Consider the following 115,343-nt stretch of genomic DNA (forward strand, 5'->3'; position numbering starts at 1 on the left):
TACAAGCCAAGGGGTACCGTACGCTGACCAGCAAACCCGGTCATCACCAGACCGTGATCCAAACGTTGCCGCTCACCGTAGGGTTGCCGCGCGAGGCAATGATCTGCCTGGATGCATTGCGAAAACAGCGCAATGTGGCGGATTACTCCGGCGATTTGGTGACGGACGCGGCGGTACAGGCTTGCCTTGAGCAGACCAAAGCGCTGTGGGTACGGATTATCGACTGGCTGCAGCGTGAATACCCGCCGATAGTGGCGTAAGCGATCTCACTTCAACCCGCAAAACACCGCCAGCCGCTGGGCCAGCGCCAGCGTGGCGGCGGGGGCGCCGTCGCGGTAGTAGAGCGCCAGTTCGAAGCTGTCTATCGGCGGCAATCCTTCGGCTTCGCCCAGCACCCGATGCGCTGGCAGACGGCAGCCGGCCGGCAGCAGGGTGACGCCCAGCCCGGCAGCGGAAGCGGCGGTTAACGCCGCCAGGCTGGCGCTGCTGTAGCCGATGCGCCAGCGTTTGCCGAGGTTGTCGAGCGCCTGGCACAGCTCGTCGCGGTACAGGCCGCTGAGCGGAAACACCGCCAGCGGCACCGGCGATTGCTCGATGGCCGGGAAGGCCAGGCTGTCCAGCCACAGCAGCGGTTCCGGCCGCGCGGCGCGCGGCGGTTGCTGACGGCGCTGCTTCACCAGGATCAGATCCAGCTCTTCACGCGCGTAGGCGCTGTGCAGATCGGCGCTCAGGCCGCTGGCGACGTCCAGCCGCAGGTGCGGGTGCTCGCGGCTGAATTCCGCCAGCAGCTCGGTGGTGGGCACGGCGAAATCTTCCGGCATGCCGATCCGCAGCACGCCGTCGCGCCAGATGCCGGTCAGCGCGTCATGGGCTTCTTCATTCAGCGCGATAATGCGGCGCGCGTAGCTCAACAGCTTGACGCCTTCTTCGGTCAGCAGCACCTGATGCGAGGAGCGCTCAAACAGCGGCTTGCCCAGCATCTCCTCCAGCCGGCGCACCTGCTGGCTGACGGTGGACTGCGACAAAAACACCCGCTCTGCGGCGCGGGTGAAGCTGTTGCTGTCGCACACGGCGACGAAGCTGAGCAGCAGCTGCGGATTGAACATCGGGTAGCGATTCATTTTCCCACTGTTGGCTATTTTATTATTTAATTTCCCAATACTAGCGGCGTTGCCTACAGTAACGCAACGCTGCGGCGATCGCACTGTGACGCCACACTCTTCATTTTGCAGTACCAGGAATATACCTTGTTAAATCATTCTGTTAATTCACCTTCTCCACGTCGCTGGTTCAACCCCCTGCTGCTGGCGCTGGTGTTGATCGGCCTGAACATGCGGCCGCTGTTGACCTCGATCGGCCCGTTGCTGCCGACGCTGCGCCAGGCCACCGGGCTGAGCTTTGGCGGCGCGGCGCTGCTGACCACGCTGCCGGTGCTGATGATGGGCCTGATGGCGTTGGCGGGTGGCGCCATCAACCGACTGTTCAGCGAACGCAGCGCCGTGGCGTTAAGTTTGTTGGCGATCGGGCTGGGCGCGCTCTGGCGCGAACTGGCCCCCGGCAGCGTGCAGCTGCTGATGAGTGCGGTGCTGGGCGGGCTCGGCATCGGGGTGATCCAGGCGGTGATGCCCGGCATCATCAAGCATCACTTCCTTAAAAGCATGGCGCTGGTGGCCGGGCTGTGGTCGGCGGCGCTGATGGGCGGCGGCGGGCTGGGTGCGGCGATCACCCCGTGGCTGATGAGTGCGGGCCACGACTGGCACAGCGCGCTGGCCTGGTGGGCGTTGCCGGCCCTGGTGGCGCTGCTGGCCTGGTGGCCGGTCAGCCGCGGGTTGTCTCGCCTGGGCGCGGCGGGTGAAAACCGCGGGCCAAGCCTGCTGCGCAACCGGCGCGCCTGGCTGCTCGGCGCCTATTTCGGCCTGATCAACGGCGGCTATACCAGCCTGATCGCCTGGCTGCCGCCGTATTACATGCAGCTCGGTTGGCAGCCGCAGGCCAGCGGTTCGCTGCTGGCGTTGATGACCTTCGGCCAGGTCGTGGGCGCGCTGCTGCTGCCGGCGCTGGCGCGCAATCATGACCGGCGGCCGCTGCTGCTGCTGGCGTTGATGATGCAACTGATCGGCTTTATCGGCTTGATTTACCTGCCGCAGACGCTGCCGTGGCTGTGGGTGCTGCTCTCCGGGCTGGGGCTGGGCGGCGCGTTCCCGCTGTGCCTGGTGCTGGCGCTCGATCACCTGCATCAGCCGGCGGCGGCCGGGCGACTGGTGGCCTTTATGCAGGGCGTCGGCTTCCTGCTGGCGGGCGTGACGCCCTACCTTTCCGGCCTGCTGCGCGACTACAGCGGCGGCTTCGTGCTGGACTGGCAGATCCACGCGCTGCTGGTGGTGGTGCTGATCGCCATTACCTGGCGCTTCCACCCGCACAGCTACCGGCGGGCGTTCGCCGAATAATATTTCTGTCATTGCCGCTCCCTATAGTGACGTTGCTTTTACTTCTGGGCGATAACAACGAAAAGGGACAATGACATGCACAACACCAAAACCCGGCTGGCGCTGCTGGTCGGCTGCATGGCGCTGAGCGCCAACCTGTGGGCCGACGCGCAGCCGGTGCAAGCGACGTTGGCTGGGCATGCGCTGCTGCCGGTGAAATCCGCCGTTTCCACACCGAAGGACGCGCCGAGCGATCTGCAACAGAGCGGCAAGTACACCAGCGGCAAACGCGTCACCGAGCTGGGCAGCGTGGCGGGCAAATCCGCCGATCGCCTGACCGGCCTCGGCCTGCCGATCGACGGTCAGCCGCTGCAGGGCCACTCCGGCATCAAACACATGCCCGACGGCACCTACTGGGTGCTGACCGACAACGGCTTCGGCAGTAAGGCCAATTCGCCGGACGCCATGCTGTACCTCAATCACTACAAGATCGATTTTAAAGACGGCACGGTCGCGCCGCTGAAGACGGTGTTCCTGCACGATCCGGATAAAAAGGTGCCGTTCCATATCATCAACGAGAGCACCGAGAAGCGTTATCTGACCGGCAGCGATTTCGATCCGGAAAGCTTCCAGTTTGCCGACGATGCCTTATGGATCGGCGAAGAGTTTGGGCCTTACCTGATCAAGGCCGACCTGAACGGCAAAGTGCTGGCGGTGTTCGACACCCTGGTGGACGGCAAAGTCGTGAAATCGCCGGACAACCCGACGCTGACCCTGCCGGGCGCGCCGGATGGCAAGCAGAACTTCCAGGTGGCGCGCTCCAAAGGCTTTGAAGGTATGGCCGCCTCGCCGGACGGCAGCAAGCTGTACCCGCTGCTGGAAGGGGCGCTGTGGGACGGCGAGCAGTTCGAGAACGTCGGCGGCAAACGCTACCTGCGGGTGCTGGAGTTCGACGTGAAACAGCAGGCCTGGACCGGCCGCAGCTGGCAGTACGTGCTGGAAGACAACCAGAACGCCATCGGCGACTTCAACATGATCGACGCCACCCACGGGCTGGTGATCGAGCGCGACAACGGCGAAGGCACGCCGGATAAAGCCTGCGCCGCCGGCGCGCCGACCGCCAACTGCTTCAGCCAGGTTGCCAAGTTTAAGCGGGTATATAAAATCGCCTTCTCGGACGCCAACGTCGGCAAACCGGTCGAGAAACTGGGTTATATCGACCTGATGAACATTCAGGACCCGAACAAGCTGGCGCGCAAGCCGCTGAACGACGGCGTGCTGACCTTCCCGTTCTTCACCATCGAGAACGTGGACGTGGTGGACGCCAACCATATCATCGTCGGCAACGACAACAACTTCCCGTTCTCCTCCAGCCGCCAGCCCAATATGGCGGATGACAACGAGTTCATCCTGCTGGACGTGAAGGATTTCCTGAAGTAGCTCCCCCCGGCCGCCGAATCGCCGGCGGCCGCCATTTCCCGCTTAGCGCAGCGAACAAACTGCGCTATAATCAGCGCCTTGCTTCTTATCTTCTCCAAGGAAGATCCTCGTCCCCGGTGGGGCGGCCGGACTTCAAATCCGGTTGGGGCCGCCAGCGGTCCTGGGCAGGTTCGACTCCTGTGATCTTCCGCCAAAGCTTGTCCGGGTAGTTCCTGAAAATTCCATTAAAATGCATAAAATCAATTGATTATGTGATTTTATTGTCCGCTGGTGTCCGTGCGTTACCGCCTGAATCCGAGAAAAATGTGTATAATGGTGCGTATAATTTTTTTATACACAGAATCCACTTATACACATGCTCCTAACTGACATACAAATTCGACGTTCCAAGCCGCAGGAAAAGCCCTACACCCTCAACGATGGCCAAGGCCTGTCTCTCCTTATCAACACTGACGGGAGTAAAGGTTGGCGTTTTCGCTATCGCTATGCCGGAAAAGCCAAGCTAATGTCCTTTGGTACCTACCCTTTGGTAACGCTGGCCGACGCGCGGGAAAAGCGCGGAGAGGCCCGTAAGCAAGTTGCTAATGGCATTGACCCTGTAGCCGAGAAAAAGGCGCAAAAGCTCGCTCAGAAGCTTTCTGTTGAGAATTCCTTTGAAGCTATTAGCCGCGAGTGGCACACGAACAAGGCTGACCGGTGGACTCTGGCTTACAGAGAAGAAATCATGCGCACCTTTGAGCAGGATGTGTTTCCGTATATTGGTCAACGCCCCATTGCCGAAATTAAGCCGTTAGAGCTGCTGGAAGTGCTGCGGCGCATTGAGAAGCGTGGGGCATTGGAGAAAACCCGTAAGGTACGCCAGCGCTGCGGAGAGGTCTTCCGTTACGCAATTATTACCGGCAGAGCGGAGTACAACCCAGCACCAGATCTCGCCAGTGCGCTGGCTGTGCCTAAGCAAAAGCACCATCCGTTCCTTTCGGCTGAAGAACTGCCTTACTTTGTTAAGGACTTGGAAGGGTATACCGGCAGCATCATCACGAAGAATGCAGCGAAGATCGTTATGCTGACCGGCGTCCGCACGCAAGAAATGCGCTTTGCTACATGGGAGGAAATTGATTTTGAGCGGGGTATCTGGGAGATTCCCGCCGAGCGCATGAAAATGCGCCGCCCGCATTTGGTGCCACTCTCCACACAGGTAATTGAGTTGTTTAAGCAACTAGAACCGATCACCGGTCACTATCCTTACATTTTCATTGGACGAAACAACCGTAGAAAGCCTATAAGTAAGGAAAGTGTGAATCAGGTAATAGAACTGTTGGGATATAAGGGACGAGCAACTGGTCACGGTTTCAGGCATACGATGTCCACTATCCTGCATGAGCAGGGTTTTGAGTCTGCATGGATTGAGATGCAGCTAGCGCATGTAGATAAGAATAACATTCGTGGTATCTATAACCATGCTCAGTATCTTGACGGCAGGAATCGCATGCTTCAATTTTATGCCGACCAACTATACCCCAGGAAATAATTATTAGTTAACTGATTAAGGGTGATTAAAATGTCTTATTTTTTTGATACAGCAGTAAATATCGAAGGTAATACCAAGCTTAGAGCTCCGCAGATCGAAGCCTATATAAAAATAAAAGACTTCTTCAGTGATGTAGAAAATAAAGAGGCTCTAGTTGTCCTACCTACAGGCACAGGAAAAAGTGGCCTTATCTCAATAGCTCCGTTTGGCGTTGCACATAAAAAAGTTTTAATTATCACCCCAGGGCTTATCACAAAAGATAGCATCAGAAAAACCCAAGAAGTTCTCGCTGATAATTTTTGGGTAAACTTCGATGTTGTATTTAGCAGTAAAGACATACCCATTGTTAATGAATATTCTGCTGAGTTATCAGACGAACACCTTTTAAGTAGTCACATTGTTTACTCTAATATACAAAAGGTTTCATCAACTCGCGATAATGCATTAATCAATAGGGTTCCTTCGGATTTCTTTGATTTAATTATTATTGATGAGGCTCATCATGCACCTGCTCAGAGCTGGCGTGATACGCTCCGTTATTTCTCTAATGCGAAAGTACTTCACGTAACAGGAACGCCCTACCGGGGAGATAATCAGGAAATTCCTGGAGTAAAAATCCATGAAACACCTTTGTCTGAGGTCATGAGAGATAAATATGTAAAATGGTTAAGAAAAGAAACAGTAAATGCGCATGAGTTATTTTTTTCAACTCCAGAGCAACCCGGTGTAAAATTATCTAAAGAGCAAATACTAATGCTTAAGGATAAAGAATGGATTGAAAAAAGTATCGCATTATCTAAAGAGTGCTCTTTAGATGTTATAGACCATAGCATTAGTAAACTCAGAGAACTTAAAGAGGCCTCGCCAAACGTTCCTCACAAGATTTTAGCTGTGGGTTGTAGTATCGCTCATGCTGAAGATTTACTTACTTGGTATAAAGATAGAGGCATGACTTCTGTAATAGTACATAGTGAAATGGAACAAAATGAATTAGCTGATGCATTAATGAAAGTTGAACATCATCAGTGTGATGTTGTCATTTCCGTTAATATGTTAATGGAAGGCTATGACCATAAATATTTAACTGTTCTTGCTATATTTAGGCCATATAGAAGCCTTAATGCTTTTGCTCAAGTCGTCGGTCGTATTTTACGAGTTATTCCTGAATCTGAAATCAAACATTTCGAAATTGATAATAATGGAATAGTGATTTTTCATGAGGAAATAGGCTTAAATGTCATGTGGGAAAATTTCCAGAATGAGGTAGAAAAAGCTCGTAGAGCGACTGTACGCGAGTATACGTTCACTGACAGAGACTATGTTGAAAGAGACAACGAATTAGCAGGAGTAGAAAGTGAAAGCGCTTATGTCAGCGATAAAGACTCTTACTTAAATGACATTGATTTCAATGCATTATTCGAACAAAAACGCCATGAGATAAGCGATTCAGTAAACCAGCAAATAGAGAAAATTAGACTGTCTGGCCTAGACCTTCCAGAGGATACATTAGAAGAGTTACGCCAGAAATTAGCAGAAAAAGAAGTTCAGAAAGCTGCTGAATACATTGACCCTGAGTTAATTGAGAAAAGACCTCACCAAGCAAGAAAATTAATGAGGGATATTCTGAAAACACGCACTCAAGATGCGGCATCTAATCTACTGATTGATAATGGTATTGGTGAGAAAAGCTCAGAGCTTTATCCGATTTTTAGCCGTTACATGCCATATTTAAAGACAACTGAGGCTAATGATGCTATATTAGTAAGATATGTTTTTCTAAAGCTAGCCAAAGCTTATGGCCCAGTTGATAAGCGAGATAACAAAGCCCTTCTCCAATCGATTAATGATTTAGATAAGGTTCTCGCAGAAGTTGAGAGGATGATTAAATGACAAACTATACTCAAATCATGAAAGAGATTAATAAAATAATTTCTTTTTGCATGGTAAAAGGGGTGCAGCCTCATGAGTTGGTTACATCTATTTTTGAGCGTGAATATCAACACATCGAAACTTATAAGAAAGGTGAGCTAGTTCATTTCATTTTAACTTATTCAGATATTCATGATGATGGTGTCAATTTAATTAAAATGAAATATGTCTATAACGATAGACAACAATTACTATCGATTGCTCAAAAAATTGATTCCTCAAGCTATAAGATCCAATGGGATCGCAGTGAAAAGCTTGATGCACTGCTCAGTAACTTGGCATCGCAGTTGCCTAAGAACAGTTCGATTATCGGTCAACTTAGAGAGGCGATTCCTGATGATTTTAAAACTATTTTTTATCCAGTTTTAAAAGTTGCCTGATAGTTCAGCTCCTTCATATCAAAGCCGCCAGCTGGCGGCTTTTTCATACTCGCCACCATCGCACCTCAGACGCACCACGCGCGCACGATCACAACCAACTACTAACGAACCAACATCAACCACGCCCGTGCCGTTACAACGCACTCAGACAATAATTATTAATATTAAACACCACCGCTGGCGCGCAATGCTATCCCCGCCTCGCCTGCGCGCTTCATGTGTCGCTTTTCATGCAGTTGCATGAACGGCCGCAGACCGCGCCAGTACTGGTGCGGCAGGGGATGAAAAGTGCATTTTCTTGCATGCAAAATCATGCACTCTATGCATGCACGCGCAATTTTAGGCTGGCTAGCCAGGAAAAAGGCTGTTTTGGGCGAGGCGGAAGGGGAATGCCCCGCGGTGCTGTCGAGAGCGGCGGGGCGGAGAATGCTTAGTGCAGAGTAGGATTGCTGTTGTAACGGCGATAGCGGTTCAACGTCCGCTTCTCCGGCGGTGGCAAGGCGTTCTCATCGACCGGTTGCGCTTGTATCGGCTGGCACAGGATTTTATCGACGCTTTCCACCGTCTTGAATGTGCAAGAACAGGTCAGGCTTTGACATTGGTAATACGCCTCTTTCGTGCGATCCGTGATATAGCGACTGGTGCGTGTATAGGACGAATGGGTGCACAGCGGGCAGCGCATCATGATTGTGCCCCTTTCTGCTGCAAGCGTTGACGTTTTTCCACTAATTCTGTTACCCCTTGCATCTGGCGCATCGGGCATCTTTGTCGCTCCCGCAATACGCCGGTTTCTTCTGGTATCGTCAGGCCAATCTCATTAAGCACCGGGTGGTCGATATTTTGCGTAGCCATGGTAGCGCGAATGCGGCCTTGTAGTGCGCCCTGTACCTGTAGCTCAATCATCCTCATCGGATTGTCCGCATAGACGCCGTAAGCCCGTGAAGCCAGTGCACACGCCTTGATAACGTCAGGGCTGATTAGCGCCTTGCTCAGCGCATCCACTGCCTGATGCATCGCGTGAGCTGCAAAGGTCGTGAGGGCGTCTTTGTGCGCGTTCATCACCTTCGGGGCTGTGCCGCCGCAGTTGAGGTGAAGCTGCATTTTGTCCAGCTCCATCTCCTCAATCAGTCCGTCGAACTCTTTCGCCAGCTCCCGCTTGGAAATCCGGCTGTGGTGTTGCGCTTGCAGTTCCGGCGTCATTTCTCCGCGCAGTTTACGAAACAGGGTGCGCCACTGGCTTTCTGCCTCCTGGCTCTGCACTTCGGTGTCTTTCTTCTGTTGGTGGCAGCGGGCAATGCCGGTTACGACGTCGGTCAACGCCTGATAGTTTTTGTCGTGGGCGGTGCGAGCGTCACGCAGGGCTTGCAGTTTATCGGTGATGTATTTCGGTAAGGCGGTGGTGCTCATGGTCGTGTCTCCGGTGTCAGTCAATGTGAGGCAATTCTGCTGACCGCCGTACAACATCGCCATTCATCCCGGTTGGACTGTCCCCAGGACAACAGCCTTGAGCACTGATGAGAAAACCATCAAGCCGTTTTTAGTTTTACCTAAAACTATTCACTACTGTTCACCTAAATAAAAAATATATATAAATCAGTAAATAAGAGAGTGAACAGTTTTCTATAAACTCTTCACCCGGTGTTCACTACTGTTCACCCGGCCCAAAACGACCTTTTCCCTGGCTAGCGGTGGTTAGTCTGTTTATACCTATTTATAAGCGATGAATTCATTGCTGAAATCTATGGGGTAATGTTGAGGAAGGGTGAGGAGTGGTGAGGATTGCTGAACTATTATAATTTTCTGTTTTTATGACCATTTCTTGACGGGCCACACAACAACACCTTGTTGCCACCCCGGTAAATATTCACATAATAGGGCGCTACCGAAGTTCACACAGTCCCGGCCAGCGTTGGCCGGACACCAAGAGGTAGCGTTTTTATGTTGACCGTTTCCACCCCCGCCCCATCCACTCTGTCGCCGGTGCTTCCTGGTGGTTACACCCCGCGCGAGCGCTTTATCCGCCTGCCGGAAGTGCTCTACACCACCGGCCTGTCCCGCTCCACCGTGTACGAGATGATGAGCCGCAAGCAGTTCCCGGCTCAGGTCTCCCTCGGCGGTAAAAACGTCGCCTGGCTGGCCTCCGAGGTCGAGCAGTGGATGGACGAACGTATCGCCAACCGTCACCAGGGGGCCGCCGTATGATGCAGTTAACCTTGGGTCGCCAGCATTTCACCCTCGATGAGCGTGACGCGCTGTTTGTGGCGGAAGCTATCCTGTTGCAGCGTAAAGAGCCTGGCGTCGTCTTACCGGAGCACCGCAGCGACAAACACGGCGTTATTCGTCTGGCGAGTCGCCAGGCCGAGCCGGAGCCGCTGACCTGCGCGGTTGCCGATACTCGCAACGACCCGCTTACCGACTGTTGATCACTATGCGATCGATTGAACGTCCGGGGGCGTCTTACGGCTTGCCCCCACGTCCGGCCCTGCGCTATAGTCCTCCCGCTGCCGCAAAATCGGCAGCCGGGCGTGAGAACCCGAGTTACTTATTGGCGACACAACACGCGCCAGGCGTGTTTTTTTATGTCGTGGCCTTTGTGCGCTCATTTTTTGCGCGGTGGATGTTATGCTATCGCAGCAGTCAATCAATGGTGGCTCAGGCGGGGCAGCCTTCGGGCTGGCCGGTTTCCAATAAGGCCGGTTTCTCACCCCCGTCTGGGCTACCACCCTTGCGTGAGAACTTCGGTGGTAGCAATAACCAATACTTATTGGAGGCTGCCACCATGGCTACGACCCTCACCCCGACTCACCCGACATTCTGCTTTCTGTTTGCGGCTGTACGCCGGTCTGCGCTGACCGCTTCACCGCGTATCGTGCGCACCGTGGCGGATACCGAACGCAACGCCCGCCGTCTGCTGGCCCGTGATTATGTGTTGTCCTTTGCCGGTCGTCTGCCGGTTAAGGCGGCAGCATGAACACCCTGGCCGACCGTTATTACCGCGATACCCATTACCCTATCCCGCACGCTGATTTTCTGCGTCTCCAGCATGCGCACGCCACCGGCGTGCTGTTCCTCGACCTGCTGGATACCCTCGACCTCGGCGGGCAGCGCCCCGACGCTGAGCAACAGGCGTCGTTTGCCTCGGTCATTGCCTTACTGACCGACCAGCTCGGCCACGTTGTCCACACCTGTGAATCCCAAATCCTTGCCCGCATGGAGGCCACCGCCGCATGAACACTGCATCCTGTTTACCGATTGAAGTCCGTACCGCCGTTTTCCGTCGCGCCGTGGCACAAGCCTATCTGGACACCTGCGCCTTTTACCGGGTGAGCCTCGGGTACACGCTGGATGAGCTGCAGATGACGATTGCCCTGCGCCTGGAGGGGCACTTTGTACGTCAGTACGGCGCAGAAGACGGCATGGATATGGCGTGCACCCTGCTGAGTGACATGGTGCAGCCGGACGTTCTGGTGGCCGCGCCGCGCCTGACCGCGCTGGGGCAAAAGATGATGGACGAACTGTGCTGCGAGCGCCTGTCGGCGGCACAGCATGCCACCGTACACTGAGGAGAGAAAGGATGAGCGCCCAGTTCGTTTCCCAGACCGTACGCACCGCCACCGGCCACTGGCCGGTGATACTCCTGGCCCTCGGCATCGCCTTGCAGCCGAACGGCAAGCCGCAGCCGTGCCCGACCTGCGGCGGTAAAGACCGCTTTCGTTTCGACAACCAGGACGGGCGCGGCACCTGGTTCTGCAATCAGTGCGGGGCCGGTGACGGCCTCAACCTGGTGGAAAAAGCCCTGTCGCTGTCAGCAAAGGCTGCCGCCGAACAGGTGGCCGCCGTGATGGGGAATAGCACCAGCGCCTTGCCACCGGCCGCTGAGAGCGGCCATGCCTCACAGAAGGGCGGCGGGCAAGACAAGGCTGAGGCCCAGCGCAAGGCCGCCAGGCAGGCACAGGCTCTGGTGGCTGCCGCGCAACCTCAGACCGGCAATGCCTACCTGAGCGCCAAGGGCTGGCCGGAGGCAAAAACCCTGACCTTGCAGGGCCAGCCGCTGCGCGTCGGCGGCATCACCTTCCAGCCCGGAGACCTCTTGCTGCCGCTGCATAACGCCGGGGGGGAGGTGGTCAATGTGCAGTTGATTAACGCCAATGGTGACAAGCGCATGCTGGCAGGCGGGCAGGTGAAAGCTGCCTGTCACACCCTCAGTGGGCCGGACAACGCGGTTATCTGGCTCACCGAAGGCTACGCCACCGGTCTCACTGTGCACGGCCTGACCGGTGAGACGGTGTGCGTGGCGCTCAGCGCCAATAACCTGGCGGCGGTGGCGGAGCAGCTGCGCAGCCACTACCCGGATGCACGGTTGCTGCTGGCGGCCGATAATGACCGCAGCGGCACCGGGCAGACCCGCGCCGCCGAGGCGGCCTCACGCACCGGCGGTGTTCCGGCGCTGCCGCCCACGGAAGGCGACTGGAACGATGTCTACTGTCAGCAGGGCGCTGAGGCCACGTGCGCGCAGCTCCGGGCATTCAGCCAGCCGCCGCAGCCGAGCCCGTTTGACACACTGAGCGATGCCGACCTCAAAGCCATGAGCGCCAGCGAGAAGGCCGAACTGCTGGCCGAGCATTACGGCAACACCCTGGCGGTGCCGCCGGTGGGGGAAGAGCTGTGCCGCTATACGCGTGGCGCCTGGCAGGTGCTGCCGCACCGGCAACTGAGCCGGGAGATTGCCGCGCTGTTCCAGAAGGTGCGTGCGCCGTTCTCCGCCGCCGGTATCAACAGCATTTTGGATACCCTCAAACTGATGGTGCCGCAGATGGGCGACCCGGCCCGCCGGTTGATAGGCTTTCGTAACGGGGTGTTTGATACCGTCAGCGGCCAGTTCAGCGCCCACCGGCAAGCGCACTGGCTGCGCACGGTCAACAGCGTGGACTATACGCCGCCGCGTGCTGGGGAGAACCTGGCCGACCATGCGCCGCATTTCTGGCAGTGGCTGACGCGGGCAGCCGGAGGCAATCATGACAAACAGGAGCGTATTCTCGCGGCACTCTTTATGGTGCTGGCCAACCGCTACGACTGGCAGCTATTCCTCGAAGTGACCGGCCCCGGCGGCAGCGGCAAGAGCGTGATGGCGGCCATCGCCCGGCTGCTGGCAGGTAGTGATAACACCACCTCTGCCACCATCGATAACCTGGAGTCGGCGCGCGAACGGGCTTCGGTGGTCGGCTACTCGCTGATACTCCTGCCTGACCAGGAGAAGTGGAGCGGTGACGGCGCGGGCATCAAGGCCATCACCGGCGGCGATGCGGTCGCCATCGACCCGAAATACCGCGACGCCTACGCGGCGCACATCCCGGCGGTGATTTTGGCGGTGAACAACAACCCGATGCAGTTCAGCGACCGCAGCGGCGGTATCTCGCGCCGTCGGGTGATCCTGCCGTTCCCGGAGGCTATCGCCCCCGAAGAGCGCGACCCATTGCTATTGGCGAAGATCACCGAAGAGCTGGCCGTAATTGTGCGTCATCTGATGCAGCGCTTTGCCAACCCGAATGACGCTCGCGCACTGCTCCAGGCGCAGCAAAGTTCGGCGGAAGCCCTGGAAATCAAACGGCATGCCGATCCGCTGGTCGATTTTTGTGGTTACCTGACGGTGCTGGGTACCCCGGAAGGGATGATGATCGGCAACGCCAACATCACCCCGCCGAATCCACGCCGCTACCTGTATCACGCCTACCTGTCGTTTATGGCGGCACGGGGCTATCAGCACGTGATGAACCTGACGGCGTTCGGCCAGGCGGTGCCGCAGACGCTGAAAGAGTATGAGCATACGCTGCTGAAACGCCGCACCAAGCAGGGAATACAAACCAACCTCATATTGAGTGACGAGTGCGAAGCGGACTGGTTGCCGAAGTGCGGTGCGGTGTGATGATGAGCGAGTCGATCGGCCGAGCCGATCAATAGGCCATTATTGATCTGCCGAACCCATTGGACGCTCAATCGCCGCGCCGCCTATAGTGGCAATGACCCGAATACATGCAGCAACACCAGGGCATCCTATCGGCCGCTGAACGGCCAATATCATAACGACAAGCGCTCCCAAAACCGGCTCAGGCCGGTTTTTTTGTGTCTGCGATTCAGACTGTTCACTCAGTAGGTGGGTAGTGGTGCGTACTGAAATGGGAACAGCACACCTATCAATGCATTGAAAGAAAAGGAGAGAACTAAAAGGTGTATAAGGTGAACAATGCTTCTATCCCTTCTCAAACCCAGTAAAATCATAATGTAATTAAGAGAGCTGAAGCTAAAATTGGAGCTAAGCGAATATGAGTGCGTATGAATTTCTTTTCGCTGGGGATTTTATGCACGTATGCGTCAATGATGAATATACGTTGTGCCGAGCCATCGATGCGCGTTTGATATAAAACCAGGGTGTAGCCCCTATCATACGCCGTATGGCGAACGATAGAAGAACGTCGTTGACTGTATAATTATGGGGGGGGTATTCGTTGAAAAATAAAGGGTGTTGTCTTACTGAGCGGTTTTGGCTAATGAATTAGCTAAAATAACAATAGGCCATTGAATTTCTCATCACAAACATGCGCTGATTAATCACATCCTGTTTTTCTTCATCGCTGACAATATATTGTAACTTCGTTACGCCCTCGATTTTATTTCCCATTGTTTGTAAATTTTACAAGCACTGTTTTAGCCGATATCCAAATGTCCTCACGTGGCTTATTCATTTTGCGAAACATCGTAGGGGAAACGCCATAGTGGTTTTTAAAGATGCGACAGAAAGCCTGCTGTTCCAGATAACCATATTCAAGTGCAATGTCTATGATCTTCCTGTCTGTAGATAAAATCATTTTCGCTGCCTCTGTCATTTTCCTTGACCTGATGTAAGACTTCATCGATATGCCGGCCAAAGCGCAGAACTTACGTTGAACATACCATCTGGAATATCCAGTTTTATCAATCAGGTTGATGATGTTTACCGGTTGTTTGAGATGCATTTCCAACAGATTGATAACGCTATTAATAAATATTCTAGACTGTTCAATTTTGCTCATTTCCATTGCATCGACTCCCGATATCTTCACCTGTTGGCGTTATTGAAATCTCGATTATTGCTTAACTTTGTCAAGATGTTATCAATTTCTGTTTTTTTTATTTTCAGGTTAATGCTACTCCGTAGGTAACTATTTGAATTTCAATGTTATTGCCTCGCTTTTTTGTCGAGCCGATTTTGAATGAAGTCATGCTGACTTTATTTTTAATCGCCTGATATGTACTATCGTCGTTTTTTGTTTATTCTTTAAATAAAAAAGTGCTAAACTTTATTATATTGTTTTTACTTGGTTAGCGTGACTGAATAGCAGGTTAATATATGGAAGGAAAAAGAATTTTAATCATCGAGGATGATATGCATGCTGCAGAAGTCCTGGAAGCTTATCTAAAAAGAGAGTGCTTTGCCGTTGCTAAGGTAGGGGATGGTGTTAAAGGGCTTGAGATGGTTTTTTCCTGGCAACCTGATTTGGTTTTATTAGACGTCATGCTGCCGGGAATAAATGGCAATGAAATATTGGCACGTGTGCGTAGAAAGAGTGATGTGCCGGTCATCATGGTGACGGCAATCGGTGAGATTCAGGATAAGATCTCCTCGTTGAGGCACGGCGTTGATGATTACATCGTGAAACCTTACAACCCGGGCGAGGTCGTTGCTCGGGTTCATGCCGTGCTGAGAAGAGCGACTGCATTAAATATAAAATCCGAGCTTATTATTTGTGGCCCGGTACAACTTGATGAAGAGGCGATGTTGGTTCACGTCTGCCCCGCCGAAAACATTAAAATTGCAGTTGATCTCACACCGACTGAGTTCTTACTGTTATCTGTGCTAATGCGTGCGCCTAAAAGAGCGTTTTCCCGCCAAACATTGTTAAATATGTGTTTGCCGGAAAGTGATGCATTTGAGCGGGTTGTCGATACGCATATTTATAATTTGCGCAAAAAGCTCAACTCGGTAGGGGTAGATGATGTACTGCTTACCGTTAGAGCGATGGGCTACAGGTATTGGAATAAATGAATAAGAAAAGCAAAAGAGTTTCGCTTTGGAAGTGGATTTGCGTGAGGGTAATTTCTCAATCTGTCGGGGTGATTGTTATTATTGCACTCTGTATGTGGTTGCGCTATGCCATTTATAGCACCTGGGTTTTATATCATGAAATGCCGGCGGATGTCCGAAAGGAATTCCTGCACTTGCTTAATAATCCCAATGAAGATTTGTACAGGTTTTATAGCCTTTTTCACTATTGGTATGGCATTGACTTTGCTAATCCGTCGATCACGTCGGGGGATTGGATTATGCTGGCTATTTTGGTTGTTGTCGCTATACCTCTCATGGTCTTACTGGGGCTCTATATGTCGCGGCCATTGGCGAAGCAATTTTCCTATTTGGTCACCGCCGCGAGAAAAGTCGCCGAGGGGGATTTCTCTGTGCAAGCAAAATTAGAAGAGAAAGCGCCGGAAGAACTTCTTACTCTAACACACGATTTCAATGAGATGACCAAAAAACTGACTTATTATGAAGGGGAGTTGCGTGCTTCTCATATCGCTATGGCGCATGAATTACGCTCGCCGTTAACGGCTTCAATTGCACGCCTTCAGGGCATTATGGATGGGGTTTTTGAGCCGGACAAGAATCAGTTAGATCTGGTTATGCAGCCCTTGAATAGCCTAAATCGCCTTATTGATGATCTTCAAACGCTGTCATTGTCGCAAGCCGGGGCATTATCATTAGAAAAATACCATGTGAATCTGTGCGATTTGATTCAGGAGCGTTTGCAATGGTTAAAGGCTGAAGCTTCTCAGGGAAACTTCACGATTGAATTTGAATGTCCAGCTCCCGTATTCGTCTACGCCGATCCGTTCCGAATTGGGCAAGTTGTTACGATTCTCATAAAAAATGCAATGCGCTACGCGCATTCCGGCAAGAAACTGACAATCACCGTTAATCATTTTAATAATGAGGCTATCGTCGGTTTTCGCGATTATGGGCCGGGTGTCAGTGAAGCCTTTTTGCCCTTGATGTTCGAACGTTTTTCCCGGGAGGAGAGCTCGCGGTCGAGAAATCTGGGGGGAAGTGGGCTCGGTCTTTCTATCGCCATGGCGATAAGCCGCGAACACGACGGCAGTCTCAGCGCTCAGAATCATCCTGACGGTGGGATGCTATTTCAACTAATTCTTCCAATGAAAATAGAGTCTTGATGATTCCTTGAAAAAACATGGACTAAATCTACACATAAAAAAGGTTTAATTCTTCGACAGACTATCAGGAGAATGTCTTATGTCAGTAGGTTTGTTCAGGTTAATAAGTACGGTCAAGAGCGTGTTTCTATTTCAATATTGGAAACTGTTTATTATTCCCCTGGCCGTGTTTTTGGCGGGATGTGATGATAAAGCAAAGACACAGGAGGTGCCTACACGTTCCGTACGAACGCTTGTCGTCGATAATCCGGTTGGCGGAGTTTTGATAAAGCATACCGGAGAAATTCGCCCCCATGAGGAGTCTCAGCTCTCGTTTCGCATTGACGGCCGGCTCCTCAGCCGCCCAGTCGATGTGGGGGACAAATTAAAGGCGGGGCAAACGATCGCGACGTTGGAGCCCAGAAATAACGAGAATCAGGTGCGCAGTGCGCAGGCCGAACTGGCAGGTGCCGTTTCTTCAGAGCGCTTGGCTGCTCTCAATTTCAGGAGGCTGCAATCATTGATCAAAACCGGTGCTATCGCGCAGGCTCAGGTTGATGAAGCGAGGGTCAATCTTGAAGTCGCGGCGGCAAAACGCGTCTCTGCTCAATCGAATTTGAAAATCGCTCAGGAGCAATTGGGTTACACCCGTCTGGTTGCGCCTTCAGATGGCGTAGTGACTTCGGTTAATCTGAACCCTGGACAAACTGTCAGCGCAGGGCAGGGGGTCGTTACGCTCTCACTCAATCAGGGAGTGGATGCCGTATTTGACGTTCCAGAAGCGATTTTGTACAGCAATCTGTCCGATAATAAAGTCAAGATTGCGCTGCTTTCCGATCCTTCCGTCGTGACTGAGGGCGTGATCCGAGATGTGAATCCACAGGCGGATAAGCAGACGCGGACCTGGCGAGTCAGAGTCTCGCTGCCGAACCCTCCAGAGAAAATGGCTTTGGGCGCGACGGTGCAGGGAAGTATCGTGATCCCGGGGCAGGCAGCGTTTGTTCTGCCGGCGTCTGCGATGACCCGTGATGGCGCGGATCCTGCCGTTTTAATCGTTCAACCGGATACATTAACCTTGGCATTGCGCAAAGTTAACGTTACTCGCTATAGCTCCGAGGACGTGTTTATTGCTGATGGCCTCAAACCTGGCGACAAGGTGGTGATCGCCGGCGTGAGTAAGTTACGGCCTGGGGAGAAAGTGAGTTTGGAGGATAAATTCTGATGAATGCCTCTGAACCCGAGAAGTTTAACCTGTCTGCCTGGGCGCTTGCCAATCAGCAACTGGTTGCCTTTTTTATGTTGGTTCTCACCATTGCCGGGGTGATGAGCTATTACAACTTGCCGCGTAATGAAGACCCGGCGTTTACCATTAAAACGGCGGTGGTTTCCGCGAGTTGGCCTGGGGCTTCTGTGGAGGATACCGTCAATTTCGTGACCGATCCGTTGGAGAAGAAACTTCAGGAAGTTCCTTATCTTGATTATTTGGAGAGTTACAGCCGGCCCGGAGAGTCGGTTATTTTTATCTATCTGCGTGATAATACGCCGCCGGAGAAAGTGAAAGAACTGTGGTATACGGTCAGGAAAAAAATAAAGGACGTTTCCCCTCAGCTTCCTGCCGGCGTCAGTTCACCTGCCGTCAACGATGAATTTGATGATACCTACGGCACCATCTATGGCTTTACGCGTGAAGGGTTCAGCGAGCGCGAACTGCGCGATCTGGTTGATAAAGTTCGCACGGACGTCTTAACGCTGCCAGACGTCGGGAAAGTGAACCTGCTGGGCGTTAAAGAAGAGCAGGTCATCTTATCATTCTCACCGCAGAAAATTGCGGGCATGGGGCTGACGCTCGACCAAATCAAGAACGCCATCAGCGCGCAAAACGCCGTGACTCCGGCGGGAGAAATCAGAACCGACAAAGATAAAGTCATGTTGAGAGTCAGCGGCGCTTTTGCATCGGAAGAAAGCCTCAAACAGCTGACACTGCATATTCAGGATAAATTCGTTCCTCTGACGGATATTGCGACTATCTCTCGCGAGGCGGTCGATCCGCCGACGCCGGCCTTCAGAGTTAACGGGGAGTCGGCGATTGGCCTGGCCATCTCCATGGCCCCGACAGGCAATATGCTGGATTTCGGCAAAGCGCTTAACGAAAAGATGGATGATATCTCCAGCCGCTTGCCTGCGGGTATCAACGTGCTGAAGGTGGCCGATCAGTCGACGGTGGTGCATGACGCGGTGGGGAGCTTTATGAAAGTGCTCCTTGAGGCGGTCGTCATTGTGCTGGCAGTGTCTTTCTTGTCATTAGGCACTCGTGCCGGGTTAGTGGTTGCAGCATCCATTCCGCTGGTGTTGGCTATGACGTTTATCGGCATGGAAATTGCTGGTATAGGCATACAGCGCATCTCACTCGGCGCATTAATTATTGCGCTGGGGTTGCTGGTCGATGATGCCATGATCACTGTAGAGATCATGATGTCGCGCCTGGAGAAAGGAGACCCTGTCAAAAAGGCGGCGACAAAAGCCTGGACGACGACGGCTTTCCCGATGCTGACCGGCACATTGGTCATGATCGCCGGTTTTATCCCGGTCGGTTTCGCAACGTCAAGCGCGGGGGAGTACTGTTATTCTCTGTTCATGGTGGTACTGATTTCACTTATCAACTCCTGGATTGTTGCCGTACTTTTTTCACCGCTGATAGGTGTGTGGCTTTTACCTAAGGTGATGAAGGAACACACCCACGGTAAAGGTAAAGTCATGCAAAAGTACGAAAGTACATTGCGATATATCCTTAAGCGCCGAGGGATGACCGGCATAGTGGCGGTTCTGTTGCTGGCCATTGCTTTTATCGGATCCTCGCACATGGAAGAGGAGTTCTTTCCCGCTTCTGACAGGCCGGAGTTACTCGTCAGTCTGACTCTGCCGAGAAATGCCGTGCAGGAAGATACGGCGAGGGAAGCCATTCGCTTGGAGGAAATCCTCAAGAAGGATCCCGATATTGATCATTTTACGACATACGTTGGATCGGGGGCGGTGCGGTTTTATTTGCCGATGGACCTGTTGCTTGATAACGAAAATATCGCTCAATTGGTCGTGGTCACCAAGGGACTTGAAGAGCGTGACGCGGTAAAGTCCAGGCTTGAAAAAATTCTGCAAAAAGATTTCGGCCATCTTGTTACGCGTGCTTCGCCGTTGGAGCTGGGGCCCCCGGTAGGTTGGCCGTTGAAATATCGCGTTTCCGGCCCGGATCTGACCAAAATCCGTGAGATATCCATGGAGTTGGCGGGTAAATTGGGTGACAACCCGCAGACAAGAGAGGTCAACCTTACTGCGGGAGAACCGCAACGAGAACTCTATATAACGCTTAATCAGACGGAAGCGAGGGCCTTGGGATTAAGCTCTCAGGATGTCGCAAGCGCTCTTGCTGAAATGTATTCGGGGTCCGCTGTAACGACGATCAGAGACAGAAATCGTCAGGTTAATGTGGTGCTGCGGGCTTCGGAAAATACGCGGAGAGACATTGAAACCGTCGCGGATTTGCAATTAACGACGGCCGATGGGCGCGTTGTGCCATTAAAGCAGATCGCAACGATAGGCTATACGTTGGCCGAACCTATTCAGTGGCGGCGGCAACGAGAGCCTTTCATTACGGTGCAAACGGATATTGCGCCAGGGCTGAATGCGTCCGGCGTATCCAAGAGTTTGGCGCCTGTTGTCGATGAATTACGCAAAAGTCTGCCACCGGGATATCACATTACCGAGGGGGGCAGCGTCATTGAAGCCATGAAAGGCAACCGTTCAGTATTCGCCGTTCTGCCAGTGACCTTATTGGTGATGCTGATCTTGCTGATGGTGCAGTTGCGTAGTTTCTCACGCATGATGCTGGCGCTGTTGATTGCCCCCTTCGGTTTGATTGGCGTTGTCGCCGCCATGTTACCCACCGGAACGCCAATGGGGTTTGTCGCGATTCTTGGCGTGATTGCGTTGGCGGGGATGATTATCCGCAATGCCGTGATCCTTATTGAAGAAGTGGAAATAAATAGGGCGCAAGGTGCGGATAATACTGAGGCGATCGTCGAGGCGTCACTGCATCGTTCCAGACCGATACTCTTGACGGCTTGTGCAGCAATATTAGGGATGATACCTATCGCGCATCAGGTATTTTGGGGGCCTATGGCCTATGCCATTATTGGTGGGCTATTCGTTGCCACCCTATTTACCCTGACGGTATTGCCGGCTGCCATCAGCGCCGTTCTGCAATGGGAGAAATCTCGATAGAACTTACCTCCCGGAGATAGCTCCGGGGGGGACGCTTTAAAAGGAGGTGGAAAGATGTTTGAGTTATTTAAACTTATTGGGCTAGGGTTGGTTTTATTACTGCCGCTGGTAAACCCATTGACCACTGTGGCTCTTTTTCTTGGGCTTTCAGGCGACATGTCTGAACAAGAAAAAAAGAAGCAGTCAGCTATGGCGGCTTTCTATGTCTTTGTGATTATGATGGTTGCATGGTATGCCGGTAAGGCTGTTATTAATACCTTTGGCATATCCATTCCGGGATTGCGAATTGCAGGTGGAATGATCGTTGCCTTTATTGGGTTTAACATGCTGTTTCCGCAGGATGTGAATAAGCCTCAAAACGGCGAGAAGGGAAAAACCAAAAATATAGCATTTATCCCCTTGGCAATGCCCAGTACGGCAGGCCCGGGTACCATTGCTATGTTGATCAGTGCCGCGTCGACATTCAGCGCTGAAACATCGCATCTGGATTTGTGGGTCGCCTACACCGCGCCCCCCCTGATTGCGATAGCCATTTCTCTGATTTTATGGGTATCTCTGCGGGCGTCACTGGGTGTTATGAAGCTTGTAGGAACATCTGGAATCGATGCTATTTCCCGAGTGATGGGATTCCTGCTGGTCTGTATGGGGGTTCAGTTTGTTATAAATGGCGTCGTTGAACTCGTCACAATACAATAAACGTGAACGCTTCAGTGTCTGATATGCATGAGGTTGCGCATATCAGACGAGAATAATATCTAAAACCTTATATCTATATCAGTTCTGATAATGCTCTGATGCTCTTGGCTGCCATAACGTTTTTTTTCTGCATGGACAACGCTGTGAGCGCCAGCGGTAATGACTGTCGTCATGCTGTTATTTTTTATCAAAAAGTTCCCAAGTAAGATGGGAACTTTTTTTACTTTTTCTTTTATTCTGGTGCGTCGTCAACAGGCCTAATCCCGAATCTGATCCCATCACCATAAGCCGTCACCGGTGCATTATGGCTGTTGATTGCCATTTTAGGGGGACAACACCTTGGCGATAGCCTGGGCTTCCTGCTGCCAGCCTTGCGCCAGCGTGCGCACCAGGGCATCATAGCCGTCCTCACCCTGTTTCAATTCCAGGCTGAAAGGCTGTTTGATCAAACGCCCCTGGCGGTTCAGCACCCACTCGCCGCGAACGATCGCCTTGCCGTCAAAACGGCCGTGGAAGCCGCTGATGGTGACGTTCAGCACATCCTGATCGCTGCTCATCGGCTGCGAAGAGACCACCCAACCCGGCAGCGCGCTGCTCAGGTTGGTGACCAGCGTTTGCTGCAGCTGCTGATCGAGCGGGCTGGCCCACAGGTTGTTCTGGGCTATTACATACTGCACGTCGTTGGTTTGATACACCACGCCGCTCTGCGCCAGATAATCCGCCACGCTCACGTGCTCCAGCCACAGCTGGCGCGTGGAAGCGCCGCTGCTGGTGGCCGCGGCCGGCGCACCCAGCGCCGGCAACTGATAGTAGGTCTTCTGTGGCGAACTGCTGCAGGCGCTGAGCAACAACGCCAGGGCTACCGGGATCCATTTCATCATTTCGTGGCCTTCTTCGGCTGAGGGTCAGTGCTGCCGGCGGCTTCAAACACCAGCGCGTTGCTCTTCTCATTCAGGGTGCGCAGCACCGGTTGCAGCTCACGCAACACCTGGTCGAGGCGCTGCATATCGCCCACCATCTTGTTGTAAGCCGGTGAACCAGGCTGGAACCCTTTCATGCTGCGGTTCAGCTCCAGCAGCGTTTTCTGCATGTCCTGCGGCAGCGCCTGCATCTCTTTGCTGGCGATGATGTCGTTCAGCGACTTCATGGTCTGCTGCGTCGACTTCATGGTTTTCTGACTTTCCGCCAGCGTCTTGGTCGCTTCGTTGATCATCGGATTGATCGGCATCGAATTAATCTTATCCAACGTCTGCATCAGTTTCTGCTGGATCTGCGCCAGACCGCCGCTGGTGGTCGGCATCAGCGGATAACCGAACAGCTCGCGCGGCCCTTTCCACGGTTTCTCCTGCGGATAGAAGTCGAGATCGATATACAGCGAACCGGTCAGCAGGTTGGCGGATTTCATCGAGGCGCGTAAGCCACGAGACTCCGCGTCTTTCAGGTGCCCTTCAATATCGACATTGTCCCCCAGCTGTTTATGAAGCCGATCCGGCTCAATGCGGATCAGCACCGGAATGCGGTAATCGTTATCCAGACGCTGCGCCATGCCCTCTTTATAGAACGGCACCTGCGCCACCGTACCCAGACGGATGCCGCGGAACTCGACCGGCGCGCCCGGCTGCAGGCCGCGTACCGAATCGGAGAAGAACAGCAGGTAGTCCTTATGCACGGTATACAGCGAATCCTGCGTGCTGCGCTGGTTGTCGAACAGCTGGTACTCCGCCTTCTCTTTAGCCTGTTCGCCACGATCCCAACCGTCCGGTACGTCGAAACTGACGCCGCCGCTGAACAGCGTGGTCAACGAGCCCATCTCCACCCGCATGCCCTGCGCCGACATGTCAAACGCCACGCCGCTGTCTTTCCAGAAGCGCACGTTGGTGGTGACCAACTGATCGTAAGGCGCGGTGATGAACAGCTGATAGCGCATGGCGCGCGCTTTCGGATCGAAGTAGCTGGTTTCCACCGACCCGACGCGGTAGCCGCGGAACAGCACCGGATCGCCGGCGTTGAGCTGGCCCGATTTTTCGCTGTCCAACACGATGCGCAGCCCTTTGGCGTCCGGGGAGGCCAGCGGTGGCGCGTCGAGCAGCTGATAGTGGTCTTTGCCGTCTTTGCCCTTGTTGCCCGGCTGCAGTTCGATATAGGCGCCGGACAGCAGCGTGCCCAGCCCGGAGACGCCTTCGCGGCCGATCTGCGGCTTCACCACCCAGAAGGCGGAGTCCTGACGCAGCAATTTCTCCATGCCGGCGTTGAGGCGCGCCTGCACCACCACCTTGCTGAGGTCCTCGCTCAGCGTGACGGTTTCCACCACGCCGACGTCAACGCTGCGGCTTTTGATTTTGGTTTTACTCGCTTCCAGCCCTTCCGCCGTCGTGGTGACCAGCGTCACCACCGGCCCCTGATGGCTGAAGTGGTAAAATAGGATCCAGGCGCCGATCAGCGCGGTCACGATGGGAATGATCCACACCGGCGACCAGCGTTTGATCTTCTCGACGTCCGCGACGCTATGATTATTTTCCGTCACCTTGCGGCTCCTTGTTGATTGTTTCACTTGCGCAATCCCAGGTCAGCCGGGGATCAAATGTCATGGCGGCGAACATGGTGAGGATCACCACCAGCGCGAACAGCACGGCGCCCGTCGCGGGATAAATGCTCATCAACTGCCCCATTCGCACCAACGCCGACAACACGGCGATCACGAACACGTCGATCATTGACCAACGGCCAACGAATTCGACCACTTCATAAATCAGATGCATGCACTCGCTGTCGGCACGCGGTTTCTTCCTGCCGTTGGCGTCCCAGCACAGCCAACCGATCGCCAGCATTTTCAGCGACGGCACCATGATGCTGGCGATGAAAATCACCATCGCCACCGGGTAAGAGCCACTTCCCCACAGCAGGATCACCCCTGCCATGATGGTGGAGTTCATCTTGTTGCCCAGTGCCTCGGTCACCATGATCGGCATCAGGTTGGCCGGAATATACAGCATGACAGAGGTCACCAGCAGCGCCAGCGTCCACTGCAGGCTGTGGCGGCGGCGCACATAGCCGGGGGTGTGGCAACGTGGGCAGCGCACCTGGTTGGCCGGCAGGATCGCCGTACAGCAGGCGCAGGAACGCACGCCCTGACGCATGCCGGTGCGCCCCGCCGTCAGCGGGCGATCGATACGCGGTGCCGGTTCGATATCCTGCCACAGCCAGCGCCGATCCACGCACTGGAAGGCGCGCACCTGCAGCAGGCAGAACAGGCAATAAGGCACGAAGCTGCTGCCGATGCCAATATCACCGTAGGCCATCAGCTTGACGAAGCTGACCAGCACCCCGGCGAGGAAAATTTCCACCATGCACCAGGTCTTGAACTGAAACAGCACCCTGGCCATCCACTCTTTTAGCCCCAGCGGCAAACGTACTTTGGCACACAGCAGAACGATCGCCACCATGCAAAACGCCGGGATCAGCTGCACGAACACCATAAACAGCGTGGCCATGCTGGCGTAGTCTTCCACCACCATGACTTCCGGGATTTGAATCAGCCGGATTTCGTTGCCGAGGCCGGCAACGCGCATGTTGATAAACGGGAAAATGTTGGCCAGCACCAGCATGAACAAGGCGCTGAGCGCGTAACCGATCGGCCGCTTGCGCGGCTCGTCCCAGCGGGTAGTGAGCGTGGTTTTGCAGCGCGGGCAGACCGCTTTGCTGCCATAGGCCAGCGGCGGCAGCGCCACCAGCATGTCACACTGCGGGCAGAGCGTCTTATTCTGTGACGACGCGTCGATGTGCGGTGGCGCTGGCCGATTGACGGATGGCAACATGGTTTTCTCTGGAGTAGGGGGGCAACGCACGGGTACCTTGACTTAAAAAAACGTTCCCAAGAATGATCATGATAGTTTCATTAAGCGTTTTTCGCGCAGAGGCGGGGCGTATTAAGCGTGCGAACTTGCTCTGCAATATCATCTATGATTTGAAAACGTCGGCGATACTCCGCGCGTTTTTTGCTGGGAATATGCTCCAAAGATTTTCTTTCAAACGTCAAGGGCAGTTGCCAGCGCCAGGCATTTTGTTTTATCCCGCCTATCAATGACCAGAAATCGTCGTAACTTGCATGTAAATGCCGGCCTTTGCTCAGTCGATAGCGCAATGAGCGAAAAACGTGTCCATTATCACTGACGCCATAAATGGCGCGCACCGCAGTGAGTTCAGCGAAGCGGCTGATAAACTCCATCAAAACACGTTTGGGGAAAATACCCGACAGAGCACGCGTAGCTTCTTTGATGGTCTCGTGCGGTACGTGCCGTCCAGGGCCTTGCAGACCACCAATGATGAAATGCCATTCAGCCCCTTCGGACACGGCCGAAAAGGTCACGCTGGCGAGTAACACATTATTGTCACCACGCAGCCATAGCGTTGACTCACCTTCTCGTTCTGCCTTGTGCGCACAAGAGGCTGAAATGGTAAAACGCGCCTCTTCTCTGCCGGTGAATTCAGCCAAAATCGTTTCTTCTTGTGATATCAGCGCATTGGACAGCATTTTGTTGTTGAGGGAAGACACATATCGGTAATGGCTGACAATAGCCGATGCGCGTTGTTTGGCATTAAGGTTGCGCATCAGGTATTGCCTGTGCGTTTTACAAGGGAATGTGTTTTGATGATATAATATCGATTTTAAATCACTCTGTTGAGTTAAAATGGATAGTGCCTTTTTAGTCGGTGAATAGTATAAAATAAGTCGAAGTAAGAACTTTGCACGGAAGCTCTTCTTCCTCCAGACAGGGCCTGGGACGATCTGTCCCGAGAGTAATTCGTAGATAATGTTTTTTTTCAAGATTCATATCCTGCAAGCACTATTCTTTGACTTTTGCATGTTTATTGATTGGCGGTTTTTATGCCATTCTAATAGATGATTGTTAATTTATTGTCTGCTATTTATCAAGGTTTGATGGAGAAGGTGTTTTTAACGCTAATGGCATGTAATTGTTGTGCATTTTATAATGTGTTGATGTTTTTTTCTTCATATGGCGTCATAAGTATGGCTATTGATGTTTGCTCTTTGAAATACAGTGCTCTGAACATTGTTGACATAATTAACCACGGGGGGCTTTCTCACTCAGAATATTATTAAAATCAGAATATAATAATGCGTTTTAGAGTGGAATAGAGGCTGTTGGGATATGTTTTTTCAGGGTGGTAACGATTTTATCGTTAAGCTGCCTAATGAATTAACGAGGCTCGATTGCAGAAAGCGGCGCCGTTGACTGATTATTATAGTGAAGTGTGCTAGTAATATCCCGGGTTGTTAATAATGGAATCGAACTTTAATTATTAAGTGAAAATAAAGAGATTGGCAAGATGATTTTATAAGTAAGTGTTGCGATATAGGATTTATCTTGGGTAGGTCGCTGTTTTATAGAGGGATAGTTCTGAAACTGGGGTGAAATGATATGTATTGTGATTATTAAATTAAACCTTTTTTATTCTAATGTGTGTAGAGTGCGCTGTTTCTATGCAAATGTTTTCGTACGCTAGAGATGTTTGTAAAACAAGAGGGGCATCTATTTTTATTCAGTGTCTTCTTGGTTTTTTACGAAGAATATGAGTTGGCGTAATTTTTTAAAATTCAATTGCTTATTTTCATGCTGTCTAGGGGGCGAATTATAAAGGGCGAGCATTGATGCCTTCACTGACGAAAATGTGCTCATCATAGAGCTGAAATATCGGGCCGCCTACGTGGATCCATATCCCGTCGGTGATACTGGCGGTTAATAAAAACCTGATGTAATTCAGTGACCGGTAGTATATCGCATTGCAACCTGTACCACGCCTACCTGTCGTTTACGGCTGCAAGGGGGTATCAGCAAGTGATGAACCTGACGGCGTTCGGCTAGGCGGTGCCGCAGACGCTGAAAGAGTAGGAACACACGTTGCTGAAACGCCGCACCAAGCACGGAATACAAACCAACCTGATATTGAGTGAGGAATGTGAGGCGGACTGGCTGCCGAAGTGTGGTGCAGTGTGACAATGAGCGAGTCGATCGGCCGGGCCGATCAATAGGCCGTTATTGATCTGCCGAACCCATTGGACGCTCAATCGCAGCGCCGCCTATAGTGGCAGTGACTCTAATACATGCAGCAGCACCAGGGCATCCTATCGGCCGCTTGAACGGCCAATATCATAACGACAAGCGTTCCCCAAACCGGCTCAGGCCGGTTTTTTTGTGCCTGCGATTCAGACTGTTCACCCTGTAGGTGAACAGGGGTGTACACCGAGAAGGTAGCCATACACCATTCAATGCATTGAAATAAAAGGGTAAAATAAAAAGGTGTATAGGGTGAACAGTTTTGCGATAAATCTTTTTTGTAAGTGGAGTAAGCGCCGGTATTGGCTGTAATTTAAACAACTCTGAATGTAGCGGTAACAAGTATGTATATATGTGTGTATAATATGACATGGTGATTCATAATTATTTTATTTAAAACAGTATGTTGCGTTGATTTTGATACTCCTGTGATCTTCCGCCAATCAATATCTCCCAACCTCCTCTGTGATTGTCGGCTCCGGTAGAGTGAGTTTGCTTCTTTCGCTTTGTGTTAGTGCAGCTTGCGTGGGTAGAAGAAACGTTCATGAAGAAGGACTATGAGGCAGTAAGCCGTTGACGTAAAAACCGCTTACGCGGCCTTTTTATTTCTGAGAAACAGGGCAAGCAGATACAGGGCGCCCAGCGGCAGGGCCATGACATAACAGAATGCATAATACAGGATCAGCACGCCATTTTTGCCTATGGTATCGGCGAACAGTCCGCGGTGCCAAAATTCTTCACTCGTGAACTGCAGGGCGGCCGTTTCAGTGCCTTTTTTAGCACAGGGATACAGTAAAAAGCTCAGGATGGAGAGGATCAACGAAAGTGCGATATTCACCATGTCCTGGAAAGAATAGATGTAATAAAGCGCGATAAAAAAGTAAGTCACGCCCCACGCCTGACTTTTCCAATAATACACTTTGGTCATTTTCGCCTCCCTGCGCATGAGTTCCTTTCTGTTTCGTGCTTGGCGAAATGGAACATCGATGCCATTGCCCGCGCCGCTCGGTTTACCCAAGACGTCTGAGTATGCGCAGGGCTTCGGCAAAATGCCATATTACCGGCTTATCTGGCAGGCGTATTTGGGTTCTGCCGCGAGCGTCTCTTCTCCCCAACCCCTAACCCCCTCACTCCCTCTGCAAAAAGAACTGCTTGATGGTCTGCCGCAGCCAGCGATGCGCCGGATCGCGATCCAGGCGCGGGTGCCAGGCCTGCACGATAAACACCGATTCCAGCTCGAGCGGTAGCTCGATCTCCGCCAACGGCAGGTGGATGTTGCTCACCCCCTGCAGTACGTGGCGCGGCAGCGGCAGGATAAAGTCCGATTTCATGGTCAGCATCATCGCCGAATGGAAGCCCGGCAGGGTCAGGGCGACGTTGCGCTGCAGGCCGAGATCGCGCAGCGCGTCGTCGATCGGCCCCTGCGTGCGCCCACGGCGGGAGACGCTGATATGCGGGTAATGAGTCAGGGTTTCGGGCGTTACCCGGCCGATGATTGGGTGCCCAGGGCGCACCAGCGCCTGAAAGGTGCTGGTGAACAGGCTCTGCGTCTTGATTTCCGGGTGCCAGTCGCGCGAGGAACCGATCACCAGATCCACCTTGCCGCTGCGCAGCGCGTCATCCTCGCCGTCGCTTTCAGCGATAAACTTCAGGCCGCTTAACGGCGCCATGTCCCGCAGCGTCTCCAGCAAGCCGCCCGCCAGCGCGCCGATAAAAATGTCGTTGGCGCGAATGGTGAAGGTTCGGGTCAGCTTGCCGGGTTCGAACGCATCATTCGGTGCGATCAGCGCGGCGGCCTGCTCGATGATCTCGCCGAGCTGGCGTTTCAACTCCAGCGCGCGCGGCGTCGGCACCAGATGCTTGCCGGCCCTGACCATGATCGGATCGTCGAACTGCCGGCGGATGCGCCCCAGAATGCGGCTCATCGCCGGCGCGCTCAGATTCATCTTCTCGGCGGCGCCGCTCACGCTCCCTTCTTCCAGCAGCAGATTCAGCGCATAGATCAGGTTGAAATCAATTTTTTGCGGCATGGCCTCTCCGGTGGTGGTGCGTTCAATGGATTGCGTTTTGTGCAATTAGTTAATTACATCATTTCATTTTAAACAATCGAAATAAGTCCGGATACTGCCCACGACAACAAAGATTGAGGCTGAAACAGCAGGAGTGGGGAATGGTTGAGGTGTCTGTTACGCCGCACCACAAAAATCGGTGGCTCGCCAGCGCCGGCGAAATCAACGGCCGCACCTGGCTGGGATTGTTCGGCGTGTTTTTGGCGGTGATGGCCAGCGGCGTGGGGGAAAACGCCAGCAAGTTCGCGCTGGCGGATATACAGGGCGGCATGCTGCTGAGTTTCGATGCCGGCAGTTGGCTGACCACCTGTTACGTTACCGGCTTTGTGATCGGTTCCGGGTTCACCCCCTGTTTTTGGCCGACCTTTTCGTTGCGCCGGGTGGCGTTGACGATGTGCGGCATTTACCTGGCCGGCGGGCTGCTGACGCCCTGGTTGGGAGAACAGTATGGCGTGTTGCTGGCGGTGCGCAGCCTGCAGGGCTTCGCCGGCGGCGCGTTGCCGCCGATGCTGATGACGGTGGTGCTGCGTTTTATGCCGCCGCTGATCAAGGTGTTGGGGCTGGGCGCCTACGGCTGGGTCTCGGCCTGGAGCGCTACGCTGGGCGCCACCGCCGCCGCTTTCGCCTTTCACTGGGGTTGGAGTGGGTACTTCTACTGGAACCTGCCGCTGATGGCGATTGCCGCTGTGTGTATCGGCTACGGTCTGCCGCAGGATCCTCTGCGGCTGGAGCGCCTGCGGCAGTTCAACTGGCGCGGCCTGCTGCTCGGCGGCATGGCGCTCGGCATGCTGACGGTGGGCATTTCACAGGGGGAGCGGCTCGACTGGCTGAACTCGCCGCTGATCTACGTTTTATTATTGGGCGGCGGCGGATTATTGGCGTTATTTCTGATTAACGAATGGTATCACCCGCTGCCTTTTTTTAATTTGCAGCTATTAAGCAAAAGGAATTTGTCTTTCTCCTTAATTACGCTGGGTGGCGTGCTGTTAATTATGGTGTCGCTGGTCAATATTACGTCGGGATATTTATCCGCGATTCAGGGCTATCGTCAGGAACAAACTTCCGACTTAATGCTGTGGGTGGCGTTGCCGCAATTAATTACGCTGCCGATTGTCGCCATTATTTGCAATACGCCGCGGGTGGATTGCCGCTGGGTACTGGCGATCAGCCTGCTGTTGATGGCCACCGCCTGCGTGCTGGCCGCCCAGCTGACGCCGGAATGGAACGGCGAGACGTTTCGCGTTATCGCGCTGTTGCAGGCGGTCGCGCAACCGATGGCGATCATCCCCCTGCTGATGCAGGCGACCGGTGGGCTGTTGCCGACCGACGGGCCGTTTGCGGCGGCCTGGTTTAACGCGGTGAAGGGCTTCGCCGCCACCGCGGCCGGCGGCGCCATCGCGCTGCTCAGCCGACAGCGAGGGGACTATCACGCCGGCACGATCGCCGACGGTTTTGGCTCGGCCTACAGCAGCGCATCGGGGTCGGCGGAGCAGCTGGCGCAGCTTGCCGCCCGGCAGGGCCACGTGCTGGCCAGCGCCGATCTTTATCTGTTGGTTGCCGGCCTGGCGTTATTACTGACCGCGCTGATTTTAGTTATGCCGACCCGTATTTATCCGCCGCGTTCGGTCGCCGCCTGACATTTTATCATCAGAAATAAATATTAAGTGGAGTCACTTTTATGGCTAACAAAAAAGTCGCCGTCGCCGTATTGGCGGTTACCGTCATTACGCTGGGGTTATTAATGAATAAGTTTTTTATTAAAGAGACACAGCAGAATACCAACGACGCCTATATTCGCGCCGATATCTCGCGTATTTCTCCGCAGATTGCCGGTGAAATTGCGCAGGTATTGGTCAGGGACAACCAGTGGGTTAAACAGGGGGAGTTGCTGGCGGTGATCGATCCGCGTGAATTCAACGTTGCCCTTGCGCAGGCGACGGCGCAGGAGCAATCCGCCCGCGCCCGGCAGGACGACGCCAGGGCCAACCTCACCCGGCAGAGCGCGCTGATCGCCGCCGCGCTGGCGGAGCGGCAGGCGGCGCAGGCGGAGCTGGCGTTTGCGCGTCAGGAGCAGAACCGCTACCAGAGAATGGCCAGCAGCGGCGCGGGGTCGCAGCAGGCGGCGCAGCAGGCGACAACGCGGGTGCACACGCTTTCCGCCAATGTGGCGCAGGCGGAGGCGACGCTCAAAGCGGCGCGAAACATGGAGCAGGTGCTGCAGGCCAAGCTGGCGGACAGCGATGCCGAGCTGATGCTGGCGCAGGCCAAGAAAGCGATGGCCGAACTGAACCTGTCTTACACCCGCATCACCGCGCCGATCGGCGGCGTGATCGGCAAGAAAAGTCTGCGGGTCGGGGAGTTCGTCAAACCGGGCGATGCGCTGCTGGCCATCGTGCCGCAGGACAAGCTGTACATCATCGCCAACTACCAGGAAACCCAGTTGGAAAACATTGCGCACGGGCAGTCGGTAGACATCCATATCGATACCTTTCCCGGCCAAACGCTGAAAGGGCAGGTGGACAGCATCGCACCGGCTTCCGGCGTCAGCTTCGCGGCCGTGGCGCCGGAGAACGCCACCGGCAACTTCACCAAGATCGTGCAGCGCATCCCGGTGAAAATTGTATTTGATATCAACAAAGAGCATGCCGCCTTGTTGAGCGCCCTGCGCGTCGGCATGTCTGCGGACGTCAGCATCAATACGCTGGACGGAGGCCTGCAATGAACAGAGCCGTGATCCCGCTGCTGTTGATGGCGCTGAGCGGCTGCCGGGCGGTAGGGCCGGACTACGCTCGGCCGCAGAGTGCGCTGCCCGAGAGCTGGGGTGAGCAGGCCGGCGGCGGGGCATTGCCGGTGGTCTGGTGGTCGATATTCAACGATGCGCCGCTGTCGCAGCTGGTGCAGCGCGTGGCGGCCGGTAACCTGGATCTGCAGCTCGCCACGGCGCGCCTGCAACAGAGCCGCGCCCTGCTGGGGGGGACGGAGGCGGCGCTGATGCCGGATCTGAGCCTGGATGGCGCCTATCAGCGCCAGCGAGCTACCTCGGTGGGCAGCATGGATCCGTCCGGCAACGGCGGAGAGGCGGATTACAACCTCTGGCGCGGCGGCTTCAGCGCCGCCTGGGAGCTGGACATGTGGGGCAAGCTGCGCCGCGCCTCGGAAAGCGCGCGCGCCGGCTTCGCCGCTTCGCAGGAGAATCGGCGCGCGCTGCTGACGTCGGTGACGGCGGAGGTGGCGAGCGACTATCTGCGCCTGCGCGCCACGCAGCAGCAGCTGGCGGTGGCGCAGGAAAACCGTGCTACGGCGCTGCGTACGCTGCAGCTGACGCAAAGCCGCTATCAAAGCGGCGCGGGCAACGAACTGGATATCGATCAGGCGCAGGTGCAATTGGCGCAGGTGGATGCCCTGCTGCCGACGTTGGCCGACCGGCAAGAACGGCTGATTAACGCCATCGGCCTGTTGTTGGGCGAGCGGCCGGGCGCGCTGAACGCGATGCTGTCGCCGCCGGGGCCGCTGCCGACGCTGGCGCGCGCGGTGCCGATGGGGGTGCCGTCGGATCTGGCGCTGCGCAGGCCGGATATTCGCGAAGCGGCGGAGCGTTTGCATCAGGCGACCGCCGAGATCGGCGTCGCCACCGCCGACTACTACCCGCGCATCACGCTGACCGGCAACGCGGGCTACCAGGCATTGGCCTTGTCGGATATGGGCAGCTGGTCCACGCATACCTTCGCCATCGGCCCCGTTTTGTATCTGCCGTTGTTCGACGGAGGGAAAATCACCCAGCGGGTACGCCTGAGCGAATATCGCCAGCAGGAAATGGCCATCGCCTACCAGCAAACGGTGCTGCGTGCCTGGCACGAGATCGACGACGCGCTTTCCGGCTATCGCGCCCAACAGCGCCGCCAGACGCACCTGGCCGAGGCGCTGGCCGCCAACCGGCACGCGTTTGCGCTGGCGCGCGACAGCTATCTGAACGGCGCCAGCGATTTTATCCACGTGCTGAGCACGCAGCGCGCGCTGCTGGATCTGCAGTCCGCGCAAATTGTTTCAGAGGAAGAGACGGCGATCGCCGTGGTGAATATCTATCGAGCGCTGGGCGGCGGCTGGGAACTCACCTACCCGTCTGCGGCGCCACAGGAGAAGGCTGATGCACAACACGCTGAATAAGATTGTTGACGAGATGCTGGAAAGGGACACCCGCCGCAAACGGGAGGCCCGGGTGAGCGCCGTGCGGCAAGTCACCGCTCGGATCAGGCGCATCACGTTGAGCGGCGACGATGTGGATAAGTTTATCGCCGATCCGCGCGCGCAGGAGCCGGCCAGCTGGGTCAAGGTGTTCTTCCCGTGGCGCGACACGCTGGCCGGGCGGGCCTACACCCTGAGCGGCATCGACAAACTCGCCCGCACCTTCGATATCGACATGGTGCTGCACGGCGAAGGCCCGGCGTCGAACTGGGCGCGCGACGCGATGCCGGGCGACAAGCTGGGGTTCGCCGGCCCTTGCTCCGGCGGCTTTCGGCTGTTGCCGCAAACTCGCTGGCTGCTGTTGCTGGGTGATGAGACCGCGCTGCCCGCCATGCGCACCATTCTCGCCTCGCTCTCCGCCCCGTTGCCGGTGCTGTGGTTCGCCGAGGTGGGCGATGCGCAGGAGATCCAGGACGTCGATTGCTCCTTTTTGCAGGTGAACAGCTGGCAAATCCGCACCCGACATTTCGACAGCGTGATGAACAGCCCGCTGGTGCAGGCCGTCAGCCATTGCGAGCTGCCGGCCGGCGAAGGGCAGGTGTGGTTGGCCTGCGAGCACCAGGTCGCCGCCTATCTGAAGGCGCGTTTTATCAACGAAATGGGCATTTCCCGCGCCGCCTTGTTTGCCAAAGGTTATTGGAAAAAGGGCGAAGCCAATTTCAAGGGCGCGATTTAACTCGGGCGAGTGAGGATGGTTATGATTGAGAGAGTGTTATTGGCGGTGGACTGCTTTGAACACAGCGGCAACGCCCTGGAATTTATGGCGCGCCTGCAAGGCAGCATCGGCGGCGTGATTGTGCTGACGGTGGTGGACAATGCCTTCACGCTCAGCCGCAGCGGCCTGCGTTTCGACAGCGATGAGCGCGAGGAGTATCCCGCCGCCCAACGGGAAGAAGCGCTGGCGGAAAAGCAGGTCGGGCAGGTGACGCGGGCGCTGAAACAGCAGGGCTTCAATGCCCAGGGCTTGCTGGCCGCGGGCTCGCCCATCGAGGTGATCCCGGAACAGATGGCGCTGTTCAACTGCGATCTGTTGATCATCTCGCACCGCCACCTGTCTTCGTTGGGGCGCTGGCTGAACGCTTCCGTCACGCGTGGCCTGCTGGATGAGATCGGTCAACCGGTATTGGTGATCCCGCGCTAAGCTATGGGTAAGGGCAGCCGCATGCGGCTGCGCGCGTTCGGCGACGAAGGCCGCACATACCGGAGGTCAACATGCGAAGTCTGGAAGATCACCTTGCCGCTTATGCCGCCTATCACCGCGATGCGCGCAATATCGCCACGCATTTTATCGGTATCCCCCTGATCGTCATCAGCCTGCTGGCGCTGCTCTCCCGGCCGGCGTGGGGCGCGGGAGGGCTGCCGTTTTCGCCGGCCTGCGCGGCGGTTATCGTCTCGGCGCTCTATTACCTGCGGCTGAACCTGCGCCTTGGCATCATGATGCTGGCGTTGCTGCTGCTGTGCCTCGGGTTCGGCGCCTGGGTGGCGTCGCTGTCGACGGCGGCGTGGTTGAGCGTCGGCATCGGCGGCTTCGTCGTCGGCTGGCTGTTTCAGTTTGTCGGGCACTTTTGGGAGGGGCGAAAACCGGCGTTTATGGACGACGTGACGGGCCTTATCATCGGCCCGCTGTTCGTGCTGGCGGAAGCCTGCTTCCTGGCCGGCGGGCTGCGCGAACTGCAGCGGAACATCGAACTGCGCGCGGGCAAAGTGCGCAATGGGAGGGGATGAGGTGGCGTTGATTCCCACGGTGACGGCATTTCCGCTGCAGCAGGCTTTTATCCCGCTGCTGGAGGCGCTGACGGCGGGGCTGCCGCGCCAATTCCCGGCGCTCATCCACAGCATTTACCTCTACGGCAGCGTCGCGCGCGGCGAAGCCCTTCCCGGCGTGTCCGATCTGGACATCACGCTGTTGCTCATCAAGCCGGCCGATAGCGGGGCGTTGCAGCGCCTTGAAGCGTGGCGGCAAGCCTTTCAGCTGGAGCAGCGGATCGTGAGCAAGGTCGACTTTGACATCGGCAGCGTTGATGAAGCGTTGGCGCCGGAGCATCACGATTCCTGGGGATTTTGGCTGAAGCATCACTGCCGATGCCTGTGGGGCGAAGACGTGTCCGCCGCTTTTTCGCTGTTTCGTCCCGATCGGCGCATCGCGCTGGCGGTCAATGCTGATTTACGGCCCGCGTTGGCGCGTTATCGGGAGCAACTGCTGCAGGCAAGGACGGTATCGGATGAGAGGCGCTTAAAGCGCGAAGCGGCCAGAAAGCTGATCCGCGCCACCAATATGTTGCGCGCCGAGGGGAGCCCGTTCTGGCCGATAACGCTAACCGACTATGCCGATCAGCTGTTGGCGCTTTATGCAGAGCAGCGCGATGAAATGGACTATTGGTTAGCGCACGCGGCAGGGGAGGCGAATGACGCGGATTTTAGCGACAGAATGATGCAATTTCTTGACTGGATCGAAGCACAGAAAAAAATAACGCCGGCTTGAGCCGGCGTTGTCGGCGAGCGTTACCCGATCGCCGGGTAATCGGTGTAGCCTTCACGGCTGCCGCCGAAAAATTTCTCTTTAATGGGCGCATTCAGCGCCAGCCCGTGTTGCAGGCGGTGAGGCAGATCCGGGTTGGCGATGAACGGGCGGCCGAAGCCGATCAGATCCGCCCAGCCTTTGGCCAGCGCTTCTTCAGCGCGTTCACGCGTGTATTTGCCCGAGTAAATCAGCGTGCCGCGGAAAATCAGGCGCAGTGATTCTTTGAACGCCGCCGGCATCACCGGGGCGTCATCCCAGTCCGCTTCGGCGATGTGAATGTAAGCGGCGCCGATATCGTTCAGCACGCTGGCCGCCGCCAGATAGGTGGCTTCCGGGGTATCGTCCTGCGAGCCCATCAGGGTGGTCAGCGGCGCCAGGCGCACGCCCAGTTTCTCTTTGCCGATGGCGTCCGCTACCGCCTGCGCCACTTCCCGCAGGAAACGCAGGCGATTTTGCAGTGAACCGCCGTATTCGTCGTCGCGCTGGTTTTCCCGCGAGTCGATAAACTGATTGATCAGATAGCCATTCGCGCCGTGCAGCTCTACGCCATCGAAACCGGCGGCGATGGCGTTGCGGGCCGCCTGAGCGTAGTCATTGACGATCGCCGGAATTTCTTCCCGCGTTAAGGCGCGCGGTGCGGAGTGTTGCACCATTTCACCCACGCCATGTTCCGGCCCGCGGCCTTCGACATCCACAAATACCTTGACCCCATCGGCCTGGATAGCGGAGGAGGAGACCGGCGCGGCGTGGCCAGGCTGTAGAATGGTATGCGACACGCGGCCGACGTGCCAAAGCTGCGCGAAGATCTTGCCGCCGGCCTGATGTACGGCGTCGGTGACTTTTTTCCAACCGGCGATGTGTTCCGGGGTGTAAATGCCGGGCGTCCAGGCATAACCCTGGCCTTGCTGGCTAATCTGCGTGCCTTCGCTGACGATCAGCCCGGCGCTGGCGCGCTGGGCATAATATTCAGCCATCATGTCGGTGGCGACGTCGCCGGCGCCGGCCCGAGAGCGGGTCATGGGCGGCATGACGATGCGATTGTTCAGCGATAAACCGTTTAAAGAATACGAGTCAAAAAGCATGGCGCTTCCCTCTGTGTGAATGGGGCCGTAGGGCATTGATGTTTTACTGAGGCCATTATATTTCGTCGTTTAATTCTAAAAACGCGCACAATAACAAAACACTTTTGCTCTGTGTTCAATAGTTGCGGTGGCCGCCGGCTTGCCGCAGGTGGCGGGAATGAACCCGATGTGCGCTCGGGCGACGGCGGCTATTGCCTGTCGGCGCGTGGTTGAGATAGAGTCGGCTGCTGTTTTTCCCCACGATTTTTAACAAAATCGCAAAAGTCTTTTAGCCTCCCGCCTGCTTATCTTTGGTGTGATCAATGTCATACTTTTGGCATCTTAACTTTCCCGCGCTTCGGCAGCGGTTAACCGGAGTTGTTGAATGAAAATTAACTTTCCCTTATTAGCCCTGGCGGTGGGGGCGTTCGGCATCGGCACGACCGAGTTTTCCCCGATGGGGTTGCTGCCGACCATCGCCAAAGGGGTGGACGTCTCCATCCCGATGGCCGGCATGTTGATCAGCGCCTACGCCGTCGGCGTGATGGTCGGCGCACCGCTGATGACGTTGCTGCTTTCTCACCGGGCACGCAGAAGCGCGCTGATCTTCCTGATGGCGATCTTTACTCTGGGTAACGTGCTGTCGGCCGTTGCGCCTGACTACACCACCCTGATGCTGTCGCGCATCATCACCAGCCTGAACCACGGCGCGTTCTTTGGCCTCGGATCGGTGGTGGCCGCCAGCGTGGTGCCGAAGGAGAAACAGGCCAGCGCCGTGGCGACCATGTTTATGGGCCTGACCATCGCCAATATCGGCGGGGTGCCCGCCGCGACCTGGCTGGGTGAAACCATCGGCTGGCGCATGTCGTTCCTGGCGACGGCCGGGCTGGGCGTGATCGCCATGCTGGGGCTGTGGTTCTCGTTGCCGCAAGGCAGCGCCGGCGCGCGTCCGGATGTGAAACGCGAGCTGTCGGTATTGGTGCGCCCTCAGGTGCTGTCCGCCTTGCTGACGACCGTGCTGGGCGCGGGCGCGATGTTCACGCTCTATACCTATATCTCGCCGGTGTTGCAGCACATCACCGATGCGACACCGCTGTTCGTGACGTCTATGCTGGTGTTGATCGGCGTCGGTTTCTCCATCGGCAACTACCTCGGCGGCAAGTTCGCCGACCGCTCCGAAAGCGCGACGCTGAAAGGCTTCCTGTTGCTGCTGGTGGTCATTATGCTGGTGATCCCGTTCCTGGCGCGCAGTGAAATCGGCGCCGCAGTCAGCATGGTGATTTGGGGCGCGGCGACCTTTGCCGTGGTGCCGCCGCTGCAGATGCGCGTGATGCGTGTCGCCAGTGAAGCGCCGGGGCTGTCGTCTTCGGTCAATATCGGTGCCTTTAACCTGGGCAATGCGCTGGGCGCCGCCGCCGGTGGCGCGGTAGTCTCCGCCGGGCTGGGATACAGCTTCGTGCCGGTGATGGGGGCGATTATTGCCGGATTGGCGCTGCTGCTGGTGCTGTTCACCCACCGTCAGGCCGAAAAAGTGGCCTACGCCAACGGTTAAAACGACAGCGTGCGGCGGGGTTCCCCGCCGCGCTCACTCAAAGCCGAGCAGGCTGAACGCATCGTCCTGCGGGGCGTAGCCGAGCAGGCGACGGGTCTCTTCCAGCGATAAACGCGTGTAGCGGTTATTGGAAACCCCGTGCACCACCGCATATTGCACCCCGTCGACGCGAATGCAGCGCTCCAGCAGATCGGCGGCATCGCGATGGCTGAGAAACGCGCTCATGTCGCGGGCGCTGAGCCGATCGCCCGGGCTGAGGGTGGTGAAGTTGGCGATGCGCACCGACAGGGCGGAAAGCCCTTCCTGATGGGCGAAGTAGGCGGCGATGCCTTCGCCGAACGCCTTGCTGGCGCCGTACAGGTTTTTCGGTTTCGGCGCGTCATCCGGGCGGATTTGGTAATCGAGCGGATAGCCTTCCACCGCCTGTGCGCTGCTGGCGAACACCACCCGGCGGCAGCCGGCGTCTTTCGCCGCGCGGAAAATATTGAAAGTGCCGAGAATGTTGTTGTCCATCAACGAACCGCAAAAGTCGGCATCGGGGGAGGGATCGGCGGCCAGATGCAACACGGTGTCGATATTGGCGCAGGCCGCGCGGCAGGCGTCGAGATCGGCGATGTTGAAGCTGATGACTTCGTCGCCGGGCTGCAGATCGTGCAGCAGGCTGACATCCCTTTCCGCCAGCCGCAGCGCGTAGCGATCGCCCATCGCCTGGCGAAACGCCGTGGCTACCCGGCCGCCGGCGCCGGTGATCAGAATCCGTCCCAACTCAGTCCGCAACGTCATGGTCGCTGTCATCCTTACAATCGATTACGCGTTGACCAGTAATAATCGCCCGCGTGACTTTTGTCCAGTCGTTTTAATTAGTCATTCTGATGTTTCTTTCACCATTATCAATTGCACATGGTGATTTTTGCGCAGGTGAATATCGTGGAATGTTAACGATGCGCAATCAAGTTTGGCGATCTATTTGCCTTATGGATTGCCGATTTCGACCAAAAAAGCGGGGATTGACAGTGGATGGACGAGCGCTTTGCTTTCGCCTGATCGTGAATTATTAGGTTAGTTAATCTTATGTTTTTGCCTGAGGCGGGCGATATTCCGCCCCCTCTCTATTCCGCCTGCGCGATATATCACTGCTGTGCTGAAGCCGATAGAGGGCGACAGGCCTTATTTGATACCTCAGGTCGGTTTTGCCCGCCCGATCACAGTTCGGCAATTTGCCGACGCAAAGGCTTGCCCCGGCAAAATCCGCGGTGTTAACGTCATAACTCAACCGATTTAGGGTTGTTACTGCTACGGCAGGCAAAACCTAAACCTCGCGTTTCTGTTCCCCGATGGGGCAGAGGCCGCGAGGTTTAGGTTTTTTTTTGCGCCGAATTTCGCCTCAGCGCCAGGCCAGCGCGGGGCGGGGAGCGGCAGAACGCGAAGTCTAAGGATAACAGTATGAAATATGACACATTAGCCAGTGAGATTTTGGCCGGCGTCGGTGGCCGCGACAATGTGAAAAGCCTGGTGCATTGCGCTACCCGCCTGCGTTTCAAACTGCGCGACGACAATCGCGCCAACGCGGCAGCGCTGAAGAAAAATCCGGGCGTTATCATGGTGGTGGAAAGCGGCGGCCAGTTCCAGGTGGTGGTGGGCAACCACGTGGCGGAGGTGTTCGACGCGGTCAATCGGGTCGGCGGGTTGGCCGAAGGCGCGTCGAGCGACGACGCGGGCGGCAAAAAAGACAACCTGCTCAGCCGCTTTATCGATCTGGTGTCCGGCATTTTTACCCCGCTGCTCGGGGTGATGGCCGCTTCGGGGATCCTGAAAGGCTTCCTGGCGCTGAGCCTGGCCTGCGGCTGGCTGCTGGAGAGCGGCGGCACCTTCAAAATGCTGTTCGCCGCCAGCGACGCGCTGTTCTACTTCTTCCCGATCATGCTCGGCTATACCGCCGGGAAAAAATTCGGCGGCAACCCGTTCGTCACCATGGCGATCGGCGGCGCGCTGACGCACCCGCTGATGATAGCGGCCTTCGAAGCGGCGCAGCAGCCGGGCGCGGTGCGCGAGTATTTCTTCGGCATTCCGCTGACCTTCATCAACTACAGCTCGTCGGTGATCCCGATCATCTTTGCGGCCTGGGTGTCCTGCCGCCTGGAGCCGCTGTTTAACCGGGTGATCCACAGTGCGCTGCGCAATTTCATCACGCCGCTGTTGTGCCTGGCGATCACCGTGCCGTTGACCTTCCTGCTGATCGGCCCGGCGGCAACCTGGCTCAGCCACCTGCTGGCCAACGGCTATCAGAGCATTTACGCCTTTAACCCGATCATCGCCGGCGCCTTTATGGGGGCGATGTGGCAGGTGTGCGTGATCTTCGGCCTGCATTGGGGATTGGTGCCGTTGATGATCAACAACCTGAGCGTGCTGGGGCGCGACACCATGGTGCCGCTGCTGTTGCCGGCGGTGATGGGGCAGGTCGGCGCCACGCTGGGCGTGATGCTGCGCACTCGCGACGCCAAACTGCGGGCGCTGTCCGCTTCGGCTATCGGCGCCGGGATTTTCGGCATCACCGAGCCGGCGGTGTATGGCGTCACGCTGCCGAACAAACGCCCATTCATCTTCGGCTGCATCGGCGGCGCGCTGGGCGGCGCGGTGATCGGCTACTTCCATACTTCGGTTTACTCGTTCGGCCTGGTGAGCGTGTTCACCTTCGCGCAGATTATCCCCGGCGGCGGCATCGACGCCACGGTATGGGGCGCGATCGGCGGCACCCTGCTGTCGTTCGTGTTCGCCGCGCTGGCCAGCTATCTGTTTGGCGTTACGCCGGCGGAAGACGCGGCGCAGCCTGAAGCCGCCGCGCCGCTCAACCGCAAACAGGCCATCCTCAGCCCGATCGCCGGCGACATCGTGCCGCTGGATCAGGTGAACGACGCGACCTTCGCCAGCGGCCTGCTGGGGAAAGGCGTGGCGATCGCGCCGCAGCAGGGGCGCGTGGTGGCGCCGGTGAGCGGCAGCGTGGCGTCGCTGTTCAAAACCAAACACGCCATCGGCATCGAATCGGACGACGGTGCGGAGATTCTTATTCACGTCGGCATCGATACCGTGAAGCTGGACGGGGCGCATTTCACCGCCCACGTGCGGGAAGGCGAGCGGGTCGCCCCGGGCGATCTGCTGATCGAGTTCGACCAGGCGGCGATCCATGCCGCCGGCTATGACACCACCACGCCGATCATCATCAGCAACAGCGATGACTACGTGGACGTGTTGACCAGCGGCCTGTCTCCGGTGCAGGAACAGGCGCCGCTGCTGACTTTATTACGTTAATTGAGGAGCAAGCGATGAACGGCAAGTTTCCGCAACATTTTCTGTGGGGCGGCGCGGTAGCGGCGAACCAGGTTGAAGGCGCGTATCAGGCCGACGGCAAGGGGCTGTCGACCTCCGATCTGCAGCCGCAGGGCATCTTCGGCGCCATCACGCCGCGCACGGCGGGCGACAGCGGCATCAAGGACGTGGCGATCGATTTCTATCATCGTTACCCAGAGGATATCGCGCTGTTCGCCGAAATGGGTTTCAAGTGCCTGCGCACCTCGATCGCCTGGACGCGCATTTTCCCGCAGGGCGATGAAGAGACCCCGAACGAAGCCGGGCTGGCGTTTTACGATCGGCTGTTCGATGAGATGGCGAAATACGGCATTCAGCCGCTGATCACGCTGTCGCACTATGAGATGCCTTACGGCCTGGTGAAACGCTACGGCGGCTGGGGCGATCGGCGCACCATCGACTTCTTCGAGCGCTACGCGCGCACGGTGTTCGAACGTTACAAGCACAAGGTCAAACACTGGCTGACCTTCAACGAGATCAACATGTCGCTGCACGCGCCTTTCACCGGCGTCGGTCTGCCGCCGGAGAGCGACAAGAGCGCCATCTATCAGGCGATCCACCATCAGCTGGTGGCCAGCGCCAAAGCGGTGAAGGCCTGTCACGAGATCGTGCCGGAGGGCAAAATCGGCAACATGCTGTTGGGCGGCATTCTGTATCCGCTGAGCTGCAAGCCGGAAGATCTGCTGGAAACCCAGCGGCAAAACCGCGACTGGCTGTTCTTCGGCGACGTGCAGGCGCGCGGCTATTACCCGGCCTATATGCAGCGCTTCTTCCGTGAAAACGGCATTCAGGTGGCGATCACCGAGGAAGATCGGCGAACGCTGCGTGAAACCATCGATTTCATCTCGTTCAGCTACTACATGAGCGGCTGCGTCACCGCCGACCCGGAGCAGTATGAGACGGCGCGCGGCAACATTCTCGATATGGTGCCGAACCCGCATCTGGCCAGCTCGGAGTGGGGATGGCAAATCGACCCGATCGGGCTGCGCTACCTGCTCAACGTGCTGTACGACCGCTATCAGAAACCGCTGTTCATCGTCGAAAATGGGCTGGGCGCCAAAGACCGCGTCGAGGCCGACGGCAGCATCAACGACGATTACCGCATCAACTACCTCAATGATCATCTGGTGCAGGTGGCGGAAGCGATCGACGACGGCGTCGAGGTGATGGGCTACACCAGCTGGGGACCGATCGATCTGGTCAGCGCTTCGAAGGCCGAAATGTCGAAGCGCTACGGCTTCATTCACGTCGACAGGGACGATGCCGGCAACGGTAGCCTCGAGCGCCGCCGCAAGAAGAGTTTTTACTGGTACCGCGATGTGATCCACAGCAACGGCGCCAGCCTGAAAGACCGACGCTAACCCTTCAGCCCGGCGGCAAGCGCCGGGCGTTAACCTAACGTTATTCGCTGCTGTTCATGATGGGAAATTCTCTCCCAGGGAATGCTGTTGCCCGCAGTCAGCCGTTATGCGGAGAAATATAATAATGATGAAAAGCTTATTACCTCGTTCCATGACCCTGGCGGCGCTGGCGCTGCTCTGTAGCCAGGCGCAGGCGGAAACGCTGCAAACCGGCAAGGACGTCGAAGCCCCCACCGCCAAATGGGAAGGAGTGGCGCTCGGCTTTGAGCCGCCGCAGCCCGGGCTGTTGGGGGATATGCTGGGGATCAGGCCGATCCTGGAGGATCACGGCTTCCACTATAATCTCGGCTACCTCAGCCAGCTGTCGTATAACGCCGGTTGCGGTTACAACCACGATAAACAGGCGTCGTATATCGACCAGTTTTCGCTGACCTTCAGCCAGGATTTGCAGGCGCTGACCGGCATTCCGGACGCGGCGATCGAAGGCAATATCGTCAACCGCAACCATGACAACAACCTGACCCGCGATCGCCTGCAGGATCCGCGCGTCGGCCTGACCGATCTGTCGCAGGAGAGCTTTGGCGGGCAGTCGATTACCCGGCTGGGTTGGTTGACCTTTAGCCGCTCCTTCCTCGATCGCCGGCTGCAGTGGCGCATTGGCATGATGAACAAGGTGCAGGATTTCGATCAGATCATCCCCTGCGATTTTCAGACGCTGACGCTGTGCGGCGGCAAGTCCGCCAACTCGTTGACCTGGTACAACTGGAACGTGCATTACTGGGGCACGACGCTGCAATACAAACTGACCGATGGCCTGACGCTCAAGGGCGGCGTGATGGAACAGAACCCGAGCGCCCCCAGCCGCAGCCACGCCTGGAGCTGGTCCACCAAGGGCAGCAAAGGCTTCCTGCTGCCGATGGAGCTGGAGCTGAAAACCCACGCCGTCAACCAGCTGCCGGGGGTGTATAACCTGGGCGTGCTGTTCACCAACGCGCGCCAGAGCGATCTTTATGAAGGGGTGTCCGGCGGGCCGGGCGCCAGCGATCCGCAGGGCTATCGCAGCCACGATCGCACCTGGTTCCTGTATACCGGTTTCAACCAGCAGGTGACGCGCCATGCGGACGACGTCAACCGCGGTCTGAGCGTGTTCTACAGCCTGGGGCTGGGAGATCAGCGCAGCAACTACCTGCACTGGTCCACCTCGACCGGCATCCGCTATCGCGGGCTGTTCGATGCGCGGCCGGACGACTGGCTGGGGCTCGGCGTCTCGGTGGTGAAGCTGAGCGACCGCTACAAAGACAATCAGCGTTATCTCAACCAGATGAGCGGCATCAGCGATTATCACGATCCGAACTATCGGCCGGTGCCGGGCCACTCGGTGACGGCGGAGCTCTATTATCGCGTTAACGTCACGCCGTGGCTGCAGCTGCAGCCGGGCCTGCAATACTGGCATCACCCGGCGGGCGTCAGCGAGACGCAGGACGCCTGGGTGACGGCGTTGAAAACGGTGGTGACCTTCTGATCAGGCCGCGTCGCTCTCGCGGTAGCGCCGGCGGGCGTGCTCAAACCAGCTGGCCGGCACGTTGTGCGGCGGCTGCTGTAATCTGAGCAGCCCCTGTTCGACGATATGGCTGGCCTGGCGCCACAGCGTCGGGTCGCCTTCGGTCAGCACTTCCAGCAGGCGCTGTTTCTCGATCAGATAGGTTTGGGCGAAGTGGCTGTCGTAGTCCAGCAGCGAGCGGGTGTTGTCGATCAGATCCGCCAGCTTGATGGTTTTGGCCTGCGGTGACGCGCCGGCGCTGTGGCGCCGATCGCGGTTTTTACGCTCGAAGCGGTTGCCGTCCTCGGCGCGGCTGACGTTGGTCAACATTCGCACCAGTTCCGCCACTTTTGGCCCAAAGTGGCTTTCGATATCGCCGAGGGTGGTGGGCGTATCTTCCACCGTGTCATGCAGCCAGGCGGCCGCCAGCATCTCTTCGGTGTGCGGCACGCTGCGCACCAGCTCCATCACCGCCTGTGGGTGGACGATGTACGGATCGTCGGTGTATTTGCGGCGCTGATCGATGGCCGCATGCGCCTTGGTGGCGTAGCGGCGCGCGCGTTCTGCAAGCGTATTCGTCATTTCCTTTCCCTCCGAGCATCCTCTGCATGAAAAAAAGGTAGCATACCTCACAAGAAATAGCTTGCGATTACATCGTGCACTATCTATATTCACAAACATGAAAAGCACCGATACCGCACAACCCAACGCGAAGAACCTGCTGCAGCTCGATCAGCAGCTCTGTTTCGCGCTGTACTCCGCCAACCTGGCGCTGCACAAAGTCTACCGCAAGCTGTTGAATCAGCTCGAACTCACCTACCCGCAATACCTGGTGATGATGGTGCTGTGGGAGCGCGATCGGGTGACGGTATCGGATATCGGCGAGCGGCTGTTCCTCGATTCCGCCACGCTGACGCCGCTGCTGAAGCGGCTGGAAACCGCCGGTTTGCTGGTGCGCTATCGCGCCACCACCGACGAGCGGCAGGTGATCATTGCCCTCACCGAAGCCGGCCGCGCGCTGCGTGAGCGGGCGCAATCGGTGCCCGAGGCGGTGATGTGCGCCACCGACTGCAGCCTGGACGAGATCGTCTCGCTCAAACAGCAGTTGGAAAAGCTGCGCGGCAGCCTGATCGATCAGATTTGATCCTCCAGCGCCGGACGCAAGAACGGCAGGGGTGGTCTACACTGGTTAATAAGTGTCAAAAATAAGTAGTGCGCGATTTAATCGCAAAAGATAAATATGTGACCGGCTTTACCTCGTGGAAGCCGTAGTCATCTCGCCAACCAGCAAGAAGGAATGAACGATGTCTATTGAGAAAGTGGTTTACCGCGCTCACGCCACCGCAACCGGCGGCCGCGACGGCCGTGCGACCTCCTCCGACGGCGTGTTGGACGTGAAACTGGGCGTGCCGAAAGAGATGGGCGGCGCCGGCGGCGAAGTCACCAACCCCGAACAGCTGTTCGCCGCCGGTTACTCGGCCTGCTTCCTCGGCGCGTTGAAGTTTGTCGCGGCGAAAGAAAAGGTCAAAATTCCGGCCGAAGCCAAGATCGACGGCACCGTCGGCATCGGTGAAATCCCGAATGGCTTCGGCATCGAAGTGCAGCTGGATATCTCGCTGCCGGGCATCGAGCGCAGCGTGGCGGAAGATCTGGTGAAAAAGGCGCATGTGGTGTGCCCATACTCCAACGCCACCCGTGGAAATATCGATGTAACTCTGAACGTTAAGTAAGATTTTTGCCGATATCTGGAAAAAATGGAGGGTTTATCCCTCCATTTTCTTGCGTGCCCTGTCTGAAAACCGCTCAAAAAAACGGTAAATTTTGTCCGTTTTGTGAGAATTCTCTTGATTATTACCCGCAAAATAACGCTTATTGCCGGTTGGCTGAACCAGAAGCCGCAATCAGTGTCTGACTGAGTCAGAACCGCTACACCGTCCCCGGAGCCACCGCGTTACATGAACAAAGTTAAATCGCTATCACAGCAGAATTTATCGTTATTGTTAGCGATCTATATCGGCATCTTTCTAAACCTATCCGTTTTCTATCGCCGTTTTGATTCGCTGGCGCACGGCATTCAGGGAATTAAGCTTATTTCGGCGGTGACGGAAGTCATCGCTATCGTCCTGTTTACGTTCTTCATTATGCGGCTGGTATCGCTCGGCGGCCGGCTGTTTTATCGCATCGTCGCCTCGCTGCTGGTGTTGATTTCGGTTGCCGCCAGCTACTACATGACGTTTTTCAATGTGGTGATCGGCTACGGCATCGTGGTGTCGGTGATGACCACCGATATCGATCTGTCGAAAGAGGTGGTTGGCCTGCACTTCGTGCTGTGGATGGTGGCGCTCAGCGCCTTGCCGCTGCTGTTGATCTGGAAAAACAACCTGCGCTATACCCTGATAGAACAGCTGAAAACCCCTGGTCATCGCATCAAGCCGCTGCTGGTATTGCTGGCGGTGGTGGCGCTGGTCTGGCTGCCGCTGCGCATGCTGGACGACGAGCAGAGCGTGCAAGAGAAGCTTTCCAACGTCGATTTGCCGAGCTACGGCGGCGTGGTGGCGCACTCGTATCTGCCGTCCAACTGGCTGTCGGCGCTGGGGCTGTTTGCCTACACCCGCTATGACGAAAGCCAGGATCAGAGCACGATGTTCGATCCGGGCAAACACTTCACCTACGTACCGCCGGCGGACATCGACGACACCTACGTGGTGTTCATCATCGGCGAGACCACGCGCTGGGATCACATGGGCATGCTGGGCTACGAGCGCGATACCACGCCGCGGCTGTCTAAAGAGAAGAATCTGGTGGCGTTCCGCGGCGAGTCGTGCGATACCGCCACCAAGCTGTCGCTGCGCTGCATGTTCGTGCGTGAAGGCGGCACCGAAGACAATCCGCAGCGCACGCTGAAAGAGCAGAACGTGTTCGCGGTGCTGAAGGATCTGGGCTTCTCTTCCGAGCTGTTCGCCATGCAGAGCGAGGTGTGGTTCTACAACAACACCGAGGTGAACAACTATTCGTTCCGCGAGATGATCGCGTCCGAGAAGCGCAACGACGGCAAGGCGGTCGACGATATGCTGCTGGTGGACGAAATGAAGGAGTCGCTGGCGCGCTATCCGAAGGGCAAACACCTGGTGATCCTGCATACCAAAGGCTCGCACTACCTGTACTCGCAGCGTTATCCGCGCAGCTATGCGCGTTATCAGCCGGAGTGCATGGGGGTGGACGATTCCTGCACCAAGGCGCAGCTGATCAATGCGTTCGACAATACGGTGCTGTATACCGACAGCTTTATCAGTAATGTGATCGACCAGGTGCGGGACAAGAAGGCCATCGTGTTCTATGCCGCCGATCACGGCGAATCGATCGGCGAGAATACGCACCTGCACGGCACGCCGCGCGAAATGGCGCCGCCGGAGCAATTCCGCGTGCCGATGATCGTGTGGGCGTCGGACAAGTTCCTCGAAAACCCGCAGCACCTCAGCGCTTTTGAGCAGCTGCAGGCGCAGCAGCGCATCGGCAAAACGCATCGCCACGTCGAGCTGTTTGACACTATCCTTGGCTGCCTCGGCTACACCTCTCCTGATGGCGGCATCGTGGATAAAAACAACTGGTGCCATCTGCCGCAGGATAAAACGGCGCCTGCCCGCCTGTGATCCCTCCCGCCGGGTGCCTGCCTTGCGCACCCGGTAATTTCACCCAATACATTCTCTTCATCAATTATTCCGGTGTGCGCATACGGTATACTTGCGCACTTCCCCTGCTAACCGGAGATTTCCATGACCCTGCGCGTGGCGTTTATCGACGATCATGACATTGTGCGTTCGGGCTTTGTGCAACTGCTGTCACTGGAGGCCGATATTCAGGTGGTGGGCGAGTTCAGCAGCGCGGCACAGGCGCGCGCCGGCCTGCCGGGGCTGGAGGCGGAAATCTGCATTTGCGACATTTCGATGCCGGACGGCAGCGGGCTGGATCTGCTGGCGGACATTCCTTCCGGCATCCGCGTGGTGATGCTGTCGATGCACGATAACCCGGCGCTGGTGGAAATGGCTTTGGAACGCGGCGCCAGCGGCTTTCTCTCCAAGCGCTGCAAGCCGGAAGATCTGATCACCGCGGTGCGCACCGTCGCCGGCGGCGGCGTCTACCTGATGCCGGAAATCGCGCAGCAGCTGGCGCGGGTGAGGGTCGATCCGTTGACCCGCCGCGAGCGCGAGATCGCGCTATTATTGGCGCAGGGCCAGGAGGTGCGTGAGATCGCCGCCGCCTTGGGGCTGTCGCCGAAAACGGTGCATGTGCACCGCGCCAACCTGTTCGCCAAGCTGGGCATCAACAACAACGTCGAACTGGCCAGACGGATGCTGAACCTGTGACGCAGCGCCTGATCACCCAGCTGGCGCTGTTTTTCATCTACGCCGCCAGCGCGTTTTGCCTGTGGGGCATCGGCACCGCGCTGATCGCCCCCCCCTGGCAGGCGCTGCTGCTGTTTCCGTTCGGCCTGCGCATGGGCATTTTGCTGCAGAGCCCGTACCGTTTCTGGCCGGGGATCCTGCTGGCTGACCTGCTGCTGATGGCGTTGCTGGCGGATCAGTTCGGCTACGGCCCGGCGCTGTGGGCGTCGGTGGCGGTGCTGGTGTTGACGGTGCTGCTCAGCCTGCTGGCCTCGCCGTGGCTGTTGCGCCATCAGCAGAGCGACAGCGAATGGCGCTGGCCGCTGTTGCAGGGTGCGGTGGTCGCCATCGCCGCCTTGCTGCAGGCGTTGGTATGGCAGCTGGTGAGCGGCGAAGGCGCCCGCGCGCTGCTGCTCGGCCTGACCGGTGGTTTCACCATCGCGCCAACCTGCCTGCTGTTGTGGCACTATCTGGCGCGCCAAATCTGGGTGCCGCTGGAGCCGGGGCTGATCCACAAGCCGGTGGAGCTGCGTCTGGGCCACCTGGCCAGCTATCTGTTGCTGTTTGCGTTCAGCATCTGGCTGCAGCAGCAGGTTAACGCCGCCGAGCTGCGCCGTTTCGCGCCATTCTGCCTGGCGATCCCCATCGTGTTCATGTCTTATCGCTATGGCTGGCAGGGCGCGCTGTTGGCGACGCTGCTCAACGGCGTGGCGCTGATGGTCAACGAGCCGCCGCAGCCGGAGTCGCACCGCGATCTGCTGCTGTCGCTGCTGGCCCAAAGCCTGACCGGGCTGCTGCTGGGCGCCGGCATTCAGCGCCAGCGCGAACTGAATCAGCAACTGCGGCTGCGGCTGGCGGAGAATCGGCAGCTGGCGCGGGCGCTGGTGACGGCGGAGGAGCAAACCCGGCGCGAGGTGGCGCGCGAGCTGCACGATGAAGTGGGGCAGACCATCACCGTGATCCGCACTCAGGCCAGCATCGTCAAACGTCTGGCGCCGGAACCGGCGGTGATCGGCTGCGCCGACACCATCGATGCGTTGGCGCTGCGGGTCTACGACGGGGTGCACGATGTGCTGACCCAGCTGTGGCCGGCGGCGCTGAACAACCTGCCGCTGTCGGCGGCGGTGGCGGCGATGCTGCGGGAGTCGCTGCCGCAGGACGCGTCGCTGGTGAGCAGCATGCAGTGGCAGGTGCCCGACGAGCTGCTGGATGAAACGCTGAAAATCACGCTGTATCGGGTGTGTCAGGAAGGGGTGACCAATGTGTGCCGCCACGCCGGCGCCAGCCGCCTGGAGCTGGATGCGCGCCTGCAGCCGCGCAAAGGCGCCGCGCCGCAGATCGCCTTGACCATCCGCGACAACGGCGTGGGCTTCGATGCGGAAAACCATCAGTCGGGGTACGGCCTGCGCGGCATGCAAGAGCGCATCAGCGCCCTCGGCGGCAGCCTGCGGTTCACCGCTGAGCGGGGCGCCTGTTTGAGTGTGATCTTGCCCACAGTTTCACCGGCGCAAACGCAAAACTAGGAAAAACTCCTAACCGCCTCGAGAATCCGGCGTAAGCCCCCTGCGCGCGCGAGGAGCATCATAGCGGCACTTTAATTCAATCCTCTGAGGTTCCACATGTGGTCTTTCCTTAAAAGCCGCCCGGATGCGCCGCAGGTCACCGATCAACGGCAGATCGACGCCAGCTACAAATACTGGCGCATTCAGCTGATGTGCACCATGTACATCGGTTATGCCGCGTTTTACTTCACGCGCAAAAGCTTCAACTTCATCATGCCGGCGATGCTGAGCGATCTGGGTCTGACGATGTCCGACGTCGGCATCCTCGGCACGCTGTTCTACATCACCTACGGCTGTTCGAAATTCATTTCCGGCATGATCAGCGATCGCTCCAACCCGCGTTACTTTATGGGGCTGGGCCTGATCATGACCGGGGTGCTGAATATCTTCTTCGGCCTCAGCTCGTCGTTGATGATGCTGGGCACGCTGTGGATCCTCAACGCCTTCTTCCAGGGCTGGGGTTGGCCGCCGTGCTCTAAAATCCTCACCAGCTGGTATTCGCGCTCCGAGCGCGGCAGCTGGTGGGCGATTTGGAACACTTCGCACAACGTCGGCGGCGCGCTGATCCCGCTGCTGGTCGGCTTTATCTCGCTGCACTTCAGCTGGCGTTACGGCATGATCATTCCCGGCATCATCGGCGTGGTGCTCGGCCTGCTGATGTGCTGGCGCCTGCGCGACAAGCCATCCACCCTGGGGCTGCCGAGCGTCGGCAAATGGCGCAACGACGCCATGGAGCTGGTGCAGGAATCGGAAGGCCAGGGGCTGAGCAACCGCGAGATCATCAAGCGCTACGTGCTGACCAACAAGTACATCTGGCTGCTGGCGGTCTCTTACGTGCTGGTGTATATCGTGCGCACCGCGATCAACGACTGGGGCAACCTCTACCTGACGCAGGAAAAGGGCTATTCGCTGATGACCGCCAACTCGGCCATCTCGCTGTTTGAAGTGGGCGGCTTTATCGGTTCGCTGGTGGCCGGTTGGGGTTCCGACAAGCTGTTCCGCGGCAACCGTGGCCCGATGAACCTGATCTTCGCTATCGGTATCTTCCTGTCGGTAGCCGCGCTGTGGCTGATGCCGGGCGTGACTTACCTGCTGCAGGCCTGCTGTTTCTTCGCCATCGGCTTCTTTATCTTCGGTCCGCAGATGCTGATCGGCATGGCGGCGGCGGAGTGCTCGCACAAGGATGCGGCGGGCGCCGCGACCGGTTTCGTCGGCCTGTTCGCCTACCTGGGCGCGGCGCTGTCCGGCTACCCGATCGCGCGAGTGATGGAGATCTGGCACTGGAACGGCTTCTTCGTGGTGATTTCCATCGCCGCCTGCCTGTCGGCGCTGTTCCTGCTGCCATTCCTGCGCGCGCAGACGCCGGCGCTGAAACCGGCCAACGCCTGAGTAAAATACGCTGCGCAACCCCCGGCGCAGCGTATTATGGCGCTTTTATCACCACTTGAAATGCAGGGGCAAAAAAGTGATTGACGCCTATAACCGCCAGCAGTAAGATGCGCCCCGCATCGGCGAGTAGCGCAGCTTGGTAGCGCAACTGGTTTGGGACCAGTGGGTCGGAGGTTCGAATCCTCTCTCGCCGACCACCATTCGAAAAACCTGCTTTTTAAAGCAGGTTTTTTTTCGTCTGCAGTTTATGAGGATGAGCACCTCCGCAGGAGGTTCGAGCCTCGCGAAGCGAGACAACGTTGCTTTAGCAACGGCCCGCAGGGCGCGCATCAACGATGCGCGTAATCCTCTCTCGCCGACCACCATTCGAAAAACCTGCTTTTTAAAGCAGGTTTTTTTTCGCCTGCAGTTTATGAGGATGAGTACCTCCTCCGATACGGTCGGCTTCGCTTTATGGCGTGCGTCAATCCACCGTCCTCGTGAAATATATTTATCCTTTACGCTTAATTAATTCACACTCCTTATTCCCATTGGGCTCTTTTTCTCATATTTAAATAAATTCATGCTTGCCGAATAAAACCCGGTTTATAGCGCTCTTGTTTTCACATTTTTTTTACCTATAGTCTGAATGGACAACGCGGGATATGTTATTCCCGCTGCGTGGAAAATATCGTGATTATTTATTAACGCTAATCTTCGTGGATTATTGCGGAATTTTTTCGCATCGGCAATGCATCGCGACGATTAACTCTTTTATGTTTATCCTCTCGGAATAAAGGAATCAGTTATGCGCAAATTTAATAAACCGCTGTTGGCGCTGTTGATCGGCAGCACGCTGTGTTCCGCGGCGCAGGCCGCCGCGCCGGGCAAGCCGACCATCGCCTGGGGCAACACCAAGTTCGCCATCGTTGAAGTTGACCAGGCGGCTACCGCTTATAATAGTTTGGTGAAGGTAAAAAATGCCGCCGATGTTTCGGTCTCCTGGAATTTATGGAATGGCGACACCGGTACGACGGCAAAAGTTTTATTAAATGGCAAAGAGGCGTGGAGCGGCCCGTCAACCGGTTCTTCCGGTACGGCGAATTTTAAAGTCAATAAAGGCGGCCGTTATCAAATGCAGGTGGCATTGTGCAATGCCGACGGCTGCAGCGCCAGCGACGCCACCGAAATTGTGGTGGCCGACACCGACGGCAGCCATTTGGCGCCGTTGAAAGAGCCGCTGCTGGAAAAGAATAAACCGTATAAACAGAACTCCGGCAAAGTCGTCGGTTCTTATTTCGTCGAGTGGGGCGTTTACGGGCGCAATTTCACCGTCGACAAGATCCCGGCGCAGAACCTGACCCACCTGCTGTACGGCTTTATCCCGATCTGCGGCGGCAACGGCATCAACGACAGCCTGAAAGAGATCGAAGGCAGCTTCCAGGCGCTGCAGCGCTCCTGCCAGGGCCGCGAGGACTTCAAAGTCTCGATCCACGATCCGTTCGCCGCGTTGCAAAAAGCGCAGAAGGGCGTTACCGCCTGGGATGACCCCTACAAGGGCAACTTCGGCCAGCTGATGGCGCTGAAACAGGCGCATCCTGACCTGAAAATTCTGCCGTCGATCGGCGGTTGGACGCTGTCCGACCCGTTCTTCTTCATGGGCGATAAGGTGAAGCGCGATCGCTTCGTCGGTTCGGTGAAAGAGTTCCTGCAGACCTGGAAGTTCTTCGATGGCGTGGATATCGACTGGGAGTTCCCGGGCGGCAAAGGCGCCAACCCGAACCTGGGCAGCCCGCAGGACGGGGAAACCTATGTGCTGCTGATGAAGGAGCTGCGGGCGATGCTGGATCAGCTGTCGGCGGAAACCGGCCGCAAATATGAACTGACCTCTGCCATCAGCGCCGGCAAGGACAAGATCGACAAGGTGGCTTACAACGTTGCGCAGAACTCGATGGATCACATCTTCCTGATGAGCTACGACTTCTATGGCGCCTTCGATCTGAAGAACCTGGGGCATCAGACCGCGCTGAATGCGCCGGCCTGGAAGCCGGACACCGCTTACACCACGGTGAACGGCGTCAATGCGCTGCTGGCGCAGGGCGTCAAGCCGGGCAAGATCGTGGTCGGCACCGCCATGTATGGCCGCGGCTGGACCGGGGTGAACGGCTACCAGAACAACATTCCGTTCACTGGTACCGCCACCGGGCCGGTCAAAGGCACCTGGGAGAACGGCATCGTGGACTACCGCCAAATCGCCGGCCAGTTCATGAGCGGCGAGTGGCAGTATACCTACGACGCCACGGCGGAAGCGCCTTACGTGTTCAAGCCTTCCACCGGCGATCTGATCACCTTCGACGATACCCGCTCGGTGCAGGCCAAAGGCAAGTACGTGCTGGATAAGCAGCTGGGCGGCCTGTTCTCCTGGGAGATCGACGCGGATAACGGCGATATTCTCAACAGCATGAACGCCAGCCTGGGCAACAGCGCCGGCGTTCAATAATCGGTTGCAGTGCGTTGCCGGGGGATATCCTTTCGCCCCCGGCTTTTTCGCCGCCGAAAGTTTTTTTACGCCGCACAGATTGTGGCTCTGCCCCGAGCAAAACGCGCTCATCGGACTCACCCTTTTGGGTAATCCTTCAGCATTTCCTCCTGTCTTTAACGGCGATCACAAAAATAACCGTTCAGATATTCATCATTCAGCAACAAAGTTTTGGCGTTTTTTAACGGAGTTAAAAACCAGTAAGTTTGTGAGGGTCAGACCAATGCGCTAAAAATGGCCGCTTAGCATAAATTTTCATGCTGGAACTGTTAACAAAAAGTTTTTTTTATGTTTGTTTGCTGTTTCTCACAGTCTGCGTAAATCCCCACTGGTTATATTGACGACACCCCAAACAGTTGGCAACTTGATAGCCTCAGGGGTAAGAGCGAGAGTTGTTTGAGTGAATTCCACGCGCTCAGACATCCCCGCCGCGATGCGTTCCATCCGGCATTCTCTCCTCGTACGCCTTCTGCCTTCGGGCGCCGATCGCACAGGCCACGCAATAAAAAATACAGGTCTGGCGGCAATTACACACATCACATCACACAATGGAGCACTAACGATGACACGTTCCTTGGGTAAATCGGGGATTCTGAAATTCGGTATTGGGCTGATCGCGCTGACCGTGGCGGCCAGCGTACAGGCCAAGACGTTGGTTTACTGTTCTGAAGGTTCCCCGGAAGGGTTCAACCCGCAGCTGTTTACCTCCGGCACCACCTATGACGCCAGCTCGGTACCAATCTACAACCGGCTGGTCGAATTCAAGACCGGCACCACCGAGCTGCAGCCGGGCCTGGCTGAGAAGTGGGACGTCAGCGAAGACGGCAAAACCTACACCTTCCACCTGCGCAAAGGCGTGAAGTGGCAGAGCAGCAAAGACTTCAAACCGACGCGCGATTTCAACGCCGACGACGTGGTGTTCTCCTTTGAACGCCAGTTGGATGCGAACAACGCCTATCACAAAGTGTCCGGCGGCAGTTACGAATACTTTGAAGGCATGGACATGCCGAAGCTGATCGCCAAGATCGAAAAAGTGGACGACAACACCGTGCGCTTCGTGCTGAACCGCCCGGAGGCGCCGTTCCTGGCTGACCTGGGCATGGACTTCGCATCCATTCTGTCCGCCGAATACGCTGACGTGATGATGAAAGCCGGCACGCCGGAGAAAGTCGATCTGAACCCGATCGGCACCGGCCCATTCCAGCTGCTGCAATACCAGAAAGACTCCAAGATCCTGTACAAGGCGTTCGACGGTTTCTGGGGCACCAAGCCGAAGATCGATCGCCTGGTGTTTTCCATCACGCCTGACGCCTCCGTGCGCTACGCCAAACTGCAGAAAAACGAATGCCAGGTGATGCCATATCCGAACCCGGCCGATATCGCCCGCATGAAGCAGGACAAGTCCATCAACCTGATGGAACAGCCGGGCCTGAACGTGGGCTATCTGTCGTTCAACGTCGAGAAAAAGCCGCTGGATAACCTGAAGGTGCGTCAGGCGTTGACCATGGCGGTCAACAAGCAGGCGATCATCGACGCGGTTTATCAGGGCGCGGGCCAGGCGGCCAAGAACCTGATCCCGCCGACCATGTGGGGCTATAACGACGCGGTGCAGGATTACGCTTACGATCCGGCCAAGGCGAAAGAGCTGCTGAAAGAAGCGGGCATGGCCGACGGTTTCAGCATCGATCTGTGGGCGATGCCGGTACAGCGTCCTTACAACCCGAACGCGCGCCGCATGGCGGAAATGATCCAGGCCGACTGGGCCAAGATCGGCGTGAAAGCCAAAATCGTGACCTACGAGTGGGGTGAATACCTCAAGCGCGCCAAAGCGGGCGAGCACCAGACGGTGATGATGGGCTGGACCGGCGACAACGGGGATCCGGACAACTTCTTCGCCACGCTGTTCAGCTGCGCGGCGGCGAAAGACGGCTCCAACTACTCCCGCTGGTGCTACAAGCCGTTTGAAGATCTGATTCAACCGGCGCGCGCCGAATCCAACCACGACAAGCGTATCGAACTGTACAAACAGGCGCAGGTGGTGATGCACGATCAGGCTCCGGCGCTGATTGTCGCACACTCCACCGTGTATGAGCCTGTGCGTAAGGAAGTGAAAGGCTACGTCGTGGATCCGCTCGGTAAGCATCACTTCGAGAATGTCTCTGTAGACTGATTTCGACCGCTTTACCGGAGACGCACGAATGGACTTGCAGGGGCGCAACAGGTTTGCGCCTCTGCTGACCAGTCTCCGGCGTATGGCCGTCGAATCGTTCAAAGGCATGTGAGCGTTAATAAGCCTGGCGGACGATGAGCTGCCGGGCATTGATACAGAGAGTTCGGGATATGTTGCAGTTCATACTCCGACGTTTGGGGTTAGTTATCCCAACGTTTATCGGCATTACGTTGCTGACTTTTGCATTCGTCCATATGATCCCCGGCGACCCGGTGACCATCATGGCCGGGGAACGCGGTATCTCCGCCGAGCGCCACGCGCAGCTGATGGCGGAAATGGGGCTGGACAAGCCGCTCTATCAACAATATTTCTCCTACGTGTCCAACGTGCTGCACGGCGATCTGGGCACCTCACTCAAAAGCCGCATCTCCGTCTGGAGCGAGTTCGTTCCGCGCTTCCAGGCCACGCTGGAGCTGGGTTTCTGCGCGATGCTGTTCGCGGTGCTGGTGGGCATCCCGGTCGGGGTGCTGGCGGCGGTCAAACGCGGTTCGGTCTTCGATCACACCGCGGTGGGCATCTCGCTGACCGGCTATTCGATGCCGATTTTCTGGTGGGGCATGATGCTGATCATGCTGGTGTCGGTGCAGCTTAACCTGACGCCGGTGTCGGGGCGCATCAGCGACACGGTATTCCTCGACGACAGCCACCCGCTGACCGGCTTCATGCTGATAGACACCCTGATCTGGGGCGAGCCTGGCGACTTCGTCGACGCGGTGATGCACATGATCCTGCCGGCCATCGTACTGGGCACCATCCCGCTGGCGGTGATCGTGCGCATGACCCGTTCCTCGATGCTGGAAGTGTTGGGCGAAGACTATATCCGCACCGCGCGCGCCAAGGGCGTGAGCCGCATGCGAGTGATCGTCGTCCACGCGCTGCGCAACGCGCTGCTGCCGGTGGTGACGGTGATCGGGCTGCAGGTTGGCACCATGCTGGCCGGCGCTATTCTGACGGAAACCATCTTCTCTTGGCCGGGGCTGGGCCGCTGGCTGATCGACGCGCTGCAGCGCCGCGATTACCCGGTGGTGCAGGGCGGGGTATTGCTGGTCGCCTGTATGATCATTCTGGTTAACCTGCTGGTAGACGTGCTCTACGGCGTGGTCAACCCGCGTATTCGCCACAAGAAATAAGGGGCGCTCTCATGTCTCAAATCACTGAGTCTGCAGTTAAAGGTGCGCCGAAGCCGATGACCCCGTTTCAGGAGTTTTGGCACTATTTCAAGCGCAATAAAGGGGCCGTGGTCGGCCTGGTGTACATCGTTCTGATGCTGGTGATCGCGCTCGGCGCCGGCGTGCTGGCGCCGCATGCGCCGGCGGACCAGTTCCGCGACGCGCTGCTCAAGCCACCGGTGTGGCAAGAAGGCGGCAGCTGGCAATATATCCTCGGCACCGACGACGTGGGCCGCGACGTGCTGTCGCGCCTGATGTACGGCGCACGGCTGTCGCTGTTGGTCGGCTGTCTGGTGGTGGTGCTGTCGCTGATCATGGGCGTGATATTCGGCCTGCTGGCCGGTTACTTCGGCGGCGTGGTGGACGCGATTATCATGCGCATCGTCGACATCATGCTGGCTCTGCCGAGCCTGTTGCTGGCGCTGGTGCTGGTGGCGGTATTCGGGCCGTCGATCGTCAACGCCTCGCTGGCGCTGACCTTCGTCGCCCTGCCGCACTATGTGCGTCTGACGCGCGCGGCGGTGCTGGTGGAGGTCAACCGCGACTACGTCACCGCTTCGCGGGTGGCGGGCGCCGGCGCGCTGCGCCAGATGTTCGTCAATATTCTGCCTAACTGCCTGGCGCCTTTGATCGTGCAGGCTTCTCTCGGTTTCTCGAACGCCATTCTGGACATGGCCGCTCTCGGCTTTCTGGGCATGGGCGCGCAGCCTCCGACGCCGGAGTGGGGCACCATGCTCTCCGACGTGCTGCAGTTCGCGCAAAGCGCCTGGTGGGTGGTGACCTTCCCCGGCCTGGCGATCCTGCTGACGGTGCTGGCATTTAACCTGATGGGGGACGGTTTGCGTGACGCTCTCGACCCCAAACTCAAGCAGTAACAGAGGACGAGAGAGATGGCGTTATTGAATGTAGACAAGCTTTCGGTGCACTTCGGTGACGAAGGCACCCCGTTCCGCGCGGTAGACCGCATCAGTTACAGCGTGGAGCAAGGTCAGGTGGTCGGCATCGTCGGTGAATCCGGCTCCGGAAAATCCGTCAGCTCGCTGGCGATCATGGGCCTGATCGATTTCCCCGGCAAGGTGATGGCCGACAAGCTGGAGTTCAACGGCCAGGATCTGCGCAAGATCTCCGAAAAAGAGCGCCGCCAGCTGGTGGGCTCCGAAGTGGCGATGATCTTCCAGGATCCGATGACCAGCCTGAACCCGTGCTATACCGTCGGTTACCAGATCATGGAGGCGCTGAAGGTGCATCAGGGCGGCAACCGCCGCACCCGCCGTCAGCGCGCTATCGACCTGCTGACGCAGGTGGGCATTCCCGATCCGGCTTCGCGGCTGGACGTATACCCGCACCAGCTTTCCGGCGGCATGAGCCAGCGCGTGATGATCGCCATGGCCATCGCCTGTCGGCCGAAGCTGCTGATCGCCGACGAGCCGACGACCGCGCTCGATGTGACTATCCAGGCGCAGATCATCGAACTGCTGCTGGATCTGCAACAGCGCGAAAACATGGCGCTGTTGCTGATCACTCACGATCTGGCGCTGGTGGCGGAAGCGGCGCATCACATCATCGTGATGTACGCCGGCCAGGTGGTGGAATCCGGCAAGGCGGCGGAGATTTTCCGCGCGCCGCGCCACCCGTACACCCAGGCGCTGCTGCGCGCGTTGCCGGAGTTCGCCGCCGACAAGGCGCGGCTGGCTTCGCTGCCGGGCGTGGTGCCGGGCAAATACGATCGCCCGACCGGTTGCCTGCTCAATCCGCGTTGTCCGTACGCCAACGAACGCTGCCGTAACGAGGAGCCGGAACTGCGCAGCATTCCCGGCCGTCAGGTTAAATGTCACACACCGCTGGATGATGCGGGGAGGCCGACCGTATGAGCCAGAATCAACCTTTACTGCAGGCGATTGACCTGAAGAAGCATTACCCGGTAAAAAAGGGCCTGTTCGCGCCGGAGCGGCTGGTCAAGGCGCTCGACGGCGTGTCCTTCACCCTGGAGCGCGGCAAAACGCTGGCGGTGGTCGGTGAGTCGGGCTGCGGCAAATCAACGCTCGGCCGCCTGCTGACGATGATTGAAGTGCCGACCGGCGGCGAGCTGTATTACCGGGGGCAGGATCTGCTGAAGCCGGACGTCTCGGCCGAGAAACTGCGGCGCCAGAAGATCCAAATCGTGTTCCAGAATCCTTACGGATCGCTCAACCCGCGCAAGAAGGTCGGGCAGATCCTCGAGGAGCCGCTGTTGATCAACACGTCGCTCAGCGCCGCCGAACGGCGGGAAAAAGCGCTGGAGATGATGGCGAAGGTCGGCCTGAAGACCGAGCATTATGACCGCTACCCGCACATGTTCTCCGGCGGCCAGCGCCAGCGTATCGCTATCGCCCGCGGGCTGATGTTGAATCCGGACGTGGTGATCGCCGATGAACCGGTGTCGGCATTGGACGTGTCGGTGCGCGCGCAGGTGCTGAATCTGATGATGGATCTGCAGCAGGAGCTGGGGCTGTCCTATGTGTTCATCTCGCACGATCTGTCGGTGGTGGAACACATCGCCGACGAGGTGATGGTGATGTACCTCGGCCGCTGCGTGGAAAAGGGCAGCAAAGAGGCGATCTTCAACAACCCGCGCCATCCGTACACCCAGGCGCTGCTGTCGGCGACGCCACGGTTGAACCCGGATATGCGCCGCGAGCGCATCAAGCTGACCGGCGAACTGCCCAGCCCGATGAATCCGCCGCCGGGCTGTGCGTTCAATGCCCGCTGCCGCCGCGCTTTCGGCACCTGCGTGCAGCTGCAGCCGCAGCTAAAACAGTACGGTGAGCAGATGGTGGCCTGCTTTGCGGTCGATCAGGACGAACATCCGGGGGCGTAAAGCGTCGAACGTCATCGCTTAAATTCACGCCGGCATCACGCCGGCGTTTTTTATTACTCAATCAAAGGGTTAATAAGTAGAAAACTACCACAGTCCGCCATTTTAATTACCTCCCTAATTAAATTCTGATAAGAGTTATTTTTCTAAGAATCTTCGCATGAGAATAATAATCGAATTATGGAATTCAACGGGTTGTTGTTAATAACATTATATCGGCCTATCGGCTTCACCATTTTTATTATAAAAGCCCAAAAAAACGCGCCGTCGGCGCGCTTTAGGTTGATGAGGCCGCGCTTATTGCGGATAAGGCACCCAGTCGCCGCCGTTCAGGCGAATGTAAGGTTTCCCCTGATATTGCATCACGATGGCGTTGTCGTTTTCGGAGATGACCGGGGTCTGCGGCAGCCCCTGGGTCAGCGCCTGCCAGTCGACGCTGGATTCGCTGAAGACCTTGCCGTCCACCAGACGTGATACCAGCTCCGACAGCGCCAGATAGCTGCTCGGCGTTTTGATCTGCAGCGGGCTGCCCTGATGCGGCGCCTTCATGCCCACCAGTTTGATGCCGACCGGCGTATGGGTGATGTTCGGGCTGGGAATATCGCGCAGGCCGGACATTTGCATCTTGTCGCCCACCAACGCCGCGCCGTGCTCCGGCACGATCACCACCACCACTTTGCGGCCGGATTTTTCCAGCTGATCGAGGAAGGTGTTCAGCTGATCGAACAGCTTCTGCGCGCGCGGCTGATAGTCGGCGCTCTTGTTGGAGCCGACGAAGCGGTTGCCGTCGTGCAGCGGGATGACGTTGAAGAAGGTGGCGGTGCGGGCGTCTCCGGCTTTTTGCTGCTGATCCAGCCAGCGGGTCAGCAATTCCAGATCGTTATAAATCGGCTCACCGTCGAACGACGTCAGCTCGTTGCCGATGCCGGCCTGCGACATTAACGGCGCCTGCATGTCGCCCTGTTCACGCAGCTCTTTCAGGTAGTTGCCGAACACACCGGAGTGATCGAGCATCAGCTGTTGCTTGAAGCCGAGCTTCGCCAGGTTGTCGAACAGGTAACACTGCTGGTTCACCGGCTGGTACAAATCATGATGCGAAAGCTGGCCGCAGCTGGCGCGCAGCAACCGTATCGAGGCCGGGCCGCTGTAGGCGGTGGCCGAGTTGAAGCTGTCGAACATGATGTCCATCTTCGACCACAGCGGATGGTTCTGCAGGTTGACCGCCTCCATATCGGCCCAGGCCAGCGAACAGATGTTGATCACCAGCAGATCGAACGGTTGGGCGTCGGCGGGCAAGGTGGCCGGGAACGCGGTGGCGCGGCCTTTTTCCCGCTCGTAGAACTGGTTCAGGTAGGCCGTCAGGTTGGCGCTGGTCGGCGGCAGGCTGTCTGCCGGCGCAGCGTCCCCCGCCGCCGGCGCTGATGTGGCCGGGGTATTGGCGCCGCCGGCGGCAGCCGTGGAAGTGGCGGGCAGCAGTGAAACCGCCGGCCCGGCGATGTTGACGATATTGAGCCACGCCAGCGCCGCCACGGTGAACACCGTGACGCGCACCCACTGTGCGACGAACAGGTAGGCGATAAACAGCACGAAGGCCGCGCCGATCATCTGCCAGTTGATAAAGCGGTTGATCAGCTCCAGCAGATACTGGGCGCTGAAACCGGCCAGCTGCGAGCCCTGGCTGAGGATGCTGTTGATGCCCGGCAGCCAGGTGTCGTGGTAGAACAGCGCGATGCCGATCGGGATAGCGAGGTAATGGCGCCAGCGATGCAGGCGTTGCGAAGGGATCGGCATCAGCAGAAACGCCATGAACACCAGGTTCGGTAGCGCGTGGAAATTCAGGTAGCCGAACCACAGCAGGGCGAATTTGGCCAGAAAGTAGAGGTTCCAGCCGCCCAGCCCGCGCCAGTAGCGCCACAGAGCGTTATCGGATTGCGTCTTCGAGTTTGGATTCATGGCTGCTTCTTACGTTTAATCTGAGATGAGGAGCCTGTGCGCACCCATAAACCGGCGGATTTCAAATAGCGCGGCGATAACAACAGGTTTTGCCAGTATTGACGCAAATGCGGAAAACGCCGGTGAAAGGCGTAGCCCAGCGGAATGAAGATAAGCGCGCACAGCAGGATCAGTTGCACGATGTCGTTAAGGTTCAGCATGCGGTTCCTCCTGCGGGCCAAGCGGCAGCGTGAAGGCGACCGGCTGCCGCCGTTCCGCGGGCACCTCGGCTGCCGCCACACGGGGGCGCGGCGCGGCACCGGCGGCGCCGGTGGCCGAAATCTGCCAGCGCCCCTGGGCCATGCGTTTTATTTCCGAAATGATATCGACATCCTGGTGCCACACCACCCGGTTGCTGAAGGCTTCATCCACCGGCAGGCGGAAGATGAACTTCAGCGCGGTATCCAGATCGTTGATGCGGCAGGTGGAAAGGAACAGCACCAGCCGCCCCTGCACCACGGTCATCACGTCGCCGAACCGCCGCAGGTGGCACAGGGTCATCGCCTGTTCGGCGCGCAGGCCGGTGGCCGGGCGCAACGCCACCATCACGCCTTTGCCGTCCTCGGGCAGCAAGGTGTTGGCCATCAGCGAAAGCACCGCCTGGCTGAACGCTTCCGGCCGCATGTAGCCTTTGAGCTGCAGCGGACGCAGCCCGGCCAACAGCGCATCGATGTCGGCGGGCACATGCCGTGAGAAGCGCTGCCCCTGGATGCCCTCGAGCATGGTCAGAAAACGCGACAGCGGCGCGACGTGCGGCACGATCAGGTTGGCGCCGCAGGCCAGCAGCAGCCGTTCGTCGCTGTAGCGCAGGCTGGCGCTCATCTCGCGCACCGCAATTTTCAGGCCGTTGCCGCGGCTGCGGCGCAGGGTGTGGATCTGGTGCGCCAGATGATCGATTTGGTCGCTTTGATACAACGCGAAAATCAACGTCGCCGAGAGTCTCAGCATGCCGTGCTGCGCCAGTTCGTCGTTGCTCTCCAGCAGTTGCCAGTTGGCGGACAGCGGCGGCGCGCCTTCCAGGATGCTGCGCTCGGCCAGATACAGGCTTTCGTCGCTGCGTAAGGCGGTGGGGGAGGGGTGGCTATTTTCATCCTCACCCTGCCAGCCGCCTTCCGCCGCATACAAGGTCAGCAGCTGGTTGGCGTTGATGCCGTTTTCGGTGCTCCACCAGTTCACCAGGTATTGCGCGCTGTCCTGCTGCCATTGCAGGCTGGACAGGCCGTTCAGGATGCGGTGCTGTGCGCTGAGCTGCCCTTTGAGCTTATTGATGCCGCCGCCGTGACTGAGGATCAACAGCGTACAGCCCTGCCGCCGCAGCCAGGCGGCGAGGGTGCGCGTCCACTCGCGCAGCTCTTCGGTGGTGAAGGTTTGCCACAGGCTGGCGTGGGCCAGCAGGATAAGTAAGCGATTTTGCGGCCGCAGGGCGCGCATCAGATCGTCGTTCAACTGTGTCAGCGCGGCTTTTTTCTCCGGTAATTGATACAGCGGCAGCTTCTGCAACGCGGGCGCAGCCAGTTCGGCCAGCAGGCGCTCGGGTTTGTCGCCGCTGCAGATCAGGGCGACTTTGTGAGTGGCCGGTTGAGCGGCGATGACCTGGCGACACAGCAGCGCGGCGTCGCTTTGCCTGTCGATATTGATCCAATAAAGCCCGGGGGCCTGCATCACCGACAGCTCTTCCCAAATCTGCCGAATGCCTAGAGAAAAAGAGTGCGCCATAGGATGTATTCTACTTTCGTTGAAAGCCGACTAAAGGCGTTTATATTTAAAGATAGCCATTTTTACGCTGGCAATAACAAATCTCCGACGCTCTTCAACAATATTTGTTGAGAATCATCTTATTGCCTCTCTCTTTTTGTATCGTTGCTATAGTTAATTAACATAGCCTATTTTCGCCAAGGCGGAAGAATGAATAACGCACCCACCCATTTTCGTGCAGCGGCGCCTGGGGAGAGCCAGGATGACCTGCAGGCGCTCAGCCAGGCTTTTTCATTGCCGAAATTACGCTATGTCGATATTTCGCGGCAGGAGCGGTTAACGCAAATGATGACGCGCTGGCCACTGTTGGCCGAATTGGCGCAGACCACGGGGAGCCACTGATCTATGCCGGTGCTCGCGCTGCAAGGGTTGCGGGGTGGAATGGGGACGACCTCGGTCACGGCGGCGCTCGCCTGGGCGTTGCAGCAGCTGGGCGAGTCGGTGCTGGCGATCGACTTCACGCCGGATAATCTGCTGCGCTTGCATTTCAACACCCCGTTCGAGCTGGCGCGCGGCTGGGCCCGCGCGGAGCGGGATGGCGGCGTTTGGCAGGAAGGCGCGCTGCGTTATTGTGAAAACCTCGACTTTCTGCCTTTTGGCCGCCTGAATGGGGCGGAACGGCTGGAAGTGCAGCACCAGTGTCGGCAACAGCCGGAACGCTGGCGCGACAACCTGCGCCAACTGATCGCCGGCGATCCGCAGCGCTGGATCCTGCTGGATGTCCCGGTCGGGGACGGCGTGCTGGCGCAGCAGGCGCTGCAGCTTGCCGACAGCGTGTTCGTGCTGTTGAACCCCGATGCCAACTGTCAGGTGCGGCTCCATCAACAGACGCTGCCGAATGACTGCCGTTTCCTGGTCAATCACTACTCCTCCGCCAGCCAGTTGCAGCAGGATCTGCATCAGCTGTGGCTGCAAACCCTGAGCGGCCTGCTGCCGGTGGTGATCCACCGCGACGAAGCGTTGGCGGAAGCGCTGGCGGTCAAACAGCCGTTGGGCGAGTATCGCCCCGAGAGCCTGGCGGCGGATGAAGTGCTGACGCTGGCCAACTGGTGCCTGATCAACCTCAAACGGGGCGTTGCCCCATGAGCCGGGTACTGAGCCTGCTGCTGGTACCGCCGGTGCGTCAGGCGGTGCAGGCGCGCTACCGCGGCTATCGCCGCAACGGCGCGTCGGCGCTGACCGCCTTTTTCGCCACGCTGCTGGTGGCGCTGGGGTGGATGCTGCTGCGCTTCGAGTCACCGGCCTGGCAGCGCGTGCGCGTCGGCCGCGCTTACTGGTTCCCGCATCTGTCCGCCGAACGCCCGCGCCCGGCGGATGCGCTGCGCTATCTGCTGCAGGGCCTGTGGCTGCTGCTGTTTCGCAGCGGTCGCGCGCCGGTGCCGCGCGACTATTTCGCCGGGTGGCGGCGGCTGCAGCAGCGCTACGCCGATTGGCTGCAGAGCCTGCCGCAACGGCTGAAAAACGCCGGCGTGGAACAGCGTTCGGTAGAGCGCCTCGGCCGCATGAACCGCGGCATGCGACGCGCGCTGTTTATTCTGGTCGGCGTGCTGGCGGCGATCCTCGCCATACTGTGCATTTCGCAGCCGTTCGATCTGTCGGCGCAGTTCGTGTTCGTCGTGCTGCTGTGGGGGATCGCGATGGTGGTGCGCCGGGTGCCGGGGCGTTTGCCTGCGCTGATGCTGATCGTGCTGTCGCTGACCGTGTCCTGTCGTTACCTGTGGTGGCGTTATACCGCCACGCTGAACTGGGACGATCCGCTCAGCCTGGTGTGCGGCCTGTTGCTGCTGGTGGCGGAAACCTACGCCTGGGTGGTGCTGGTGCTGGGCTATTTCCAGACCATCTGGCCGCTTAACCGCCAGCCGGTGCCGTTGCCCGAAGACAGCGCCACCTGGCCGACCATCGATCTGATGGTGCCAACCTACAACGAAGACCTCGGGGTGGTGAAGCCCACCCTCTATGCGGCGTTGGGCATCGACTGGCCGAAAGAGAAAGTGAACATCTATATCCTCGACGACGGCAATCGCCCCGAATTCCGGGCGTTCGCCGCCGAAGTGGGGGTGAAATACATCGCCAGGCCGACCCACGAACACGCCAAGGCCGGCAACATCAACAATGCGCTGAAGCAGGCCACCGGCGAGTTCGTGGCGATTTTCGACTGCGACCACGTGCCGACGCGCTCCTTCCTGCAGCTGACCATGGGCTGGTTCTTCAAAGACAAAAAGCTGGCGATGCTGCAGACCCCGCACCACTTCTTCTCGCCGGATCCGTTCGAGCGCAACCTCGGCCGCTTCCGCCAGACGCCCAACGAAGGCACTTTGTTCTACGGGCTGGTGCAGGACGGCAACGACATGTGGGACGCCACCTTCTTCTGCGGTTCTTGCGCCATTCTGCGCCGCAGCGCGCTGGACGAAATCGGCGGCATCGCGGTGGAAACCGTCACCGAAGATGCCCATACCTCGCTGCGTTTGCACCGGCGCGGGCACACCTCGGCCTATATCCGCATTCCGCAGGCCGCCGGGCTGGCGACCGAAAGCCTGTCGGCGCACATCGGCCAGCGCATTCGCTGGGCGCGCGGCATGGTGCAGATCTTCCGGCTCGACAACCCGCTGCTGGGCAAGGGGCTGAAACTGGCGCAGCGCCTGTGCTACGCCAACGCCATGCTGCACTTCCTGTCGGGCATTCCGCGGCTGATCTTCCTCACCGCGCCGTTGGCGTTTTTACTGCTGCATGCCTACATCATCTTCGCGCCGGCGCTGGCGATCGCGCTTTATGTGCTGCCGCACATGATCCACGCCAGCCTGACCAACTCGCGCATCCAGGGGAAATACCGCCATTCGTTCTGGAGCGAGATCTATGAAACGGTGCTGGCCTGGTATATCGCGCGGCCGACGACGGTAGCGCTGTTCAATCCGCACAAGGGCAAATTCAACGTCACCGCCAAAGGCGGCCTGGTGGAAGAGGAGCACGTAGACTGGGTGATCACCCGGCCTTACATGTTCCTGGTGGTGCTTAACCTGGCTGGGCTGGCGTTCGGCGCCTGGCGGCTGGCCTATGGCCCGACGGACGAGGTGATGACGGTGATCATCAGCCTGGTGTGGGTGCTGTACAACATGACCATTCTCGGCGGCGCGGTGGCGGTGGCGGTGGAGGCCAAGCAGGTGCGCCAGGCGCACCGCGTGGAGATCGCCATGCCGGCGGCGATCGCGCGTGCCGATGGCCACCTCTACCCCTGCACGCTGCGCGATTACTCCGACGGCGGCGTGGGCATTGAGATGCGAGTGGAAAACGCGTTGAAAGACGGCGACAAGGCCTCGCTGTTGCTCAAGCGCGGCCAGCAGGAGTACAGCTTCCCCTGTGTGGTGACGCGCGCCTTCGGCAACAAGGTGGGGGTGCGTCTGGTCAGTCTCTCCACCCGTGAACACATCGATTTCATTCAGTGCACCTTCGCCCGCGCCGATACCTGGGCGCTGTGGCAGGACGGGTTCCCTGAAGACCGGCCGATCGAAAGCCTGCGCGACGTGCTGGCGTTGGGCTTCCGCGGCTATGTGCGCATGGCGGACTACGCGCCGCCGCTGGTGCGCGGCCTGCTGGTCGGGGTCACTTCGCTGACCGCCTGGGTAGTGTCGTTTATTCCGCGCGGCGTCGGCAGGGATCCGACCTTGGGTCAACAAGAAACCGTGGGTTAGCTGCGAGTTCAACCGCCCGCTCACTCGCCCGGTGAACAGGCTCCAACATTGATGATGATACGATGACGAGAAAAATAACCTGGTTAACTGCTCTGGCCTTAGGCATCAGCACCCTGTCGCAGGCCGAAACCGCCACCGCGCCGACCGTGGCGGCCCAGCCGCCGATCGCCGCGGCGGCCGATACGGCGACCGCGCCGCAGGATCCGAATGCGCCGGTGCGCGACGTGTCGCTGCCGTTCGCGCAGATAGCGCCGCCGCCGGGCACCTTTGTTCTGCGCGGCACCCGGCCGGACGGGCAGATCGAGTTCGGCGTGCGCAGCGATGAGGTGGTCTCGCAGGCGATGCTCGACCTGGAATTTACGCCGTCGCCGGCGCTGATCCCGGTCGAGTCGCACGTCAAGGTCTATCTGAACGACGAACTGATGGGCGTGACCACGATCTCCAAAGAGCAGCTGGGCAAGCCCAATCGCATCCAGATGGCGATCGATCCGCGCTATATCACCGATTTTAACCGCGTCCGGCTGGTGTTCGTCGGCCATTATCAGAACATCTGCGAAAACCCGGCCAGCACTTCGTTGTGGCTCGACGTCAGCCAATCCAGCGCGCTGAAGCTGCGTTTCCAGACGCTGCCGGTGAAAAACGAGCTGTCGCACTTCCCTGAGCCGTTCTTCGACAGCCGCGACAATCGGCCGCTGACGCTGCCGATGGTATTCGCCGGCCAGCCTGATCTCGCCCAGCAGCGCGCGGCGGGCATTCTGGCCTCCTGGTTCGGCAGCAAGGCGCAGTGGCGCGGGCAATCCTTCCCGACGCTGTACAATGCGCTGCCGGCGCAGCACGCGGTGGTGTTCGCCACCAACTCGCAGCGCCCGGATTTCCTGCGCGATTATCCGGCGGTCAACGGCCCGACGGTGGAGATGATCAGCCACCCCGACAATCCGTACGTCAAACTGCTGTTGATTCAGGGGCGTGACGACAACGATTTGATCACCGCGGTGAAGGGTATCGCGCAGGGTAACATCTTGTTCCGCGGCCAGAACGTGACGGTGGACAAGGTGGAACAGCTCGCGGCGCGCCAGCCTTACGACGCGCCAAACTGGGTGCGCACCGATCGGCCGATGACCTTCGCCGAGCTGCAGCAATATGCCGAACAGCTGCAAACCAGCGGCATCGAACCCGGCCCGATTTCGCTGACCATGAACCTGCCGCCGGATCTGTTCCTGATCCGCAGCACCGGCATCGACATGCACCTGAAATACCGTTATACCGCGCCGCGCATTCAGGACGGTTCGCGGCTGAGCGTCAGCCTGAACAACCAGTTCGTGCAGGCTTACTCGCTGGTGCCGGAACACGAGCAGGGCGCGCAGCTGCTGCGACTGCCGCTGACGCAGGGGCTGCTCGACTCCGACAGGAACGTCAGCATCCCGGCGTTGCGGCTGGGGGCCACCAACCAGCTGCGCTTTGACTTTGACTACACCACGCTGCTGGCCAGCGGCGCGGAAGGGCGCTGCGAAACCTACTCCTTCACGCAAAACCATGCGGTGATCGACGGCGCGTCCACCATCGATTTCTCCGGCTATCGCCACTTTATGGCGATGCCGGATTTGCGCGCCTTCGCCAACGCCGGCTTCCCGTTCAGCCGCCTGGCGGATCTGTCGCAAACGCTGGTGTTGGTGAACCAGAAACCGCAGCCGGCGCAGGTCAGCGCGCTGCTGAACGCGCTGGGCGTGATCGGCGCGCAAACCGGCTACCCGGCGCTGGCCTTTACGCTGAGCGACGACTGGTCGCAGGCCAAGGATCGTGACGACGATATCCTGATGATCGGCACCATTCCGCCGGCGCTGCGCGACGACAAGAAAATCAGCCTGCTGGTGGACGCCACTCAAAGCTGGGTGAAGCAGCCGACGCGCCAACCGCCGTTGCCGAGCGCGGAATTGCTGGCGGAGGACGCCAAGCCGGACAGCAAAACCACCGTCAGCTCCGAGGGCGCAATGTCGGCGATCATCGGCGTGCAATCGCCGTTCAACGATCAGCGCAGCATCGTGGCGCTGCTGGCGGACAGCCCGCGCGGCTATGAGTTGCTGAACAATGCCCTGCTGGACAGCGGCAAGCGCGCCGCGGTGTTCGGCTCGGTGGCGGTGATCCGCGAATCGGGGGTCAACAGCCTGCGCGTCGGCTATGTTTACTATGTCGGCCACCTGCCTTGGTGGGAGCGGCTGTGGTATGCCCTCTCCACCCATCCGGTCCTGCTGGCGGTGCTCGCGGTGGTGCTGGTGGTGATCCTGGGGCTGATGCTGTGGCGCGGCCTGAAGGCCTTCAGCCGGCGGCGTCTGGCGCCTGAAGATCGGGATTGACGGCGGTGAACGCGATGCTGCAACGCCTGTCGCTCGGCATGCTGCTGCTGTGCGCTTTCAGCGCGGCGGCGGCCTGCGAATGGCCGGGCTGGCAACAGTACAAGCAGTTCTACATCAGCCCGCAGGGACGGGTGATCGACCCGAGCAGCCCGAACAAAATCACCACCTCTGAGGGCCAGAGTTACGGCCTGTTTTTCGCCCTGGTGGCCAATGACCGGCCGACCTTCGACCAGCTGTTGACCTGGACGGAGAACAATCTGGCGGCGGGCGATCTCAGCGCCCGTTTGCCCGCCTGGCTGTGGGGCGAGAGCGACGATAAGCAGTGGAAGGTGCTGGACGCCAACTCGGCGTCGGACGCCGATCTGTGGATCGCCTACAACCTGCTCGAAGCCGGCCGCCTGTGGAAAAGCCGGCGTTATCAAACCCTGGGGACGCTGCTGCTGCAACGCATCGGCCGCGAGGAAGTGGCCGACATTCCCGGCCTGGGCCTGATGCTGCTACCGGGCAAAGTCGGGTTCGTGGCGGAAGATCGCTGGCGGCTGAATCCCAGCTACCTGCCGCCGCAGCTGTTGGCGCGTTTTGCGGCGCTGAACGGCCCATGGCGCGCGATGCGCGAGGTCAATCAACGGCTGTGGCTGGACACCGCGCCGCACGGTTTCTCACCGGATTGGGTGGTGTGGCGGGTCGGTGCCGGTTGGCAGCCGGACACCGTCAAGCCGAACGTCGGCAGCTACGACGCCATTCGGGTTTATCTGTGGGCCGGCATGCTGGCGGACGACGATGAACACAAGGCGGCACTGCTTGAACGCTTCCAGCCGATGGCGCAGTTCACTGCCAAACAGGGCGTTCCGCCGGAGAAAACCGATACCGCCAGCGGCAAAACCACCGGAGACGGCCCGGTCGGTTTCTCCGCTTCTGTGCTGCCGATGCTGGCGACGCAGGCTGAAGCGCTGGCGGTGCAGCGGCAGCGCATCAGCGAGCACCCGCCGGGTGACGACGCCTATTTCAGCGCTTCGCTGACGCTGTTCGGTCAGGGGTGGGATCAACAACGTTATCGCTTTAATCGTCAGGGTGAATTGCAACCCTCGTGGGACGGCCAATGCACAACTTCAAAATAAACTGGCTGAATTTGATTCCGCTGAGCCTGGCGATGCTGCCGCAGGCGCGCGCTGCGGAGGCCGTGGCCCCGGAACAGTGGCTGCTGGAACAGGTGCGCATTGGCGAGGCCGGCAACAAGGACGATCTGGTGCGCCAGTCGCTGTACCGGCTCGAGCTGATGGATCCGAACAACCCGGACGTGATCGCCGCGCGCATGCGTTTGGCGCTGCGGCAGGGCAACATGGCGCTGGCGCAGCAGCAGCTGGACAAGCTGAAAACCCTCGCGCCACAGTCCAGCGCCTATCGCCAGGCGCAAATGAACATGCTGCTGACCCAGCCGGAAACCCGGCAAAAGCTGCAGCAGGCGCGTCTGATGGCGACCGCCGGCCGGTTGCCGGAAGCCAAGGCGCAGTACGATGCGCTGTTTCACGGCGAGCCGCCGACGCTCGATCTGGCGGTGGAATACTGGCGGCTGGTGGCGCGTTTGCCGGGGCAGGAGGCGAAGGCGTTAAAGCAGCTGCAGGCGCTGGATCAGCAATATTCAGGCAATGTGGCGCTGCGTATGTCGCTGGCGCGTATGCTGTTCAGTCAGAACCAGGACGCGCAGGCCTATGAACTGCTGCAGAAGATCGCCGCCGATCCGGCCGGGCGCGGCGATGCCGCCGATCTGTGGCTGGACAAGGTCAAAGCGATGCCGGTCAGCGCGCAGAGCGTGGCGGCGCTCAACCGCTTCCTCGGCGTGTTCGACACTGGCGATCAGGCGACCAGCGCCCGCGAAGAGCTGGCCAGACAGCAGAAATTGTTGGCCGATCCGGCCTATCAGGCGCGGGTGCGCGGCCTGGCGCAGGTGGATAAAGGCGGCAGCCGGGCAGCCATTCCTGAGTTGCAAAAGGCGCTGGCGGCGGCGCCGAACGACGCCGAGGTGCTGGGGGCGCTCGGCCAGGCCTACTCGCGCGCCGGCAACCGCCCGCAGGCGCTGAAGCTGTTTCGCCAGGCGCTGGCGGCCGACAAGAACGGCTACGACAGCGGCAAGTGGCAGAGCCTGATCAAAAGCACCAGCTACTGGCTGGCGATCGACGAGGGCGACAAAGCGCTGAAGGCCGGCAATCTCGCGCTGGCCCGGCAGAAATATCAGCAGGCGCGCCAGCTCGACGACGGCGACGGCGACGCGTTCATCGGCCTGGGCGATGTGGCGGTGGCGAGCAAGGATGACGCCGCGGCGGAAGGGTTTTATCAGCAGGCGTTGCGACGCGATCCCGGCAACGGCAGCGCGCTGCGCGGCCTGGTGAATATCTATCAGCGCCAGTCGCCGGAAAAAGCGCTGGCCTACCTCAACGGCCTGCCGCGCAGCCAACAGGCCAAGCTGCGCAGCACCCTCGACGGACTGCGGCTCGATATGTTGAAGCAGCAGGCGGAGACGCTGGCGGCACAGCAGCAGTGGCGGCAGGCGGCGGAAATCTATCGCCGCGCTCAGCCGATGGATCCCGACGACGTCTGGCTGACCTATCGCTATGCGCAGGCGCTGCGTCAGGCCGGGCAGCCGCAGCAGGCAGACGCTCTGTTCCGGCAGCTGGCGCAGCGCCAACCTGCCAATCCGCAGCTGACCTACGCCTATGCGCTCTATCTTTCCGGCAGCGATCGCGACAGGCAGGCGCTGGCACAACTCAATACGCTGCCTGCGGCACAGTGGAACGACAACATGCGCGAGCTGGCGCAGCGGCTGAAAATGCAGGCGGTAATCGAGCATGCCGAACGGCTGCGGGCGGCCGGTGACGAACCGGCGGCGGAAGCCTATCTGCGCCGGCAGCCGGCGGACACGCGCATCGATTTGCTGCTGGCCGACTGGGCACTGGCGCGCGGGGAGTATGCGGCGGCGCTGGACGACTATCAGCGGGTGAAACGGCGTGAGCCGAACAACCCGGATGCGCAGCTGGGCGAGATCGAAGCCTATGTAGCGCAGGGGGATCTGGACGCGGCGCGTCAACGGCTTAAAACCGAACCGCAGCCACAAGACGCTTCGCTCAACAGCCAGCGGCGAGTCGCCAACGCCTGGGGGGCGGTCGGCGATCCGCAGCAGGCCGAAGCTATCTTCGACCGACTGAAAACGGCGGCGGCTTCGGAGCCCGTCGGACAGACCAAGGCGCTGGTTTACCGTGATGCCGCCCGGCTGGAGCGGACTCAGCAACAGCCTGAACGGGCGCAGCAGGATTACCGCCAGGCGATGGTGGCCAGCGGCATCACGCCGACGCTGCCGCAGGATAATGACAGCTACACCTATTTGACGCGCAATAATCCGAGCGACGACTGGCTGAAACGCGGCATCCGCTCCGACGCCGCGGATCTGTATCGACAGCAAGACGTGAACGTCACGCTCGATCACGATTACTGGCGCTCGAGCGGCACCGGCGGCATCTCCGACTTCAACGCGCACGATACCATGCTGCAGGTGGACATGCCGCTGTATGACGGGCGCGCCTTCTTGCGCACCGACACCGTGCAGCTGGATGCCGGCCGCTTCTCGACCGACGGCAGCGGCAAATACTACGAAACCTTCGGCACCTGCCACACACAAGGGTGCCGCGGCGATGAACACCAGAAAACCACCGGCACCAGCGTGGCGGCCGGCTGGAAAAACGATCGCTGGGCCGCCGACATCGGCACGACGCCGATGGGCTTTGAGGTGGTCGACTGGACCGGCGGCCTGGCCTACAGCGGCGACTGGAACCACATTGGTTGGACGCTGGCGGCCTCGCGACGGCCGATCTCCAGCTCGCTGCTGGCGTTCGGCGGCGCCAAAGACCCGAATACCGGCATCACCTGGGGCGGCGTGCGCGCTACCGGCGTCAGCCTGAGCGCCAGCTACGATCGCGGCGAGGCGAACGGCGTGTGGGCCGATCTCAGCGCGCACCAGATTACCGGCAAGAACGTGGCGGACAACCAGCGGCAGCGGTTGATGGCCGGTTACTACTACAAGCTGATCAACGAAGACAATCGCCGCCTGAGCGTCGGGCTCAATACCATGCTGTGGCACTACCAGAAGGATTTGAGCGGCTATTCGCTGGGGCAGGGCGGCTATTACAGCCCGCAGCAATATCTGTCGCTGTCGTTACCGGTCAACTACCGCCAGCGCACCGAGAACTGGTCGTGGGAGCTGGGCGGTTCGGTTTCGCTGTCCCATTCGAAGACCGACAGCCAGCGCCGCTATCCGCTGCAGGGGCTGATCCCGGATTCGTTGCCCGATAAGTTCGCCGTCGAGGACGGCAGCTCTTCGAGCGGCGTCGGTTATACCCTGCGGGCGATCGTCGAACGCCGTCTCAGTTCGCACTGGACGCTCGGCGCCGGTATCGATATCCAACAGGCGAAGGACTATACGCCGAGCCACGCGTTGATTTATCTGCGTTATTCCCTGGCCGGCTGGCAAGGGGATCTCGATTTGCCGCCGCAGCCGCTGACGCCATACGCCGACTTCAAGTAGCCGGGAGGGGAAGATTCGGAGTGTCGGACACCGGGGAGTTTTGTTACCCTGTGTCCGGGTCGCGTTTGTCCGCTTTAGGAAAAGACTGAAACCCGCGATTTTCTTGGTTTTGCCTGCGGCATAGCCAGATAAAAACAGCCGATGATCGAGTATACTCAGCCCGGTTCGAGGGGGCGGGTGAGAGTCAGCCCCCTTTTTGTTTCAGCCCGATTTTACGGAGAGCAGGTTTGCGGGTCAGGCGTTCGTTAACGATTAAGCAGATGGCGACGGTGTCCGGCGTGGCGCTGGTCACGATCTGCATTTTTATCGTGATCCAGTTATTCCACTTTGTGCAGCAGCGCAGGGATGACTACGCCCAGCAACTGGAGAATATCGCTCATTCCGTGCGCCAGCCGCTGGCGGAAGCGGTGCTGCGCATGGACGTGCCGGAAGCCAAAAAGGTGCTGAACACGCTGTTGCCGGTCGGCATTCTCAGCCGGGCGGATATCGTGTTGCCGAACGAGTTTCAGGCGCTGCACGCCAATTTCCCGCCGGAGCGGCCGGTGCCGACGCTGATCGCCCGGCTGTTTGAACTGCCTATCCAAATTTCCGTGCCGCTCTATTCGCTGGAGCGGGTGCCCGCCAACCAGCAGCCGCTGGCCTATCTGGTGCTGCAGGCCGATTCGTTCCGCATGTACCAGTTTATTCTCAGCATTTTGTCGACCATGCTGTCGACCTACCTGCTGCTGGCGCTGATCCTGTCGGTGGCCATCACCTGGTGCATGAACCGGTTGATGGTGCATCCGCTGCGCGCGATGGCCAAAGAGCTGGAGAACATCTCGCAGGACGAAGCGCCCTATCACCAGCTGATGCTGCCGGCGCTGCACCAGGACGACGAGCTCGGCCTGCTGGTGCGCAATTACAACCGCAATCAACAGACGCTGGCCAAGGCGCATGCCGATATGAGCCGCCTGAGCACCCGCCACCCGGTGACCGAACTGCCGAATCCTGCATTGCTGAACGCGTTGCTGGAACAGCATATCGCCTCCAGTCTGCGCCCTGAGCGTTTTAACCTGCTGGTGATCGGCATCGAGACGCTGCATGAAGCGTCTGGCGTGATGAGCCCGGCGATGCGTGAAGCGCTGCTGCTGGCGCTGGCGAAGAAGCTGCGCGGCTGCATCGACGAAAACGGCGTGCTGGCACAGTTGAGCAATACCGAATTCGCCATTCTGGCCAAGGGCATTGAGCGGCCGTTCCACGCCATGCAGCTGGCGCGGCGCATCATGGCGGAGATCAATGCGCCGTTGACGCTGGAAGGTCTGGCGCTGCGGCCCAACGCCAGCATCGGCATCGCGCACTACCTCAATCAGGGGGAGAGCGCGGAACAGCTGCTGCGCAGCGCCACCTCGGCAATGATGTCCGCGCACCGCGAAGGAAAAAATCAGATCCTGTTCTTCGAACCCAGCCTGACGGAACGCACGCAGAAGCGGCTGACGCAGGAGAGTGAGATCCTGCACGGCATCGAGCAGCGGCATTTCACGCTGTTCCTGCAGCCGCAGATTGACATGCAGTCCAACGAGGTGATCGGCGCCGAAGCGCTGCTGCGTTGGCAGCAGTATGACGGCAGCTATACCCTGCCGGCCGACGTTATCCCGCTCGCGGAAGAGCTGGGCGTGATCGTGCCTCTCGGCAACTGGGTGCTGGAAGAGTCTTGCCGTATCCTGGCGGACTGGCAGCAACGCGGCATTGCGCTGCCGCTGGCGGTTAACGTTTCCGGTATTCAGATGCAGGATGAAGCGTTCGTCCCGCATCTGAAAAACCTGCTGGCGCAGTATCGGATCGATCCGCGCAAGCTGCTGCTGGAGATCACCGAGACGGTACGCATCGACGATCTCGATCGCGCCCTGGCGCTGCTGCGCGAGTTGCACGACCTGGGGCTGTCGATCGCACTGGACGACTTCGGCATGGGCTACTCCAGCCTGGAGTACCTCAACCGCTTGAAATCCCTGCCGATCGATTTGATTAAGATCGACCGCAGTTTCATTCAGGGGCTGCCGGGCGACGATGCGATGGTGCGCATCGTCAGTTCGATCTCCGAAGTGCTGGCGTTGCCGGTGATGGCCGAAGGCGTGGAAAACGCCGAACAGCGCGACTGGCTGCTGCAGCACGGCATTCGCAGTGGGCAAGGATTCCTGTTCGCTCGGCCGCTGCCGCGCGAAGCGTTCGAAGCCGAGTTTTGCCGCGCGGCGCCGTGAGCGTCGCGATACCTTTCCGGTACTTTTCCTCGTCCGAAAATCGCCATTCTTTATCTACCTCTTTTGCGTTAGTGCAAACAAAGGCTTACGCAATTTTCAGCTTTGCACCCCGACTGACGCGTTTCAGCTCTTAAATTCACATCAACCCCACACGGTGGGTGCAACAAATTATTTCCATGTTGTTAAGTGGGTGTTATTTTCCGCGCAAGCGATGAACAGGCTGGATTTTTAGACTGCTGCCTGGTGCGTGTCTTCCCCCCATAGGATGTTCATATGAAAACAACGATCTTTAAGAGCCTCTATTTTCAGGTGCTGACGGCGATCACGCTGGGTATCCTGCTTGGCCATTTCTACCCTGACCTTGGCGCCGAGATGAAACCTCTGGGCGATGGCTTCGTCAAACTGATCAAGATGATCATCGCGCCGGTGATCTTCTGCACCGTGGTGACCGGCATCGCCGGCATGGAAAGCATGAAGGCGGTGGGGCGCACCGGCGCCATCGCGCTGCTGTATTTTGAAATCGTCAGCACCATTGCGCTGATTATCGGCCTGGTGATCGTCAACCTGGTGCAACCGGGCGCCGGCATGAACGTCGATCCCGGCACGCTGGACGCCAAAGCGGTGGCGATCTACGCCGAGCAGGCGCAGCAGCAGGGCATCATTCCGTTCCTGCTGGATATCATCCCCGGCAGCGTGATCGGCGCGTTCGCCAGCGGCAACATTCTTCAGGTGCTGCTGTTCGCGGTACTGTTCGGCTTCGCCCTGCATCGTCTGGGCGACAAAGGGCAGCTGATCTACAACGTGATCGACAGCTTCTCGCGGGTGATTTTCGGCATCATCAACATGATCATGCGCCTGGCGCCGCTGGGGGCCTTCGGCGCCATGGCGTTTACCATCGGTAAATACGGCGTCGGCACGCTGGTGCAACTCGGCCAGCTGATCGTGTGCTTCTATATCACCTGCATCCTGTTCGTGGTGGTGGTGTTGGGCAGCATCGCCCGCGCCAACGGCTTCAGCATCTTCAAATTCGTCAACTACATCAAAGAAGAGCTGCTGATCGTGCTGGGAACCTCGTCGTCCGAATCCGCGCTGCCGCGCATGCTGGATAAAATGGAGAAGTTGGGCTGCAAGAAATCGGTGGTGGGTCTGGTGATCCCGACCGGATACTCCTTCAACCTGGATGGCACCTCTATCTACCTGACCATGGCTGCGGTATTTATCGCTCAGGCGACCAACACCCACATGGATATCATGCATCAGATTACCCTGCTGGTGGTGTTGCTGCTCTCCTCCAAAGGGGCGGCGGGCGTGACCGGCAGCGGCTTTATCGTTTTGGCCGCCACCATCTCCGCCGTAGGCCACCTGCCGCTGGCCGGCCTGGCGCTGATCCTCGGCATCGACCGCTTTATGTCGGAAGCCCGCGCGCTGACCAACCTGGTGGGCAATGGCGTGGCGACCGTGGTCGTGGCCAAATGGTGTAATCAGCTGGATGAGAAACAGCTGAAAGACACCCTGAACAACAAAAACACCGGCGCGGACAAAACGCTGCCTTCCGCCTGATTTCGGCTGTAAATCACCGGCCGCAGCCGCGGCCGGTGAGCTTCTTCCCCTGCCTCGTAACGATTTTTTGCATTAAAAACCCCGCAATCTATTATTTTTCACTCTAATGAGTGACATCCGCAAAGGCGCGCGGTCTAACACGATGGTACACTTTCTGCTTTCCGCCCCACTGTGAAACTCAGGGCGTATTTTTATGATTCCATTGAATGGAATACACGCATTTGCATAAGAAATTGGATAGTCATTAAGTAGGGGTTCACATGCAGGGCACCAGAATTCATCTTATAGTTGGTGGGCTGCTACTGGCGGCAGCCAGTAGCAGCGTGCAGGCTGAAGCACTACAACCCGATCCTGCCTGGCAGCAGGGGGCGCTGGCCAACGGGTTTTCATGGCAGATTCTCGATACGCCGCAGCGGCCAAGCGACCGCGTGGAACTGCGGCTGATCGTCAATACCGGCTCTCTGGTGGAGTCTTCGCAGCAGACCGGTTTCGCCCATCTGCTGCCGCGGCTGGCGTTGGCGCGCAGCGAAAGCTTTACCGCGCCGCAGCTGCGCGCCCTGTGGCAACAGAGCGTGGATAACGAGCGGCCGCTGCCGCCGGCGATCATCTCGTATGATTTCACCATGTATAACCTCAGCCTGCCGAACAACCGGCCCGACCTGCTGAAAGAAGCGCTGGCCTGGCTGGCGGACACCACCGGCAAACTGGCGATCGACGAGCATACGGTGCACGCGGTGATGAATTCCAGCATCAATCCGGTCGGCACTTTCCCGCCCAATACCCAAGATGCCTGGTGGCGTTACCGCCTGAAAGGCTCGACGCTGCTGGCGCACGATCCGGCGCAGCCGGCGAAACGGCCGGTCAACCTCGAGCAGCTGAAGAAATTCTATCAGCAGTGGTATACCCCGGACGCCATGACGCTGTTCGTGGTCGGCAAGGTCGACAGCCGCAGCCTGGGCGAGCAGATCAACAAGGCGTTCTCGCCGCTGCAGGGTAAACGTGAAACCCCGGCCCCGATGCCGACCCTGACGCCGCTGCCGCAGCAGCCGGTGAGCCTGATCAGCGAGCAGGTGAAACAGGATACGCTGTCGATCATGTGGGATTCGCCGTGGCACCCGATTCGCGATTCGCAGAGCCTGCTCCGTTACTGGCGTGGCGATCTCGCCCGCGAGGCGCTGTTCTGGCATCTTCAGCAGACGCTGGAAAAAAGCGACCAGAAGAGCCTGCATCTGGGCTTTGACTGCCGCGTGCAGTACCAGCGTGGGCAGTGCGCCATCCATCTGGATACGCCGAACAACAATCTGAACGGCAGCCTGGGTTTTATCGCCCGCGAGCTGGCCAACGTGCGTGATAACGGTCTGTCGAAAGAGGAATTCGATGCGCTGCTGGCGCAGAAAAACGATCAGCTGAGCAAGCTATTCGCCACCTACGCCCGCACCGATACCGACGTGCTGATGAGCCAGCGCCTGCGTTCGCAGCAGAGCGGGGTGGTGGATATCGCGCCAGAGCTGTATCAGAAATTGCGCCAGGAATTCCTGGCCAGCCTGACGCTGGAGACGCTGAATCAGGCGCTGAAGCTGCAGCTGTCTCAGGAGGCGACCCTGGTGCTGATGCAGCCGAAGGGCGAGCCGGAAATGAGCATGAAGCAGCTGCAGGAAACCTATGACGGCATCATGATGCCGGCGCCGGCGGTGGTGACGGAAGAAGCCAAACCGGCCGACACCGCGGTGGCTGCGCCGGCGACGGACGCCGGCGCGCAGTAATTCGCAGCAGGGGGCGCAGGCCCCCTAGTTGCGGTACAGCACCTTGATGATGTGGTAACCGAACTGGGTTTTGACCGGGCCGTAAGGTTTGAGCAGCGGTATGCTGAACACCGCTTTATCGAACGCCGGCACCATCGCGCCCTTGTTGAATTCGCCCAGCGAGCCGCCGTTGCGTTTTGACGGGCAGCTCGAATATTTGCGTGCCAGCGTGTCGAAGCTGACGCCGCGCTTCAGCTTGGCCAGCAGCTCGTTGGCCAGCTTTTCATTGTCTACCAGAATGTGCAGGGCGCACGCCGTTTTTGCCATGGTATTGCCTTTGTCGATGCGAAAATTGCGCTGATTATACCCGCTAAATCTCATCGGCGCTTTCTGCTACAATTCCCTTCCACGTTTTACAGTTGAGCAAGCCAGCACCATGCGATTAAACCCCAGCCAACAACAAGCCGTCGAATTCGTTACCGGGCCCTGCCTGGTGTTGGCCGGCGCCGGTTCCGGCAAGACGCGCGTTATCACCAACAAGATAGCCCACCTGATCCACCACTGCGGCTATCAGGCGCGGCACATCGCCGCCGTGACCTTTACCAACAAGGCCGCACGCGAGATGAAAGAGCGCGTGTCGCAAACCCTGGGGCGCAAAGAGGCGCGCGGGCTGATGATTTCGACCTTCCATACCCTGGGGCTGGAGATCATCAAGCGTGAATACGTGGCGTTGGGGATGAAGTCCAACTTCTCGCTGTTCGACGATCAGGATCAGCTGGCGCTATTGAAAGAGCTGACCGAAAAGTGGCTGGAAAGCGACAAAACGCTGGTGGCGCAGCTGATTTCGACCATCTCCAACTGGAAAAACGACCTGATCGATCCCCAGCGGGCGGCAGAGTTGGCGCGCTCGGAACGCGACAAGCTGTTCGCCCACTGCTACGGTCTTTACCACGCCCATATGCGGGCGTGCAATGTGCTGGACTTCGATGACCTGATCCTGCTGCCGACGCTGCTGTTGCAACGCAACGAAGAGGTGCGCGAACGCTGGCAGCAGCGCATCCGCTATCTGCTGGTGGATGAGTATCAGGATACCAACACCAGCCAATACGAGCTGGTGAAGCTGCTGGTGGGCAACCGCGCGCGCTTTACCGTGGTGGGCGACGACGACCAGTCGATCTACTCCTGGCGCGGCGCGCGGCCGCAGAACCTGGTGTTGCTGAAGGAAGATTTCCCGGCGCTGCAGGTGATCAAGCTGGAGCAAAACTACCGTTCCAGCGAGCGCATTTTGAAGGCGGCCAACATTCTGATCGCCAATAACCCACACGTGTTTGAAAAGCGGCTGTTTTCTGAGCTGGGGTATGGCGAAGAGCTGAAGGTAGTGACCGCCAACAATGAGGATCACGAAGCCGAGCGGGTGGTTGGGGAGCTTATCGCCCACCACTTCGTGAAAAAGACCAATTACGGCGACTATGCGATCCTGTACCGTGGCAATCACCAGTCGCGGGTGTTTGAAAAGATGCTGATGCAGAACCGTATCCCGTACAAGATTTCCGGCGGCACCTCGTTCTTCTCGCGCCCCGAGATCAAGGATCTGCTGGCTTACCTGCGCGTGCTGACCAACCCGGAAGACGACAGCGCCTTTCTGCGCATCGTCAATACCCCCAAGCGCGAGATCGGCCCGGCAACGCTGCAGAAGCTTGGCGAGTGGGCCAACCAGCGCAACAAAAGTTTGTTCCATGCCAGCTTCGATCTGGGGCTGAGCCAGCACTTGACCGGACGCGGGCTGGAATCGCTGCAGCGCTTCACCCATTGGCTGGGCGGCATCGCCCAGCAGGCGGAACGTGAGCCGGTGGCGGCGGTGCGCGATCTGATCCGCGGCGTGGATTATGAGAGCTGGCTGTTTGAAACCTCGACCAGCCCGAAGGCCGCCGAAATGCGGATGAAAAACGTCAACACGCTGTTCGGTTGGATGACGGAAATGCTGGAAGGCAACGATCTGGACGAGCCGATGACGCTGACCCAGGTCGTGACGCGCTTCACCCTGCGTGACATGATGGAACGCGGCGAAAGTGAAGAGGAGCTGGATCAGGTGCAGCTGATGACGCTGCACGCCTCAAAGGGACTGGAGTTCCCTTACGTGTTCCTGGTGGGCATGGAAGAGGGGCTGCTGCCGCACCAGAGCAGCATCGACGAAGACAATGTCGATGAAGAGCGGCGTCTGGCCTATGTAGGGATCACCCGCGCGCAAAAAGAGCTGATTTTCACCCTGTGCCGCGAGCGCCGTCAGTACGGCGAGCTGGTGCGGCCGGAGCCGAGCCGGTTCCTGCTGGAGCTGCCGCAGGACGATTTGGCGTGGGAAACCGAACGCAAAGTGGTGAGCCCGCAGGAGCGGATGCAGAAGGGGCAGAGCCATCTGGCCAATATCCGCGCCCAGCTGGCCAAGGCCAAAGGCGGGAATTAAAAAGAAAGGGCGCGATTCGCGCCCTGGTCATGTCAACGTTGTTCTTCCAACCGCAGCGTCCAGTGGACGTAGCTCTGCCAGTGGCTTTCCTGCTCCAGCGCCTCGGCGCGCAGCGGATGCTGTTCCAGCCAGCCCGGCGGCAAGATCACCGTCAGTTCATCGTCCTGATTGGCGCGTAACCGCACCGCCGGCAGCGTGTCGTCGCGGCGGCGGCTGGCGAAGATGATAGCCAGGCGCAAAATGCGGCACAGGCGCTGCGCAGTGCGCGGCGGCAGGGCGTTTTGCTGGTTCAACAGCGACAGGTCGAGGGTGTTGCTCTGATTTTGCAGCAGGGTGGCCAGCAGTTTTTTCTGCGCCGGGGTAAAGCCGGGTAAGTCCAGGTGGCGGATCAGGTAGGCGGCGTGTTGCGGCGCCTGCTTGAAATCGACGCTGAGGCCGAGTTCGTGGATCAGGCTGGCGCTGTGCAACAGCTCGCGACATCGTGCATCCAGCTGCCACTCGTTGGCGACCTGCTGGGAGAAGTTGGCGGCGAGCTGGCTGACGCGTTCGGCCTGCTCGGTGTCGATCAGGTAGCGGCGCTGCAGGTTGCGGATGGTGCGGATGCGAATATCCTGCTCCACCGGCAGATGCAGCATGCCGTAAACCAGACCTTCACGCAGCGCCCCGCCGGCCAGCATCATGCTCTCGATGCCCAGCTCCTGGAAGATGGCCAACAGGATGGACAGGCCGCTCGGGAACACCAGCGCGCGCTCCAGCGTCAACCCTTCGATCTCCAGCTCTTCCAGCTTGCCGCACTGAATGGCGCGCTGTTTCAGCTGGCGCAGTTTGGGCAGGGTGATGCGCTCATCCATGCCCTGCGCCACCATGATCTCCTGCAGCGCTTGCACGGTGCCGGAAGCGCCGACGCAGATCTGCCAACCTTGCTGGCGCAATTGCGGTGCGATCGGCCGCACCATTTCGCGCGCGGCCTGTTCGGCGCGCTCGAAGTTTTCTTGCCCGAGGTTGCGATCGCTGAAGTAGCGTTCCAGCCAGGTGACGCAGCCCATCGACAGGCTATACAGCTGCGTTGCCTGTGCGCCGCTGCCGGTGACCAGTTCGGTGCTGCCGCCGCCGATGTCGACGACCAGCCGACGATCCGGCCCGCCGGTGGTGTGCGCGACGCCGTGATAGATCAGCCGTGCCTCTTCTTCGCCGCTGATCACCTGTACCGGGCAGCCGAGGATTTGCTCGGCTGCCTGCAGGAACTCATCGGCGTTGGACGCCAGACGCAGCGTGGCGGTGGCGACGACGCGGATCTGCTCGCGCGGGATGTCCTGCAGGCGTTCGGAGAACAGCCGCAGGCACTGCCAGCCGCGTTGCATGGCCTCATGCGACAGGTGATTGTTCTGATCCAGCCCGGCCGCCAGGCGCACTTTGCGCTTGATCCGCGCCAGAGTCTGAATGCTGCCGGCCACCTCGCGCACTACCAACATGTGGAAGCTGTTGGAGCCGAGATCGATGGCAGCATAAAGCGTGCTGGAGCTGAGCATGGCGATCAGCTCGAACGTTTACGGTTGTTGCGCGGCGCGCCGCCGCGACGTGGCGCGGAGTTGCGACGTGGGCCGTTGCCGCCGCGCGGACGCGACAGGCGCTTCGGCGCCGGTAGATCGGTTAGCAGCGCATCGCTGTTGTACTTGCTCACTGGAATGCTGTGATCGATATAGGTCTCGATCGCCGGCAGGTTGAGCGCATACTCTTCACACGCCAGGCTGATGGAGTGGCCGCTGGCGCCTGCGCGGCCGGTACGGCCGATGCGGTGCACGTAGTCTTCGCAGTCGTCAGGCAGATCGTAGTTGAAGACGTGCGTGACGGAAGGGATGTGCAGACCGCGCGCGGCGACGTCGGTGGCGACCAGAATATCGAGATTGCCTTTGGTGAAGTCGTCGAGGATGCGCAGGCGTTTTTTCTGCGCCACGTCACCGGTCAGCAGGCCCACGCGGTGACCGTCGGCGGCCAGATGGCCCCAGATGTCTTCGCAGCGGTGCTTGGTGTTGGCAAAGATGATGGCGCGATCCGGCCACTCTTCTTCGATCAGCGTCTGCAGCAGACGCATTTTTTCTTCGTTGGACGGGTAGAACAGCTCTTCTTTAATGCGGTGGCCGGTTTTCTGTTCCGGTTCCACTTCAACATATTCGGCGTTGTTCATCTGCTCGAAGGCCAGTTCGCGTACGCGATAGGACAGGGTAGCGGAGAACAGCATGTTCAGGCGTTGATCGGCCGCAGGCATGCGGCGGAACAGCCAACGGATGTCTTTGATAAAGCCAAGATCGTACATGCGATCGGCTTCATCCAGCACGACGACCTGCATCGCGCCGAGATCGACATAGTTCTGTTTGGTGTAATCGATTAAACGGCCGGTGGTGCCAATCAGAATGTCCACGCCGCTTTCCAGCACCTTCAGCTGTTTGTCGTAGCCGTCGCCGCCGTAGGCCAGGCCCAGTTTCAGGCCGGTGCTCTGGGAGAGCGCTTCCGCATCGGAGTGGATTTGCACCGCCAGTTCACGCGTAGGCGCCATGATCAAGGCGCGCGGCTGATTGGTCTGGCGATCCTGTTTCGCCGGGTGAGTCAGCAAATAGTGAAAAGTAGACGCCAAAAACGCCAGCGTCTTTCCGGTACCGGTTTGCGCCTGACCTGCAACGTCACGCCCGGAGAGCGTGAGCGGCAATGCTAACGCCTGGATGGGCGTGCAATTGTGAAACCCTTTTTTCTCAAGGGCTTCAAGGACTAACGGGTGCAGGGCGAAGTCGGAAAACTTCTGTTCGGTCAAGTGTGTTTTGCTCATAGTGTGGTAGAATATCAGCTAACTATTGCTTTACGAAAGCACATCCGTTGAAATAAACGCGGTGCAATAAAATCACCTTGAGTTGGTTAATGCTACACCAACAAGGTAGACATAATCCTGTGGAGTAGAACATGAGCGATAAAATTATTCACCTGACTGACAGCAGCTTCGAAGCTGACGTGCTGAAAGCGGAAGGGCCGATCCTGGTCGATTTCTGGGCTGAATGGTGTGGGCCGTGCAAGATGATTGCTCCGATTCTGGATGAGATTGCCGAAGAGTTCGAAGGCAAACTGACCATCACCAAGCTGAATATCGATCAGAACCCGGCTACCGCGCCTAAGTACGGTATCCGTGGCATCCCTACGCTGTTGCTGTTCAAGAACGGTGAAGTGGCCGCGACCAAGGTTGGCGCGTTGTCCAAAGGTCAGCTCAAAGATTTCCTGAACGCGAATCTGTAATCGGGCGGGAAGCCCAGTATCAGGCGCCTGGCGGTGATGTTCAATTCACCGCTAGACGCCTGCCAAGAAGCGTGTTAAGTTTAACCACACTGCATATAGAACTTGCCCGAAGTTTTAAATCTAAAGAGTTTGAATCTAAAGCTATACTCTGTGTCGAATCACTGGCGTTGAAAGTAAACTGAACTCAGCCCGTGTTTTGGCAATCAAACGGTTTTGCAAAAATCATTTTTAAGGTACCTTCGATCTTCAACCGTCAATGCGTGCGCCCGATGTAAGCCATTTCTTACCGCGACGGCTCTGCGCCCGGTGATCGAACGTCCAGTAAACAGGCACGCATTTCGCTGCCATACCATTCACGATACAAGTTCGAGACATACCCCGAGTTTAAGAACCCACCACTATGAATCTTACCGAATTAAAGAATACGCCGGTTTCTGAGCTGATTACTCTCGGCGAAAATATGGGGCTGGAAAACCTTGCCCGTATGCGCAAGCAGGACATTATCTTCTCCATTCTGAAGCAACATGCGAAAAGCGGAGAAGATATCTTCGGCGACGGCGTGCTCGAGATATTGCAGGATGGATTCGGTTTCCTCCGCTCTGGAGACAGTTCCTACCTCGCCGGTCCCGACGACATCTACGTATCCCCTAGCCAAATCCGCCGCTTCAACCTCCGCACTGGTGACACCATTTCCGGTAAGATTCGTCCGCCAAAAGAAGGCGAGCGCTATTTTGCCCTGTTGAAAGTCAACGAAGTCAACTACGACAAGCCGGAAAACGCCCGCAGCAAGATCCTGTTCGAGAACTTGACGCCGCTGCACGCCAATTCTCGTCTGCGGATGGAGCGCGGCAACGGCTCGACCGAAGACCTGACGGCGCGCGTACTGGATCTGGCGGCGCCTATTGGCCGCGGCCAGCGTGGCCTGATCGTGGCACCGCCGAAAGCCGGTAAAACCATGCTGCTGCAGAATATTGCGCAGAGCATTGCCTACAACCACCCAGACTGCGTGCTGATGGTGCTGCTGATCGACGAACGTCCGGAAGAAGTGACCGAGATGCAGCGCCTGGTGAAAGGCGAAGTGATCGCCTCGACCTTCGACGAGCCGGCTTCGCGTCACGTGCAAGTGGCCGAAATGGTGATCGAGAAGGCCAAGCGCCTGGTTGAGCACAAGAAAGACGTGATCATTCTGCTCGACTCCATCACCCGTCTGGCGCGTGCCTACAACACCGTGGTACCGGCCTCTGGCAAGGTGCTGACCGGTGGTGTGGACGCCAACGCCCTGCATCGTCCGAAGCGTTTCTTCGGTGCGGCACGTAACGTGGAAGAGGGCGGCAGCCTGACCATCATCGCGACCGCGCTGGTTGATACCGGTTCGAAGATGGATGAAGTGATCTACGAAGAATTTAAAGGTACCGGCAACATGGAATTGCATCTGGCGCGTAAAATCGCCGAGAAACGCGTATTCCCTGCGATCGATTACAACCGCTCCGGTACCCGTAAAGAAGAGCTGCTCACCACTTCCGAAGAGCTGCAGAAAATGTGGATCCTGCGCAAAATCATTCACCCGATGGGTGAGATTGACGCGATGGAGTTCCTCATTAATAAGTTGGCGATGACCAAAACCAACGATGAATTCTTCGATATGATGAAACGCTCATAATTCGTTAAAAAATTCGCTGAACGCCACGCCTAGTCGTGGCGTTTTTCGCTTTTGGCGGATACGATAAGTAGCAGTAATGGAAAAGTAAGTTGTTTCCTCGACTTATTGAGAATTCATCTTGTTTGTCGGTCGGCCCGGTGCCGGTCGGCTTTGCTGCTGTCGTTTTGTCAGCCGATGCGAAGAAAATAGGCATGAATCACCGTTGTCATAGGAAATGACCGAAAGGTGGCGGGGGTCGATGGCACAAGCTATTGCCCGTGGTAAGCTGCCTTATCTTCTACAGAGATCTGTTAACTGTGAACTTACTCACTATGAGTACTGAAATTCTATTTGTTTTCCTGTTTTCTTTGGCTTTTCTCTTTGTTGCCCGCAAGGCGGCAAAACGTATTGGTCTGGTAGATAAACCCAATTATCGCAAACGCCATCAGGGGTTGATTCCGCTGGTCGGCGGTATTTCCGTTTATGCCGGGTTGTGCTTCGCGTTTTGGATTTCCGAACAACCTATCGCGCACGCCAAGCTTTATCTCACCTGCGCCGGCATTCTGGTGTTTGTGGGCGCGCTCGACGATCGTTTCGATATCAGCGTTAAAATCCGCGCCCTGGTGCAGGCGCTGGTCGGCATCGCCATGATGGTGTTCGCCGGTCTGTATCTGCGCAGCTTCGGCCATGTGCTGGGTGACTGGGAGATGCTGCTGGGGCCGTTCGGCTATCTGGTGACGCTGTTCGCGGTATGGGCGGCGATCAACGCCTTCAACATGGTCGACGGCATCGATGGCCTGCTGGGTGGGCTGTCGTGCGTTTCCTTCGGGGCGCTGGGCCTGCTGCTGTACCTGAGCGGCCATCATGAGCTGGCGTTCTGGTGCTTTGCGATGATCGCCACCATCGTTCCCTATATTTTGCTCAACCTCGGCATCCTCGGCCGCCGTTATAAGGTGTTTATGGGGGACGCCGGCAGCACCCTGATCGGCTTTACCGCCATTTGGCTGCTGCTGCAAAGCTCGCAGGGTAAGGCACACTCGATCAACCCGGTGACCGCGCTGTGGATCATCGCTATTCCGCTGATGGACATGATAGCAATCATGTACCGTCGTTTACGCAAGGGGATGAGCCCCTTCTCTCCCGATCGTCAACATATTCACCACCTGATCATGCGCGCCGGCTTTACGCCGCGGCAGGCTTTCGTGTTGATCACCCTGGCGGCCGCATTGCTGGCGGCGGTGGGCGTGATCGGCGAACGCCTGACTTTTATCCCTGAGTGGGTTATGTTGGCATTATTTTTGCTTGCTTTCTTCCTGTACGGTTACTGCATCAAGCGCGCCTGGCGGGTTGCGCGGTACATTAAGCGTATCAAGCGCCGGCTGCGGCGTTCGAGCGATAACAAGCAAGTATCTTAACCAGAGGCTTTTTGGCTGTGATGAATCCAGAAACAACGTCTGACAAGCATACCCCGGCGGTGGATAACGAACTCGATATCCGCGGCCTGTGCTGCACCCTGTGGCGCGGCAAACCGTGGATTATCGGCATTGCGGTGCTGTTCGCGGCGGTCGCGCTGATCGTTTCTTACCTGGTTAAGCAAGAGTGGAGCGCGACCGCAATCACCGACAAACCCACGGTGAATGCGCTGGGTGGTTACTATTCCCAGCAGCAGTTCCTGCGCAATCTGGACGTGCGCACGCTGCCGGCGATGGCCGGCGATCAGCCGAGCATCGCGGATGAAGCGTACAATGAGTTCATCATGCAGCTGGCGGCTTACGACACGCGTCGCGATTTCTGGCTGCAGAGCGATTACTACAAACAGCGTCAGGAAGGGGATGCACGCGCCGATGCGGCATTGCTCGACGAGTTGATCAATAACATCCTGTTCACGCCGCGCGACGACAAAAAAGTCCCGAACGACGGCGTGAAGCTGACGGCGGAAACCGCCGCAGACGCCAACCGCCTGCTGCGCCAATATGTGGCCTTCGCCAGCCACCGCGCTGCCCTGCATCTGAACGAAGAGATTCAGGGGGCGTGGGCCGCTCGCACTACTTCGATGAAGGCACAGGTCAAGCGCCAGGAAGCGGTGGCGGAGTCGGTTTACAAGCGCGAGCTGAACACCACGCAGCAGGCGTTGAAAATCGCCGAAAGCCAGGGGATCAGCCGAACGCAAACCGACACCCCGGCAGAACAGTTGCCGGATTCGGATCTGTTCCTGCTGGGCCGGCCAATGCTGCAGGCGCGTCTGGAAGGCCTGCAGGCCTCCGGCCCGACCTACGATCTGGATTACGATCAGAATCGCGCAATGTTGGCGACGCTGAACGTTGGCCCGACGTTGGATGAGAAGTTCCAGACCTATCGTTATTTGCGCACGCCGGAAGAGCCGGTAAAACGCGACAGCCCGCGCCGGGTATTCTGGCTGATTCTGTGGGGCGCGATGGGCGCTTTGGTTGGCGCGGGTGTTGCCTTGGCGCGTCGGCCGCGTAGTTAAAAAATAATATAATAATCTGATGCAGGGCGCGTGAGCGCCCCATTCGCAGGCGGGGCCTGCGATTAACCGACCAAAAGAGATTCGCTGTGAAAGTGTTGACTGTTTTCGGCACCAGACCTGAAGCCATTAAAATGGCACCGCTGGTACATGCACTGGCCCAGGATGAGGCCTTTGAAGCAAGAGTCTGCGTAACGGCACAGCATCGTGAGATGTTGGATCAGGTATTGCGGTTGTTCGAGATCACGCCGGATTACGACCTGAACATCATGAAACCCGGCCAGGGGCTAACGGAAATCACCTGTCGCATCCTGGAAGGGCTGAAAGGGGTGCTGGAAGACTTCAAACCGGACGTGGTGCTGGTGCACGGCGATACCACCACCACGCTGGCGACCAGTCTGGCAGCGTTCTATCAACGCATCCCCGTCGGGCATGTCGAGGCCGGGCTGCGTACCGGCAATCTGTATTCTCCCTGGCCGGAAGAGGCCAACCGAAAACTGACCGGCCATCTGGCGATGTACCACTTCGCGCCGACCGAGAACTCGCGCCAAAACCTGCTGCGCGAGCTGCTGCCGGACAACCGTATTTTTGTGACCGGCAATACGGTGATCGACGCGCTGTTCTGGGTGCGCGATCGCGTGATGAGCGATGCTGCGCTGCGCGCCAGCCTGGCGCAGCGTTACCCGTTCCTCGATGCCGACAAAAAACTGATTCTGGTCACCGGCCATCGCCGGGAAAGTTTTGGCGGCGGTTTTGAGCGGATTTGCAGTGCGCTGGCGGAGATCGCCCGCAGCCACCCGGAAGTGCAGGTGGTGTACCCGGTGCATCTCAATCCGAATGTCAGCGAGCCGGTGAATCGCATTTTGAAAGGCATCGACAACGTCATGCTGATCGAGCCGCAGGATTATTTGCCGTTTGTCTATTTGATGACCCACGCTTACATGATCCTGACCGACTCCGGCGGCATTCAGGAAGAGGCGCCCTCGTTAGGCAAGCCGGTGCTGGTGATGCGCGACACCACCGAGCGCCCGGAAGCGGTAGATGCGGGCACGGTGCGCCTGGTCGGCACCGATGTGGCCAAAATTGTTGAAGCGGTGACCCGGCTGTTGACGGACGAAAGCGAATATCACGCGATGAGCCGGGCGCATAACCCATACGGCGACGGGCATGCCTGTCAGCGTATCCTCGAAGCTTTAAAGAATCATCAGGTGACACTATGAGTTTTGACACTATTTCGGTTATCGGCCTGGGTTATATCGGCTTGCCAACGGCGGCGGCGTTTGCTTCCCGCAAGAAAAAAGTGGTGGGCGTAGATGTTAACCAACATGCGGTAGATACCATTAACCGCGGCGCGATCCATATCGTCGAGCCGGATCTGGACAAAGTGGTCAAGGACGCCGTCGACGGCGGTTTCCTGCGGGCGGTGACCAAACCGCTGGCGGCCGATGCGTTCCTGATCGCGGTACCTACGCCGTTCAAGGGCGATCACGAGCCGGATCTGGCTTATGTCGAAGCAGCGGCGAAATCGCTGGCGCCGGTGCTGAAAAAAGGCGATCTGGTGATCCTGGAGTCCACCTCGCCGGTGGGCGCCACTGAACAAATGGCGGACTGGTTGGCACAGGCGCGCAGCGATCTCAGCTTCCCGCAGCAAGCGGGCGAAGCGGCGGACGTGAATATCGCCTACTGTCCGGAGCGCGTGTTGCCGGGGCAGGTGATGGTAGAGCTGATTCAAAACGACCGAGTGATCGGCGGCATGACGCCGAAGTGCTCGGAACGAGCCAGCGCGCTGTACAAGATTTTCCTCGAGGGGGAATGCGTAGTCACCAACTCACGCACTGCCGAGATGTGCAAGCTGACGGAAAACAGCTTCCGCGACGTGAATATCGCCTTTGCCAACGAACTGTCGTTGATTTGCGCCGAACAGGGGATCAACGTCTGGGAACTGATCCGCCTGGCGAACCGCCATCCGCGGGTGAATATTCTGCAGCCGGGGCCGGGCGTAGGCGGTCACTGCATCGCCGTCGATCCGTGGTTTATCGTGGCGCAAAACCCGCAGCAGGCGCGTTTGATTCACACCGCACGCCTGGTGAACGACGGCAAACCGCTGTGGGTGGTCGACCGGGTGAAAGCGGCGGTGGCCGATTGCCTGGCCGCCACCGACAAGCGCGCGTCCGAGGTGAAAATCGCCTGCTTCGGCCTGGCCTTCAAACCGAATATCGACGATTTGCGTGAAAGTCCGGCGGTGGAAGTGGCGCACCTGATCGCCGAATGGCACGTCGGCGAAACGCTGGCGGTGGAACCGAACGTCGAACAGTTGCCGAAGTCGCTGGCGGGCCATGTGACGTTGACGCCAATCGCTGAGGCGTTGCAGCAGGCCGATGTGATTGTGATGTTGGTCGATCACCAACAGTTCAAGGCCATCCGGCCGGAAGAGATCAAGCAAAGCTGGGTGGTGGATACCAAGGGAGTCTGGCGTTGAAGCGTATCTTAGTCACCGGCGGCGCCGGTTTCATTGGCTCCGCAGTGGTGCGGCACATCATCGAAGCCACCGGCGACAGCGTGGTGGTAGTGGATAAGCTGACCTATGCCGGTAACCTCGAGTCGCTGGCGGTGGTGGCCGACAGCGAGCGCTATGCTTTCGAGCAGGTCGACATCTGCGATCGTGCCGAGCTGGACCGGGTATTTGCCCGCTATCAGCCGGACGTGGTGATGCACCTGGCGGCGGAAAGCCACGTCGATCGTTCTATCGACGGCCCGGCGGCGTTTATCGAGACCAACGTGGTTGGCACTTACACGATGCTGGAAGCGGCGCGCCATTACTGGCAGCCGTTGGCGGCGGAGAAGAAGCAGTCTTTCCGCTTCCATCATATCTCCACCGACGAAGTGTACGGCGACCTGCACGGCACCGACGATCTGTTCACCGAAACCACGCCGTATGCGCCGAGCAGTCCGTATTCCGCCTCCAAGGCATCGAGCGATCATCTGGTGCGTGCCTGGTTGCGCACCTACGGTTTGCCGACCCTCGTGACCAACTGTTCGAACAACTACGGCCCTTATCACTTCCCAGAGAAGTTGATTCCGTTGGTGATCCTGAATGCGGTAGCCGGCAAACCGCTGCCGGTATACGGCAACGGCGCGCAGGTGCGTGACTGGTTGTATGTTGAAGATCACGCGCGCGCGCTCTATCAGGTCGTGACCGAAGGCGTGGTAGGCGAAACTTACAATATTGGTGGCCATAACGAGCGCAAGAATATCGAAGTGGTGCAGACCATTTGCGATCTGCTGGAAGAATTGGCGCCAAATAAACCGCAGGGCGTGACGAACTACCGCGATCTGATCACTTACGTGAAGGATCGCCCAGGCCACGATATGCGTTACGCCATCGACGCCGACAAAATCGATCGCGAGTTGGGCTGGCGGCCGCAGGAAACGTTTGAAAGCGGCATTCGCAAGACGGTCGCCTGGTATTTGGCTAACGAAACCTGGTGGCGCCGGGTGCAAGACGGTTCTTATGCCGGTGAGCGTTTGGGGTTGTCAGATTAATTTAACGCCGCGTCGCTTTGCGGCGGTGCGGCGGGTTTTGGAGTAAGTATGAAAGGTATTGTGCTGGCTGGCGGTTCCGGTACGCGTCTGCATCCGATCACGCGCGGCGTGTCCAAGCAACTGCTGCCGATTTATGACAAGCCGATGATCTATTACCCGCTGTCGGTACTGATGTTGGCAGGGATCAAAGACATTCTGATTATCTCCACGCCGGAAGATCTGCCTTCTTTCAAGCGTTTGTTGGGCAGCGGCGAAGCGTTTGGCATCAATCTCAGCTATGCCGAGCAGCCTAGCCCCGATGGCCTGGCTCAGGCATTTCTGATTGGCGAAGAATTCTTGGCCGGCGAGCCGAGCTGCCTGGTGTTGGGCGATAATATTTACTTTGGTCAGGGGTTCAGTCCCAAGCTGAGAAGCGTTGCGGCGCGCACCGCCGGTGCCACTGTATTTGGCTATCAGGTGATGGATCCCGAGCGTTTCGGCGTGGTGGAGTTTGACGACCACTTCCGCGCGCTGTCGATCGAAGAAAAGCCGGTTAAACCGAAGTCCAATTGGGCGGTGACCGGATTATATTTTTATGATGCTCAGGTGGTGGAGTTCGCCAAGCAGATCAAGCCGTCAGCTCGGGGAGAATTGGAGATCACCAGCATCAACCAGATGTATCTGGAGCGTGGCGAGCTGACCGTCGAGCTGCTGGGGCGCGGTTTTGCCTGGCTGGACACCGGGACTCACGACAGCCTGCTGGAAGCCAGTAGCTTCGTGCAGACGGTAGAGAAACGTCAGGGCTTTAAAATCGCCTGTCTTGAAGAGATCGCCTGGCGCAATGGCTGGCTGGATGATGAGGGCGTGAAACGCGCGGCTCAGACGCTGGCCAAAACAGGTTACGGCAAATACTTACTGGATTTATTGCATGCACGTCCACGCCAGTATTGAACCGCTGAATTGGGAGAGCGACTTCTTCCAATTGAAGAGCGCCAAGTTGCATTTCGACGACTCTGCGGCCCCCGTGAGCAACGCTGATTTGGATGCTTATGCGTTGGTGCAGGCTAAAATCCCCGCTTACCGATTGGAGTGGGCCGATGCACTGTCGGCGCTGGGCTTCCGGCTGGTCGAAGGCGAAGTGGATCTGGCCGTGAACATTGCAACTGGACGCGAGACGGTCGATACCGCTGCGGCCGGGGTGCGCATGGCCGTGCCCGAGGACATCCCGTCGTTGCGGGCTGCCGCCGGTGACGTGTTCGCCGCCAGCCGATTTCGCGCACCGTGGTACGAGCGCACCGATAGCGGGCGATTCTATGCGGCCTGGATCGAAAAAGCGGTGCTGGGCACCTTCGATCATCAATGCTTGCTGGTATTGGGTAACCAGGGGCAACCTGAAGGCTTTGTCAGCCTGCGCGACATTGGCGGCCAGGAAATGCGTATCGGCTTGCTGGCGGCCTACCCCGGCGCATCAGGCCGGGGCATTGGTTCCAGACTGATGGCGGCGGCGCTGGCCGAATGTCGGCGGCAGGGGATGCAACGCCTGCGGGTTGCGACCCAGGTAGGCAATATCGCCGCATTACGACTCTATCAACGACAGGGTGCCGTGATTGAAAGCACCGCGTACTGGTTATACAGAGGTAGACATGATTCCATTTAACGCTCCACCGGTTGTTGGCACTGAACTGGAATATATGCAGGCTGCGATGAGCAGCGGCAAGTTGTGCGGCGACGGCGGTTTTACCCGTCGCTGCCAGCAGTGGATGGAACAGCGTTTCGGCAGCGCGAAAGTGCTGTTGACGCCTTCCTGCACCGCGTCGTTGGAAATGGCCGCCATCCTGCTGGATATCCAGCCGGGTGACGAAGTGATCATGCCGAGCTTTACCTTCGTTTCCACCGCCAACGCCTTTGTGCTGCGCGGTGCCAAAGTGGTGTTCGTCGACCTGCGTCCGGACACCATGAACATCGACGAAACCAAAATCGAAGCGGCGATCACCGATAAAACCCGCGCGATTGTACCGGTGCACTATGCCGGCGTTGCCTGTGAGATGGATACCATCATGGCGCTGGCGAAGAAATATAACCTCTTCGTGGTGGAAGACGCCGCGCAGGGCGTGATGTCGACCTACAAAGGCAAGGCATTGGGCACCATCGGCCATATCGGCTGCTTCAGCTTCCATGAAACCAAAAACTACACCGCCGGCGGCGAAGGCGGCGCGACGCTGGTGAACGATCCTGCCCTGATCGATCGGGCTGAAGTCATCCGCGAGAAGGGCACCAACCGCAGTCAGTTCTTCCGTGGCCAGGTCGACAAATATACCTGGCGCGACATCGGTTCCAGCTATCTGATGTCTGACCTGCAGGCCGCCTACCTGTGGGGCCAGCTGGAAGTGGCGGAACGCATCAACCAGCGCCGTTTGGCTCTGTGGCAGAATTACTACGACAGCTTCCTGCCGTTGGCGCAGGCCGGCCGTATCGAGTTGCCGACTGTGCCGGCGGACTGCGAGCACAATGCGCACATGTTCTATATCAAGCTGCGTGATATCGACGATCGCACCGCCTTTATCGACTACCTGAAGGAAGCTGAGATCATGACGGTGTTTCACTATATCCCGCTGCATGCGTGCCCGGCCGGCGAACAGTTTGGCCGCTTTGCCGGTGAAGATCGCTATACCAGCCAGGAAAGCGCGCGCCTGGTGCGTTTGCCGCTGTTCTACAATATGTCCGATGCTAATCAACGTACGGTAATCAATACCATCCTGAGCTTCTTCGCCTGATATGTCGTTGGCAAAAGCGTCGATATGGACCGCCGGCTCCACGCTGATCAAGATTGGCGTGGGGCTGTTGGTGGTGAAACTGCTGGCGGTGGCGTTTGGCCCCAGCGGCGTGGGGCAGGCGGGTAACTTTCGCCAGTTGATCACCGTGCTGGGCGTGCTGTCCGGCGCGGGCATTTTTAACGGCATCACCAAATACGTGGCGGAGTACCACCAGGACTCGCAGCGTCTGCGTCTGGCGGTCGGCACCGCGTCGAGCATCGTGCTGGGCTTTTCGACCTTGCTGGCGCTGGTGTTTTTGTTCGCCGCCGAGCCGATCAGCATCGGGCTGTTCGGGCATGCCGATTACGTCGGCGTGGTGCGCGCCGTCGCCTTCATTCAGATGGGCATCGCCTACGCCAACCTGTTCATGGCGGTGCTGAAAGGCTATCGCGACGCGATGGGCAACGCGCTGGCGGTGATCGGCGGCAGCCTGATCGGCGTGATGGCTTATTATCTGTGCTTCAAGCTGGGGGGCTATGAAGGCGCGCTGGCAGGGCTGGCGTTGGTGCCGGCGTTGGTGGTGCTGCCGGCCGGGCTGATGCTGTGGCGGCGCAAAACGTTGCCGCTGCGCTACCTGGCGCCGCGCTGGGACAAAGGGGTGGCCGGCAACCTCGGCAAATTCACCCTCATGGCGTTGATCACCTCGGTGACGCTGCCGGTGGCTTACGTGATGATGCGTAACCTGTTGGCCGCGCATTACGGTTGGGATGAGGTGGGGATCTGGCAAGGCGTCAGCAGCATTTCCGATGCCTATCTGCAGTTTATCACCGCCTCGTTTACCGTCTATCTGCTGCCGACGCTGTCGCGGTTGACGGACAAGGGCGCCATCTCGCGGGAGATCGTGCGCTCGCTGAAATTCGTGCTGCCGGCGGTAGCGGCGGCGAGCTTTACGGTGTGGTTGCTGCGTGATTTCGCCATCTGGCTGTTGTTCTCGGACAAGTTCGTCGCCATGCGCGATCTGTTTGCCTGGCAACTGGTGGGCGACGTGCTGAAAGTCGGGGCCTATGTGTTCGGCTATTTGGTGATCGCCAAAGCGTCGCTGCGCTTTTATATCCTGACGGAAGTCAGCCAGTTTCTGCTGCTGACGCTGTTCTCGCACTGGCTGATCCCGCTGCGCGGCGCGCTGGGGGCGGCTCAGGCCTATATGGCAACCTACATCGTGTATTTCGCGCTCTGTAGCTGCGTGTTTCTTATTTATCGTAGACGAGTATGACCATACTGATTCACGTTCTGGGATCCGATATCCCGCATCATAACCAGACGGTGCTACGCTTCTTCAACGACGTGTTGGCGCCGCGTCTGCCGGCTGAGCAGACGCGGCATTTTATGGTGGCGGCCAAGGATGTGGCGGCATTGGGAGATTTCCCCGCCCTGAACATTGAGCCCTACGCGGACAAGAAAAGCCTGGCGGCGGCGGTCATCGCGCGCGCCCAAGCCGATCGCGATACGCGTTTCTTCCTGCACGGCCAGTTCAACCCGGGGCTGTGGCTGGCGCTGCTGAGCGGCAAGATCAAGGCGCGTCAGGTCAGTTGGCATATTTGGGGCGCCGATCTGTATGAGGACGCCACCAGTTGGAAATTCCGGTTGTTCTATCTGCTGCGCCGCATTGCGCAGGGGCGGGTAGGGAATGTGTTTGCCACTCGCGGCGACGTGATTCACTACCAGCAGCGCCATGCGCGGGTGCCGGCCTCGCTGCTGTATTTCCCTACCCGCATGGATCCGGCGCTGACCGACGTTCACGTCGAGAAAAACCTGGCCGGGCCGATGACGATTCTGGTGGGCAACTCCGGCGATCGCAGCAATCGGCATATCGAAGCGCTGCAGGCGATTCATCAGCAGTTCGGCGCCGACGTGCGCGTGATCCTGCCGATGGGTTATCCGGCCAACAACGATGCTTACATCGAGCAGGTGCGCGCCGCCGGGTTGCCGCTGTTCGGCGAGAAAAACCTGCAGCTGCTCACGCAGCAGGTGGCATTCGAGGACTACCTCAATATTCTGCGCGCCTGCGATCTGGGCTATTTCATTTTCAATCGCCAGCAGGGGATTGGCACCCTGTGCCTGCTGATTCAGTTCGGCGTGCCTTTTGTGCTCAGCCGGCAAAACCCGTTCTGGCAGGATTTGGCGGAACAGCACCTGCCGGTGCTGTTCTACGGCGATTCGCTGGACGAGGCGGTGGTGCGCGAAGCGCAGCGTCAGCTGGCGGCGGTGGATAAACAGGCGATCGCCTTCTTCAATCCGAACTATGTTGACGGCTGGCAGCAGGCCCTGGCGCTGGCGGCGGGAGAGCACTCATGACGTTGGCGCAATTCGGCGGCCTGTTTGTCGTCTATCTGGTCAGCCTGACGTTTATCCTGACGCTGACCTACCAGGAGTTTCGGCGCGTGCGCTTTAACTTCAACGTCTTCTTCTCGCTGCTGTATTTGCTGACGTTCTATTTCGGCTTCCCGTTAACCTGCCTGCTGGTGTTTCAGTTTGACGTCGAGGTGGTGCCGGTGGAGTTTCTGCTGTATGCCCTGCTGTCGGCGACGGCGTTTTACGCCATCTATTACGTCACTTACAAGACCCGGCTGCGCAAGCGCCGCACTCAGCCGCGCGCGGCGCTGTTTACCATGAACCGGGTAGAGACTCATATGACCTGGGTGCTGCTGGCGCTGGTGGCGATCGGTACCGTTGGGATCTTCTTCATGCAGAACGGCTTCCTGCTGTTCAAGCTCAATTCCTACAGTCAGATCTTCTCCAGCGACGTGTCCGGCGTGGCGCTCAAGCGGTTCTTCTACTTCTTCATTCCGGCGATGCTGGTGGTCTATTTCCTGCGGCAGGATCTGCGCGCCTGGTTTTTGTTCCTGGTGGCGACGGTGGCGTTCGGTATTCTGACCTACGTGATCGTCGGCGGCACCCGTGCCAACATCATTATCGCTTTCGCGCTGTTCTTGTTTATCGGCATCGTGCGCGGCTGGATCACGCTGTGGATGCTGGCGGCGGCGGGCATATTCGGCGTGGTCGGCATGTTCTGGCTGGCGTTGAAGCGCTATAGCCTGGACGTCAGCGGCGCGGAAGCGTTTTATACCTTCCTCTATCTGACCCGAGACACCTTCTCGCCGTGGGAAAACCTGGCGCTGCTGCTGCAAAATTACGACAAGATCGATTTCCAGGGCCTGGCGCCGATCTTGCGTGATTTCTACGTCTTTATCCCAACCTGGCTATGGCCGGGCCGGCCGGACGTGGTGCTGAACTCGGCCAACTATTTCACCTGGGAAGTGCTGAACAACCACTCCGGGCTGGCGATATCCCCGACGCTGATCGGTTCGCTGGTGGTGATGGGCGGCGCGCTGTTCATCCCGCTCGGCGCGATTCTGGTGGGCATGATCATCAAGTGGTTCGACTGGCTGTATGAGCTGGGCAAAACAGAGCCGAACCGCTATAAGGCGGCTATCCTGCAAGGATTCTGCTTCGGCGCGGTGTTCAACATGATCGTGTTGGCGCGTGAAGGGGTGGACTCATTCGTGTCGCGCGTGGTGTTCTTCTGCATTATTTTCGGCGCCTGTCTGGTGCTGGCGAAGTTGCTGTATTGGCTGTTCGATACCGCCGGGCTGATCAAGGCCAGAGTGACGCGCGCCCGCGCGCTGGCCTCTTCCCCACGGGCGGACGGTCTTTTGTAAGGGTAATGACGACGATGGAAACAAAGATTTCGGTGCCGCAGTATGAGCTGCGCGGTTTCAGCCTGTGGGGCTTTCGCGATATGGCGCACTGTATGGATTTTCTGTTCGACGGCGGCCGGGTCAAACAGGGCACGCTGGTGGCGATGAATGCGGAAAAGATCCTGAAGGCGGAAGAGGACCCGGCGCTGCATGCGTTGCTGGATGAAGCGGAGTACAAGTACGCCGACGGCATCAGCATGGTGCGCTCGATTCGCCGCAAATACCCGGCGGCGGATGTGTCGCGCGTCGCGGGCGCCGATCTGTGGGAAGCGTTGATGCAGCGCGCCGGCCGCGAAGGCACGCCGGTCTTCTTGGTCGGCGGCAAGCCGGAAGTCTTGGCGGAAACCGAGCAGAAGCTGCGCAGCCAGTGGAATGTCAACCTGGTGGGCAGCCAGGACGGCTATTTCAAACCGGATCAGCGAGAGGCGTTGTTCGAGCGTATTCGCGCCAGCGGCGCCGCTATCGTGACGGTGGCGATGGGATCGCCGAAGCAGGAGATCCTGATGCGCGACTGCCGCAAGGTGCATCCGCAGGCGCTGTATATGGGCGTGGGCGGCACCTACGACGTTTTTACCGGCCATGTGAAGCGTGCGCCCAAGGTGTGGCAGAACCTTGGTCTGGAATGGCTCTACCGCCTGCTCAGCCAACCCAGCCGCATCGGCCGGCAGTTGAAGCTGTTGAAGTTTGTCGGCTACTACTACAGCGGCAAGATGTAACCTCTCATCCGGGGTGGAAAGTGCTGTTCCGCTCCGGACTGCTGTACCAATAATCTGCTTTTGCCTATTTCTCCCGCATATCTATAACCCCCAGCCCTAAACGTCGCCGCATTTATTCCATAAAGTTTTAAATTGCGGTTTGCTTATAGCGGCGAAATGCGAAACGATACCGCCCGGAAATTATCCCTGGCCGCTGAAGCCTGATGCGACAGCGCTGAACGATGTTCTTCTCACGGTAACTTCGCTCCGACTACCCGTTGATGCCAACCCGAACGGCAGGGGATGATTTATTCTTTTAATAATGACAATAACGACCGGCAGCGGCCGGCAGGCAAACACAACCCGAGAAAAATTATTGAGGATTTATGGCACACAAAGAGAAACCGCAAGGGCTACACCGAGGCCTTGAGGCCCGGCACATCGAGCTTATCGCTCTCGGGGGCACCATTGGTGTCGGCCTGTTTATGGGATCGGCCAGTACGCTGAAATGGGCCGGGCCGTCGGTACTGCTGGCTTACATCATCGCCGGGCTGTTCGTGTTCTTCATTATGCGTTCGATGGGGGAGATGCTGTTCCTCGAGCCGGTCGCCGGGTCGTTCGCCGTTTACGCGCATAAATACATGAATCCCTATTTCGGCTACCTGACCGCCTGGGGTTACTGGTTTATGTGGATCGCCGTCGGCATTTCGGAGATCACCGCTATCGGGGTGTATGTGCAGTTCTGGTTCCCGGAAATACCGCAGTGGGTCCCCGCGCTGATCGCCGTGGCGATGGTGGCGCTGGCCAACCTGGCGGCGGTGCGACTGTACGGAGAGCTGGAGTTCTGGTTCGCCATGATCAAGGTCACCACTATCATCGTGATGATTCTGGTGGGGCTGGGGGTGATCTTCTTCGGCTTCGGCAACGGCGGTGAACCTATCGGTTTCGCCAATTTGACGGCGCACGGCGGTTTCTTTGCCGGCGGCTGGAAAGGCTTCCTGTTTGCGCTGTGCATCGTGGTAGCGTCCTATCAGGGGGTTGAGCTGGTGGGCATCACCGCCGGGGAAGCCAAGAACCCGCAGGTGACGCTGAAACGCGCGATCAACAATATCCTGTGGCGCATCCTGATCTTCTATGTCGGCGCGATCTTCGTCATCGTCACCATTTTCCCCTGGAACGGCATCGGCACTACCGGCAGCCCGTTCGTGCTGACCTTCGCCAAGATCGGCATCGTTGCCGCCGCCGGCATCATCAACTTCGTGGTTTTGACCGCCGCGCTCTCCGGCTGCAACAGCGGCATGTACAGCGGCGGCCGTATGCTGTACGCCCTGGCCAAGAATCGCCAACTGCCGGCGGCGTTGACCAAGCTTTCCGCCAGCGGCGTGCCGGTGAATTGCATCGCCGTCACCATCGGCTGCCTGCTGGTGGGATCTGCGCTGAACTACATTATCCCGAATCCGGAGCAGGTGTTCGTCTATGTCTACAGCGCCAGCGTGCTGCCGGGCATGGTGCCGTGGTTCGTGGTGCTGATAAGCCAGCTCTATTTCCGCCGCGTCCATAAGGAAGCGATCAAAAACCACAGCTTTAAGTCGATCATGTTCCCGTATGTGAACTATCTGACCATCGTTTTTCTGGTTTGCGTGCTGGTCGGCATGGGAATCAACCCGGATACGCGAATTTCCCTGCTGGTCGGGGCGATTTTCTTAGCGGGCGTCAGCCTGTGCTACTTCGCTTTCGGCATGCATAAGAAACATCATCCGGCTGAAAATCGGGTAGAAACACGGCAATAAACGGTGAAAAGGGGCTACGGAGTGCGCTTTCCTGCGCAGGAGTGAGCAAAGCGTAATCAAACGCAACATTTCTGCGAAAAAGCACTAGACAGGATTGGCGTAAATCCGTAGTATCCCCTCCCGCAACGGCGCTACGCGCCCGTAGCTCAGCTGGATAGAGCGCTGCCCTCCGGAGGCAGAGGTCTCAGGTTCGAATCCTGTCGGGCGCGCCATTAAGTTTGTGCGCAGGAGCTGCGGTGGTAATATTACCGCGTGAGTAAGAAGAAGTAGTAATGGTGGCTATAGCTCAGTTGGTAGAGCCCTGGATTGTGATTCCAGTTGTCGTGGGTTCGAGTCCCATTAGCCACCCCACTTCCTGATGAAGTGAAGATTTAGCAGTATTTTGTGACAGTGCGAAGGTGGCGGAATTGGTAGACGCGCTAGCTTCAGGTGTTAGTGTTCTTACGGACGTGAGGGTTCAAGTCCCTCTCTTCGCACCACGCAAAATATCTGATAAATATAAGATTTATATGGACAACGGTCTGATAAATCGAGTAGTATGAGTAACACAAATCGGCGAGTAGCGCAGCTTGGTAGCGCAACTGGTTTGGGACCAGTGGGTCGGAGGTTCGAATCCTCTCTCGCCGACCACATTCGAAAAACCTGCTTTTTAAAGCAGGTTTTTTTTCGTCTGCAGTTTATGAGGATGAGCACCTCCGCAGGAGGAGCCTCGCGAAGCGAGACGAGAAGGCAGGCCCGCGCAGCAATGTGCGGGCTTTTTGCATCCATGAGGGCTGGCATCTTGTGCCTGCTTGTGAGCATGTTGGTTTTCAGCGACATGACCATCCAGCGCTGTCGTCAGGTTGAGACAAATAATTTATTGATTTTAAAAGATAAAACCGGATTTGGCTTAAGCCGTCGTTTTGAAGCGACATTCTTATAACGGCCGCTGGCATGGAATGCCAGGGAGAGGTATCAGGCAGGAAGGGTGGGGGGAAGTATAAATTATTTATATTTCAATGCATTGAATTAAATTTCCCATTGGAAATGGGCTCAATCTAAAAGTTGGCACGTCAAATGCAATACCTATAGCGTAGATGCTCATTCCACCTCTTATGTTCGCCTTAGGCTTCATAAACCCTGGGAATGACGCAGAGCCGATTTAGGGTGCCTATCGCCCACGAGAACGATGACTAACCCGTCATCACGCTCAGGGCAAAACGTTGAGTGAGGCACCGCCCCTGTTGTCCTAGACCTGATTGCTTCTTTATACACTTGCCATACGGCAAGTGTTTTTTTTTGCGCCACAGAAAACCCTGGGCAAAAAAAAGCGCGGCATCGGAGCCGCGCTTTTCTCACTTGGGCAGGGCGTTATTCGCCGCCGTTCTGTTTCAGCGTCAACATCAGTCCCTCACGTCGCATCTGCGCCGCTTCATCCGAACGATGCAGTTTTTCCAGCGTATCGGCCAACCAGGCGTAGTCGTAAGCATCCGGGCGCTGTTTCAACGCTTCGCGGAAAGCGTCGGCCGCTTGCTGCCACTCGCCGTGCTTCATCAGCAGTTGCCCCAGCGTGCTGTTCAGCAGCGGCGTCGCGCCGTGTTGCTTCATCTGCTGACGCAGCGCTTTTTCCAACTGCTCGGGGTTGCCGGACTTCAGCCGCGGCAGCAACAGCACCAGGCGCTCGTCATATTGGCGCTTCAGGCTGTCGAGCACAATCTCCTGCGCCAGTTCGTGGTCGTTGCATTCGATCAGGTGCTCCACCATCGCGATTTGCAGCGGCACTTCGTGACGCGTCTTGCGGCTCTGATCTTTCCACCAGCGCTTCAGGCCTTCGCTGCCTTCGTCCGCCATCGCCTGATTCATCAGCCCGATGTAAGCCTGTTGCTGCAACGCCTGCAGCTGCTCTTCACTGTGCAGCTCGATTTTACGCATCGACGGCAGCACTTCCAGCAGCGACGCATAGGCGCCGGTGCGCAGATAGGCTTGTTCCGCCAGGCGCAACACTTCCGGATGGCGCGGCGCCTGGTTCAGCAGGCGATCGACGCCGTGGCGCGCGGCATGGTTCTCGCCCTGCGCCAGCTGGATGCGAACCCGGGTGATATCCACCGGCAGCTGATCGGTATCGGCGGCTTCAGCGGCGCGCTCCAGATATTGGTTGGTACGGAAGTCATCGCCGCGTTGCTGTGCGGCCTCGGCGGCCAGCAGGTAGTTCACCACCGGTTGCTCAGCGTGATCGGCGTTGCGCGTCATCAGCTTTTCAACCTGTTTGTAGTCGCCTTCCGCCAGTTTGATCAGCGCGGCTTTGGTTTGCTGGCGCGCGCGGGTGCGCTTGCGGCCGATAAACCAGCCGCGCGTGCGGGCGCCGGTACGGAAGATGCGGCGCAGGATCCACTCGATCGCCAGCAGCACCACGAACAGCAGCACCAGCATGATCACCAGGCCGGTGACACTGGTTTCAATATTGTAGTTATCGGTCTGGATCAGCACATAGCCCTGATGCCCGGCCAACATCGGCCCGAGCACCACGCTGGCGATCACCACCAGGAACAGAAATAGCACGCGTAACATGGCTTAACCCTCCTGGTGAGCGGCAGGGGACTGGGTCATCAGGTTGCGCACCCGGGTCTGCATCACTTTTTCCAGCAGCGGCTGGCTCTTCAGCTGATCCGGCACATCCATCGAGATCGACTGTTGGCTCAGGTTGTCCAGTTCTTCCAGGAAGGCCTTGGTCGCCGGGTCGGTGGTGTCGAAATAGGCGCGCACCCAGGTGGAGACGGTTTCCAGCGACTGCTTGTAGGTCTCGTTCTGATGGCGCGGGATGGCCTGTGCGGCCACCAGCAGGCGCGAACGGATGTTCTCGCGCAGGTAGATGTCCTGGTTCGGCGCCAGCAGCGGTTCGGCGCTGGTGTCGCGGCGGCGGATGGTGATGAAGTCGGCCATGAAATTGCGCCAGCTCTTGGCCAGGTTCTGCCGCCATTCGCCGATCGAGCCGGAGAGCTCGCTGCTGTTTTGATCCATCGGCGCTTCGTCGGTGTCGTTGTCCGCCAGGCGCAGGTTATCCACCTGATTGGACAGCTGATTGACCTTGAGGATGATGCCGTCGTAATCGACCTGGGTCAGCGTGGAAAGCGTGCTGATGTCTTCGGTAATGGCGCGGCGCACGTCGAGCAGGCTCGGATCGTTCATGTCCGCCAGGCTGGCGTCGGCGCTTTTCAGCAGCGCGGCGGCGCTGGTGACGTCCTGATCGCTCCACAGCTTGCGGCCGGCCATTTTCACCAGGAAATCGGCCTGCGCCAGCAGCCAGGTTTTGGCGTCGCTGCCGGAGATGGTCGCCACTTTTTCCTGCAGCTCGCTCAGTTGGCGCGCCAGATTCGCCTGCTCGCGATCGGCGGCGTCCAGGGTTTTACCCTGCTGTTGCAGCAGGCCTTCCAGCGCGTTTCTTTCCTGCTGCTGGCTCTGCTTTACGCCTTCAAGCTGCTGCTGCAGTGCCTGATTGGCGGCGATCAGCTGTTGCGCCTGCTTGTGCGTGTGGTAATAGCCGCCCGCGCCGAGGGCGATGACCAGCACGATAGCGATCGCGCCGAGCACCGGGCCGGTGTTCTTGCCTTTGCGGCTGGCAGCGGCTGGCTGCTGGGAGCTCTCAACCGCGGTGGTTGGCTCTTCAACCGGGGCGGATGGGGTATTTTGTTCCGTCATAGTGGCACATCCCATAGTCAGATTATTGTAGCGCGCGGATCAGCGCGTCATTATCGGCGTTGTCAGCTACCCGAATCGTACGCCAGCCCAAGTCCCGGGCGAGGGTAGCCAGGCGTTCGCTCACTACTACCAGGCGGCAACGCAGCAGCCATGAAGAACGATAGTAATCAGGAACTAAAGTATAGAGCTGTTGTAACATTTCACCGCTGGTCACCACCAGCGTATCCACACCGGCGCGCTGCCAGTGGGCGCTTTGCTCGCTGCCGTCATAGTGCACCGGGCTGCGTTGATAACATTCATAATAGCTGACGTCGGCGCCGCGCTCGCTCAGCGTCGACCCCAACAGTTCGCGGCCGCCGTTGCCGCGCAAAATCAGCGCGCGTTTGCCCGCCAGCTTTTGCAGCGCCGGCAGCAGCAGCAGCGTTTCGCTGATCTCGCGTTCGCGCGGGTACTCCACCGGCAAACTGCTGATGCGGTGCAGCGCCAGCCCGGTGGTGCGACCGATGGCGTAATAAGTCAGGTGCGCGGGCCAGCTCAGCCCGGCGCGGCCGATAACCGAATCGGCATAACTCACCGAATGCTGCGATAGCACGAACACCAGATCGCCGGCGCTAAGCTGCTGCAACGCCTGCGGCAGCTTCGGCAGATCGCCGCCGGGGGCGAAGTCGATCAGCGGTGCATGATAGGCAACCCGGCCGAGCGCGCGCAGCCGGCTCACCAGCAGCTCTCCCGAAGGCGATGGGCGGGTTACCAGAATGGTCATGCCGGCGGATTTCCCTGATAAACTTCGCGCAGGATCTCGCGCGCGCCGCGCGCCAGCAGCTCTTCCGCCAGCTCAACGCCCATCCGTTCGGCCTCGGCGGCCGGGCCGCGGCGCTCCCCGCGCACCATCTGGCTGCCGTCCGGCGCGCCGACCAGCGCGCGCAGCCACAGGCTGTCGCCATCCAGTTCGGCATAGCTGCCGATCGGTACCTGGCAGCCGCCTTCCAGGCGGGTGTTCATCGCCCGTTCGGCGCGCACGCGGGTTTCGGTGGCCGCATGGTTCAGCGGCGCCAGCAGCGCGCGGGTGACGCTGTCGTCGAGGCGGCATTCAATGCCGACCGCACCCTGGCCGACCGCCGGCAGACACTCTTCGGCGCTCAGCGGGCTGCGGATGCGTTGCTCCAGACCTAAACGCTTCAGGCCGGCCACCGCCAGGATAATCGCGTCGTAGTCGCCGTTGTCCAGCTTGGCCAGGCGAGTGCCGACGTTGCCGCGCAGGTCGCGCACGATCAGATCCGGGCGGCGTTCACGCAGCTGGCACTGGCGGCGTAGGCTGGAGGTGCCGACTACGCTGCCCTGCGGCAGCTGATCGAGCGAGGCGAAACGATTGGAAACAAAAGCGTCGCGCGGATCTTCGCGTTCGCAAATGGTGGTCAAACCGAGCCCGGCAGGGAAATCGACCGGCACGTCTTTCATCGAATGCACGGCGATGTCGGCGCGGCCTTCCAGCAGCGCCAGCTCGAGTTCTTTAACAAACAGGCCTTTACCGCCGACTTTCGCCAACGGCGTATCCAGAATAACGTCGCCGCGGGTGACCATCGGCACCAACTCGACCTGCAGGCCGGGATGGCAGGCCATCAGACGTTGCTGCACATAATGTGCTTGCCAAAGAGCAAGCGGGCTTTGTCGGGTGGCAATTCGAATAATTTTGTCTAACATGCTTGTTACCGTTTTTATATTTCGCCATCCATCCTACCACTGAGAGCCAATACTGTCAGTGCAAGAAGCCGGAGGCGGAAAAAGGACAACGGAATCAAAGGGACGTGTGATGTGCTTTGGGGCAGTTAACACTGCGGGTAAATCGTTTAGGGAAGCGCTACAATAATTGTGAAGCGTTACCTCCTTTACGGTCAATCAGCAAGGTGTTAAATTGATCACGTTTCCAGCAATAAGTCGCCAAATATTCTTCTTACACTAACGGCGCTTATGGAATACGGGTTTTTTTCTAAACACCGGGATAATCAGGCGAGACGTCTTGTACCTCTACATCGAGACATTGAAGCAGAGACTGGATGCGATCAATCAGCTACGCGTCGATCGCGCCCTGGCGGCTATGAAGCCCGCGTTTCAACGGGTATACAGTCTGCTGCCCACCTTACTGCACCACCACCACCCGCTGATGCCGGGTTACCTGAACGGTAACGTTCCCCACGGCATTTGCCTCTACACGCCTGATGAAACTCAACAAGATTACCTGAACGATTTAGAAGACAAATGGGGCAGCCCGTTTGACAAACCGGCCAGCGGCGAGCTGCCGATCACCGGCGTCTATTCGATGGGTAGCACCTCGTCTATCGGCCAAAGCTGCAGCTCGGATCTCGATATCTGGGTCTGCCACCAGTCCTGGCTGGACAACGAAGAACGCACCCGCCTGCAGCAAAAATGCAGCCTGCTTGAGAAGTGGGCCGCCTCGATGGGGGTGGAGGTCAGCTTCTTCCTGATCGACGAAAACCGTTTCCGCCATAATGAAAGCGGCAGCCTGGGCGGCGAAGACTGCGGCTCGACGCAGCACATCCTGTTGCTGGACGAGTTCTACCGCACCGCGGTGCGCCTGGCCGGCAAACGCATCCTGTGGAACATGGTGCCGGGCGAAGAAGAAGCGCACTACGATGAATACGTGCTGTCGCTGTACGCGCAGGGCGCGCTGACGCCGAACGAGTGGCTGGATCTCGGCGGCCTGAGTTCGCTGTCGGCGGAAGAGTACTTCGGCGCCAGCCTGTGGCAGCTGTACAAGAGCATCGATTCGCCTTACAAGGCGGTGCTGAAAACCCTGCTGCTGGAAGCCTATTCCTGGGAATACCCCAATACCCAGCTGCTGGCGACGGACATCAAACATCGCCTGCACCAGGGCGAGATCGTCAGCTTCGGGCTCGACGCCTACTGCATGATGCTCGAGCGCGTGACCCGCTATCTGACCGACATCAACGACACCACCCGCCTCGATCTGGCCCGCCGCTGTTTCTACCTGAAAGTGTGTGAAAAGCTGTCGCTGGCCAAGGCCTGCGTCGGCTGGCGGCGCGAGATCCTCAGCCAACTGGTCAGCGAGTGGGGCTGGAGCGAAGAGCGTCTGGCGATGCTGGACAACCGTGCCAACTGGAAGATCGAGCGGGTGCGCGAAGCGCATAACGAGTTGCTCGATGCGATGATGCAGAGCTACCGCAACCTGATCCGTTTCGCCCGCCGCAATAACCTCAGCGTCAGCGCCAGCCCGCAGGATATCGGCGTGCTGACCCGCAAACTGTATGCGGCGTTCGAAGCGCTGCCCGGCAAGGTGACGCTGGTGAACCCGCAGATTTCGCCGGACCTGTCGGAAAACGACTTAACCTTTATTCATGTGCCGGTTGGCCGCGCCAACCGCACCGGCTGGTACCTGTATAATCAGGCACCGGCCATGGATTCGATAGTCAGCCATCAGCCGCTGGAATATAACCGCTACCTGAACAAGCTGGTGGCCTGGGCCTATTTCAACGGCCTGCTGACGCCGCAGACCCGCCTGCACATCAAGAGCGGCAACCTGTGCGATACCGCCAAGCTGCAGGAGCTGGTGGCCGACGTTTCCCATCACTTCCCGCTGCGCCTGCCGGCGCCGACGCCGAAAGCGCTGTACAGCCCGTGCGAGATTCGCCATCTGGCGATCATCGTCAATCTGGAAAACGATCCGACCGCCGCGTTCCGCAATCAGGTGGTGCACTTCGATTTCCGCAAACTGGACGTGTTCAGCTTCGGCCAGCAGCAGCAGTGTCTGGTGGGCAGCATCGATCTGCTGTACCGCAACTCCTGGAACGAGGTGCGCACTCTGCATTTCAGCGGCGAGCAGTCGGTGCTGGAAGCGCTGAAAACCATTCTCGGCAAAATGCATCAGGACGCCGCACCGCCGGAGTCGGTGGAAGTGTTCTGCTACAGCCAGCACCTGCGCGGCCTGATCCGCACCCGCATTCAGCAGTTGGTATCGGAATGCATCGAGCTGCGCCTGTCCAGCACCCGGCTGGAACCCGGCCGCTTCAAGGCGGTGCGCGTCGCCGGGCAGACCTGGGGGCTGTTCTTCGAGCGCCTGAGCGTGTCGGTGCAAAAACTGGAGAATGCGGTGGAGTTTTACGGTGCCATCTCCAACAACAAGCTGCACGGCCTGTCTATCAAGGTGGAAACCGATCAGGTGCATCTGCCGCCGGTGGTGGACGGCTTCGCCAGCGAAGGGATCATCCAGTTCTTCTTCGAAGACACCTCGGATGACAAGGGTTTCAACATCTATATTCTGGACGAGTCGAATCGGGTGGAGGTGTATCACCACTGCGAGGGCAGTAAAGAAGAGCTGGTGCGCGACGTCAGCCGCTTCTACTCTTCATCGCACGATCGTTTCACCTACGGCTCCAGCTTCATCAACTTTAACCTGCCGCAGTTCTATCAAATCGTGCAGCTCGACGGGCGCACGCAGGTGATCCCGTTCCGCAGCAACGTGCTGTCCAGCCTGTGCGTGACGGTGGCCGACGGCGCCGCTCAGCCGCTGAAGCAGCAGTTCCAGCTGCATTGACGCCGCAAGGGCTCGGTGGCCGAGCCCCGCATTGCCTCAGGAAAAACGCAGTTCCTCACCGGCCTGCGCGCTGGCCGCTTCGCTGAGCAGTTGGTAAAACGGCTGCCCGCTGCGATCGCATAACCAGACGCCGTCGCGGTAGTTGAAGTGGTAACCGCCGGCCTTGGTGGCGAGCCACACCTGGTGCAGCGGCTCCTGGCGGTTGATGACAATTTTGGTGCCGTTTTCGAAGCTCAGCGTCATCACGCCGCCATTGGTTTCGTAATCGATGTCCGCATCGCCGTCAAAATCGTCCAGTGTCTCTTCAATATTCAGCATCAGCTGGTCGGCCAACTGGTGAAACTCGCTGTCGTTCATATTCAATTCCTATTGCTTTTCATGATCCACCTGCGATTATAGAGACCTTGGACGCATGAATTACAGGCATTAATGCAAATGAAAAAACAACTACGCTATGCGCTGATGGCAGTTCTGGTTACCGGCCTCGCCGGCTGTGGTCTGAAAGGCCCGCTTTACTTCCCGCCTGCCGACCCCGCCAGCCAAAAACCGGCCAAGCCGCCGGTGCAAACGGGCGATCAGGTGCAAAAGAACCAGCAGGAGCAGTCTGGCTCTCAGCAAAAACCGTCGATGGTTGACCAGTAACACCCTGTTTGCGGTGGCGAGCGCCGCCGTAAAATCAAGACGGATAGCGCGTCCAGATAGCGGAGTATGATATGCAGTTCTCCAAAATGCACGGTCTGGGCAACGACTTTATGGTGGTCGATGCCGTTACACAGAATGTCTATTTTTCACCTGAGCTGATCCGCCGGCTGGCCGATCGGCACCTGGGCGTCGGCTTTGACCAGATGCTGGTGGTAGAACCGCCTTACGATCCCGAACTGGATTTTCACTACCGAATTTTTAACGCCGACGGCAGCGAAGTGGCGCAGTGCGGCAACGGCGCGCGTTGCTTCGCGCGCTTCGTGCGGCTGAAAGGGCTGACCAACAAACGCGACATCCGCGTCAGCACCCAAACCGGGCGCATGGTGCTCAGCGTCACCGACGACGATCTGGTGTGCGTCAACATGGGTGAGCCGAATTTCGACCCGCAGGCGGTGCCGTTCCGCGCCGCCAAGGCTGAAAAGACCTACATCATGCGCGCGGCGGAACATACCGTGTTGTGCGGCGTGGTGTCGATGGGCAACCCGCATTGTGTTTTGCAGGTGGACGACGTAAACACCGCCAAGGTGGAGCTGCTCGGGCCGGAGCTGGAAGGGCATGAACGCTTCCCGGAACGGGCCAACATCGGCTTTATGCAGGTGGTCAGCCGCGATCATATCAAGCTGCGCGTTTATGAGCGCGGCGCCGGTGAAACGCAGGCCTGCGGCAGCGGCGCCTGTGCGGCGGTGGCGGTGGGGATCCAACAGGAATTGCTGTCAGAAGAAGTGCATGTAGAGCTGCCGGGCGGCAGCCTGCATATTCGCTGGAAAGGGCCGGGCAACCCGCTGTTTATGACCGGTCCGGCAACCCATGTCTATGACGGATTTATTCATCTATGAAAAGCGTAGAAGAACAGAGCGTCGCCGGCCTGGCGCTGGATGACGACACCGTGATGCAGTATCTGCTGCAGAACCCGGATTTCTTTATTCGCAACGCGCGCCAGGTTGAGCAGATGCGCGTGCCGCACCCGGTGCGCGGCACCGTTTCGCTGGTGGAATGGCATCTGGCCCGCCAGCGCAATCACATCGAACGGCTGGAAGAAGAGATCACGCTGCTGATGGAGCAGGCCAGCGCCAACGAAGGGCTGTTCGCCCGGTTGCTGCACCTGCAGGCCGATTTGGCCACCGCCGACAGCCTGCAGGACATGCTCAACCGGCTGCAGCGCTGGGCGCGCGGCTTCGGTTTGGCCGGCGCCACGGTGCGCCTGTTCGCCGAGCGCTGGAATATCGGCGCGCCTTCCGATTTCACCCATCTGGCGCTGACGCGTTCGGCGTTCGAGCCGTTCCGCATCCAGCGGCTGGGCAGCGAACAACACTACCTCGGCGGCCTGAACGGCCCCGAACTGCTGCTGCTGTTGCCGCAGGCCAAACAGATCGGCCAGATTGGTTCGGTAGCGCTGTCGATGCTGGGCGACGATGGCGAGCTGGGCATGGTGATCTTCAGCAGCCGCGATACGCAACATTATCAGCAGGGCATGGGCACGGTAATGCTCAATCAACTGGCGCGCATGCTGCCGGAACTGCTGGAACGCTGGATCGAACGCGCATGACGCCGATTGCGCCCAGCCTGCAGCAGCCGGTGGACGCTTTTCTGCGTTATCTCAAGGTAGAACGGCAACTCAGCCCGCTGACGCAGCTCAGCTATTCACGCCAGCTGACGGCGCTGATGTGCCTGGCGCAGGAGATCGGCGTCACCGACTGGGCGGCGCTGGATGCCGCCCGGGTGCGCATGCTGGCGGCGCGCAGCAAACGCGCCGGCCTGCAGTCCGCCAGCCTGGCGCTGCGGCTCTCTTCGTTGCGCAGTTTCCTCGACTGGCTGGTCAGCCAGGGCGTGCTGCACGCCAACCCGGCCAAAGGCATCCGCACGCCGCGCAGCGGTCGCCATCTGCCGAAAAATATCGACGTCGATGAAATGAACCAACTGCTGGAGATCGATCTCAACGATCCGCTGGCGGTGCGCGATCGCGCCATGCTGGAGGTGATGTACGGCGCCGGCCTGCGTCTTTCCGAGCTGGTGGGGCTGGATTGCCGCCATGTCGATATGGCGGCCGGCGAGGTGTGGGTGATGGGGAAAGGCAGCAAAGAGCGTAAACTGCCGATCGGACGCACCGCCGTCACCTGGCTGGAACACTGGCTGGCGATGCGCGATCTGTTTGGGCCGCAGGATGATGCGATGTTTCTGTCCAATCAGGGGCGACGCATCTCGACGCGCAACGTGCAAAAGCGCTTCGCCGAATGGGGCGTGAAACAGGGCGTCAACAGCCACATTCACCCGCACAAACTGCGTCACTCCTTTGCTACCCACATGCTGGAGTCCAGCG

95 protein-coding genes, 6 tRNA genes, 1 other RNA gene and 1 pseudogene (2 of these 103 only partly in view) are annotated in these 115,343 nt (G+C 58.5%); 79 read left to right on the top strand and 24 right to left on the bottom strand.

The annotated features are described in order from the left end of the window. A protein-coding gene (locus AC2CGI_RS20440) for a hypothetical protein (RefSeq protein ID WP_021504140.1) crosses the window boundary here: on the top strand, nt 1-260 show its 3' portion. The gene continues 181 nt to the left of window position 1, outside the view; only the last 260 of its 441 coding nucleotides appear in the window; the start codon falls outside the window, past its left edge; it ends in the stop codon at nt 258-260. A 6-nt stretch (nt 261-266) separates the two neighbouring features. Here the strand turns inward: AC2CGI_RS20440 and AC2CGI_RS20445 are convergent, their stop codons facing one another. Further along, nucleotides 267-1,121, bottom strand: coding sequence for a LysR family transcriptional regulator (locus tag AC2CGI_RS20445; RefSeq protein WP_076741165.1), 855 nt, complete (start codon nt 1,119-1,121; stop codon nt 267-269). 126 nt (nt 1,122-1,247) lie between these two features. Between AC2CGI_RS20445 and AC2CGI_RS20450 the strand changes: the two genes are divergently transcribed. The 6 genes from AC2CGI_RS20450 to AC2CGI_RS20475 all read left to right on the top strand — a co-directional run bounded on the left by AC2CGI_RS20450 (nt 1,248) and on the right by AC2CGI_RS20475 (nt 7,703). Next, entirely contained in the window at nt 1,248-2,447 is a 1,200-nt protein-coding gene (locus AC2CGI_RS20450) for a cyanate transporter (protein WP_076741164.1), read from the top strand. Nucleotides 2,448-2,522: 75 nt separating this feature from the next. Then, nucleotides 2,523-3,866: an esterase-like activity of phytase family protein gene (locus tag AC2CGI_RS20455; RefSeq protein ID WP_484593965.1), complete on the top strand. Its 1,344-nt coding sequence runs from the start codon at nt 2,523-2,525 to the stop codon at nt 3,864-3,866. A gap of 98 nt (nt 3,867-3,964) precedes the next feature. Then, nucleotides 3,965-4,059 (top strand) — tRNA-Sec (locus AC2CGI_RS20460). Between the two features lie 162 nt (nt 4,060-4,221). Continuing rightward, entirely contained in the window at nt 4,222-5,394 is a 1,173-nt protein-coding gene (locus AC2CGI_RS20465) for a tyrosine-type recombinase/integrase (RefSeq protein ID WP_130054970.1), read from the top strand. A 30-nt stretch (nt 5,395-5,424) separates the two neighbouring features. Next, a complete protein-coding gene (locus tag AC2CGI_RS20470) occupies nt 5,425-7,284 on the top strand; it encodes a DEAD/DEAH box helicase (protein ID WP_130054969.1) in 1,860 nt (619 codons plus the stop codon). Next, nucleotides 7,281-7,703, top strand: a complete 423-nt coding sequence (locus tag AC2CGI_RS20475; protein ID WP_130054968.1) for a hypothetical protein — start codon at nt 7,281-7,283, stop codon at nt 7,701-7,703. Before AC2CGI_RS20470 ends, AC2CGI_RS20475 begins: the two co-directional genes overlap by 4 nt. Nucleotides 7,704-8,133: 430 nt before the next feature. On the opposite strand, the gene AC2CGI_RS20480 is transcribed toward AC2CGI_RS20475, so the two are convergent. Then, nucleotides 8,134-8,388 (bottom strand): ogr/Delta-like zinc finger family protein, encoded by a 255-nt coding sequence (locus AC2CGI_RS20480; protein ID WP_033645096.1) that lies wholly within the window; start codon nt 8,386-8,388, stop codon nt 8,134-8,136. Next, the gene (locus tag AC2CGI_RS20485) at nt 8,385-9,110 is read right to left on the bottom strand and encodes an NAD-dependent aldehyde dehydrogenase (protein WP_130054967.1); all 726 of its coding nucleotides are present in this window, start codon (nt 9,108-9,110) and stop codon (nt 8,385-8,387) included. The genes AC2CGI_RS20480 and AC2CGI_RS20485 overlap by 4 nt, the downstream gene beginning before the upstream one ends. Before the next feature lie 531 nt (nt 9,111-9,641). Between AC2CGI_RS20485 and AC2CGI_RS20490 the strand changes: the two genes are divergently transcribed. The 6 genes from AC2CGI_RS20490 to AC2CGI_RS20515 are packed head-to-tail and all read left to right on the top strand — an operon-like array spanning nt 9,642 to nt 13,626. Next, nucleotides 9,642-9,905: a helix-turn-helix transcriptional regulator gene (locus AC2CGI_RS20490; protein WP_130054966.1), complete on the top strand. Its 264-nt coding sequence runs from the start codon at nt 9,642-9,644 to the stop codon at nt 9,903-9,905. Beyond that, entirely contained in the window at nt 9,902-10,126 is a 225-nt protein-coding gene (locus AC2CGI_RS20495) for a hypothetical protein (RefSeq protein WP_130054965.1), read from the top strand. The genes AC2CGI_RS20490 and AC2CGI_RS20495 overlap by 4 nt, the downstream gene beginning before the upstream one ends. Nucleotides 10,127-10,131: 5 nt before the next feature. Beyond that, complete coding sequence (locus AC2CGI_RS20500) at nt 10,132-10,674, top strand: host cell division inhibitor Icd-like protein (RefSeq protein WP_130054964.1); 543 nt, start codon at nt 10,132-10,134, stop codon at nt 10,672-10,674. Further along, a complete protein-coding gene (locus AC2CGI_RS20505) occupies nt 10,671-10,934 on the top strand; it encodes a hypothetical protein (RefSeq protein WP_130054963.1) in 264 nt (87 codons plus the stop codon). Before AC2CGI_RS20500 ends, AC2CGI_RS20505 begins: the two co-directional genes overlap by 4 nt. Further along, entirely contained in the window at nt 10,931-11,266 is a 336-nt protein-coding gene (locus AC2CGI_RS20510; RefSeq protein ID WP_060431234.1) for a DUF5375 family protein, read from the top strand. Before AC2CGI_RS20505 ends, AC2CGI_RS20510 begins: the two co-directional genes overlap by 4 nt. Nucleotides 11,267-11,277: 11 nt before the next feature. Next, the gene (locus tag AC2CGI_RS20515; RefSeq protein WP_130054962.1) at nt 11,278-13,626 is read left to right on the top strand and encodes a primase-helicase zinc-binding domain-containing protein; all 2,349 of its coding nucleotides are present in this window, start codon (nt 11,278-11,280) and stop codon (nt 13,624-13,626) included. A 742-nt stretch (nt 13,627-14,368) separates the two neighbouring features. Here AC2CGI_RS20515 and AC2CGI_RS20520 read toward each other — a convergent pair. Next, nucleotides 14,369-14,776, bottom strand: coding sequence for a helix-turn-helix domain-containing protein (locus tag AC2CGI_RS20520; RefSeq protein ID WP_046897666.1), 408 nt, complete (start codon nt 14,774-14,776; stop codon nt 14,369-14,371). A 311-nt stretch (nt 14,777-15,087) separates the two neighbouring features. On the opposite strand from AC2CGI_RS20520, the gene AC2CGI_RS20525 reads away from it, so the two are divergent. From AC2CGI_RS20525 to AC2CGI_RS20545, 5 genes are all read left to right on the top strand, one after another. Next, nucleotides 15,088-15,783 carry a response regulator transcription factor gene (locus AC2CGI_RS20525; protein WP_046897667.1) on the top strand — a complete coding sequence of 232 codons (696 nt, stop codon included), beginning with the start codon at nt 15,088-15,090 and terminating at the stop codon, nt 15,781-15,783. Then, a complete protein-coding gene (locus AC2CGI_RS20530) occupies nt 15,780-16,964 on the top strand; it encodes a sensor histidine kinase (RefSeq protein ID WP_033645089.1) in 1,185 nt (394 codons plus the stop codon). The genes AC2CGI_RS20525 and AC2CGI_RS20530 overlap by 4 nt, the downstream gene beginning before the upstream one ends. Nucleotides 16,965-17,043: 79 nt before the next feature. Then, nucleotides 17,044-18,165 carry an efflux RND transporter periplasmic adaptor subunit gene (locus AC2CGI_RS20535; protein ID WP_046897669.1) on the top strand — a complete coding sequence of 374 codons (1,122 nt, stop codon included), beginning with the start codon at nt 17,044-17,046 and terminating at the stop codon, nt 18,163-18,165. Next, complete coding sequence (locus AC2CGI_RS20540) at nt 18,165-21,218, top strand: efflux RND transporter permease subunit (protein WP_033645086.1); 3,054 nt, start codon at nt 18,165-18,167, stop codon at nt 21,216-21,218. Before AC2CGI_RS20535 ends, AC2CGI_RS20540 begins: the two co-directional genes overlap by 1 nt. A gap of 54 nt (nt 21,219-21,272) precedes the next feature. Further along, a complete protein-coding gene (locus AC2CGI_RS20545) occupies nt 21,273-21,914 on the top strand; it encodes a MarC family NAAT transporter (protein WP_033645085.1) in 642 nt (213 codons plus the stop codon). Between the two features lie 323 nt (nt 21,915-22,237). Here the strand turns inward: AC2CGI_RS20545 and pqiC are convergent, their stop codons facing one another. The 4 genes from pqiC to AC2CGI_RS20565 form a co-directional block, all read right to left on the bottom strand. Then, complete coding sequence (gene pqiC, locus AC2CGI_RS20550; RefSeq protein ID WP_033645084.1) at nt 22,238-22,795, bottom strand: membrane integrity-associated transporter subunit PqiC; 558 nt, start codon at nt 22,793-22,795, stop codon at nt 22,238-22,240. Next, a complete protein-coding gene (gene pqiB, locus AC2CGI_RS20555; RefSeq protein ID WP_484593966.1) occupies nt 22,792-24,438 on the bottom strand; it encodes an intermembrane transport protein PqiB in 1,647 nt (548 codons plus the stop codon). Before pqiB ends, pqiC begins: the two co-directional genes overlap by 4 nt. Beyond that, nucleotides 24,425-25,648 (bottom strand): membrane integrity-associated transporter subunit PqiA, encoded by a 1,224-nt coding sequence (gene pqiA, locus AC2CGI_RS20560; protein ID WP_033645082.1) that lies wholly within the window; start codon nt 25,646-25,648, stop codon nt 24,425-24,427. The genes pqiB and pqiA overlap by 14 nt, the downstream gene beginning before the upstream one ends. 161 nt (nt 25,649-25,809) lie before the next feature. After that, on the bottom strand, nt 25,810-26,739 hold the full coding sequence (locus AC2CGI_RS20565; RefSeq protein WP_033645081.1) for a VirK/YbjX family protein: 930 nt from the start codon (nt 26,737-26,739) through the stop codon (nt 25,810-25,812). Nucleotides 26,740-27,724: 985 nt separating this feature from the next. Between AC2CGI_RS20565 and AC2CGI_RS20570 the strand changes: the two are divergent. Next, nucleotides 27,725-27,931 (top strand): annotated as a pseudogene (locus tag AC2CGI_RS20570) (winged helix-turn-helix domain-containing protein); the annotation flags it as partial. A gap of 649 nt (nt 27,932-28,580) precedes the next feature. On the opposite strand, the gene AC2CGI_RS20575 reads toward AC2CGI_RS20570, so the two are convergent. Beyond that, entirely contained in the window at nt 28,581-28,919 is a 339-nt protein-coding gene (locus AC2CGI_RS20575) for a colicin E1 family microcin immunity protein (RefSeq protein WP_004934067.1), read from the bottom strand. Between the two features lie 199 nt (nt 28,920-29,118). After that, nucleotides 29,119-30,021, bottom strand: a complete 903-nt coding sequence (locus AC2CGI_RS20580; protein ID WP_031299766.1) for a LysR family transcriptional regulator — start codon at nt 30,019-30,021, stop codon at nt 29,119-29,121. A gap of 140 nt (nt 30,022-30,161) precedes the next feature. Here AC2CGI_RS20580 and AC2CGI_RS20585 point away from each other — a divergent pair, with 140 nt between their 5' ends. From AC2CGI_RS20585 to AC2CGI_RS20615, 7 genes are all read left to right on the top strand, one after another. Beyond that, nucleotides 30,162-31,697, top strand: a complete 1,536-nt coding sequence (locus tag AC2CGI_RS20585) for an MFS transporter (protein WP_004934074.1) — start codon at nt 30,162-30,164, stop codon at nt 31,695-31,697. A 41-nt stretch (nt 31,698-31,738) separates the two neighbouring features. Further along, nucleotides 31,739-32,782 (top strand): HlyD family secretion protein, encoded by a 1,044-nt coding sequence (locus AC2CGI_RS20590; protein ID WP_004934076.1) that lies wholly within the window; start codon nt 31,739-31,741, stop codon nt 32,780-32,782. Further along, entirely contained in the window at nt 32,779-34,224 is a 1,446-nt protein-coding gene (locus tag AC2CGI_RS20595; protein ID WP_076741152.1) for an efflux transporter outer membrane subunit, read from the top strand. Before AC2CGI_RS20590 ends, AC2CGI_RS20595 begins: the two co-directional genes overlap by 4 nt. After that, nucleotides 34,205-34,978, top strand: coding sequence for a siderophore-interacting protein (locus AC2CGI_RS20600; RefSeq protein ID WP_004934080.1), 774 nt, complete (start codon nt 34,205-34,207; stop codon nt 34,976-34,978). The genes AC2CGI_RS20595 and AC2CGI_RS20600 overlap by 20 nt, the downstream gene beginning before the upstream one ends. Nucleotides 34,979-34,999: 21 nt before the next feature. Further along, on the top strand, nt 35,000-35,443 hold the full coding sequence (locus tag AC2CGI_RS20605) for a universal stress protein (protein ID WP_015376224.1): 444 nt from the start codon (nt 35,000-35,002) through the stop codon (nt 35,441-35,443). 71 nt (nt 35,444-35,514) lie between these two features. After that, the gene (locus tag AC2CGI_RS20610) at nt 35,515-36,027 is read left to right on the top strand and encodes an Mpo1 family 2-hydroxy fatty acid dioxygenase (RefSeq protein ID WP_015376225.1); all 513 of its coding nucleotides are present in this window, start codon (nt 35,515-35,517) and stop codon (nt 36,025-36,027) included. A gap of 1 nt (nt 36,028) precedes the next feature. Then, complete coding sequence (locus tag AC2CGI_RS20615) at nt 36,029-36,784, top strand: nucleotidyltransferase domain-containing protein (RefSeq protein WP_166444727.1); 756 nt, start codon at nt 36,029-36,031, stop codon at nt 36,782-36,784. A gap of 20 nt (nt 36,785-36,804) precedes the next feature. Here the strand turns inward: AC2CGI_RS20615 and AC2CGI_RS20620 are convergent, their stop codons facing one another. Next, nucleotides 36,805-37,905: an alkene reductase gene (locus tag AC2CGI_RS20620; protein WP_004934091.1), complete on the bottom strand. Its 1,101-nt coding sequence runs from the start codon at nt 37,903-37,905 to the stop codon at nt 36,805-36,807. A gap of 364 nt (nt 37,906-38,269) precedes the next feature. Between AC2CGI_RS20620 and AC2CGI_RS20625 the strand changes: the two genes are divergently transcribed. Then, nucleotides 38,270-39,436 (top strand): MFS transporter, encoded by a 1,167-nt coding sequence (locus AC2CGI_RS20625; protein ID WP_004934092.1) that lies wholly within the window; start codon nt 38,270-38,272, stop codon nt 39,434-39,436. 33 nt (nt 39,437-39,469) lie between these two features. On the opposite strand, the gene AC2CGI_RS20630 is transcribed toward AC2CGI_RS20625, so the two are convergent. Then, nucleotides 39,470-40,219, bottom strand: a complete 750-nt coding sequence (locus AC2CGI_RS20630) for an NAD-dependent epimerase/dehydratase family protein (RefSeq protein ID WP_015376227.1) — start codon at nt 40,217-40,219, stop codon at nt 39,470-39,472. A 660-nt stretch (nt 40,220-40,879) separates the two neighbouring features. Between AC2CGI_RS20630 and bglF the strand changes: the two genes are divergently transcribed. From bglF to AC2CGI_RS20645, 3 genes are all read left to right on the top strand, one after another. Further along, nucleotides 40,880-42,742, top strand: coding sequence for a PTS beta-glucoside transporter subunit IIABC (bglF, locus tag AC2CGI_RS20635; protein ID WP_076741151.1), 1,863 nt, complete (start codon nt 40,880-40,882; stop codon nt 42,740-42,742). A 14-nt stretch (nt 42,743-42,756) separates the two neighbouring features. Next, on the top strand, nt 42,757-44,160 hold the full coding sequence (locus tag AC2CGI_RS20640; protein WP_016929537.1) for a glycoside hydrolase family 1 protein: 1,404 nt from the start codon (nt 42,757-42,759) through the stop codon (nt 44,158-44,160). 151 nt (nt 44,161-44,311) lie between these two features. Then, nucleotides 44,312-45,682, top strand: coding sequence for a carbohydrate porin (locus AC2CGI_RS20645; RefSeq protein ID WP_484593968.1), 1,371 nt, complete (start codon nt 44,312-44,314; stop codon nt 45,680-45,682). Here the strand turns inward: AC2CGI_RS20645 and AC2CGI_RS20650 are convergent, their stop codons facing one another. Beyond that, nucleotides 45,683-46,282, bottom strand: coding sequence for an HD domain-containing protein (locus AC2CGI_RS20650; protein ID WP_015376230.1), 600 nt, complete (start codon nt 46,280-46,282; stop codon nt 45,683-45,685). A 97-nt stretch (nt 46,283-46,379) separates the two neighbouring features. Here AC2CGI_RS20650 and AC2CGI_RS20655 point away from each other — a divergent pair, with 97 nt between their 5' ends. The 14 genes from AC2CGI_RS20655 to dppF all read left to right on the top strand — a co-directional run bounded on the left by AC2CGI_RS20655 (nt 46,380) and on the right by dppF (nt 61,807). Then, a complete protein-coding gene (locus tag AC2CGI_RS20655; RefSeq protein WP_004934111.1) occupies nt 46,380-46,844 on the top strand; it encodes a MarR family winged helix-turn-helix transcriptional regulator in 465 nt (154 codons plus the stop codon). 160 nt (nt 46,845-47,004) lie between these two features. Beyond that, the gene (locus tag AC2CGI_RS20660) at nt 47,005-47,430 is read left to right on the top strand and encodes an organic hydroperoxide resistance protein (protein ID WP_004934114.1); all 426 of its coding nucleotides are present in this window, start codon (nt 47,005-47,007) and stop codon (nt 47,428-47,430) included. A gap of 225 nt (nt 47,431-47,655) precedes the next feature. After that, complete coding sequence (gene eptB, locus AC2CGI_RS20665) at nt 47,656-49,350, top strand: kdo(2)-lipid A phosphoethanolamine 7''-transferase (RefSeq protein WP_015376231.1); 1,695 nt, start codon at nt 47,656-47,658, stop codon at nt 49,348-49,350. Nucleotides 49,351-49,473: 123 nt separating this feature from the next. Beyond that, nucleotides 49,474-50,064: a response regulator transcription factor UhpA gene (gene uhpA / locus AC2CGI_RS20670; RefSeq protein ID WP_004934117.1), complete on the top strand. Its 591-nt coding sequence runs from the start codon at nt 49,474-49,476 to the stop codon at nt 50,062-50,064. After that, complete coding sequence (gene uhpB, locus AC2CGI_RS20675; RefSeq protein ID WP_076741150.1) at nt 50,061-51,605, top strand: signal transduction histidine-protein kinase/phosphatase UhpB; 1,545 nt, start codon at nt 50,061-50,063, stop codon at nt 51,603-51,605. The genes uhpA and uhpB overlap by 4 nt, the downstream gene beginning before the upstream one ends. A 96-nt stretch (nt 51,606-51,701) precedes the next feature. Next, entirely contained in the window at nt 51,702-53,033 is a 1,332-nt protein-coding gene (gene uhpC, locus AC2CGI_RS20680) for an MFS transporter (RefSeq protein ID WP_015376232.1), read from the top strand. Between the two features lie 120 nt (nt 53,034-53,153). Next, nucleotides 53,154-53,230 (top strand) — tRNA-Pro (locus AC2CGI_RS20685). 36 nt (nt 53,231-53,266) lie between these two features. Then, a non-coding RNA gene (locus AC2CGI_RS20690) (RtT sRNA) lies at nt 53,267-53,395 on the top strand. 425 nt (nt 53,396-53,820) lie between these two features. After that, nucleotides 53,821-55,512, top strand: coding sequence for a chitinase ChiA (chiA, locus tag AC2CGI_RS20695; protein ID WP_015376235.1), 1,692 nt, complete (start codon nt 53,821-53,823; stop codon nt 55,510-55,512). A gap of 601 nt (nt 55,513-56,113) precedes the next feature. Then, the gene (gene dppA, locus AC2CGI_RS20700) at nt 56,114-57,721 is read left to right on the top strand and encodes a dipeptide ABC transporter periplasmic-binding protein DppA (RefSeq protein WP_004934126.1); all 1,608 of its coding nucleotides are present in this window, start codon (nt 56,114-56,116) and stop codon (nt 57,719-57,721) included. A 170-nt stretch (nt 57,722-57,891) separates the two neighbouring features. Further along, nucleotides 57,892-58,911, top strand: coding sequence for a dipeptide ABC transporter permease DppB (gene dppB / locus AC2CGI_RS20705; RefSeq protein ID WP_015376236.1), 1,020 nt, complete (start codon nt 57,892-57,894; stop codon nt 58,909-58,911). A gap of 11 nt (nt 58,912-58,922) precedes the next feature. Further along, nucleotides 58,923-59,825 carry a dipeptide ABC transporter permease DppC gene (gene dppC, locus AC2CGI_RS20710; RefSeq protein WP_004934130.1) on the top strand — a complete coding sequence of 301 codons (903 nt, stop codon included), beginning with the start codon at nt 58,923-58,925 and terminating at the stop codon, nt 59,823-59,825. 15 nt (nt 59,826-59,840) lie between these two features. Beyond that, a complete protein-coding gene (gene dppD, locus AC2CGI_RS20715) occupies nt 59,841-60,821 on the top strand; it encodes a dipeptide ABC transporter ATP-binding protein (protein WP_004934132.1) in 981 nt (326 codons plus the stop codon). Next, nucleotides 60,818-61,807, top strand: coding sequence for a dipeptide ABC transporter ATP-binding subunit DppF (dppF, locus tag AC2CGI_RS20720; protein WP_021504110.1), 990 nt, complete (start codon nt 60,818-60,820; stop codon nt 61,805-61,807). Before dppD ends, dppF begins: the two co-directional genes overlap by 4 nt. Nucleotides 61,808-62,101: 294 nt before the next feature. Here dppF and bcsG read toward each other — a convergent pair whose 3' ends face one another. Genes bcsG through bcsE form a run of 3 tightly spaced genes read right to left on the bottom strand, consistent with a single transcriptional unit; the run spans nt 62,102 to nt 65,512 of the window. After that, a complete protein-coding gene (gene bcsG / locus AC2CGI_RS20725) occupies nt 62,102-63,757 on the bottom strand; it encodes a cellulose biosynthesis protein BcsG (protein ID WP_044030236.1) in 1,656 nt (551 codons plus the stop codon). After that, nucleotides 63,754-63,957, bottom strand: a complete 204-nt coding sequence (gene bcsF, locus AC2CGI_RS20730) for a cellulose biosynthesis protein BcsF (RefSeq protein WP_004934139.1) — start codon at nt 63,955-63,957, stop codon at nt 63,754-63,756. The genes bcsG and bcsF overlap by 4 nt, the downstream gene beginning before the upstream one ends. Then, nucleotides 63,944-65,512 carry a cellulose biosynthesis protein BcsE gene (gene bcsE / locus AC2CGI_RS20735; protein ID WP_076741149.1) on the bottom strand — a complete coding sequence of 523 codons (1,569 nt, stop codon included), beginning with the start codon at nt 65,510-65,512 and terminating at the stop codon, nt 63,944-63,946. The genes bcsF and bcsE overlap by 14 nt, the downstream gene beginning before the upstream one ends. Nucleotides 65,513-65,701: 189 nt before the next feature. Between bcsE and bcsR the strand changes: the two genes are divergently transcribed. From bcsR to AC2CGI_RS20780, 9 genes are all read left to right on the top strand, one after another. After that, nucleotides 65,702-65,893 (top strand): cellulose biosynthesis protein BcsR, encoded by a 192-nt coding sequence (gene bcsR, locus AC2CGI_RS20740; RefSeq protein WP_004934148.1) that lies wholly within the window; start codon nt 65,702-65,704, stop codon nt 65,891-65,893. A gap of 3 nt (nt 65,894-65,896) precedes the next feature. Next, entirely contained in the window at nt 65,897-66,637 is a 741-nt protein-coding gene (gene bcsQ / locus AC2CGI_RS20745) for a cellulose biosynthesis protein BcsQ (protein ID WP_015376240.1), read from the top strand. Further along, nucleotides 66,634-69,237, top strand: a complete 2,604-nt coding sequence (gene bcsA, locus AC2CGI_RS20750; protein WP_004934153.1) for a UDP-forming cellulose synthase catalytic subunit — start codon at nt 66,634-66,636, stop codon at nt 69,235-69,237. The genes bcsQ and bcsA overlap by 4 nt, the downstream gene beginning before the upstream one ends. 62 nt (nt 69,238-69,299) lie before the next feature. Continuing rightward, complete coding sequence (bcsB, locus tag AC2CGI_RS20755) at nt 69,300-71,588, top strand: cellulose biosynthesis cyclic di-GMP-binding regulatory protein BcsB (protein ID WP_076741148.1); 2,289 nt, start codon at nt 69,300-69,302, stop codon at nt 71,586-71,588. A 5-nt stretch (nt 71,589-71,593) separates the two neighbouring features. Continuing rightward, the gene (gene bcsZ, locus AC2CGI_RS20760; RefSeq protein WP_080062489.1) at nt 71,594-72,706 is read left to right on the top strand and encodes a cellulose synthase complex periplasmic endoglucanase BcsZ; all 1,113 of its coding nucleotides are present in this window, start codon (nt 71,594-71,596) and stop codon (nt 72,704-72,706) included. Next, complete coding sequence (bcsC, locus tag AC2CGI_RS20765) at nt 72,688-76,161, top strand: cellulose synthase complex outer membrane protein BcsC (RefSeq protein ID WP_076741147.1); 3,474 nt, start codon at nt 72,688-72,690, stop codon at nt 76,159-76,161. The genes bcsZ and bcsC overlap by 19 nt, the downstream gene beginning before the upstream one ends. Nucleotides 76,162-76,388: 227 nt before the next feature. Then, entirely contained in the window at nt 76,389-78,395 is a 2,007-nt protein-coding gene (hmsP, locus tag AC2CGI_RS20770; RefSeq protein WP_015376245.1) for a biofilm formation regulator HmsP, read from the top strand. 273 nt (nt 78,396-78,668) lie between these two features. Further along, on the top strand, nt 78,669-79,955 hold the full coding sequence (locus tag AC2CGI_RS20775; RefSeq protein ID WP_015376246.1) for a dicarboxylate/amino acid:cation symporter: 1,287 nt from the start codon (nt 78,669-78,671) through the stop codon (nt 79,953-79,955). A gap of 260 nt (nt 79,956-80,215) precedes the next feature. Further along, complete coding sequence (locus AC2CGI_RS20780; RefSeq protein WP_031300297.1) at nt 80,216-81,718, top strand: M16 family metallopeptidase; 1,503 nt, start codon at nt 80,216-80,218, stop codon at nt 81,716-81,718. Nucleotides 81,719-81,742: 24 nt separating this feature from the next. Here the strand turns inward: AC2CGI_RS20780 and ppiC are convergent, their stop codons facing one another. Next, a complete protein-coding gene (gene ppiC, locus AC2CGI_RS20785) occupies nt 81,743-82,024 on the bottom strand; it encodes a peptidylprolyl isomerase PpiC (protein WP_004934175.1) in 282 nt (93 codons plus the stop codon). Between the two features lie 109 nt (nt 82,025-82,133). Here ppiC and rep point away from each other — a divergent pair, with 109 nt between their 5' ends. Beyond that, nucleotides 82,134-84,158 carry a DNA helicase Rep gene (gene rep / locus AC2CGI_RS20790; protein WP_004934177.1) on the top strand — a complete coding sequence of 675 codons (2,025 nt, stop codon included), beginning with the start codon at nt 82,134-82,136 and terminating at the stop codon, nt 84,156-84,158. Nucleotides 84,159-84,190: 32 nt separating this feature from the next. Here rep and ppx read toward each other — a convergent pair whose 3' ends face one another. Together ppx and rhlB are read right to left on the bottom strand one after the other, a co-directional pair. Further along, nucleotides 84,191-85,687 (bottom strand): exopolyphosphatase, encoded by a 1,497-nt coding sequence (ppx, locus tag AC2CGI_RS20795; protein WP_049278782.1) that lies wholly within the window; start codon nt 85,685-85,687, stop codon nt 84,191-84,193. 5 nt (nt 85,688-85,692) lie between these two features. Further along, nucleotides 85,693-86,979, bottom strand: coding sequence for an ATP-dependent RNA helicase RhlB (gene rhlB, locus AC2CGI_RS20800; RefSeq protein ID WP_015376249.1), 1,287 nt, complete (start codon nt 86,977-86,979; stop codon nt 85,693-85,695). A 131-nt stretch (nt 86,980-87,110) separates the two neighbouring features. Here rhlB and trxA point away from each other — a divergent pair, with 131 nt between their 5' ends. The 20 genes from trxA (at nt 87,111) to AC2CGI_RS20900 (ending at nt 105,001) form a co-directional block, all read left to right on the top strand. Further along, nucleotides 87,111-87,437 carry a thioredoxin TrxA gene (gene trxA, locus AC2CGI_RS20805; protein WP_004934187.1) on the top strand — a complete coding sequence of 109 codons (327 nt, stop codon included), beginning with the start codon at nt 87,111-87,113 and terminating at the stop codon, nt 87,435-87,437. Nucleotides 87,438-87,837: 400 nt separating this feature from the next. Continuing rightward, entirely contained in the window at nt 87,838-89,097 is a 1,260-nt protein-coding gene (gene rho / locus AC2CGI_RS20810) for a transcription termination factor Rho (protein ID WP_004934188.1), read from the top strand. Nucleotides 89,098-89,393: 296 nt separating this feature from the next. Then, the gene (gene wecA / locus AC2CGI_RS20815; protein WP_004934192.1) at nt 89,394-90,491 is read left to right on the top strand and encodes a UDP-N-acetylglucosamine--undecaprenyl-phosphate N-acetylglucosaminephosphotransferase; all 1,098 of its coding nucleotides are present in this window, start codon (nt 89,394-89,396) and stop codon (nt 90,489-90,491) included. Between the two features lie 20 nt (nt 90,492-90,511). Then, nucleotides 90,512-91,564: an ECA polysaccharide chain length modulation protein gene (gene wzzE / locus AC2CGI_RS20820; RefSeq protein WP_021505188.1), complete on the top strand. Its 1,053-nt coding sequence runs from the start codon at nt 90,512-90,514 to the stop codon at nt 91,562-91,564. Between the two features lie 86 nt (nt 91,565-91,650). After that, the gene (gene wecB, locus AC2CGI_RS20825) at nt 91,651-92,781 is read left to right on the top strand and encodes a non-hydrolyzing UDP-N-acetylglucosamine 2-epimerase (protein WP_004934198.1); all 1,131 of its coding nucleotides are present in this window, start codon (nt 91,651-91,653) and stop codon (nt 92,779-92,781) included. Beyond that, complete coding sequence (wecC, locus tag AC2CGI_RS20830; protein WP_015376252.1) at nt 92,778-94,040, top strand: UDP-N-acetyl-D-mannosamine dehydrogenase; 1,263 nt, start codon at nt 92,778-92,780, stop codon at nt 94,038-94,040. Before wecB ends, wecC begins: the two co-directional genes overlap by 4 nt. Further along, nucleotides 94,037-95,104 (top strand): dTDP-glucose 4,6-dehydratase, encoded by a 1,068-nt coding sequence (gene rffG / locus AC2CGI_RS20835; protein ID WP_076741145.1) that lies wholly within the window; start codon nt 94,037-94,039, stop codon nt 95,102-95,104. Before wecC ends, rffG begins: the two co-directional genes overlap by 4 nt. 48 nt (nt 95,105-95,152) lie before the next feature. After that, on the top strand, nt 95,153-96,034 hold the full coding sequence (rfbA, locus tag AC2CGI_RS20840) for a glucose-1-phosphate thymidylyltransferase RfbA (RefSeq protein ID WP_015376254.1): 882 nt from the start codon (nt 95,153-95,155) through the stop codon (nt 96,032-96,034). Then, a complete protein-coding gene (rffC, locus tag AC2CGI_RS20845) occupies nt 96,012-96,740 on the top strand; it encodes a dTDP-4-amino-4,6-dideoxy-D-galactose acyltransferase (protein ID WP_021505186.1) in 729 nt (242 codons plus the stop codon). The genes rfbA and rffC overlap by 23 nt, the downstream gene beginning before the upstream one ends. Then, entirely contained in the window at nt 96,727-97,857 is a 1,131-nt protein-coding gene (gene rffA, locus AC2CGI_RS20850) for a dTDP-4-amino-4,6-dideoxygalactose transaminase (RefSeq protein ID WP_015376256.1), read from the top strand. The genes rffC and rffA overlap by 14 nt, the downstream gene beginning before the upstream one ends. Nucleotide 97,858: 1 nt before the next feature. After that, complete coding sequence (gene wzxE, locus AC2CGI_RS20855) at nt 97,859-99,109, top strand: lipid III flippase WzxE (RefSeq protein WP_015376257.1); 1,251 nt, start codon at nt 97,859-97,861, stop codon at nt 99,107-99,109. After that, on the top strand, nt 99,106-100,191 hold the full coding sequence (locus tag AC2CGI_RS20860) for a TDP-N-acetylfucosamine:lipid II N-acetylfucosaminyltransferase (protein WP_015376258.1): 1,086 nt from the start codon (nt 99,106-99,108) through the stop codon (nt 100,189-100,191). Before wzxE ends, AC2CGI_RS20860 begins: the two co-directional genes overlap by 4 nt. Beyond that, on the top strand, nt 100,188-101,555 hold the full coding sequence (gene wzyE, locus AC2CGI_RS20865; RefSeq protein WP_015376259.1) for an ECA oligosaccharide polymerase: 1,368 nt from the start codon (nt 100,188-100,190) through the stop codon (nt 101,553-101,555). Before AC2CGI_RS20860 ends, wzyE begins: the two co-directional genes overlap by 4 nt. Nucleotides 101,556-101,569: 14 nt before the next feature. Continuing rightward, complete coding sequence (gene wecG, locus AC2CGI_RS20870) at nt 101,570-102,310, top strand: lipopolysaccharide N-acetylmannosaminouronosyltransferase (RefSeq protein ID WP_004934224.1); 741 nt, start codon at nt 101,570-101,572, stop codon at nt 102,308-102,310. A gap of 365 nt (nt 102,311-102,675) precedes the next feature. Then, nucleotides 102,676-104,079, top strand: a complete 1,404-nt coding sequence (thrP, locus tag AC2CGI_RS20875; protein WP_076741144.1) for a bifunctional threonine/serine APC transporter ThrP — start codon at nt 102,676-102,678, stop codon at nt 104,077-104,079. Nucleotides 104,080-104,214: 135 nt separating this feature from the next. Then, nucleotides 104,215-104,291, top strand: a tRNA-Arg gene (locus AC2CGI_RS20880). A 63-nt stretch (nt 104,292-104,354) separates the two neighbouring features. Continuing rightward, nucleotides 104,355-104,430, top strand: a tRNA-His gene (locus tag AC2CGI_RS20885). A 41-nt stretch (nt 104,431-104,471) separates the two neighbouring features. After that, nucleotides 104,472-104,558 (top strand) — tRNA-Leu (locus tag AC2CGI_RS20890). A gap of 74 nt (nt 104,559-104,632) precedes the next feature. Continuing rightward, nucleotides 104,633-104,709: transfer RNA gene (locus tag AC2CGI_RS20895), tRNA-Pro, on the top strand. 55 nt (nt 104,710-104,764) lie between these two features. Then, nucleotides 104,765-105,001: a hypothetical protein gene (locus tag AC2CGI_RS20900; protein ID WP_130054954.1), complete on the top strand. Its 237-nt coding sequence runs from the start codon at nt 104,765-104,767 to the stop codon at nt 104,999-105,001. Between the two features lie 428 nt (nt 105,002-105,429). Here AC2CGI_RS20900 and hemY read toward each other — a convergent pair whose 3' ends face one another. The 4 genes from hemY to hemC are packed head-to-tail and all read right to left on the bottom strand — an operon-like array spanning nt 105,430 to nt 109,455. Beyond that, nucleotides 105,430-106,626, bottom strand: a complete 1,197-nt coding sequence (hemY, locus tag AC2CGI_RS20905; RefSeq protein ID WP_004934228.1) for a protoheme IX biogenesis protein HemY — start codon at nt 106,624-106,626, stop codon at nt 105,430-105,432. 3 nt (nt 106,627-106,629) lie between these two features. Next, nucleotides 106,630-107,754, bottom strand: a complete 1,125-nt coding sequence (hemX, locus tag AC2CGI_RS20910; RefSeq protein WP_015376260.1) for a uroporphyrinogen-III C-methyltransferase — start codon at nt 107,752-107,754, stop codon at nt 106,630-106,632. A 22-nt stretch (nt 107,755-107,776) separates the two neighbouring features. Continuing rightward, complete coding sequence (gene hemD, locus AC2CGI_RS20915; protein WP_015376261.1) at nt 107,777-108,517, bottom strand: uroporphyrinogen-III synthase; 741 nt, start codon at nt 108,515-108,517, stop codon at nt 107,777-107,779. Continuing rightward, nucleotides 108,514-109,455 carry a hydroxymethylbilane synthase gene (gene hemC, locus AC2CGI_RS20920; protein WP_004934233.1) on the bottom strand — a complete coding sequence of 314 codons (942 nt, stop codon included), beginning with the start codon at nt 109,453-109,455 and terminating at the stop codon, nt 108,514-108,516. Before hemC ends, hemD begins: the two co-directional genes overlap by 4 nt. A 316-nt stretch (nt 109,456-109,771) precedes the next feature. Between hemC and AC2CGI_RS20925 the strand changes: the two genes are divergently transcribed. Beyond that, entirely contained in the window at nt 109,772-112,324 is a 2,553-nt protein-coding gene (locus AC2CGI_RS20925; protein ID WP_019452546.1) for a class I adenylate cyclase, read from the top strand. 36 nt (nt 112,325-112,360) lie between these two features. On the opposite strand, the gene cyaY is transcribed toward AC2CGI_RS20925, so the two are convergent. Beyond that, nucleotides 112,361-112,681, bottom strand: a complete 321-nt coding sequence (gene cyaY / locus AC2CGI_RS20930; protein WP_015376263.1) for an iron donor protein CyaY — start codon at nt 112,679-112,681, stop codon at nt 112,361-112,363. Between the two features lie 78 nt (nt 112,682-112,759). Between cyaY and lptM the strand changes: the two genes are divergently transcribed. The 4 genes from lptM to xerC all read left to right on the top strand — a co-directional run. After that, entirely contained in the window at nt 112,760-112,966 is a 207-nt protein-coding gene (lptM, locus tag AC2CGI_RS20935; RefSeq protein WP_004934241.1) for an LPS translocon maturation chaperone LptM, read from the top strand. A 71-nt stretch (nt 112,967-113,037) separates the two neighbouring features. Beyond that, on the top strand, nt 113,038-113,862 hold the full coding sequence (gene dapF / locus AC2CGI_RS20940) for a diaminopimelate epimerase (RefSeq protein WP_076741143.1): 825 nt from the start codon (nt 113,038-113,040) through the stop codon (nt 113,860-113,862). After that, nucleotides 113,859-114,572 (top strand): DUF484 domain-containing protein, encoded by a 714-nt coding sequence (locus AC2CGI_RS20945; RefSeq protein WP_004934247.1) that lies wholly within the window; start codon nt 113,859-113,861, stop codon nt 114,570-114,572. The genes dapF and AC2CGI_RS20945 overlap by 4 nt, the downstream gene beginning before the upstream one ends. Next, nucleotides 114,569-115,343 carry the 5' portion of a tyrosine recombinase XerC gene (xerC, locus tag AC2CGI_RS20950; RefSeq protein WP_015376266.1) on the top strand. The gene runs 137 nt beyond the window's last position, so 775 of the gene's 912 nt are visible here — the first part of the coding sequence; it begins with the start codon at nt 114,569-114,571; its stop codon lies beyond the right edge, outside the window. The genes AC2CGI_RS20945 and xerC overlap by 4 nt, the downstream gene beginning before the upstream one ends.

The organism is Serratia sp. LSHTC3 (genome assembly GCF_057197125.1).

Excerpts from the sequence above, each read along its gene's own strand:
- AC2CGI_RS20490 (WP_130054966.1), top strand. The coding sequence starts at position 9,642 with ATGTTGACCGTTTCCACCCCCGCCCCATCCACTCTGTCGCCGGTGCTT.
- eptB (WP_015376231.1), top strand. The coding sequence starts at position 47,656 with ATGAACAAAGTTAAATCGCTATCACAGCAGAATTTATCGTTATTGTTA.
- AC2CGI_RS20900 (WP_130054954.1), top strand. The coding sequence starts at position 104,765 with ATGAGCACCTCCGCAGGAGGAGCCTCGCGAAGCGAGACGAGAAGGCAG.
- wzxE (WP_015376257.1), top strand. The coding sequence starts at position 97,859 with ATGTCGTTGGCAAAAGCGTCGATATGGACCGCCGGCTCCACGCTGATC.
- AC2CGI_RS20945 (WP_004934247.1), top strand. The coding sequence starts at position 113,859 with ATGAAAAGCGTAGAAGAACAGAGCGTCGCCGGCCTGGCGCTGGATGAC.
- AC2CGI_RS20510 (WP_060431234.1), top strand. The coding sequence starts at position 10,931 with ATGAACACTGCATCCTGTTTACCGATTGAAGTCCGTACCGCCGTTTTC.
- pqiC (WP_033645084.1), bottom strand. The coding sequence starts at position 22,795 with ATGATGAAATGGATCCCGGTAGCCCTGGCGTTGTTGCTCAGCGCCTGC.
- ppiC (WP_004934175.1), bottom strand. The coding sequence starts at position 82,024 with ATGGCAAAAACGGCGTGCGCCCTGCACATTCTGGTAGACAATGAAAAG.
- AC2CGI_RS20595 (WP_076741152.1), top strand. The coding sequence starts at position 32,779 with ATGAACAGAGCCGTGATCCCGCTGCTGTTGATGGCGCTGAGCGGCTGC.
- thrP (WP_076741144.1), top strand. The coding sequence starts at position 102,676 with ATGGCACACAAAGAGAAACCGCAAGGGCTACACCGAGGCCTTGAGGCC.
- dppF (WP_021504110.1), top strand. The coding sequence starts at position 60,818 with ATGAGCCAGAATCAACCTTTACTGCAGGCGATTGACCTGAAGAAGCAT.
- AC2CGI_RS20445 (WP_076741165.1), bottom strand. The coding sequence starts at position 1,121 with ATGAATCGCTACCCGATGTTCAATCCGCAGCTGCTGCTCAGCTTCGTC.
- AC2CGI_RS20630 (WP_015376227.1), bottom strand. The coding sequence starts at position 40,219 with ATGACGTTGCGGACTGAGTTGGGACGGATTCTGATCACCGGCGCCGGC.
- bcsC (WP_076741147.1), top strand. The coding sequence starts at position 72,688 with ATGCACAACTTCAAAATAAACTGGCTGAATTTGATTCCGCTGAGCCTG.
- bcsR (WP_004934148.1), top strand. The coding sequence starts at position 65,702 with ATGAATAACGCACCCACCCATTTTCGTGCAGCGGCGCCTGGGGAGAGC.
- AC2CGI_RS20575 (WP_004934067.1), bottom strand. The coding sequence starts at position 28,919 with ATGACCAAAGTGTATTATTGGAAAAGTCAGGCGTGGGGCGTGACTTAC.
- hemY (WP_004934228.1), bottom strand. The coding sequence starts at position 106,626 with ATGTTACGCGTGCTATTTCTGTTCCTGGTGGTGATCGCCAGCGTGGTG.
- dppC (WP_004934130.1), top strand. The coding sequence starts at position 58,923 with ATGTCTCAAATCACTGAGTCTGCAGTTAAAGGTGCGCCGAAGCCGATG.
- AC2CGI_RS20620 (WP_004934091.1), bottom strand. The coding sequence starts at position 37,905 with ATGCTTTTTGACTCGTATTCTTTAAACGGTTTATCGCTGAACAATCGC.
- bcsQ (WP_015376240.1), top strand. The coding sequence starts at position 65,897 with ATGCCGGTGCTCGCGCTGCAAGGGTTGCGGGGTGGAATGGGGACGACC.
- AC2CGI_RS20580 (WP_031299766.1), bottom strand. The coding sequence starts at position 30,021 with ATGCCGCAAAAAATTGATTTCAACCTGATCTATGCGCTGAATCTGCTG.
- AC2CGI_RS20520 (WP_046897666.1), bottom strand. The coding sequence starts at position 14,776 with ATGGAAATGAGCAAAATTGAACAGTCTAGAATATTTATTAATAGCGTT.
- wecG (WP_004934224.1), top strand. The coding sequence starts at position 101,570 with ATGGAAACAAAGATTTCGGTGCCGCAGTATGAGCTGCGCGGTTTCAGC.
- AC2CGI_RS20525 (WP_046897667.1), top strand. The coding sequence starts at position 15,088 with ATGGAAGGAAAAAGAATTTTAATCATCGAGGATGATATGCATGCTGCA.
- AC2CGI_RS20625 (WP_004934092.1), top strand. The coding sequence starts at position 38,270 with ATGAAAATTAACTTTCCCTTATTAGCCCTGGCGGTGGGGGCGTTCGGC.
- AC2CGI_RS20775 (WP_015376246.1), top strand. The coding sequence starts at position 78,669 with ATGAAAACAACGATCTTTAAGAGCCTCTATTTTCAGGTGCTGACGGCG.
- AC2CGI_RS20600 (WP_004934080.1), top strand. The coding sequence starts at position 34,205 with ATGCACAACACGCTGAATAAGATTGTTGACGAGATGCTGGAAAGGGAC.
- hemX (WP_015376260.1), bottom strand. The coding sequence starts at position 107,754 with ATGACGGAACAAAATACCCCATCCGCCCCGGTTGAAGAGCCAACCACC.
- rffC (WP_021505186.1), top strand. The coding sequence starts at position 96,012 with ATGCACGTCCACGCCAGTATTGAACCGCTGAATTGGGAGAGCGACTTC.
- ppx (WP_049278782.1), bottom strand. The coding sequence starts at position 85,687 with ATGCTCAGCTCCAGCACGCTTTATGCTGCCATCGATCTCGGCTCCAAC.
- AC2CGI_RS20515 (WP_130054962.1), top strand. The coding sequence starts at position 11,278 with ATGAGCGCCCAGTTCGTTTCCCAGACCGTACGCACCGCCACCGGCCAC.
- bcsB (WP_076741148.1), top strand. The coding sequence starts at position 69,300 with ATGACGAGAAAAATAACCTGGTTAACTGCTCTGGCCTTAGGCATCAGC.
- hemD (WP_015376261.1), bottom strand. The coding sequence starts at position 108,517 with ATGACCATTCTGGTAACCCGCCCATCGCCTTCGGGAGAGCTGCTGGTG.
- trxA (WP_004934187.1), top strand. The coding sequence starts at position 87,111 with ATGAGCGATAAAATTATTCACCTGACTGACAGCAGCTTCGAAGCTGAC.
- dppB (WP_015376236.1), top strand. The coding sequence starts at position 57,892 with ATGTTGCAGTTCATACTCCGACGTTTGGGGTTAGTTATCCCAACGTTT.
- AC2CGI_RS20605 (WP_015376224.1), top strand. The coding sequence starts at position 35,000 with ATGATTGAGAGAGTGTTATTGGCGGTGGACTGCTTTGAACACAGCGGC.
- AC2CGI_RS20455 (WP_484593965.1), top strand. The coding sequence starts at position 2,523 with ATGCACAACACCAAAACCCGGCTGGCGCTGCTGGTCGGCTGCATGGCG.
- bcsF (WP_004934139.1), bottom strand. The coding sequence starts at position 63,957 with ATGCTGAACCTTAACGACATCGTGCAACTGATCCTGCTGTGCGCGCTT.
- rhlB (WP_015376249.1), bottom strand. The coding sequence starts at position 86,979 with ATGAGCAAAACACACTTGACCGAACAGAAGTTTTCCGACTTCGCCCTG.
- cyaY (WP_015376263.1), bottom strand. The coding sequence starts at position 112,681 with ATGAACGACAGCGAGTTTCACCAGTTGGCCGACCAGCTGATGCTGAAT.
- AC2CGI_RS20640 (WP_016929537.1), top strand. The coding sequence starts at position 42,757 with ATGAACGGCAAGTTTCCGCAACATTTTCTGTGGGGCGGCGCGGTAGCG.
- AC2CGI_RS20475 (WP_130054968.1), top strand. The coding sequence starts at position 7,281 with ATGACAAACTATACTCAAATCATGAAAGAGATTAATAAAATAATTTCT.
- AC2CGI_RS20660 (WP_004934114.1), top strand. The coding sequence starts at position 47,005 with ATGTCTATTGAGAAAGTGGTTTACCGCGCTCACGCCACCGCAACCGGC.
- hemC (WP_004934233.1), bottom strand. The coding sequence starts at position 109,455 with ATGTTAGACAAAATTATTCGAATTGCCACCCGACAAAGCCCGCTTGCT.
- uhpA (WP_004934117.1), top strand. The coding sequence starts at position 49,474 with ATGACCCTGCGCGTGGCGTTTATCGACGATCATGACATTGTGCGTTCG.
- AC2CGI_RS20505 (WP_130054963.1), top strand. The coding sequence starts at position 10,671 with ATGAACACCCTGGCCGACCGTTATTACCGCGATACCCATTACCCTATC.
- rho (WP_004934188.1), top strand. The coding sequence starts at position 87,838 with ATGAATCTTACCGAATTAAAGAATACGCCGGTTTCTGAGCTGATTACT.
- AC2CGI_RS20530 (WP_033645089.1), top strand. The coding sequence starts at position 15,780 with ATGAATAAGAAAAGCAAAAGAGTTTCGCTTTGGAAGTGGATTTGCGTG.
- AC2CGI_RS20610 (WP_015376225.1), top strand. The coding sequence starts at position 35,515 with ATGCGAAGTCTGGAAGATCACCTTGCCGCTTATGCCGCCTATCACCGC.
- rffA (WP_015376256.1), top strand. The coding sequence starts at position 96,727 with ATGATTCCATTTAACGCTCCACCGGTTGTTGGCACTGAACTGGAATAT.
- AC2CGI_RS20780 (WP_031300297.1), top strand. The coding sequence starts at position 80,216 with ATGCAGGGCACCAGAATTCATCTTATAGTTGGTGGGCTGCTACTGGCG.
- AC2CGI_RS20590 (WP_004934076.1), top strand. The coding sequence starts at position 31,739 with ATGGCTAACAAAAAAGTCGCCGTCGCCGTATTGGCGGTTACCGTCATT.
- rep (WP_004934177.1), top strand. The coding sequence starts at position 82,134 with ATGCGATTAAACCCCAGCCAACAACAAGCCGTCGAATTCGTTACCGGG.
- AC2CGI_RS20485 (WP_130054967.1), bottom strand. The coding sequence starts at position 9,110 with ATGAGCACCACCGCCTTACCGAAATACATCACCGATAAACTGCAAGCC.
- AC2CGI_RS20655 (WP_004934111.1), top strand. The coding sequence starts at position 46,380 with ATGAAAAGCACCGATACCGCACAACCCAACGCGAAGAACCTGCTGCAG.
- AC2CGI_RS20535 (WP_046897669.1), top strand. The coding sequence starts at position 17,044 with ATGTCAGTAGGTTTGTTCAGGTTAATAAGTACGGTCAAGAGCGTGTTT.
- AC2CGI_RS20465 (WP_130054970.1), top strand. The coding sequence starts at position 4,222 with ATGCTCCTAACTGACATACAAATTCGACGTTCCAAGCCGCAGGAAAAG.
- wzyE (WP_015376259.1), top strand. The coding sequence starts at position 100,188 with ATGACGTTGGCGCAATTCGGCGGCCTGTTTGTCGTCTATCTGGTCAGC.
- AC2CGI_RS20495 (WP_130054965.1), top strand. The coding sequence starts at position 9,902 with ATGATGCAGTTAACCTTGGGTCGCCAGCATTTCACCCTCGATGAGCGT.
- bcsG (WP_044030236.1), bottom strand. The coding sequence starts at position 63,757 with ATGAATCCAAACTCGAAGACGCAATCCGATAACGCTCTGTGGCGCTAC.
- dppD (WP_004934132.1), top strand. The coding sequence starts at position 59,841 with ATGGCGTTATTGAATGTAGACAAGCTTTCGGTGCACTTCGGTGACGAA.
- wzzE (WP_021505188.1), top strand. The coding sequence starts at position 90,512 with ATGAATCCAGAAACAACGTCTGACAAGCATACCCCGGCGGTGGATAAC.
- AC2CGI_RS20645 (WP_484593968.1), top strand. The coding sequence starts at position 44,312 with ATGACCCTGGCGGCGCTGGCGCTGCTCTGTAGCCAGGCGCAGGCGGAA.
- chiA (WP_015376235.1), top strand. The coding sequence starts at position 53,821 with ATGCGCAAATTTAATAAACCGCTGTTGGCGCTGTTGATCGGCAGCACG.
- AC2CGI_RS20860 (WP_015376258.1), top strand. The coding sequence starts at position 99,106 with ATGACCATACTGATTCACGTTCTGGGATCCGATATCCCGCATCATAAC.
- dppA (WP_004934126.1), top strand. The coding sequence starts at position 56,114 with ATGACACGTTCCTTGGGTAAATCGGGGATTCTGAAATTCGGTATTGGG.
- AC2CGI_RS20500 (WP_130054964.1), top strand. The coding sequence starts at position 10,132 with ATGCGATCGATTGAACGTCCGGGGGCGTCTTACGGCTTGCCCCCACGT.
- wecC (WP_015376252.1), top strand. The coding sequence starts at position 92,778 with ATGAGTTTTGACACTATTTCGGTTATCGGCCTGGGTTATATCGGCTTG.
- AC2CGI_RS20650 (WP_015376230.1), bottom strand. The coding sequence starts at position 46,282 with ATGACGAATACGCTTGCAGAACGCGCGCGCCGCTACGCCACCAAGGCG.
- AC2CGI_RS20480 (WP_033645096.1), bottom strand. The coding sequence starts at position 8,388 with ATGATGCGCTGCCCGCTGTGCACCCATTCGTCCTATACACGCACCAGT.
- lptM (WP_004934241.1), top strand. The coding sequence starts at position 112,760 with ATGAAAAAACAACTACGCTATGCGCTGATGGCAGTTCTGGTTACCGGC.
- dapF (WP_076741143.1), top strand. The coding sequence starts at position 113,038 with ATGCAGTTCTCCAAAATGCACGGTCTGGGCAACGACTTTATGGTGGTC.
- AC2CGI_RS20545 (WP_033645085.1), top strand. The coding sequence starts at position 21,273 with ATGTTTGAGTTATTTAAACTTATTGGGCTAGGGTTGGTTTTATTACTG.
- rfbA (WP_015376254.1), top strand. The coding sequence starts at position 95,153 with ATGAAAGGTATTGTGCTGGCTGGCGGTTCCGGTACGCGTCTGCATCCG.
- bcsE (WP_076741149.1), bottom strand. The coding sequence starts at position 65,512 with ATGGCGCACTCTTTTTCTCTAGGCATTCGGCAGATTTGGGAAGAGCTG.
- bcsA (WP_004934153.1), top strand. The coding sequence starts at position 66,634 with ATGAGCCGGGTACTGAGCCTGCTGCTGGTACCGCCGGTGCGTCAGGCG.
- AC2CGI_RS20585 (WP_004934074.1), top strand. The coding sequence starts at position 30,162 with ATGGTTGAGGTGTCTGTTACGCCGCACCACAAAAATCGGTGGCTCGCC.
- uhpC (WP_015376232.1), top strand. The coding sequence starts at position 51,702 with ATGTGGTCTTTCCTTAAAAGCCGCCCGGATGCGCCGCAGGTCACCGAT.
- bglF (WP_076741151.1), top strand. The coding sequence starts at position 40,880 with ATGAAATATGACACATTAGCCAGTGAGATTTTGGCCGGCGTCGGTGGC.
- pqiA (WP_033645082.1), bottom strand. The coding sequence starts at position 25,648 with ATGCTGGTGGCGCTGCCGCCGCTGGCCTATGGCAGCAAAGCGGTCTGC.
- AC2CGI_RS20540 (WP_033645086.1), top strand. The coding sequence starts at position 18,165 with ATGAATGCCTCTGAACCCGAGAAGTTTAACCTGTCTGCCTGGGCGCTT.
- AC2CGI_RS20470 (WP_130054969.1), top strand. The coding sequence starts at position 5,425 with ATGTCTTATTTTTTTGATACAGCAGTAAATATCGAAGGTAATACCAAG.